Consider the following 115,343-nt stretch of genomic DNA (forward strand, 5'->3'; position numbering starts at 1 on the left):
AGGAACGTCCTCATCCTGGGGCGCAGCTGCGGATCACCGATCACGAGGGGATGCGCATCACCGCGTTCGCGCCCAACACCCCGCGCGGCCAACTTCCCGTGCTCGAGCTGCGACACCGCCGCCGCGCACGATGCGAAGACCGGATCCGCAACGCCAAGGACATGGGCTTGATGAAGTTCCCGCTGCAGGGCTTCGCGCAGAACCAGGTCTGGTGCCAGATCATCCAGCTCGCTAGCGAGCTCGTCGCCTGGATGCAGACCATCGCGCTGACCGGCCATGATGCGCGGAAGTGGGAGCCCAAACGGCTCCGCGCACGGCTGTTCGAGATCCCCGCGACCCTCGTGCGCCGCAGCCGGCACAACCTCCTCCACCTCGCCCAGCACGCTCCCGAAGCCCGCACCGTCCTAACCGGCGTCAACCGGCTCCGCATTGCCGTCGCGCAGACCTGATCCGGCAAGGCCGCCCGTCCCTACGACCAGCAGCATCTCTTCTCGGGAGTGGAACCCGACCGCCCGCAACGGACACTGCGACGATCTGTCATACCCGAATGCCAGAATCAGCAGCTGAACACCGGCAACGACGCCGACCGCGACCGCTCACCAGCCCGATGAAAGATCGAGGCTAGGATTGAGCTATGAGTACGTTCGAATCCCCTGCTGGATGGACACGCCGGTCTGTCCTCGGGGGGTTGCTGACGGTCCCGGTCGCCGGGCTGGTGAACGGGTGCGCACCAACCAGCACGAACGAGCACGGAGGTTCGGACGGGCGAATCGCCCTTGTGTACCGCGGCCCCGCAGGGTGCGCAGGATGCTCGGAGATTCTTGCAGAGCGGCTGTCCCGACCACCGCTTGGCCTGGACGTTGCGTTTATCGGCCCACGCGAACAGGTCCCTCTCGAAGCGAGTGCCCTATCTGGAGCCGCCCTCTACGCTCAGCCGGGCGGTGGGGACGACATCAGTGGCGCTGCCCAGAGTTTTCCTTCGGATTTCATTCGCGGGCTACGTGACTATATTGGTGCCGGTGGAAGCTACCTCGGAATCTGCATGGGCGCATATCTCGCCGGGAGCGAGGGCTTCGGTTTGCTTGATGATTCCGTTGAGGGGGAGGTAGGCGTTCCCGGCTTCCCTGTGGAAGACAGCAGCGATCAAGTGGTGGCAGTCACGTGGGGTGAGACCTTGCGGTGGACGTACTTTCAAGAGGGTGCGCGGTTGCCAGCAGATGGTGCGGAGGAGTATGCGCACTATGAAACAGGCGATCTCGCCGCCGCGTATTACCGGTGCGGCGATGGAAATGTGGGCTTGATTGGCCCTCATCCGGAGGCAGACGTGACCTGGTTCGAGGATGCCGATCTCGTCGATCCCGACGGCGACGACTGGCAATATGCGCTGCCGCTCGTCAAGCGGATTCTCAGTTGATCGCTGGGAAGGCCACGTGCGGCACATCTGCCGAGATCAAGCTACTGGAGGTGGCATGACCAACCGCACGGTGCTACGCCCTGACGGTGTCTCGATCGCGGTCACTGACCTCGGTGGCGATGGCCCCGTCGTCGTACTGCTGCACGGTCTCGCGGGGAGCTCGCGCGAGCTGCTGCCGACGGCGCAAGCGTTACCGGGATATCGGGTGCTGCTCGTGGACCAGCGGGGGCACGGTGCGAGCACACGGCTTCCCAATGACCTGTCGCGCGATGCCTTCGTCGGAGACGTCGTCGCAGTGCTCGAGGAGCTCGTCCCTGGGCAGCGCGCGGTGCTCGTCGGGCAATCGATGGGAGCCCATACCGCGTTCCTCGTCGCGGTGGCGCGGCCAGACCTGATCAAAGGGCTCGTGATGCTGGAAGGACATGTGAAGGGCCGCGATGATCCGGGCGAGGCCGCACAGCTCGGCACGTATTTCGCGTCGTGGCCAGTGCCGTTCGAGGACGAGGTCGCGGCGAGAGAGTTCCTCGGCGGGGACGCGATCGTCGACGCCTGGGTGGCAGACTTCGAACTGACGGATCATGGCCTCGTGCCGCGCTTCGACGCCGCCGTCATGCAGCGCGTGATCGAGGCGGTGCACGAGCCTCGCTGGGACGAGTGGCAGGCTCTGACGGTCCCGACACTCGCGGGGTTCGCGAAGCATGGGATGTTCGGCAACGACGATCGGGAAGCGTTGATCCGGCGCAGGTGCCAGACAGACAGGATTGATCTCGATGGCGGTGGCCATGACGCGCACCTCAACGCCTTCGATATGTGGATCGACGTGCTCAGTCGCTGGCTGGCCCGCGAGCGAATCAACGGGACGCACGCCAGTGGGCGCTGATGGTACGCCGTGCCGGAACGTCATGACCAACTACACCTAGAGCGCCATGTCGACGTGCTGCCAGGCGCAGTACCCCGGAAGCATGTCTGAGACCGTCATGGCACCCGAGAAGCTCGCGCTGCGCGAGCTCCTCGCTGCGCGTTGTGAGGAGTTCCAGGTGCTCTGTACCGGTACGGCGCGACCAACCCGAAGCTGTTCGGTCCCGTTGCGCGGGGCACCGCGTCTGCCGGATCGGACATCGACATCCTCGTCGAGATGGATCCCGCCGAGGGGAATCTCCTGATGCGTGCGTCCGGTCTGCTCGAGGAGACCCGCGCGCTGTTCGAGTGCGATGACATCGGCGTGTCCCCTCTCCAACTGCTCAAGCGCCCGGTCTCGGCCTCAGTGCTCCCGAGGCGGTGCGTGAGTGCGTTGCTACCGACTGACGGCGCGGATCCAAAGGGTGTTCGGCTACGGAACGTGGTGGAGTTCCGCCTCGACGCCTGACCCGCACTATTGACACTTCCCATAAGTGGAAGATATCTTCTCGTTCTGTGAAGGTTCCCGGCTCGCAGCTGACTCCATTCGTACGCTCCGATGCAGTCGGGGCGATCCTTGCGGAGTCCCTGGGGCATCCCGACCGGGAGTTCTCACTGGCTGAGCTCGGTCGACGCACCGGCGTCAGCGGCCCCGTGGTTCATCGAGAGGTGGGGCGCCTCGTGGAGAGCGGCATCCTTCGTGACCGTCATGAGGGGCGCAATCGACTTGTGCGAGCCGATGTCGGGCACCGGCTGTTCAGGCCCATGCGCGAGATCATCGACGCCACCTATGGTCCCGTGCCCCTCCTCCGCGAACAGTTCGACGGCGTGGAGGGGGTTGAGCGCGTGCTGATCTACGGCTCCTGGGCCGCCCGGCGAGCCGGCGAGGCGGGCCTGTTCCCGAACGATATCGATGTCCTGGTCCTGGGTTCTGCCCCGCGCCGGGTGCTGACGGCAGTCGCTTCTGAAGCCGGCAAGCGACTCGACGTACCGGTGAACGTCACCAGACTGTCCGTCGACGAATGGGAGGCTGACGACCCGACGCCGTTCGTGTCGACGTTGCGCTCACGACCCACCCTCGACGTGATGACTGGGGACCTTCATGTCTGACGTCATCACCCGGATGCTCGCGAACCGCCAGCTGGAGAGGGTCGCGGTGAACCGGGATCATGCGCTGGCAGTGATCGAGATGGCGAAGCAACACGTGCGCACCGCTGAGGCGCTGGTCGGCTCTGATGACCAGGCCATGGCGTTCACGGCAGCCTACGACGCTGCGCGCAAGGCACTTGTCGCCGTTCTGGCCGCGCAGGGGCTGCGGGTGCGCCCGGTGGGCGGGGCTCATCGGAACACGGGAGTGGCTGCCGCCGAGTTCATCGAGGATGCCGCTCTCGAGGAGTTCGACTGGATGCGCCAGGTGCGCAACGCGACGGAGTATCCCAGTGATGATCATCCGACGGCGAGCCTCCAGGACGTCAGGGAGGCGATCAGCGCCGCATCAGCGATCGTCGTCGCATGCGAGGTGCATCTTGGCTGAATCGGTTCTCCGAGCCTGCAGCTCCGGCGCTGAGGACGCCCCGGCTCCCTTCATGGAGGGCGGGGCGTCCTCGTCTGCGATCACAGGTATGGCTGCGTGATCAGCTCCAGGTAGTGCCCTGAGGGATCGAGCAGGTACACGCCGCGCCCGCCGTGCTCATGGTTGATCTCGCCGGCGCGCGTGCGCTGAGGATCCGCCCAGTGCTCGCGTCCGCTCGCCGTGATCTGCGTGTATGCCCAATCGAAATGGGCATGGTCGAGCAGGTAGGCGTAGTGCCGCGGCGGGAAGTCGATCGGTGGGGCCGCGAACTGGAGCAGTACTCCGTCGGCGATCTGCACGTTGACGTACGAGCCCCAGGAGGGGGCTTCCTCTACCTTGAGAAGCTCGCGATAGAACCGGGCCATCTCAGCCGGATTCGACGAGGCGATGGTCGGGTGGTTGAAGTGCGCTGTCATGGTTCTCCTTGTCGCGTGGTGAGCGAAGCTGGATTCACTCACGCAAGGAGGGGCGCGGATCAGGGAACGACCAGATAGCCGATCCGGGAGCAGCCACGAGGGACCTGGCTGGCCATCATCGTGACCAGCGTAGCGGGTCACCGGGTGCGGTCGCGTGCACACTCCGGACGTCTCGAAGAGGTTGTTCGGTTACGGAACGCGGCGGAGTTCCGCTTCAACATCTAGAGCGCCATGTCGACGTGCTGCCAGGCCCAGTACCCCGGAAGCATGTCTGAGACCGTCATGGCACCCGAGAAGCTCGCACTGCGGGAGCTCCTCGCTGCGCGTCGTGAGGAGTTCCAGGTGCTCCTCGACGGGTACGATGCGACCAACCCGAAGCTGTTCGGGTCCGTTGCGCGGGGCGCCGCGTCTGCCTGATCGGACATCGACATCCTCGTCGAGATGGATCCCGCCGAGGGGAATCTCCTGATGCGTGCGTCCGGTCTGCTCGAGGAGACCCGCGCGCTGTTCGGGCGCGATGACATCGACGTGCTTCCTGCCCAACTGCTCCAGCGCCCGGTCTTCGCCTCTGAAGGAGTGCTCAGAGCGAATCACGCCCCGGCCTGCGCCGCTGCTGCTTGGTGAGCGCTCGCTGACGCTTCCCCTCCAGCCTTCTTTGCTGCGATCCTCGCGTCGGCCGGGTGGCGCGGCGCGTGACCGGCGGGATCAGCGCCTCACGCAGGAGCCCCGCCAAGCGCTCCCGAGCGGCACGACGATTGCGGTGCTGGGAGCGGTGCTCCGCAGCGCTGATCGTCAGTACCGTGCCGTTCAGCCTGGTCGCCAACCGGCTCAGCACCCGCTCCCGCTGCGGTTCGGTCAGCGCGGTCGTAGTGGCGAGGTCCAGGCTCAGCTGAACCCGGGAATCCGCGGTGTTCACACCCTGGCCGCCGGGACCGGAGGCGTGGGAGAACTGCTCGACGAGCTCCCCGGCCGGGATGCGCAGCCCACGGGGCGCACCGGGGCCCGCGGGCACGCACAGATCCTCCACGGCTCCAGTGTGCCCCACGGCGGCCCGGGCCCAGGCGGGCAGTTCCTGCCGTTGACCAAAGCCCTGTGAGGACAACGTGGCCCCTGCCTGCGCTTCGAAAACGACACGGCCGCGCCGTCAGGGGGGAGGGAGGCACCGTTACCGCACCGTGGTACGGATGCTGTTCGGCTCCGTGTTCTGCTCCGGCGGCATCATGCACCTGGTCGCAGGCAGAGCCGCTCCCAAGGGCTACGCGGCATGCGGGGGCGCTGCGATGTGGACATGGTTCGCAGATCTGTGGGATAGCGTCGTCATGCCTCGTACCGGGGGTTGACCCTGCTGCTGGCGGCGCGTGACACGGCGATGGGCATTGGGCTGCTGCTCGGTGGGAGCTGTGCGCCGGTGGCCAGCCCGGCCATGCATCGGCGTGCTCGTGCCCCACTGACCTGATGGAGGGATACCCATGGACACTCAGCGGACCATCCCGTTCGAGAGGGTCAGTGACGCCATCGAGCGGGACCTGGCCGGGACCGATGTGGCCGTCGTCGCCGAGGCGCTCGAGCCGTTGAGCACCTCCCAGGTGGTGCAGCTGCTGGAGCGCCTGGATCCCCGGCGCATGGCCCTGGCCTACCGTCTGCTGCCCAAGCGGCGTGCCGTTGCCGTGTTCGAGCGGCTGGATGCGGCCGTGCAGGGGGACCTGGTCGGGGCGCTCCAGGACGAGGACGTCGCCGCCGTGTTCGGCCAGATGGAGCCCGCCGACCGGGCCGTCCTGCTGGACGAGCTGCCCGCCTCCGTCGCCAGCCGGCTGATGCAGGGACTGCCGCGCGGAGAACGCGAGCTCACGGCCGTCGTCCTTGGCTACCCGGAGCGCTCCATCGGCAGGCGGATGAGCCCAGAGGTGGTGTCCCTGCAGGCTGATTCCACCGCCTCGCAGGCGATGGAGCGGATCCGTACGCGCCTCGTGGATGCCGAGACCGTGTACACCCTGCCCGTGGTGGACCAGGGGAGGTGCCTGGTGGGCATCGCGGATCTGCGGGACCTGATGGCCGCCGACGATCAGGCGCCGATCAGCGAGCTGATGGCCGAGCCGATCTGGGTGACGGTGACCGAGAGCGCGGAGGGCGCGGCGCGCCTGTGCGCCGACATGCGTCTGCTGGCCCTGCCCGTGGTCGATGCCGAGTCCCGCCTGGTGGGCATCCTCACCGTTGACGACGCCCTTGCCATCCTGGAGGAGGCGGACTCCGAGGACCAGGCCCGCATCTCCGGATCCGAGCCCCTGCGCCGCCCGTACCTGGCCACCCCGGTGCGCTCCATCGTCCGCTCCCGGGTGGTGTGGCTGCTGGTGCTGGCCATCGGAGCCACGCTCACCGTCCAGGTGCTGGAGGTCTTCGAGGACACCCTTGCGCAGATGGTGGTGCTGTCCGTGTTCGTCCCGCTGCTGATCGGCACCGGCGGCAACACTGGCAACCAGGCTGCGACGACCGTCACCCGTGCCCTCGCACTCGGCGACGTCCGACCCCGGGACGTCCTCAGGGTCGCGCTGCGGGAGGTCCGCGTCGGCATCACCCTCGGCGTGCTGCTGGGCGTGCTCGGATTCCTGGTGGCCTCCGCGTTCTACGGGATGCAGATCGGAGCGGTCATCGGCCTGACCCTGCTGAACATCTGCACCCTGGCCGCGACCCTGGGCGGGGTGATGCCCCTGATCGGGAGACTGCTGAAGGTGGATCCGGCCGTGTTCGCCAACCCCTTCATCACCACCATCGTCGATGCGACCGGCCTGATCATCTACTTCCTCATCGCCCGCGCGGTGCTGGGGCTGTGACCCTTCGGCCCGGACGCCGCTCCGCCGCGGGCTCAGGCCGGTGACGCAGTGCCGTAGCTGCCGGTCTCGTCCCGCAGGCGCGGCTCGACCCGCAGCTCCGGGCGCACCCCGGCCTTGTCGGCGTAGAACGCGCGGATCCGGTCCATGTCCGCAGCGACGTCCCCGTTCAGCTCGAGGGTGGGGCCCAGGCCGGTGGTCTTCGTGGGCAGGTCCACGTACCCCAGGGTCACCGGCATCCCGGTCTCCATCGCGATCCGGTAGAACCCCGACTTCCAGTGGCCCGTCTTGTTCGAGCGGGTCCCATCCGGGGTGATGACCAGACCGAACACCTCGCCCGCGCGGACGCGCCGCACCACCTCGTCGATGATCCCGCGGGGGTTCGAGCGGTCCACCGGGATCCCACCCACGGCCCGGAAGAATGGCGCCGCCCAGCCCGTGAACAGGGTGTGCTTGCCCAGCCAGCGCACATCGATGCCGAGCTGCCAGGCGATCCCCAGCATGTACACGAAGTCCCAGTTCGAGGTGTGCGGGGCGCCGATCAGGATCGTGGGTCGCTGCGGGGCGGGCTCGATGACCAGCGTCCAGCGGCTGAATGCCCAGAACGTGCGGGCGATGAGGCGTCTGAGCATGGGCACACCGTAGCCCCTCCCTGTCCTACCGGAGCAAACGGAGGGGCGACCGAGCTGTCAGGACCCGTCGCTGGTGGGCCACGCGTTCGCCCGGCAGCCCCGCAGGCCTTTGCTCTGCTGCATCATCACCGGCGCGGCCAGGCCCTCACCGCCGCAGGACTCGTGGCCGTGGCCCAGGAAGTGCCCCACCTCATGGTTGACCATGAACGCCCGGTACTCGGCGACATCGTCATAGGTGGGGGTCATGTGCACCCAGCGGTCGGAGTTCAGCGCCACCTCCGCGCCGATCCGGCAGCTCCAGATGCCGTGGGTCTGCGCCGGCAGGCACAGCTCGTCCACGGTGGGCGGTGAGGCCAAGGAAATCGTGAACTCCGCCTGCTCGGGATCGGCCACCTGCTCGAAGCTCACATCGTGCACGGACGCCCAGCCGCGTTCGTCGGCGAGGATCGCGGCCACGTCCTGGGCCGCCTCCTCCGGGGCGAGGCCGATGCCTCCCTCGACGCGCAGGGCGTAGCGGTGCACGGTCCCGGCCGGTTCCCCCGCCGGCGGTACCGGCTGGGGCACGGTCCAGGTGCCGTCGCCCTCGGTGTCCGAACGGACGATGCCGCTGCGGGTGGTGCGCAGGCCGGGCCCAGGTTCCGCGGCCTCCTCGTCCCCGGTCAGCTCCGGATCTGTCTCCGGTGTGGGTGTTTCCTCCGCGTCACCGGCGTCGGAGGGACCGCCGCCGTCGGAAGGCGCGGTGCTCGTCGTCGGGGCACCGCCGGTGGTGGACGAGCCGGCGGGATCACTTCCGTCACTGATGGCGCGGATGCCGAGAACCAGAGCGATCGCCACGGCGATCACCGCGGCCAGCACCAGGATGCCGCGCGCGAGACGACCGCGCCGGGTCAGGATCAGCCTGGCCGGACGCGTCGGAGCAGATGGCATGGCTGCATCGTAGTGCTGATCAGGGCTGTCAGAGGGTGCGCAACGGGACATCGCCGGATGGCGGCAGCGGCTCAGCTGAGCTTGAGGGCTGATCAGCCTCGGGCCTCTGAGCTCTCAGCTGCTGACACCCAAGGCGGAGCCGATCGTCGCGTCGTCCTCCAGCACCTCCAGCATGCAGGCGGCCAGATCGGCGCGCGGGATCGTACCGCGCAGCGTGCCAGGCTCGGAGGTCTCCAGCGTCTGCCAGGAGCCGGTGGCCGGCTTGTCGGTGAGCCCGGAGGGCCGCACGATGGTCCAGTCCAGGCCGGAGGCCATCACCGCCGCCTCCTGCTCCTCGTGATCGGCCAGGGGCTTGGCCAGCACCAGCTTCATCGGCAGGCGCAGCGCCAGCGGCATCTGCTGGGCCGACTCACCGGCACCGAGCGAGGACTGCACCAGCAGGCGCCTCACGCCCACCTGCTTCATCTGCTCGATGACGGTGCGGGTGACCGCCGCTCGATTGTGCGCGACGCCCTTGGCCCCGCCGACGGTCACCACCACGGCGTCGGCCCCGGTGACTGCCAGGCGTGCGACGGCCGGGTCGGAAGCGCTTCCGAGCACGCGGTCAGCGCCCTCGGGGACGGTGCCGCTGCGGGTGACGACGGTGACCACGTGACCGGCCTCGATGGCGAGCGCGGCCAGCTGGGCGCCGGTGCCCTTGGCTCCTCCGACGATGGTGATCTGCATGGTGACCTCTTCCTCTGATGGGCCCTGTGGCCCGGTCCGGGTGCGATGTCGGCCCGGGAGCTCCACGCTAACCTGTGCAGATGAGCGCCATCGCCTGGTCCCGAGGCCACTGGACCACCGAGCCCGCCGCCGTCACCGAGGACGGGGAGGACCTGCTGATCACCGCCGTGGAGGGCTCCGATGCCTGGCGAATCACCTCCTACGGCTTCGTGCACGACTCCGAGCACGCCCTGCTGGTGCCGGGGTCGTGGGCGAGGACGGTGCGGCGGATCTGCAGCTGGTGCGGGTGATCCCGCTGGCTCCCGAGTGCGAGGTGGAGGCGGGGCCGCTGGTGTGTGCGCCCAGCAGGCCCGGTCTCACCGTCACCTTCCACGCCTGGCGACTGCTGGAGGCCGACGCCTCCCTGCACTGACGGTGCCGCCTCGCCGACGCAGACCCCTCCTCACGCGCGACGCAGCTTCCCCATCACCTCGTCCAGCATCGTCTCGGTGAGACGACCGGTGAACGTGTTCTGCTGGCTCACGTGGTAGCAGCCGATCAGACGCACCGCCCGGCCGTCCGGCATGCCCAGCGAGGCCTGGGCGCCGTGACCGAACCTCGGGGCGGGCCGGGGCACCGTCCAGCCCAGGCGGCGGGCAGTGCGCAGGGTCTCGGTCCAGGCGATCCCGCCGAGTGCCAGGATCGATTCCAGGTGAGGGGAGAGCAGCTGGATCTCACGGTCAAGCCATGGTGCGCACGTGGCCTTCTCGGTGGCGGTGGGGAGGTTCTGCGGGGGAGCGCAGTGCACCGGCGCGGTGATCCGCACCCCGGTCAGCTCGAGCCCGTCGGCCGCGTGGCTCGAGGTGGGCTGGTTCGCGAGACCGGCGCGGTGCAGCGCCGCGTACAGCCAGTCGCCACTGCGGTCCCCTGTGAAGATCCGGCCGGTGCGGTTGGCACCGTGTGCAGCCGGGGCCAGTCCCACGATCAGGGCGTGCGCCTGCGGATCGCCCCAGCCCGGCGCGGGCCGACCCCAGTAGGGCTGATCCGCATAGGCCGCGCGCTTCTGACCTGCGACCTGTTCCCGCCACTGGACCAGACGCGGGCAGGCCTGGCACACGGACACCAGCGCGTCCAGCTCGTCGAGAGCGCGGGCCCGCGCTGCAAGGCGAGCCACCTGCGCGGGCGTCGTCGCGCGGATGGTGTCGGAGGGCGCTGGGTCACCCGGCCATCCGCTGCCCGGTGGTACCGGGGAGGGGTGCGGAACGCCGGTCCCGGGGTGCGGCAGCAACTGGTCCATACCAGCAGGGTGTCACGTCGGACCAGCAGAGTGTCACGTCGGACCTGCAGGGTGTCACGCTGACGGCGGTGCCGCGCGCCGCAGCGGGGTTTGACAGACGACCGGCCTCAGCGCCCTTGCGCACCTCAGCAGCGGGGGTTGCGCGAGCCGCGGGCGTTGCGCGGGTGGTTGCGGGCTCGGCGCCCCGACCCCGGGTGGTGAGCCGGGGCGCCGACCGTGGGGTCAGGAACGGGTGGGGTACTTCCCCTCCGCCTCGATGCGCTGGTTCAGCTCGGTCAGGTACTCATCGGCAGGGAAGTCCACCAGGTCGATCTCGCGACCGGTCCATGCCGACAGCTGCATGCCGGAGGCCAGGCGCACGCCGTTGATGCCCTCGGCACCATCGGCGATCAGGGCAGTGCCGTCGTTGATGTGCGCGGCGAAGTTGGTGAGCACGTCCACGTGCTGGGCGCCCCACACCGACTCGTACTCCTTCACCTCGGTGCTGAACAGGTCTGCGGTGTTCATCTCGCCCTTGAAAAGGCGGCCCACATCGGCCACGGACATGCTGTCGCTGATGCTGCGCTCGTCCTTCGTCAGGCGGGTGATGGTCACCTTCGTCGAGGCGTCCACCACGATCTTGCCCGCGTCGAACAGCATCTCCAGTCGGTCGGTGCCGGCGATGTCGCTGGTGGAGGTCAGGAAATGACCGGTCGCCCCGTCGCCGAAGTCCACCAGGGCGTTGACCTCGTCCTCGGTGGCGATGTCCCGCTGGAAGCCGAAGGCGAGCTTCGCGAACACCTTCTGCGGGGTGCCGGCCAGCCACTGCCACAGGTCCAACTGGTGGGGGGCCTGGTTCACCAGCACGCCACCGCCCTCGCCACCCCAAGTGGCGCGCCACTCCGACTGGTCGTAGTAGGCCTGGGGGCGCCACCACGTGGTGATGATCCAGGAGGTGTGGCGCAGCCGGCCCAGCTCACCGGAATCGATGAGGGCCTTCAGGTCCGTGTACACCGGGTTGGTGCGCTGATTGAACATGATCGCGAAGGTGGTCTCCGGGTGCGCCGCGGCGAACTCGTTCATCTGCTCGACCTGCTTCGTGTACACGCCGGCCGGCTTCTCCGTCAGGGTGTGGATGCCCTTGCCGATGGCCGCGATGGTCATCTCGGGGTGCAGGTAGTGCGGGACCGTGGTCACCACGGCATCCACATCCCCGGAATCCAGCATCGCGATGTAGTCGTCGTAGAAGGCCACCCCGGGGTGCTGCTCCTCGGCCAGCTGCTTCTTGGCGGGATCGATGTCGCAGATCGCGCCGAGGGACATGCCCTCGACCCTCCCCTCGGCGATGAATCCGGCGTACACGCCGCCCTGGGCACCGAACCCGATGATCCCGAGTCGCACGTTCTTGTCGGTCATGGTGTCTCCTTCGTCGGTTGTGACCCTGGGATCGGTGGTCAGTCGACCTTCAGCTCGCCCATCGGGCCCCAGCCGTCGCCCTCCACCTGGTGGGAGACGATCTGCGGGGTGGCCGAGAGGTACTGCGGGAACTCCTCCTGCATGGCCTTGAAGTGATCGGACTGGACGTGCGGGGCGGCACCCTCGTCGGTGAACGCCTCGATCAGCACGTAGGTGTTGGGGTCTTTCACGCTGCGGGACCACTCGAACCACTTGTTGCCCGGCTCGGCGAGGGTCTTCTCGGTGAACTCTCGGGAGATCTCCGGCCACTTCTCCGCGTACTCGGGCTTCACCGGGAACTTCACGTTGATCAGGATCATCGCCTGGTCCTCTCTCATCGGCAGGGGTGGGTCGGTGCCACCATCCTGCCTGCTGCCCACCGGCCGGGGGAAGTCCGGTTCTCGGCACGCAAGAACAGCTGCCCAGCGGAACGGGAGCGGGCGACGACGGGCGGGGTGTCATCCCTGCTTCATGCCGAAGGCCCCCGCATCTCCACCGAAGTGGGCGGGATGCGGGGGCCGCGGCTGCTGCCGGTGATCGTGCGGTCACCGGTCCTGCGGGGATCGCAGAACCCGCGGACCGGTGGCGATCAGTGGATCAGTACAGGTTCAGGAACGTCTGGAGCACCTCGACGGTGTCCTCGTCGATGTCCTCGGAACCGTTCTGGGCGGCGCCGATCTCGTGCTGGAGGCCGGCCACGGTCTTCGGGCCGATCACGCCGTCCTGGTCGGTCTTGGCCCAGGCCTGGAGCGCCAGGGTGGTCTCCTCGTTCATCTCACCGGTCTGCTCCACGCCCAGCCAGTCCTGCAGGGCGGTGATGGTCTTGGGGCCCATCTTGCCGTCCACCTTGAGGGTGCCGGCGACCTTCAGATCAGGAGCACCGGCCGGTGCCGTCTGCTCCGGCGTCGTGGGAGCCTGCTGAGGCGCCTGCTGCTTCTTCTCGGGCTTCTGGGGTGCCTGCTCGGTCTCCTTGGTGAAGCCGTTCTCGGTGCAGTTGTCCGGGATGCCGTCACCATCGCAGCTCCAGTCGCCCTGCCGCTCGCGGGCAGGCTCGCTCTTTCGGGAGGAACCGGAGTCCCTGCGCTCGCTGCGGCTGCTCGAGGCGCCGGAGTCCCCACGGCTCTCCTGCTGGTCGGAGTCCTCGCGGGAGTCCTGGTCGCCGGAGTCCTGCTCCGGAGCCGGGGCACCGCTGGTGTCGGAGCCGCCGCTGAGGTGCACGCCGCAGGTGGGCCACGCACCCGGGCCCTGCATCGACAGCAGCACCTCGGCCGTGGCGATCTGCTGGGACTTGGAGGCAAGATCCGCGCGAGGCGCGTACTGGGTGCCGCCGGCGGCCTCCCAGGAGGACTGGGAGAACTGCAGCCCGCCGTAGTAGCCGTTGCCGGTGTTGATGCTCCAGTCGCCGCCGGACTCGCAGGCTGCGACGTCGTCCCAGCCGGAGGCCGCGTTCGCGGCGGTGCCAGTGGCGAGCATGCCGGTCGCGACGAGTGCGCCGCCCGCCAGGGTGGTGGCGGTGCGGGCCATGCCGCGCCGCAGCAGGGTGGTCTTGGTGGTCTTCGCGTGTGTGGACATGTGAAGCCGTCCTCTCGCGTTGCTCGGGTGTGTGGACGTCGGCCACCGTAGTGCTCCCCCGCCCCCGGTGATCAAGGCCTTCCGGGGTACCTGACGGAGATTTGACCTGGACGTGCCGCTGCTGGGAAGAAATCCGTATCCGCGTCGGTGGGAACGAGCCCGCCGTGACCAGTGCTCTTGACCGGTCCTCGCGCTGCGGTGCCCGCCGGTGTGACATGGTGCGCATCCGGGTCGCGCATCTCACGGGCGGCCGCCCCCCGCCGCCGCAGGCGAATCTCCTGCCCGCCTGCCGGGGCGGCCGGCCCACCTGGCGTAGCCTCAGATCATGGGCATCGACGATGATCTCGACCCCGGGGAGGGCACCGCTCTGAACCCCCAGGAGCTGCTGGGGCTGGACGAGCTGCTGGAGCAGTCGCAGCGCGGCAGCGAGGCCGACGACCTGCGCGAACTGCGCGCCTTCCTCACCCGACTGCCGATGCTCGGTCCCTACAACGCCGCTCTCGTGCAGCTGCAGCGTCCCGGCGCCCACTACGTGGCCTCCCGCAGCGTGTGGGCCCGCGAGTTCCACCGCCGCGTGCTGCCCGGGGCCAGGCCCCTCATCATCCTGCGGCCCTTCGGGCCGGTGGACCTGGTGTACGACATCGCCGACACCGACGGACAGCCCGTCCCGGAGGGCGCCCTCGCCCCCTTCCGCATCGACGGTCCGATCACCGAGGAGGGCCTGACCGCGTTCACCTCCCTGCTGCCCAAGGCCGGTGTCCTCTACCGAGAGGAGGCCGTCGGCTCGCAGCTCGCCGGGACCGTCGAGCCGATCGATCCGCCGCTCACGCGCGAGGGCGCCCGCCGCTCCGTCCCCCTGCGGCACGCCGTGGTGGTCAGCTCCCAGCTGGACCCCACGGCCCGCCTGGTGACGGCGTTCCACGAACTCGGGCACGTGTTCGCCAGGCATCTCGAGCACCGCACGGAGTCCACGGTGCGGCCCGGCAGGCCATTGGACCTGCACAGCCGCGAGTTCGAGGCGGAGATCGTGGCCTGGCTGCTCGCCGCGCGGCTCGGCATCGACTCACCCGCCGGGGAGTACCTGGCGGGCTATGTGGAGGCCGACGGCACCGTGCCGCCCTTCTCCCTGCAGGCAGTGGTCTCGGCCGCCGGCAGGATCGAGTCGATGGCCGGAGGGCTCGCCCAGCTGGCTCGGCTGCTGCGCACCGGACAGACCATCACGGACTCCCCGGCCCACGGCCCGCACCAGGAGGAGCTGGACCTCGGCGCGTGGGCATGACCCCGCCGGTAATCGAGGAGACACCCACCATCACCAGCGCGGCCGGCACCGCCGAACAGGACGGCGAGCATCAGCCCTTCGATCAGTGCAGCCGCCGGTCCCCGGGCAGGAGGATGCGCAACCAGTGGTGGCCGTACGCCCCCACCTCCAGGGCGAGCTTGCCTCCCTTGGTGACCTCGTACCGGTCACTGCTGAACAGGTCCAGCACCCCGGTGCCCTCCTCGACGTCCTCGAGCGTCACCGTGATGGAGGTGGCCTCGGGAGAGAGGTTGTGCACCAGCACGGAGCTCGCGTTGCCGCCGCCGAAGGGACTCCAGGTGCAGCGGTGGGCCAGAACGGAGGGTGCCTCGTGGTCGAGGACCTCGGCATCGCCCATGCCCACCTCGGGGCACTCACGGTAGCGGCGGGCCAGCAGGCTCACGAACGACAGCAGCGAGTCGGGGTCGGAGCGCTGGTCCTCGGCATTGACGTGCTCGGGACCGTACCCGCCCCCGGTCAGGGGCGCGACCAGCCGCGAAGGGGCCACGGTGGAGAAGCCGCCGTTCTTGCCACTGGTCCACTGCATGGGGGAGCGCACCGCGAGCCGACCGGGGATCTCGAGGTTCTCGCCCATCCCGATCTCCTCGCCGTAGAACAGAACGGGCGTGCCCGGAAGGGCGAACAGCAGTGAGTAGACCATGCGCATCGCCCGCGGGTCCCCGTCCACCATCGGGGGCAGTCGACGCCGCAGCCCGCGGTCGTACAGCTGCATGTCCTCCTCGGGCCCGAAGGCGTCGAACACTTCCTGCCGCTCCTGGTCGCTGAGCTTGTCCAGGGTGAGCTCGTCGTGGTTGCGCACGAAGTTCGCGAACTGGTTGTTGCTGGCAAGCTGCGGGCGGCGCTTCAGGGTGCGCGCCATCTCCGTGGCGTCCTGTCGGGCCAGGGACAGATACATCCGCTGCATCAGCTCGAAGTCGAACATCATGCTGAGTTCATCGCCGTTCTCGCCGCCGAAGAACTCCATCTGGTCGGGGTACTCCAGGTTGACCTCGCCCAGCAGCATGGCATCGCCCCGTCGGCGCTTCATGAAGGAGGTCAGCTCGCGCAGGTAGTCGTGGGGGTCGGAGTAGACGTCGGTCCACTCCTGCGGGATGCCGCGCTCCTGGATGAAGAACGGCACCGCGTCCACCCGGAATCCGTCCATGCCCAGCTGCATCCAGAAGCCGACGATCTTGGCGATCTCCTCCTGCACGGCCGGGTTGGCGATGTTGAGGTCGGGCTGCTCGGAGTAGAAGTTGTGCAGGTAGTACTGGCCGGTCCTCTCATCGAGGGTCCACAGCGAGTTCTCCGCATCGGGGAACACCACATCCTCGGAGGTGTCCTCGGGCGGATGGTCGCGCCACACGTAGTAGTCGCGGTAGGGGCTGCTCTTCGAGGATCGCGCCTTCACGAACCAGGGATGCTTGTGGGAGGTGTGATTGACCACCAGGTCCATGATGACCCGCATCCCGCGATCCTTCGCCGTGCGGATCAGCTCCACGATGTCGCCGTGATCCCCCAGACGGGGATCCACGCCGTAGTAGTCCGTGATGTCGTAGCCGTCGTCGCGGCCCTCGGTGGGCATGAACGGCATCAGCCACAGGCAGGTGACGCCGAGCTCGGCCAGGTAGTCGATGCGCTGGCACAGGCCGTCGATGTCACCGGTGCCGTCGTCGTTCGCATCGAAGTACTTCTCGATGTCCAGGCAGTAGACGACGGCGGTCTTCCACCAGTTGTCAGCGGTCTCGGTCTTCAGCATGATCGCTCCTCAGGTCGTGACGGGGGCTGGTGGATCGGAGGGGACTCCACCTGAACGGGTGGGGACTCAGCGCAGCTGCGGCAGCACCTTCTCGCCGAAGGCCTCGATGAATCCGCGCTGCTTCTGGCCGATGTGGTGGAGGTACACCGCATCGAAGCCCAGCGAGGCGAGGCCATGGATCTGCTCGGTGAGCCTGCCCAGGTCCGAGGAGATCAGCGCCGCACCGGCCACGCGCTCGGCGGGGACGCCCTCCTCGCTGACGGCGTCGTAGTCCGCCACCCGCAGATCGGTGTTGGCGGGCGAGGTGAACACGTTGGAGCGCCACTGCTCGTAGGCGATGGCCTGTGCCTCGTCCTCCGTGGGCGCCCAGCTCAGGTGGACCTGCAGGATGCGGTGGGGCGCACCCCCGGCGTTCTCCCAGGCATCGAGCATCTCGGTGAGCTTCTCGGGGGGCTGGTTGACGGTGGCCAGGCCGTCGGCCCAGCGTGCCCCGCGCACGGCGGTGTCCACGCTGATGGCCGGGGCGATCAGCTTGGGCTTCGGATCGGGCACCTCCCACACCGTGGCCTGGTCCACCGTCACCAGGCCGTCGTGCGAGACGGTCTCGCCGTCCAGCAGCCGGGAGATGATCTCCACGCATTCCTCGAGGCGCTGCTGACGCACCTCCTTGCGGGGCCATCCCTCGCCGGTGACGTGCTCGTTGGCGTACTGGCCGGTGCCCAGGGCGGTCCAGAACCGGCCCGGGAACATCTGCCCCAGGGTGGCGATGCCCTGGGCCACGATCGCCGGGTGGTACCGCTGTCCGGGGGCGCTGACGGTGCCGAAGCTGAGCTCGGTGGTGGCCAGGGCCGCGCCCAGCCAGGACCAGGCGAGCCCCGAATGGCCCTGCCGCTTCGACCAGGGCTCGAGGTGATCGGAGCACATGGCGGCCTGGAAGCCTGCCTGCTCGGCCAGCTGGACGTCGGCCAGCAGCTGCCGGGGCGAGATCTGCTCGTGGGAGGCGTGGAAGCCGTAGACGGTCATGGTCCGTGTCTAGCAGAAACCGGTGAACGGCATCACGGATCCGGGTGTGACCGGCATTCTCATCGGCATGCGCATCGCCCGGGGATCCTCGCCGCGGTCTCCGCCGTCCATCTGGGTGCCCAGCTGCTCGGAGATGGGCCGACGGCCCCCGCACCGGAGTGCAGGGGCCGTCCTGAGCGAGCGGCACGAGGGCCGACTCGTGCCCGCCGTCATGCCGGATCAGGGGTGGTTGCGCTGCCCGTCGACGTCGGCGGGGGCGTCGGGCTCGTGGCTCCCGCGGGAGCCGGGGTTGGTGTCCGCCCCGAGTGCGGCGTCCTGGGCCGTGCTGTCAGCGTCACCGGCAGCGCGGATGGCGGCCAGCTCGAGGCCCTCCGGGCTGGTGTCGGTGCGCACGCCCTTCTCGCGGTCCGCGGAGCGCTTGTCGGCCACCAGGTGCGCCTCGCGCAGCAGCTCGGTCAGCGGCTTCTGGTCGCGCTCCTCGAGCAGGTCCTGGTACTTCGGCGGGAGGTTGGCGATGGTCTGCTCGTTCTCCAGCATGCGCCGGAAGATGCGCTCGCGCTCCTCCTCGAAGGAGGTGTAGGTCATCTGCAGGTACGAGTCGGCGTCGCGACGGGCACTGGAGACCGCCGCCTTGGCGCGGCCCCTGCGGCTGGTCAGCGAGGCCACGATGGTGAAGGCCAGGATGCCGATGATCACCGACAGCGACAGCGTCGTGGTCACCTCCACAACCGGCACGGGCTGGCCGTCGTTGATGAAGGGCAGCTCGTTCTCGTGCAGGGCGTGCAGGATCAGCTTCACGCCGATGAAGGCGAGGATCGCCGCCAGGCCGTAGGACAGGTACACGAGGCGATCCAGCAGGCCGTCGATCAGGAAGTAGAGCTGACGCAGGCCCAGCAGCGAGAACACGGTCGCGGTGAACACGATGTAGGTGTTCTGGGTGAGGCCGAAGATGGCGGGGATCGAGTCCAGGGCGAACAGGATGTCGGTGCCGCCGATGGCCACCATCACGAGCAGCATCGGGGTCATCATCCGCTGTCCGTCCACGTGGGTGAACAGCTTGTCCCCGTCGTAGTGGTCCGTGGTGGGCAGCAGCTTCTTCGCGATCCGGATGACGAAGTTGTTGGCCTCGTCCTTGTCGTCGTCCTCCGGCTTGAGCATGTTCCCGGCGGTTAGCAGCAGGATCAGGCCGAAGAAGTAGAACGCCCAGGAGAAGTTGTCGATGATCGCGGCGCCGCCGGCGATCATGCCCGTGCGGGCGATGATCGCGAAGGTGATGCCGAACAGCAGCACCTTCTGCTGGTCCTCGCGGGGCACCCGGAAGGCGGACATGATCACCAGGAACACGAACAGGTTGTCCACCGAGAGCGCCTTCTCGGTGATGTACCCGGCGAAGTACTCGGTGCCCATCTCGTGGCCGGGGGTGAAGAACCACAGGATCACGCCGAACACCAGGGCGATCCCCAGGTAGATGGCGGACCACACCGCGGCCTCGCGCAGCGTGGGGATGTGCGCCTTGCGCACGTGGAAGATGTAGTCGAAGGCCAGCAGGCCGATGATCACCAGGACGGTGATGATCCAGATCAGGGGGGAGACGCTCACGAGTTCTGCTTTCCGGGTTCGACGGAGGGACCCGGGTCTCTCCACCCGCGGGCGAGGAGGGGATCCTCACCGGCGGGCCGCTGCACCCGGAAGGCCGACGACGGTCTTCGTGCTGACGGGCACAGCGTTAGGGATACTCCCCCGATGCCCGACGCAGTCTACAGCGAGGGCCCCGACCGCGAAATGAGCTCAGGTCGACTGAAACGGGTATCACGTGGCACCCCGGCCCGACCGGGCCGGGGCGCCGCGGGCGCGTCCGGGTCAGTCACGGTCCTCGAGCGCCTCCTCGAGCTCTGCCTTGCTCATCGAGGAACGGCCCTCGACGCCCTGGCGCTTGGCGTCCTGGTAGAGCTGGTCCTTGGTGCGTCCCTGGGTGCCGGAGCCGGAGCGTTCGCCCCCGCGCTGGGCAGGGGACTTGTCCTTCGTGGAGGTGGGACTGGACTGCTCCGCCTCGCCCTGCTGGGCACGGGTCTTGTTGACGGTGCGGGCGGCGATCTCCTGCGCGGTGTCCTCGCTCTCGCCGCGATCCTCGAGCCCGTCCTTGATGTGCTCGTACTGGCGCTCTCGCTTCTTGCTCCAGCCCTCCGGCATGGCGGCCCCTCCCTGCTCGGCGGGCCCACGGGGAGCGGGCCCGGTGTGTCCTCCCAGGGTAGACCGCGTACATCCGAGGGGCTCCGAAGCGCACCGGACCCAGGGCGATCACCTCCGAGGCAGCGCCCGGATCCGATCGTCGGTCCGAGGCTCCGATCGGTCAGAAGGTGAAGCTGCGGAACAGCAGCAGTGCCAGCCCCAGGCCCACCACCAGGTTCACCAGGGTCGCGACGAAGAACACCAGCACTGGCTTCCAGCCCGCGTCCTTGGCGGAGGACACGTTGAACTCCAGCCCGATCGACACGAACGCGAGGGTCAATGCCCACGTCTGCAGCTCCTTGGCCGCGTCCAGGCGAGGCTCGAGCACATCGGCCGCGACGGACTCGGCCAGCACGGTCGCGATGATCGAGGCGACGATGAATCCCAGCACGAACTTCGGGAAGCGCTGCCACAGCATCGCCAGTGACGCGCGGTCCCCGAAGCGCGGCGGTGCGGCCGGCTGGCCAGCGGCGGGTTCGGTCCCGGCTGAGGCGCCGGCGGGTGCAGCCTTCACCGCGAAGTAGAGGGTCAGCAGCACGGCCACCACGCCCAGCAGGGCGTTCTGGGTGACCTTCACGATCGAGGCGATCTGCAGCGGCTGCTCACCGGCAACGGCTCCGGCAGCCGTCACGGCTGCGGTGGTGTCGATGTTGCCGCCGATCCAGGCGCCGGTGACAGCATCGGGCAGCCCCATCAGGTTCGCCAACCAGGGGAGCAGGAAGATCGACGGCACCGCGAACACGATCACCAGGGTCGCGGTGAACGCGAGCTGCTCCTTCTTCGCCTGCACCGCGCCCGCGGCGGCCACCGCCGCGGAGACCCCGCAGATCGACAGCGAGCTGGCCAGCAGCGCTCGCAGGCGGTCGTCGATGCCCAGCAGCCCGGCGAACCACCAGGTGAACAGGAACACCACGGTGATCAGGGCGATGGCCTGGAGCACGGCCGGTCCTGCGGCACGCACTACGACCGCGAAGTTGATGGTGGCGCCCAGCAGCACCAGCCCGATCTTGATGAAGAACTCGGTGCGGAACGCGGCGGTCATCCGGTCCCGCACCCCGGTCAGGGAGAGCACGGCGTTGCCCAGGAAACCCAGTGCGATCGCGTAGACGGGGTACTCGATCGACTTCGCGACCTTCCCGAAGCCGGTGCCCTCGGTGGCGCCGGGAAGCCACTCGGTCAGCAGCCGCACGATCCCGGCCAGCGCCACCACGATCACCAGCCCGGCGATGGTCCACGGCAGGGAACTGCGCGGCGTCGCCTCAGCGACGGTGGCTGCTGGGGAGCCGACACCGGTGGCGGATGCTGGGGGAGGCGCTGCGGTCTCGTCGCGGTGGGCGAGCGGGGAGGCCTCGGTGGCGGTGATGCCCTGATCCTGATGCCGGGAGTCGCTCACGGGATCAACTCCGGGGAGATCAGCCCGCCCATGCAGGCGGCGAACAGCAGCAGACCCACCAGGGTGGCTGCCCAGTCCTCGTTCAGGGAGAACCGCTTGTGGTCATCAGGTGACTCTGGACGCCTATTGCTGTTCACCAGTGCTCCTCGGTCAGAGGCGGGGCGTCCGGCCGGACCCGTGAGGACGGGCGGCCGCCACCGCGGAACGATCCCTCGCACTGTAGGTCATGGAGCGCCCCCGTTCCGCGCCGCACTCCGCCATGCGGTCCGGTGTCCATCCGGGTCTCACCGGATGTTCGCCCGCCGTCATGTGCTGTTCGCGTGCGCGACACCGGCAGCCCGGGCCACCGCACGCCAGTCACGGGCAAGGGACTCGACGGTGGCGTGGGCGTTGAGTCCGCTCGGCTGCGGCACCACCCACAGGTCCGTGCCGGTAGGCCAGGCGGCTGGAAGAGGAGACCCCTGCCTGCCCAGCTGCGCCCGGGGCAGGCCGAACGCACTGCGGTAGGCCGTGATGCCCACCACGGCGACCACCGTCGGCCGCAGGTGCTCCACCCGCTCCACCAGGTGCCGGCCGCCCTCCTGCAGCTCGTGCACGTCCAACTGGTCGGCGCGGGCGGTGGCCCGCCCCACGAGGTTGGTGATGCCGATTCCCCGTGATGTCAGCTCCCGCCCATCGGCTTCGTCGAGCCCGCAGGAGGCGTCGATGAGGTGCCCCGTCAGGCCCGCGCGGTGCAGGGAGGCCCAGAAGCGATTGCCGGGCCGGGCGAAGGGAGCATTGACGGCAGCCGTCCACAGGCCGGGGTTGATCCCCACCATCAGCAGCCGCAGCGGATCCCCGAGCGGGGGCAGCACGTCGTCCATCGCCTGCGGGTCATCGGTGGCGAACCGCTGCAGGTCCTCGCGCGTGGGTCGTCGGCCCTGGAGCGGGGAGGGGCGTCGGGTGCGCATGCTCTGACCCTAGACCGGGCCTGCCCAGTCCCGGGCAGCTGCTCCGGGCTGAGCAGGGCCGGCCCCCGGAGCCTCGGCCGTGCTCCCGGACCTGGCTACCCTGAGAGAATGGACGTGCGCATCGAGCCCGGGGACATCACCGCCGTCGCAGTGGACGCGATCGTGAACGCCGCCAACTCCTCACTGCTGGGCGGTGGGGGCGTGGACGGCGCCATCCATCGGCGGGGAGGCCCCCGCATCCTCGCCGCCTGCCGGCAGCTGCGGGGGAGCGCCCTGCCTGATGGCCTGCCGGCAGGTCAGGCCGTCGCCACCACGGCCGGCGACCTGCCGGCGCAGTGGGTGATCCACACAGTGGGGCCGGTCCATTCGAGCAGCGAGGACCGCTCCGCGGTGCTGGCGTCGTGCTACCGCGAGTCGCTGCGCACCGCCGCTGACCTCGGAGCCCGCTCCGTGGCCTTCCCCGCGATCTCCGCCGGCGTGTACGGCTGGCCGATCGACGATGCCGCTCGCATCGCGGTGAAGACGATCCGCGAGACCGCCCCCGAGGTCGATCACGTCGTGGACGCGGTGGTGCTGGTGCCGTTCGGCACCGCAGCGGAGCGGGCCTTCCGGGCCCGGCTCGAGGCTTCCTGACCCCGGGCCGGCGGCCCGGGCCGACTCAGCCGGTGGTGGGCGCGTCGACCACCTCGACGCCGTCCACGAACCAGCCGCCCTCGAAGCGACGCACGTAGAACCGCAGCTGCGCCTCCACGTCCTGGCCGTCGCGCTGGTACGTCTCGGTGACCTCGAAGATCGCGTAGCCCTGGCGGTTGACGCGCTCATCGACCGTGTAGTCCAGCGCACCCATCTGCGAGGTCATCGTCTCGAAGGTCGCGCAGTCGTCCAGCTGGGTGGTCTGGCGGTACTCCTCGGTGGTGGACTCCTCGAACAGCCGGCAATCGCCGTTCTCCATCGAGGTGTAGAAGTTCTCGAGGGTGTCCTGGGGATTGCCGCGGTTCAGGATCTGGTACCCCACCAGGCCGGCCACGCCCAGTGCGATCAGCAGGGCGAGCAGGGAGCAGCCCCCCAGGACGACCCAGTGCCAGGTGGGCCGCTTGGCCTTGCCGGGCCGTGAACCGGCAGGACCCGCGGGGTGGGGCTGCGCGAAACTCATGTCGTCTCCTCATGATGCGGAATGCACTGCACCGAGTATTCCGCACCGGAGTCCGTCGTACACCGGGACCGGATGGGGAGAAATCCCCATCCGTGCGTTGCGGTCTCCGTCAGGCCGAACGCGCTTGACTAGCCTGGAGCGATGATCGCCACTGATGCCGCCGGCCCCGTCGGATCACCCACCAGCAAGGACGGTGCAGGCTTCGTCGCGCAGTCGGCGCTGCGATGTCGCACCCGGCCCGGGGAGCGCTTAGAGCAGGAACTGCCTCCGATGCCGGGCGCGGGGGATCTCCGGGGCCGCACGGTCGGTGCAGACGATGTGCTGCGCTGCTACCTGTTCCCCGAGCTGGACCCCGGTCTCACCTGGGGCGCCACGTACGTGGCCGTGGATCTTCAGTTCGAGGACGGCACCCGTCTATCCGAACTGGGGCCCGTGGACCAGTACGGCACCGAGGCCACGGCACGCGGAATGGGGGAGGGGAGGATCCTCTACGCCGATCAGTGGAACGACGTCCAGGTGGGGCTCGAGGCCGCGGCAGGCCGCACCATCGCCCGGGTGCTGCTGGTGGCCGATCCGCCGCCGGCACCGCTCATCGAGGGCACGGAGGACGCCGCGGACGAGGAGGATGCGCGCAGCAGCAGTGAGCTCGTCACCTGGATCGACGGCCCCTACCTCGCGCCCGTCCCGCAGGACCCACCCCTCGATGATCCCGTTGCCTGGGTGGACACCCGCCGCGGCACCTACGCCTCCGGGGACTTCTCCCGCGGCAACACCCTGCCGCTGACCGCCTGGCCCAACGGCTTCGCCTTCTTCACCCCGATGACCGATGCCCGCACCCGGCGCTGGGTGTACGAGTACCACCGCGCCAACGACGGGCAGAACCGGCCGCGCCTGCAGGGCATCGGCATCTCCCACCAGCCCAGCCCGTGGATGGGGGACCGCAACCAGTTCGTGGTGATGCCCCTGCAGGGCCAGGGCCCCGATGCTTCCCCGCAGGCCCGCGCCCGCGCCTTCGACCACGCGCGTGAGACAGCACGGCCGGACCTGTACGCCGTCGAGCTCGACGGCGGCATCGGTGTGCGGCTGGCGCCCACTGACCACGGCTCGATCCAGGAGTACACCTTCCCCGCCGATGGCCAGCCCGCCCACCTGCTGCTGGAAGGGGTGGACGAGCATGCCCGGATCGATGCGGCCGGGGCCGTGCTCGACGGCTCTGTGCACGCCTGGGTGGACTCCGGGCTCGCGGAGGGCTACGCCCGCGCCGATGGCGCCACCCGCATGTACATCAGTGCGCAGCTGGACCCGGCCCCGGCGACGGTGAAGCCCGCCGATGGCGCGAACCCCGGCGCCAGCCTGCTCACCTTCGCTCCCGGCACCACGCGGGTCACCCTGCGGCTGGTCACCAGCTTCATCGGCCGGGACCAGGCTCGCCGCACCTACGCCCAGGAGGTCGAGGGTCGCAGCCTCGAGCAGGTCAGGGCCGCCGCCCACGCCGCCTGGAAGGAGCGGCTGGACGTGATCAGGGTCGGGCACGCCACCCCGGCCCAGCGCCGCACCCTGGCCGGCAACCTCTACCGGCTGAACCTCTACCCCAACTCGCACTGGGAGAACGCCGGCACCATCGAGCGACCCGTCCCCGTGCACGCCAGCCCCGTGCTGCCGGTGAAGGGGAACGCCACCGACACCCGCACCAACGCGCAGGTGCTGCCCGGCAGGATCCACGTCAACAACGGCTTCTGGGACACCTACCGCACCGCCTGGCCCGCCTACGCGCTGCTGTACCCGGAGCTGTGCGCGGAGCTCGTCGACGGCTTCGTCCAGCAGTTCCGCGAGGGCGGCTGGATCGCCCGCTGGTCCTCACCCGGGTACGCCGACTGCATGACCGGCACCAGCTCCGACATCGCCTTCGCCGACGCCGCCGTCAAGGGTGTGCCCCTGCCGGACCCGCTGGGCACCTATGAGGCCGGGCTGCGCAACGCCACCGTCACCCCGCCCTTCGCCGAGGTGGGCCGCAAGGGCAATGAACGTGCGGTGTTCACCGGGTACGTGGACACCGACACCCCCGAATCGGTCTCCTGGGCCCTGGAGGCGCACATCAACGACGCGGGGCTCGCCGCCCAGGCCGAGCTGCTGGCGGCCGACGAGGACCTGCCCGAGCAGCGCCGCCGGACGCTCCGCGAGGAGGCCGCCTACCTGCGCGCTCGCAGCGCGAACTACGTGCTGCTGTTCGATCCGCGCATCGGGTTCTTCCAGGGGCGCGGGCCCGACGGCTCCTTCTCCCAGGGGCCCGACGACTTCGATCCGTGCGTGTGGGGAGGGGACTTCACCGAGACCGACGGCTGGAACTTCGCCTTCCACGCCCCGCACGACGGCGAGGGGCTGGCCGACCTCCACGGTGGTCGCGAGGGCCTGTGGGAGAAGCTCGAGGAGTTCTTCGCGACCCCGGAGCGAGCCGACCTCAAGGGCATCTACGGCCACGTCATCCACGAGATGGACGAGGCGCGGGCCGTGCGGATGGGCCAGTTCGGGATGTCCAACCAGCCCTCCCACCACATCCCGTTCCTGTTCCACCACGCCGGAGCCCCGCACCGCGCGATGCAGATCGTGAGGGAGGTGCAGCGCCGGCTGTTCGTGGGCGAGCAGATCGGTCAGGGCTACCCCGGGGACGAGGACAACGGCGAGATGAGCGCCTGGTGGCTGCTGACCGCGCTCGGCCTGTACCCCCTGCAGCTCGCCAGCGGTCGGTACCACGTGGTGGCACCACTGTTCGACCGGGCCGAGGTGCGCCCCCTCGGTGGCGCCGCGTTCACGGTGGTGGCCGAGGGCCAGGCACCCGCGCATCCGTACGTCACCTCCCTGACCGTGCGCGGCCGTGAGCACAGCGTCGCCGCGATCGAGCACGCGCAGCTGCACGGAGAGCTGAGGTTCACGCTCGCCGCCGACCCCGGCGACTGGGGCGAGGTGCCCCCCTCGCCCACCCCCGAGGGCGGGCACCCCGAGGCCCTGGTGGACCTGCTGGAGACCGATCCCGAGGACCCGCTTCTGGACGACGACTCGCGCACGGAGCGGCACTGGGACACCGCCAGCTGCGTGATCGACCTTCCGCGGCTGCCGGGCCCCGGCCGGGCGCGCTTCCTCACGCTCACCTCGGGTGCCGAGGAGGGCGGGGACCCGATCGCGTGGCGGCTCGAGGGATCCGACGACGGCTCCAGCTGGACGCTGCTGGACGAGCGCTCCGATCAGCACTTCCGCTGGCGGCGGCAGACCCGTCCCTTCGAGATCGCCTCGCCGCAGGAGTGCACCCACCACCGCATCGTGGTGATCGCCGCCGAGGGCCCGCTGCGGCTGGCTCAGGTCGAACTGCTGCTCTGACCCGCCGGGGCCTTCGCGTCGACCGCCCCGCCGGGCCCCGTCCTGTCAAGTGCCTGCTGCGAGGCCGGCGTGGGCAAGCCCCCTGCCGAAGCCCGAGCTGCGCGACTCATCAGACCGCCGGTGCCCGTGGCGGGGGTGCCCTGCCTGCGGCCCAGCAGCACGAACGGCAGGGTCAGCAGTGCCCAGCCGATCGCGATCACCGCTGCCTCGACCAGCAGGTACTGCGGCCAGGGGCCCATCAGATCCAGGATGCTGGGACCGGCCGGTGCCCGGTTCAGGTACGCGTAGTTCGTCCCCATCGTCATGTTCGCCGTGAAGGCGAGGGTGGCCCATCCCAGCGTGGCAGCGTAGGAGAAGCCGTACCCCCGCCAGGTGGGCCGGTACCCCAGGCCCCAGATCAGCACCACGGGGACCACGACGCCGCTGCCGTGGGAGATCCAGTACTGGAAGAACTCCAGCGGCACCCAGACGAAGTAGTTCACATCCGGGGTGAGCACGGACTGCATGTTCAGGGTGAGGCCCCAGTAGCAGGCCACCACGATCATCCAGGGGCGGCGCAGGATCATCGCGGCCGGCAGCAGGTACCTCAGGGCATCGGAGAAGTGCAGCGGCAGGGATTCGTCGATGTTCCACGCCCACGGCATGAACCCCCACAGCGTCCACAGCGCGGCGTTGAGCAGCAGCACCCAACCGGCCACCCGCAGCGCGCGGTCGACCTGTGCGGGGTCCGTGCGCCGGGCCCACAGCACCAGGGCGACCGAGCACAGGACGATGAGGATCAGCACGGTGATGTGCTCGACGCCGTACGGCGCCATACGACCCAGGGGAGGAGGAGTCATGGGGCGAGTATGCCTCTGCCGGGCCACGTGGCAAGGGCATCACTCCTGGGGCCGCTCCCGGAGAAGATGCGGACCCCCGATTCCCGGACCGAATGGTCATGGTGAACATGCTGGCCCGGGCGATGCTCGTTCCGGCCCGGACCGCCCCGCAGCGGACCGCGAGCACTGACGACCCCGGGGCCACGCGACGCGGACGGCCCCGCCGAGCCGGTGCTCGACGGGGCCGTCGTCCGTCCGGGGGAGGGCGATGCTCAGATGCGGGGGTCGGCTGCGGTCTCGGTGTCGCGCTGATCGCCCACGGCGGGGTGCTTCTGCTTCCCGGCGTCCACCCGGCGGGAACCGCCGTCCTGAGCCCCTGTGCCGTGGCTCGCGTCGGCAGCGATCTTCTCGTCGGCCTCGTCATCCCCGCGGCGGCCGAAGGGCAGCACGTGCATCAGCGCCACGATGATCGCGCCGATGCCCAGGCCGATCAGGAACGAGAAGAAGGTGTTGATCAGCCATCCCAGCACGCCGCCGCCCACGGCCACCTCGAGGCCGTGGATCCACCCGTAGGGCTGGGCCAGCCCCAGATCATGGGTGCTGACGAGGATGATGTGGCCACCCACCCACAGCATCGCGATCATGCCCACGTAGCTGATCACCTTCATCACGGTGGGCATTGCGGTGACCAGGCGCTGGCCCAGCTTCTGCTTGGCGGGGGAGTCGTGGTCCTTGGTCATGGCCAGGCCCACGTCGTCCATCTTCACCAGGATCGCCACCGCGCCGTACACCAGCGCCGTGATGCCGAGGGCCACCACCACCAGCACCGCGGCGCGGATCCACAGCGAGTCCTGCTCGATGGAGTTCATGGCGATCACCATGATCTCCGCAGAGAGGATCAGGTCCGTGCGCACCGCGCCCTTGACCACAGAGTCCTCGGCGTCCCCGCCCTTGGCGGACGCGGGCTTGCTCTTTTCGTGGCCGCGTACCAGCTCCCATACTTTCTCGGCGCCCTCGAAGCTCAGATAGAGGCCGCCGAATATCAGCAGCACCGGCAGCAGCCACGGGGCGAACACGCTCAGCAGCAGCAGGATCGGCAGGATGATGACGATCTTGTTGAACAGGGAGCCCTTGGTGATCCGCCATATGATCGGCAGCTCCCGCTTGGGCTTGATGCCCTGCACGTACTGCGGGGTGACGGCGGTGTCGTCGATCACCACACCGGCGGCCTTCGCACCCGCGCGGGCGGAGGCGGCGGCCACGTCATCGGCGCTCGCGGCAGCGAGGCGGGCCAGAGCGGCGACGTCATCGAGCAGGGCGGCAAGTCCACCGGCCATGGTGCGGTTCCTTCCGGGGGCGGAGGCCGGCGGATGGCACGGCCCGGCTCAGAATACGCTGACGAGCTGGAGGCGCGACGGCAGCCCGACCACCCGGTACCGCCCCTCGACGGTCACAGGCAGGAATGGCAGGGTGGGAACATGAAGATCACACTCATCGGAGGACACGGCAAGGTCGCCCTTCTCGCCCAGCCGCTGCTGGTGCAGGCGGGCCACGAGGTGCGGTCCGCGGTGCGCAATCCGGACCACATCGCCGACATCGAGCTCACCGGCGCCCGACCCGTGGTGACGGACATCGAGCGGCTCGATGCGGAGGGCTGGGGGGAGCTGCTGAGCGGCACGGAGGCCGTGGTGTGGACGGCCGGAGCCGGGGGAGGTGACCCGAAGCGGACCTGGGCCGTGGACCGCGATGCCGCGATCGCCGCCATGGACGCCGCCCAGCGTGTCGGAGCGCGTCGCTTCGTGATCGTCAGCTACTTCGGCGCCGGCCCTGGCCACGGGGTGCCGGAGGGCGACGACTTCTACCCCTACGCCCAGGCCAAGACGGAGGCCGATGAGCACCTGCAGAACAGCGGGCTGTCCTGGACCATCCTGCGCCCTTCCGCCCTCACCCTGGAGGAGCCCAGCGGGCGCATCGACGTCACGGCCACCGAGGGCGCAGAGGTGTCCCGCGCCAACGTGGCCCGGGTGATCACCGCGACCCTCGAGCACGAGAGCACCATCGGCCGGGTGATCGAGTTCAACGACGGCGACCAGCCGATCGACGAGGCTCTCGAGAGCCTGGACTGATACCGCGCCCGCAGGAGCCACCACCAGGTACTCCGCTCCCAGACGGAGGGGCCCGATCCGCGGTGCGGATCGGGCCCCTCCTATGAGCGGGTCACTCGTTGTCGCCGCCGGTCTCAGCGGCCACCCCCGGGGCTGCGGTCGTAGCGTCGCCGCCGTCGCCCCACTGCCAGTCGGCCACCTCGGGGACGTCGGCACCGTGGGTGTAGGCGTAGGCGCGGGCACGCACGCGGGCGTCCTCCATCTCCTGGCGCAGCAGGGCCTGGGCGGTGCCCAGCCCCTCCACCCTGTCGATCACGTCCATCACCAGGTGATAGCGGTCGGTGTCGTTGCGCATCAGCATGTCGAAGGGCGTGGTGGTGGTGCCCTCCTCCTTGTAGCCGCGCACGTGGATGCGGCCATGGCGGTCGTGGCGGTAGGCCAGGCGATGGATCAGCCACGGGTAGCCGTGGTAGGCGAACACCACCGGGATGTCCTCCCCGAAGATCCCGTCGAAGGCCCGCTGGGACAGCCCGTGCGGATGCTCCGTGTCGTCCTGAAGGCGCATCAGGTCCACCACGTTGACCACACGCACCTTCAGGTCCGGCAGCTTCTCCCGCAGGATCTTGGCGGCAGCCATGGTCTCGATGGTGGGGATGTCCCCGGCGCAGGCGAGCACCACATCGGGCTCCTGGCCGGCCACCTCGGTGCCCGCCCATTCCCAGATGCCCAGACCGCGGGTGCAGTGGGTGATCGCTTCCTCCCGGCTCAGCCACACAGGGTTGGGCTGCTTGCCGGCCACCACCACGTTGACGTACTGCTTAGAGCGCAGGCAGTGGTCCATCGTCGACAGCAGCGTGTTGGCGTCCGGCGGCAGGTACACCCGGACCACCTCGGCCTTCTTGTTGACCATGTGATCGATGAAACCCGGGTCCTGGTGGGAGAAGCCGTTGTGGTCCTGCCGCCACACGTGCGAGCTCAGCAGGTAGGTGAGCGAGGAGATCGGAGCGCGCCACTCGATCTCGTTGGTGATCTTCAGCCACTTGGCGTGCTGGTTCACCATCGAGTCGACGATGTGGATGAACGCCTCGTAGGAGGAGAACAGTCCGTGCCGGCCGGTCAGCAGGTACCCCTCCAGCCAGCCCTGGCACTGGTGCTCCGAGAGCATCTCCATCACCCGGCCCGTGGCGGCCAGGTGCTCGGCGTGATCGTGGTCCTCGAAGTGCGCGTTCCACTGCTTGTCGGTCACCTCGTAGACGGCCTGCAGCCGGTTCGAGGCGGTCTCGTCCGGGCCGAAGATCCGGAAGGTCTCCATGTTCTGGGCGGTCACGTCCCGCAGCCAGGTGCCCAGCACCCGGGTGGGCTCGGCGATCGTCGCGCCCGGGGCCTGCACATCCACCGTGTAGTCGCGGAAATCGGGCAGCCGGAGGTCCTTGCGCAGCACCCCGCCGTTGGTGGCAGGGTTCGCCGACATCCGCAGCCCGCCCTCCGGGGCGGCCGCGGCGATCTCGGCACGCAGGGCGCCGTCCTCGTCGAACAGCTCCTCGGGCTCATAGGAGCGCAGCCAGCGGTCCAGATCCGCCAGGTGCTCATCGGTGTCCCGCGCGCTGGCCAGGGGAACCTGGTGGGAGCGCCAGGAGCCCTCGGTCTTGTGCCCGTCGATCTCCTTGGGCCCGGTCCACCCCTTCGGACTGCGGAAGACGATCATCGGCCAGGCAGGTCGCTCAGTGGTCCTGCCGGTCTTCGCGTCCTTGGCCGCCTGCTTCTTGATCGCGGCGATCTGGTCAAGGGCCTCGTCCAGCACCTCGGCGAAACGGCGGTGCGTCGGGATCGGGTCCTCGTCATCGAAACCGCCGGTGAAGAACAGCGGCGTATGACCGTAGCCTCGCATCAGGTCGGCGAGCTCGTCGTCCCCGATGCGGGCCAGCACCGTGGGGTTGGCGATCTTGTAGCCGTTCAGGTGCAGGATCGGCAGCACCACCCCGTCGGTGTGGGGGTTGATGAACTTGTTGGAGTGCCACGAGGTCGCCAGCGGGCCGGTCTCGGCCTCGCCGTCACCGACCACGGTGAAGGCGATCTCGTCGGGCCGGTCCATCATGGCCCCGTAGGCGTGGGAGAGGGCGTACCCCAGTTCGCCGCCTTCATGGATCGAGCCCGGCGTCTCCGGGGCCACGTGGGAGGGGATACCGCCGGGGAAGGAGAACTGGGTGAACAGGCGACGCAGCCCGTCCACGTCCTGGCCGACTGCCGGGTACACCTCGGAGTAGGTGCCCTCCAGATAGCTTGCCGCCACCAGCCCGGGGCCGCCATGGCCGGGGCCGGTGATGTACATGGCCTTCAGGCCGCGCTGACGGATCGCGCGATTGGCATGGGCGTACAGGAACGTGAGCCCGGGCGTGGTGCCCCAGTGCCCCAGGAGCCGCGGCTTCACGTGCTCGCGCTGCAGAGGCTCGCGCAGCAGCGGGTTGGCCATCAGGTAGATCTGGCCGACCGAAAGGTAGTTGGCTGCGCGCCACCAGGCGTGGATCGACTCGAGCTCATTGTCACTGGGAGCCTTCGGCGCCGCATCGGGCCAGGACGGAACGGTGGACATGGTGCCTCCTCGGTGCTCGACGGTGCGAGCTGGACGATGCCGTGCCTCCACACTAGGACGATCCGCGGGCCGCAGTAAGGGACCAGCACTGGGAAGCGGTGATCCGGGCCGTTCCGGTCGCGGCATGCGGAAGGGCGCACCACCTCGGAGGTGGTGCGCCCTTCCTGGATCAGGACTCAGGGGTCAGGGCGCTTGACGCGCTGCCTGTTCCTGGTTCCCTCAGATGCTGCTCAGACGCGGTCGTCGCGACCCGACTGCACATCGACCTCCTCGTGACCCACCTGCTCGGTGACGGTCTCGGTGTCGGTGACGGTGCGCTTGCCGAGGTTGACGTTCTCCGTGGCGACGGTCTCCTTGCTGACGACGGGGCGCTCCTCGTGGAGGGTCACCTCTGTCTCGTCCTCGCCGAGGCGGCCGCCGCGGTCCTCGCCGGTGGCGGGGGTGCGCTCGACGACCAGCTCCTCGCGCTGGACGGGAACCTCCACCTGCTCGGTGTCGGTGACCACGTACTTGCGCAGGCGCGCCTTGCCGGCCTCACGGCGCTCGGTGCCGACGTTCAGCTTCTCCTCGTGGAGGGTCACGCCGTCGTCGTCACGGCGGTCCAGATCGCGGTCACGGTCCACGCCGGCCCCGGCGGCTCCGACGCCAGCGCCAGCAGCGCCCACGCCCGTCCCGGTGCTGTCATCGACGGTGCCACCGGTGCGGTCACCTGCATCGAGGTAGCCGTCGCGGGAGGGATCCTGGACGCCGTAGTAGCGGTAGAGCTCGGCCTCCTGCTCCTGGGAGATCTCGCCGTCCTCCGCGATGTTCGGAGCGTCCTTGATGAACTTCTTCTCGTACGGGACGCGGATCTCACCGTCGGTGAACTGAGCGTCCGCCAGGGGGATGAAGGTCTCGTTGGTCCCGAACAGGCCGGTGTTGACCGTCACCCACGACGGGTCCTGCCCCTCGTTGGTCACGTACACCTGGCCGACGGAGCCGACCTTGTCGCCGGTGGAGTCGACAACGATTGCGCGCTGCAGGTCTCGGATGTTGCCCTGAAAAGTCATGTGGATTCCTCTCATGTACAGCTGTCAGATCCGAGGGCGGTCGAGATGGAACACGACCGCGGATCCGTGGATCTGCTGACCCAGTGACCGTAACCCAGGTCACGCTCCACCTGCCAAGAACCGGTGCTAACGGTCGGTCGGCCCATTCATCCGTGCAGTTGGGAGACATATCAGGCGTCCGTTCGTGAACTGCGGATGAGAGTGCTCTCAGAATCCGCGCCCGCCCAACCGGCCATGCCTACGCTGGATTGATCAGCGAACCGGGTGGCCAGTGCGATCAGCACGGTGGCGCCCGGGCCACCTCCAGGAACGGAGAACCCCCATGACCATCACCAGCCGCCGCTTCGTCCGCTCCGCCGCCGGGGCCGCCTTCGTCCTGGCCCTGGCGGTCGGATGCGGCTCCGACACCGAGGATCCCGCCCAGCCCGATCAGCCGAGCCAGGAGCAGGACGCAGGGGAGGGCAGCGGCGCCTCCGACGGTGGTGGATCCTCTGATGGAGGTGCCGCCGATGGCGGCGCGGCCACCTCCGACGACGGCGCGGCCGCATCCGACGGCGGCGGTTCCGCAGCGGGCTCCGAGCTCCCGGCCGATGCCGACCTGGCCTCGACCGAGCTGCCCATCCCCGCGGAGGACGCCGTGCAGCGCGCCCTGGACGCCGCCGGGGGAGGGGACGTCCACTCGATCACCATCGACCACGACCGCCGCAACGGCTGGGAGTGGGAGATCGAGATCCGCAACGATGCCCAGGAGCACGCCATCGAGCTCAGCGCCATCAGCGGAGAGATCATCGAGCACGAGCGCGACCAGGACGACGACGGCGAGCCCGCCGTCGACATCGCCGATCCGATGCCGTACGCCGAGGCCATCGAACTAGCCCTGGGAGCACAGGACGGCCGAGTCTCCGGCTGGTCGCTGGAGTCCGATGACGACCGGATCCACTACACCGTCGACATCATCCCGGACGGCTCGAACGACGACGTGGAGGTCGAGGTCGACGTGGAGACCCAGGACGTGCGGATCGACGACTGAGCGCTCAGCGCTCCGCGATCACGGGCTGCCCGTCCTCACCGCGGTGCATGACCTCGCGGCCGGCCTGCCACACGCGCAGCGTCCGGTGGCGCAGGTCCAGCGGGTCACCGTCCCACAGCACCAGGTCCGCATCCTTGCCCACCTCCAACGAGCCCAGCCGGTCACCCAGACCGAGCACCTCGGCAGGGTTCACGGTGATCGCGCGCAGGGCATCGGAGGGGTCCATGCCGTCCTTCACTGCCAGGGCAGCCTGGTGCACGAGGAAGTCGATCGGCACCACGGGATGGTCGGTGATCAGGGATACCTTCACCCCGGCCCGCGCCAGGATGCCCGGGGCGCGGGTGGTGCGGTGGCGCACCTCCACCTTGGAGCGGGAGACGATCAGGGGTCCGTACAGCACGGGCACCCCGGCCCTCGCGATGCGATCGGCGATCAGGTACGACTCCGTGCCGTGGTCGAGCACCAGCTCGTAGCCGAACTCCTCGGCGATGCGCAGGGCGGTCGCGATGTCGTCGGCCCGGTGCGCGTGCTGCCGCCATGGGATCTCGCGGGCCAGCACCCGTGCCAGAGCCTCCGACACCAGGTCGCTGTCGCGCTCGGCCGGGTCCTTCGCACTCCAGGCGCGGGCCTTCGCGAAGGCCTTGCGGATGGTCAGCGCGACCCCGAGGCGCGTGGACGGCGTGGCGCTGCGCTCGCCGTACACGCGCTTGGGGTTCTCACCCAGGGCGGCCTTCAGCCCGGAGGGCTCGCGCAGCACCATGTCGTCCACCACGCGGCCGTGGGTGCGGATCGCCACGGCCAGGCCCCCGATCGGGTTGCCCGAACCGGGGTTGACGTTCACAGCGGTCACCCCGCCGGCGATGGCGTCGTCGAAGCCCACCTCCATCGGGTTGATCGCATCGATGGCGCGCACCGCGGCCATCACCGGGTCGGTCATCTCGTTGGTGTCGTTGCCGGCCCAGCCCTCACCCTCCTCGTGCACGCCCAGGTGCACGTGGGCGTCGATGAACCCGGGCAGCAGCCATGCGCCGTCGGCGTCCACCACCTCGGCGTCGCCGGGGACGTCCACGTCGGGGCCGAGCGCGGTGATCACCCCGTCCCGCACCAGGACGGCGCCGTCGAAGGGATCGTCGGTGACGGGCTGGACATGGGCGTGGGTGATCGCAAGGGTCGTCATGGGGCGACCCTCGCCCCCCGCGGGCGGCGCGTCAAACCGGGTCCCACTACTCTGAAGCGCATGAATGAGATCCATGGCACAGATGATTCAGGTGGCGCGGGCACCGGCGCGGACGTGCTCGTCAGCACCGATGCCCCGCGGGGTGTGAGGATCCCTCCCGGCTGGACCGGCTCGGTGACGGAGCTCGATGCCCGCTCCACCCCCGGCTTCCAGGGCGACAAGCAGGACGGCGAAGATCGCCTGGCCGCGCTCGACGAGCGCCTCGACGACCTCCAGGAGCGGCTCTACGCGGCCAGTCGTCCCACCGGGGAGGGCCGCAGTGTGCTGCTGGTGGTGCAGGGAATGGACACCTCCGGCAAGGGCGGCATCATGCGCCACGTGGTCGGCTCGGTGGACCCCCAGGGTGTGGACATCAGCGCCTTCAAGGCCCCCACGGACGAGGAGAAGAAGCACGACTTCCTGTGGCGGATCAGGCCGCACGCCCCGGCCCCCGGGATGATCGGCGTGTTCGACCGCTCCCACTATGAGGACGTGCTGATCCACCGGGTGCACGGCTGGGCTGATGAGCAGGAGATCCAGCGCCGCTACCGTGCGATCAACGAGTTCGAGCAGGAGCTGACCGAGGCCGGCACCACCGTGATCAAGGTGATGCTGCACATCTCTGCCCAGGAGCAGGGCGAACGGCTGATGGAGCGGCTGGAGCGCCCGGACAAGCACTGGAAGTTCAACCCCGGCGACCTCGATGAGCGAGTCCACTGGCCCGCCTACATGGAGGCCTACGACCGGGCGCTCGCCGCCACCTCCACCGAGCACGCCCCGTGGACCGTGGTGCCGGCGGACCGCAAGTGGTACGCGCGGATCGCTGTCCAGCAGCTGCTGCTGGACGCGCTGGAGGCGATCGACCCGCAGTGGCCCGCCGCGGACTTCGACGTGGACGAGCAGGTGGAGCGACTGCGCGCCACGATGGAGTGAGCGAGCCGGCGGGAGGCTCCGCGGTCCGATGCCGTCGACCGGTTGCCCGTCCGTGCGTTTCAGGTCCGTTCTTGTGGTTCCCAGGCAGGCGCGTGAGGATGGGGACATGGCTGCTATCACTTTCCAGAACAATCCCGTCTCCACGGTCGGCGAGCTGCCGCAGAAGGGATCATCGGCACCCCAGTTCGATCTGGTCGGCACGGACATGGGTCCTGTTACCAGCGGCGACTTCGCCGGCAAGCGCGTGGTGCTGAACATCTTCCCTTCCGTGGACACCGGCACCTGCGCCATGAGCGTGCGCCGCTTCAACGAGCTCGCCGCGGGGCTGGAGAACACCACCGTGCTGTGCGTCTCCCGTGACCTGCCCTTCGCCCAGGAGCGCTTCTGCGGTGCCGAGGGCATCGAGAACGTGGTCAGTGCCTCCGCCTTCCGCTCCACCTTCGGTGAGGACTACGGGGTGACCATGTCCGACGGTCCCCTGGCGGGCCTGCTCTCGCGTGCTGTCGTGGTGGTCGACGCCGACGGCACGGTCCTGTACACCGAGCAGGTGCCCGAGATTGCCGACGAGCCCGACTACGACGCGGCCCTCGCGGCGCTGCGCTGATGCGCTTCGAATGACCGCCTCGCGCACCCGCCCCCGGATCCTCCTGGGGCGGGTGCGCGATCTCGTCGATGACGACGGCCCCGGCGAGCACGACTTCCGCGTGCTCACCGACAGGCTCTGGCCCCACGGGGTGAGGAAGGATCGACTCGCCCTGGACCTCTGGGCTGCGCGGCATCATCGCGGCGGTTGCCCTGGTGGCGCTGGTGCGTCAGGTGCTCTGATCCTCGGCGAGGAAGGGCAGCACGTGCTCCAGCACGGGTCCGGCCGGGGCCAGCGTTCCTCCGTGGTCGCGCCCCTCCAGCGGCACGAACCCCGCGCGCGGCATCACGGCCGCCGCCTGCCGGGACTCCTCGAACCGCGGGTGGTCCTCGGTGCCGGCCATCCACAGGGCCGGCACCTCGCACTGCGCGAGCTGCTCGGCGGGGATCCCCGCGGTGGCGTCAGTCGCGGCCAGCAGGGCGGCGATCGCCTGGTGATCAGCGGTCAGGAACGCGGCGCGGGTGGCGCGGGCGCGCCTGTCCCCCACCTCCGGTCCGAGCCCCTGACGGGTGCAGAACTCCTCCATGCCGCCGGAGGCCACCGACTCGATCACCCCGGGGAAGAACACCTCGTCGACCGCTCCGTGCTGAGCGGAGGCGGACCCGCCCAGGCTCACCAGGCGCGACACCCGCTGCGGGTGGCGCACTGCGGTGCTCACGCCGATGCGGGCGCCCAGGGAGTAGCCCAGCAGGGACGCCGCCTCCAGGCCCTCCGCATCCAGCACCGCCAGCAGGTCCGAGACGAAGCGCTCCTGCGTGTAGGCATCGGCACTGTGCGGGGCGTCGGAGCTGCCGTGGCCCCGCAGATCCACCCGGATCACCGTGTGGTGCTCGGCCAGCGGCTCCAGATAGCCCAGTCCTCGCCAGATGGCGCGGCTGAGCACGGAGCCGTGCAGGAGCACCACGGCAGGACTGGTGCCGGAGACGTCGTAGCGCAGGTCGATGCCGTCCGACGGTGCGGTGATCACGGGCATGGGTGCTCCTTGCTCCCGGCGGGGGCGGTGTGCAGGTGCGAACGGCCGCGGCCGATCATCGCGAGGATGACCGGCCGCTGCCGTGCGTGCACGTCTCGATCGTGCTGGGCTCGTCTCAGAGCGCCTGGGCGATCTCGTCCAGGATGGCGTTGAAGGTGGCCGAGGGTCGCATCACGCGTGCGGTCTTCTCCGGATCCGGACGGTAGTAGCCGCCGATGTCGGCCGGGGAGCCCTGCACGGCCAGCAGCTCCTCGGCGATCGTCTGCTCGGCCTCGCTGAACTTCGCGGCCAGCGGGCCGAACGCCTCGGCCAGCTCGGCGTCCTCGGTCTGCTTGGCCAGTTCCTGCGCCCAGTACAGGGCCAGGTAGAAGTGGCTGCCGCGGTTGTCGATGCTGCCCAGCTTGCGCTGCGGGGACTTGCCCTCCTCCAGCAGGGTGGCGGTGGCGCGGTCCAGGGCGTCGGCCAGCACCTCGGCGCGAGCGTTGTCGGCGGTGCGGGAGAGGTGGCGCAGGGACTCGGCCAGGGCCAGGAACTCGCCCAGGGAGTCCCAGCGCAGGTAGTTCTCCTCCATCAGCTGCTGGACGTGCTTGGGGGCGGAGCCACCGGCACCCGTCTCGAACAGGCCGCCGCCGTTCATCAGCGGCACCACAGAGAGCATCTTGGCGCTGGTGCCCAGCTCCATGATCGGGAACAGGTCGGTCAGGTAGTCACGCAGCACGTTTCCCGTCACCGAGATGGTGTCCTCGCCGCGGCGCACCCGCTCCAGGGTGTGCTTGGTGGCCTCGACGGGGGAGAGGATGCGAATGTCCAGGCCCTCGGTGTCCTCCTCGGCCAGGCAGGCCTCGACCTTGGCGATCAGGTTGCGGTCGTGGGCGCGCTCCGGGTCCAGCCAGAACACGGCCGGCATGCCGGAGAGGCGGGAGCGGCGCACGGCCAGCTGCACCCAGTCGCGGATCGGGGCGTCCTTGGCCTGGCAGGCGCGGAACACGTCCCCGGCCTGGACCTCGTGGCTCATCAGCACGGAGCCGCTCGCATCACGCACCTCGACGCGACCGGGGGAGGGGATCTCGAAGGTCTTGTCGTGGGAGCCGTACTCCTCGGCCTTCTGCGCCATCAGGCCCACGTTCGGCACGGTGCCCATGGTGGTGGGGTCGAAGGCGCCGTTGGCCTTGCAGTCCTCGACCACCACGTCGTACACGCCGGCGTAGGAGGAGTCGGGGATGACCGCCAGGGTGTCGGCCTCCTCGCCGTCCGGGCCCCACATGTGGCCGGAGGTGCGGATCATCGCGGGCATGGAGGCGTCGATGATGACGTCGCTGGGCACGTGCAGGTTGGAGATGCCCTTGTCCGAGTTGACCATCGCCAGGGCGGGGCCGTCGGCGAGATCCTGCTCGATGGCCTTCTTCACGCCCTCCTGGGTCCGGGCGTCCAGCTCCTGGACACCGGCGAGGATGCCGCCCAGGCCGTTGTCGGGGGACAGACCCGCGGCCTTCAGCTGCTCGCCGTGCTGGGCGAAGAGAGTGGGGAAGAAGGCCCGCACGGCGTGCCCGAAGATGATCGGATCCGACACCTTCATCATGGTGGCCTTCATGTGCAGGGAGAACAGCACGCCTTGCTCCTTCGCCGCCGCGACCTGCTCGCGCAGGAAGGCGTCCAGCGCCTCGGCGCGCATCACGGTGGAGTCCACGACCTCGCCGTCCAGCACCGGGAACGGTGCCTTCAGGACGGTCTCTGCGCCGTCGGCGCCGATGTGCACGATGGACAGCTCTCCGGGACCCTCGATCACCACGGACTGCTCGTTGTGGCGGAAGTCGTCGGCGCCCATGGTGGCCACGGAGGTCTTCGAGTCCGCGCTCCACTCGCCCATGCGGTGGGGGTACTTGCGGGCGAAGCTCTTGACGGCCTCGGGGGCGCGACGATCGGAGTTGCCCTCGCGCAGCACCGGGTTCACGGCCGAGCCCTTGACGGAGTCGTAGCGTGCGCGGGTGTCCTTCTCCTCATCGGTGGAGGGCGACTCGGGGTAGTCCGGCAGGGCCACGCCCTGGGACTGCAGCTCGGCGATCGCGGCCTTCAGCTGCGGCACCGAGGCGGAGATGTTGGGCAGCTTGATGATGTTGGCCTCGGGGGTCTTGGCAAGCTGGCCCAGCTCGGCGAGGGCATCGTCGACCTGCTGGTCCTGGGGCAGGACGTCGCCGAAGGCGGCCAGGATGCGACCGGCCAGGGAGATGTCGCGGGTGGTGACGTCGATCCCGGCGGTGGTGGAGAAGGCCTCGAGGATCGGAAGGAACGATGCGGTGGCCAGCATCGGTGCTTCGTCGGTGTGGGTGTAGATGATGCGCGCCATGGTTCGCGGGGCTCCCTCGGTTCGGTGCGGCAACTGTCTTGACGTCAAGACTATCGGCTGGGGGTGTCGGCCGCCCGGGGGCCGACGCCGCCCACCGTACGGGATGCGAGGGGGATCCCGCCCTCCGGTGCATGGAGGCCGGAGGCGGGGACCGGGTCACCACATGCCGGCCAGCCCTCCGAGCTGGTAGATCGCCAGGCCGATGACCACCAGGGTGATCACCGCGCCCAGCACGTTGGCGACCACGCCGTTGGCATGCTTGCCCAGCAGCCGGCGGTTGTTCATGGTGATCAGCAGGAACACCGCGATGATCGGCAGCAGCAGGCCATTGGCGGCCTGCGCGATGATGATGATGGAGACCGGTTCGAAGCCGGTCAGCGCGATGAGCGCACCGATCGCCAGCACCGCGATCCACACGATCCGGAAGCTCCAGGACTTCATGTCGGTGCTCAGTCCCAGCACACCGCAGATGGCGTAGGCGGCCCCCAGTGGACCTGCCAGCGCCGAGGTGAAGCCGGCGCAGAACAGACCCAGGGCGAACACCCAGCCGGCGGCATCGCCCAGCAGGGGCTCCAGGGCTCGGGCCAGGTCCGTGCCGGTCTCGGCGGTGATGCCCTTGAGGAACATGCCGCCGAAGGCAGTGGCCATCACCGCGAGAGTGATGATGCCGCCCAGCGCGATCGAGGAGACGGTGTCCACGCGGGCCTCACGGATCGCCTTGTTCTCCTCCATCTCGCCCCAGTTCTCCTGGACCAGGGAGGCGTGCAGGAACACGTTGTAGGGCACCACCGTGGTGCCGATCAGCGCGATCGTGGTGAGGGCCGCGCCCGCGGGGATCGAGGGGACGAACATCCCCTTCAGCACCTCGCCGAACGGGGGCTGGACCACGAAGGTGGTGGCCACGAACAGCAAGGCGAGGATCGCCGCCATCGCCATCAGCACCTTCTCGACCACCTTGTAGCTGCCGGTCACCAGCAGCCCGAAGATGGCCAGGATGATCAGGGCGATGATGATGCGGATGTCGATCGGCAGCACCGAGGACACGGCCAGGGCGGTGCCCGTGGTGTCACCGCCGGCGTAGGCGGCGCCGCCGATGCCGATCGCCGCGACCACCAGGATCACCATCAGCACCTTGGCGATCGGGTTCTCGAAGGTGCGGCGCATCGCCTCGCCCAGCCCGATCCGCCCGCCGATCCCCAGGCGCGATGCCATCTCCTGCAGCACGATGGTGGCGACGATCGAGAACACCACCGCCCAGGCCAGGGCGAAGCCGTAGCTCGCACCGGTGACGATCGCCGTGGTCAGGGTGCCCGGCCCGATGAACGAGGCCGCGATGATCAGGCCCGGACCGAACAATGATCCCTTGCGCTTGCCGGTGCGGGGCCGGTCGTCCACGTCGGTGTCTGCGGCCTCGCCGGGCGCCCCGTCAGCATTCGGGCTGTCGTGGCCGGCAGGGGTCGGCTGGACTGCGCTCATAGCGGCTCCTCAGGTCGATGTGCACCCCACGGCGGGGTGCGTGATCCACAACACTACCGGGGGCTGTGCTCGGAACGGGAGAGCGCGGGGATCGTTACTGATCGGTGATCGGTGATCGGTGATCGGTGATCGGTGATCGGTGATCGGTCGACGGGATGGCCGTACCGTACGGCGGGCGCCGCGTATCGCACGGCGGACCCGTTGTGAGGGGCAGAACGACGTCGATAGGCTCGCGGTGGACCGAGCGCGCCCTCGGCAGCGCAGGTCTCCCACGCATCACCCCGACCCCAGGAGGGGCTTCATGTTCACGCGATCCATCGATGACGTCGAGAAGGTCGAGTGGGGCAGCGGCACCAGCCAGCGCATCCTCACCGCCAAGGACAACATGGGCTTCGCCGTGGCCCACACCGTGGTGCGCAAGGGCACCAGCTCGCCGCTGGAGTACCGCAACCACCTCGAGGCCTGCTACTGCATCGGCGGCTCCGGCACCGTGTGGAACGCCGATCGCACCGAGCGCTACGACATCACCCCCGGCGTGATCTACGTGCTCGACGAGCACGACCCGCACCACCTGGAGGCCTCCGAGCACGAGGACCTGATCCTGGTCTCGATCTTCAACCCGCCGATCACGGGCGATGAGCAGCACACCCTGACCGAGGGCGGCTTCTCCAGCTACTGATCGAGCTGGCCTGGCGCAGGGCGGTCACCCCGAGCAGGGGTGGCCGCCCTCTCGCACGGGGCCCCTGGAGGCACCTGTTCAGGGCTCCCTGCATGCACACCGCTCGGCACGATCACACCTCACGGCACGATCACACCTCACAGCACGATCAAGGTGACTGCCATCAGCGCCATTCCCGCGATCAGCGAGTAGATCACCGTGTGGTGCTCCCCGGTCTCCTCGGCGGCCGGCAGCAGCTCGTCAAGGGACACGAACACCATCACCCCCGCCACGCCCGCGAGCACCGCCCCCATCGCCGGTCCCTCCAGCAGCGGTGCCAGCAGAAGGTAGCCGACCACCGCGCCGGCGGGCTCGGCCAGCCCCGTCATGGTGGCCAGCCAGAACGCCTTGGCCCTCGAGCCCGTGGCGCGATGCACGGGCACCGCGACCGCCAGACCCTCGGGGATGTTGTGCAGGGCGATCGCAGCGACCACCGGGATCGCGATCTCCGGGGCCTGCAGGGCCGCCACGAAGGTAGCGAAGCCCTCGGGCACGTTGTGCAGCGCCAGCACCATCGCCATCACCGTGCCGGTGCGCAGCAGTCGTGCCCGCAGGGCCCTGTCGGCCGCCTGCTCCGCCGGTTCTCGTGAAGGACCGTGCACGTCCGCATGATCGACCCGGCCCGAGAACTCGTGCGGGTTGACCGGCTCCGGCACCAGCCGGTCCAGCAGGGCGATCAGTGCGATGCCGCCGAAGAACGCGGCGACGGCGAGCGCCGAGCCCCGGCCGGTGGGCGAGCCGTCGGCGCTGTCCGAGAGCGCCGCCGCCCCTTCGGGCAGCAGCTCCATGAAGGACACGTACAGCATCACCCCGGCGGAGAGCCCGAGCCCTCCGGCGAGCGTCCGGGCGGGGGTGCCGCGTCCCAGCACCCCCAGCGCCGCACCGATGCTGGTGGCGCCACCGGCGACGAGGGTGAGCAGGAAGGCGACGAGCACAGGCACGACCATAGACTGTTCGCATGCCGATCCTCACCACCGTCGACCTGCGTACCCGCACCCTCACCGCAGCCGAGCTGACCGCGGCCCTGCCACGTGCCGAGCTCGACGTGGAGGCCGCTGCCGCGGCCGTGCGCCCCGTGGTCGAGGACGTCAAGGAGCGGGGCGCCGCCGCCGTGCGTGACGCCTCCGAGCGCTTCGATGGGATCCGGCCGGAGCACCTGCGCGTGCCGCAGGCCGAGCTGGAGCGGGCGCTGGCCGGGCTCGACCCCGCCATCCGGGCTGCGCTCGAGGAGTCCGCCGCACGCGTGAGGCGGGTCGACGAGGCGCATCGCCGCACGGACGCCAGCGTGCAGGTGGTGCCGGGCGGCACCGTCACCCAGCGCTGGGTCCCGGTGCGGCGCGTGGGCCTGTACGTGCCCGGCGGCCGGGCCGTGCTGCCCAGCTCCGTGGTGATGAACGTGGTGCCCGCCCAGGTGGCCGGGGTGGAGCAGATCGTGCTGGCCTCACCGCCCCAGAAGGAGCACGGCGGCCTGCCGCACCCCACCATCCTCGCGGCCTGCGCCCTGCTGGGCGTCACCGAGGTGATCGCCGCCGGCGGAGCACAGGCCATCGCGCTGCTGGCGCACGGGGCCGAGGATCTCGGCGACGGCAGCGGGCTGGAGGGCGTGGACCTGGTCACGGGCCCCGGCAACGTGTACGTCGCTGCCGCCAAGCGCCTGGTGCGCGGCACCGTCGGCATCGACGCCGAGGCCGGCCCCACCGAGATCGCGATCCTGGCCGACGACACCGCCGACCCGGCCTACGTCGCCGCCGACCTCATCTCCCAGGCCGAGCACGACCCGCTCGCCGCCAGCGTGCTGGTCACCGACTCCGAGGCCCTGCTGACCGCCGTCGAGGAGCAGCTCGCGGTGCAGGTACCGCAGGCGATGCACGAGCAGAGGATCCGGACGGCACTCGCCGGCCCCCAGAGCGGCGTCGTCCTGGTCGACGGACTCGAGCAGGGGCTCGCCGTGGTCAACGCCTACGGTGCCGAGCACCTGGAGATCCACACCGCCGACGCCGCCTCCGCAGCCGCCCGCGTCACCAACGCCGGGGCGGTGTTCGTCGGCCCCTACGCACCGGTGAGCCTGGGTGACTACGCGGCCGGCTCCAACCACGTCCTGCCCACCGGTGGCAGCTCCCGGTACGACAGCGGTCTGAGCGTGCAGACCTTCCTGCGCGGCATCCACGTGGTCCAGTACGACCGCGAGGCGCTCGCCTCGGCACGCACGGCAGCCACCGCGCTGGCCGATGCCGAGGGACTGCCCTCGCACGGGCGGGCCATCGACATCCGCTTCGAGAAGGATTGCTGAGAACCCGGCAGCGCGTGCTGAGCCTCAGGCTCGGGCGCGGGCCTCGTGCCGCTGATGGGGCGCGCGCTCCCCGCGCGTGAGGTGGAGGGCCAGGGCCCGCCAGCCCAGCATCAGCACGCCGGTGACCGCGGCGGAGACCAGCACGAAGGACAGCTCGGCACCGGCACCCAGCAGGCTGCGGATCACCATCGCCCCAGCGATCGTGATGGCCCACACGAACACGCCCTGCGGCCACAATGCGAACGGCGCCCGCCAGGAACGGATGGCCAGATGGCCCAGCAGCGCGCCCACGGCGAACGGCCACCCCACGGTGAACAGGTTCTGCGTGGTCAGCGAATCGCCGTGCTGGATCAGGCCGATCGCGACGAAGAGCAGGACGATCAGCAGGTCACCCACCAGGGCACCGAGGGAGCGGAACATGCCGTCAGGATATCTCCGGGCCCGGCCCCGACGATGGCAGGTGCCTGTGCCTCCTGCCACCTTCGGTCTCCCCGGTCGGACCAGCCCGAGGCGCCCTCACCGCGGAGCCCTACGATGGAGGACATGTCCGTGAACCCCGCAGCCACGACCGCGGCCACCTCGCTGCCGGCGCCCCGCGCCGATCTCGTCGGAGCCGAGCCCTACGGCGCTCCCCAACTGCCGGTCACGCATGCGCTCAACGTCAACGAGAACCCGTTCGGTCCGTCGGCCGCGCTGGCCGATGACATCGCCGCCGCCGTGCGCGAGGCCGCGCTGGGGTTGAACCGGTACCCGGACCGCGAGGCGATCGCCCTGCGGGAGGACCTGGCCTCCTACCTCGCCCACGAGGCGGGGATCGACAGGCCGCCGGTGGAATCGGTGTGGGCGGCCAATGGCTCGAACGAGATCATGCACCAGCTGCTGCTGGCCTACGGCGGCCCCGGCCGCACGGCCCTCGGCTTCACGCCGCACTACTCGATGTACCCCGAGTACGCGCGCGACACCTACACCGACTGGGTCACCGCTTCCCGCGGCCCCGCCCCGGACTTCGCCCTCACCGCGCAGGACGTCCTCGCCGCGATCGAGCAGCACCGCCCGGACGTGGTGGTGCTGACCAGCCCCAACAACCCCACCGGCACGGCCCTGGAGCTCGAGGTGGTCGAGGCCGCCGCCCGCGCCCTGGCGCCCACACGCGGCCTGCTGGTGGTGGACGAGGCCTACTCCGAGTTCCGCCGCGACGGCGTGGCCAGCGCGCTGACCGTTCAGGGGGACCATCCCGGGCTGGTGGTGACCCGCACCATGTCCAAGGCCTTCGCGCTGGCCGGAGCACGCCTGGGCTACCTGGTGGCCCATCCCGCGATCGTGGACGCGGTGCGCGTGGTGCGCCTTCCGTACCACCTCTCGGCCGTCACCCAGGCCGTCGCGCGGGCTGCCCTGGCTCACCGTGAGGAGCTGCTCGGGCAGGTGGCCCTGCTGCGCTCCGAGCGGGACGCACTGGCCACCCACCTGGGCGAGCGCGGCCACGAGGTGGCCGCATCCGACGCCAACTTCATCCTGTTCCGCACCTTCGCGGACCGCTCCGCCGTGTTCGAGGCCCTGCTGGCCCGGGACGTGCTGGTGCGCGCCGTCGGCCCGGAAGGCTGGCTGCGCGTGTCCATCGGCACTCCCGAGGACAACGCCGCGTTCCGCACCGCCCTTGAGGAGGCAGACCCCCGATGACCGAGAACACCGAGCGTGCCGGCGAGAGCAGTCCCGGCAGCGGGGCGGGCACCGACCTGGACCGGCCGCGCCGCACCGCGACCGTCTCCCGCACCACCCGTGAGTCCAGCGTCGAGCTGACCCTGGACATCGACGGCACCGGCCAGGTGGACGTGTCCACCTCCGTGCCGTTCTTCGACCACATGCTGACCGCCCTGGGCACCCATGCCCGCTTCGACCTGACGGTGCGGGCCACGGGCGACACCCACATCGATGCCCACCACACCGTGGAGGACACCGCGATCGTGCTGGGCCAGGCGCTGCGCGAGGCGCTCGGGGACAAGCGCGGCATCGCACGCTTCGGCGATGCGATGGTGCCGCTGGACGAGGCCCTCGCCCAGGCCGTGGTGGACCTCTCCGGTCGGCCCTACTGCGTGCACACGGGGGAGAGCGAGGCGCAGGCCCTGCACCTGATCGGCGGTCACCTCACCGGGTCCCTGACCCGCCACGTCTTCGAGTCCATCGCCCACCACGCCGCGATCTGCCTGCACATCCGACTGCTGGCCGGCCGCGACCCCCACCACGTGGTGGAGGCCCAGTTCAAGGCCCTCGCCCGCGCCCTGCGCGCCGCCTGCGCCCTCGACGACCGCGTGCTGGACGTCCCCTCCACGAAGGGAGCACTGTGACCACCGCCGACCGCCCCGACCCCGATCTGCCCCGCGATCCCGACCAGCCGAGCCCGGACGGCCCCGGCCCCGACGGTGCCGATCGCCCCGGCTCCGACATCGACGCCGAGTTCGCCCGCCTCACGCAGGGACTCGGCCTCGACGACGCCCCGCTGACGGTGGACGACGTGCTCGCCGAGCCCGCCGCCCAAGACGAGGACACCGAACCGGCCATCGCCGTGGTCGCCACCTCCGTTGCCGCCGCCACCGCCCTGGCTGGAGCGATCCGCCTGGGCCGGGAGGCCCGCACCGACGGCACCGACATCCCGGCCGACAGCCGTGTGCTGGACACCGACACCGGGGCGATCGCCGCGGGCGAGCTTCAGGAGGCGGACGCCCACGCCCTCGCCGCGATCACCTCCACCGCGCTGCAGCGCAACGGCCTGGTGCTGTTCTGGCGTCGTGGCGATCGCATGACCGCCACCCGCTACCGCAACGGCGAGCGGGGCGACGACGTCTCCCCGGCGCTCGTGCTCGGGGCGGTCTCCGACGTCGTCGAGCAGCTCCTGCTGGGCGCTGTGACGCTGGCGGAGCTGGGAAAGGGGATCGACCCCGCCGCCATCAGCCGCACCCAGGCCCTGCAGTGGATCGCGTCGGGGAGGAAGCGCCGGTGAGTCAGGGCACCGCACCGTCCGTCGTCGTCCTGGACCACGGATCGGGCAACGTCCGCTCCGTGGTGCGCGCCCTCGAAGCCGCCGGCGCCCAGGTGGAGCTGACGGCTGACCGCACCCGGGCGCTCGCGGCCGACGGCCTGGTCGTGCCGGGCGTCGGCGCCTTCGCCGCCACCATCGCGCAGGTGCGCGCCGTCGGGGGCGACCGCATCATCGAGCAGCGCCTCGCAGGCGGGCGCCCGGTGCTCGGCATCTGCGTGGGCCTGCAGATCATGTTCGAGGCCGGCACCGAGCACGGCGAGCGCGCCGCCGGGCTGGGCCAGTGGCCCGGCGAGGTCACTCGGCTGGAGGCGGAGATCGTCCCCCACATGGGCTGGAACAGCATCGAGCCCGGCGAGGGCACGCGCCTGTTCGACGGCGTGGAGCAGGAGCGCTTCTACTTCGTCCACTCCTACGCCGCCCGCAGCTGGGAGATGGAGAAGATCGGGCCGCTGGCAGCGCCCACGGTCACCTGGGCCACGCACGGCGGGGACAGGTTCATCGCTGCCGTCGAGAACGGAGCGCTCACCGCCACCCAGTTCCACCCCGAGAAGTCCGGGGATGCCGGAGCGCGCCTGCTGCGCAACTGGCTCGGCACGCTCAGGAGGACCACGTCGTGATCCTCGCCTTCGTCATGCTGTTCGCCGGTGGGATGCTGGTGGGCGGCGCCTGGTCCTTCCACCGTTCCCACAAGCCGTGGTGGACGACCGCGGCCTTGGCCGCTCTGGGCCTGCTCTGCATCGCCGTGTCGATCTGGCGCCTGCAGAGCGGCTGAGCCTCCCGCCCACGCCCCCGGACCCGCCCCGACACCCGGCTCCCCCGCCCCGTCACCCGGCTCCCCCACCCCGCCTCAGGAGGCACCCCATGACTGCTCCCGTGCTCGAGCTGCTGCCCGCCGTCGATGTCCAGGACGGCAAGGCCGTGCGCCTGGTGCAGGGCGAGGCCGGAACCGAGACCGCCTACGGCGCCCCCCTGGACGCAGCGCTCTCCTTCCAGCAGGGCGGCGCCCGCTGGCTGCACCTGGTGGACCTCGATGCCGCCTTCGGTCGCGGCTCCAACGCCTCCATGCTGGCCGAGGTCGTCGCCGCGGTCGACATGAGCGTGGAGCTGTCCGGGGGGATCCGCGATGACGAGTCCCTGGCAGCCGCGCTCGCCACCGGCTGCCGCCGAGTGAACCTGGGCACCGCCGCCCTCGAGCACCCCGAATGGACCGCGGAGGTGATCGCCGAGCATGGCGACCGCATCGCCGTGGGCCTGGACGTGCGAGGCACCACCCTGGCCGCCCGGGGCTGGACCCGTGAGGGCGGAGACCTGTGGGAGACCCTCGAGCGGCTCGACGAGGCAGGCTGTGTTCGCTACGTGGTCACCGACGTCACCAAGGACGGCACCCTGCGCGGCCCCAACCTGGAGCTGCTGCGGGGGGTCTGCTCCCGCACCGACGCAGCCGTGGTCGCCTCCGGAGGCGTCTCCTCCCTCGGGGATCTCGTGGCCCTGCGCGGGCTGGTGGCCGACGGGGTGGAGGGCGCGATCGTGGGTAAGGCCCTGTACGCCGGTGCCTTCACCCTTCCCGAAGCGCTCGACGTCGCGGGGCGGGTGGATGACTGAGCCCGGCACCGACAGATCGGGACAGGGCCGCGCACTGCCGGCCCACTTCCGGGAGAAGTCCCCGCTCACCGACACCGCCGGGGTGCCCTGGGCCGGCCGCGACTACGCGCCCAGTCCGTTCCCCGAGGACGACGGCTCCACGCCCCCCGCCCTCGCGGCGGCGCTGGACGCCCACCGACGGGGGGAGGACCCGCACCGCCGCGACCTGGTCGCGGCACTGGCCGCTTCCCGCGTGCTGGTGCCGATCATGGCGGTGGCAACCGACCTGGGAACCACGGCGCACGGTCTGACCGGGGACAACGGGGCCGACATGGCGATGGTGTCCATCACCGCGCCCGACGGCACGCGCGTGCTGCCCCTGTTCACCTCGGTCGCGCAGCTCAGCGCCTGGCGCCGCGATGCCCGGCCCGTTCCCGTGGTGGCCCCACAGGCCGCCCAGGCCGCCGTGCAGGAGCAGTGCACCGCCCTGCTGCTGGACGCCGCCACCCCCGCAGAGCACGGCGGGCCGATCCTGCTGCCGCGCTCTGTGCTGTGGGCCCTTGCCCAGGGACGCCCCTGGACCCCGCCCCACGAGGACCCGGAGCTGATCGCCGTGCTGGACCGCGTGGCCGCCACCATCGGGCCCGTGACGGGCCTGGTGGCACGCCCCGGTTCGCGCAGCGAGGTGGACCTGCATCTGCGCCTGGTCCCGGGCCTCGACGCCGAGCAGGTGCGTGCAGTGGTGCAGGAGATCTCCTCCCGTCTGGGTGCCGAGCCCCTGGTCGCCGAGAGGGTCAGCTCGCTTCGCCTGGCGCTGGAGTCCTGAGGATGGACGCCTACCGTCGGGTGCTGAGCATTCCCGGCACCGCCGCCGTGCTGCTGCTGGGCCTGCTGGCCCGCATCCCCTTCTCGACCCTCGGCCTGCTGCTGACCCTGCACACCGTGCTTACGCTGGAGCGCAGCTACTTCGAGGCCGGTCTCATCGTGGCCGCCTCGACCATCGGCACGACCGTCTCCTCTCCATGGCGGGGCAGGCTGCTGGACAGGTACGGGCTGCGCCGCGCAGTGATCCCCTCGATCGTGATCCAGCCGCTGGCCCTGATCGCCGCCTCCCTCGCGACGTACGAGGCGCTCGTGCTGATCGCCTTCGTGGGAGGCATGTTCAGCCTGCCCGTCTGGGCGATCGTGCGCACCTCGCTGTCGGTGCTGGTGCCCGCCTCACTGCGCCGATCGGCCTTCGCCCTCGACTCCATGACCACGGAACTGGTGTTCATGGCGGGGCCGGCAGCGATCACCATCGCGGCCCTCGCCATCACCACCCAGGTCTGCCTGGTGATCGTGGCGGCCCTGATCGCACTGGCCGGCATCGGACTGCTGATCGCCGATCCGCCCACCCGCAGCGACCAGGTGATGCTCCCCACCAAGCTGCCGCCGGCGCTCGCCGCCAGCGAGGGAGCAGCTGCCGCGCAGAAGGAGGGCTACGCCGAGCAGCGCGTGGCCGAGGACCTCACCACCGGGCAGATCCCGGTGGTCGACCCGCAGGCCAGTGCGAGTGCCCGTGCCGCGCTGCTGAGCCTGGGCGGGATGGCCGCGCTGATCGCCACCGCCGTCGGCTCCACCACCATCACCGCCACCGACCTTTCCCTGGTCGCGATCCTCGAGCGCGCAGGCTCCACGGGACTGATCGCCCCGATCATGACGGTGTGGTGCGCGGGCTCCCTTGTGGGCGGCTTCGCCTACGGGGCGGCTCGACGCACCATCGGCCCGCTGTGGGTGCTGCTGGCCCTGGGCCTGCTGTCGATACCGGTGGGGTTCGTCCACAACCCCTGGCTGCTGGGAGTCGCCGTGTTCGGCGCCGGGCTGGCCCTGGCGCCGATCATCACCGCGACCAGTGAGTCCATCTCCCGACGGGTCTCCGAGGAGGTGCGCGGCGAGGCGATGGGATGGCACGGCAGTGCGATGACCATCGGCGCCGCCGTCGGGTCCCCACTGTTCGGGGCGGTCATCGACGGCCTCGGACCGGCCTGGGGCGTGGGGACCGCCGCCTTGCTGGCCACCGGTGTCGCGGCAGCCGGACTGATCGCGACCGGGATCCGACGGTCGCACCGGCGCCGGGTGCTCCAGGGACGCTTCGGAGAGGTCGCCTGAGCGGACAGTGGCCGTGCGAGGGCTGTCGAGCGATCTGGTGCAGGGCGCGGTGAGCGAGGAACCCTGGTATCAGCGGTGAGCGGGAAGCCCTGGTATCAGGAGACCCGGCCGGTCCACTTCTCGCCGGGCGCCTGCCCGGGCGGATCCGGGAAGGGCAGCGCCTCGGCGAAGGCCAGCTGCAGGGAGCGCAGACCATCGCGCAGCGAACGCGCGTGCACGCTGCCGATCTCAGGCGCGGCGGCGGTGACCAGGCCGGCCAGGGCCGTGATCAGCTTACGGGCCTCGTCGAGGTCCTGGTACTGACCGGTCTCCTCATCCTCGGCCAGGCCCACCTTGACCGCCGCGGCGCTCATCAGGTGCACGCACGAACTGGTGATGATCTCCGCTGCATTGACATCGGCGATGTCCCGCAGCTCCTGCCCCGCGCCGCCCGGGACGGGTTCGGTGACGCCGGCGGCGTCGGGTGCGGGTTCGGGGCGGGGCGACTGGTCCACGGTTCTCCTGCTGAGGTGTCGGCCGGGACCATCATCGGGCCCCGGGAGGTGCCGGCGGGCCGGGCCCGCGCATCGGAACCCACAGTAGAGCGAAATCGGCGCGGGCGTTTTCAGCCCCCGAGCGTGAGCTCTCCCGTGAGCTCACCGGTGCCGCCGCCTTCTGCCCAGAACAGTTCGATGTGCACCGAAGCGGGCTCGGCACCCACCGGCACATCGAACACCGCGTGGACGGCGGTGCTCTCACCGGCATCCGCGGTGCCGCGCGGCTGGGTGGGGGCATCGAGGATCTCCGAGGCGTCCGTGTCCGGGGTGATGGTGTCGCCATCGGCGGTCTCGAGCTGCATGGACGCGTTGGTGACGATGACGGTGCGTTCCGAGGCATTGTCCACGTCGATGGTCACCACCACGTACTCACCCTCGGGCTGCGACCGCCCGTCCTGTCCCCGCAGCTCGGTGAGTCCCGCCCGGGTGGAGACCTCGGTGACCGTGACCTCGCCGATGGTGAGCCCGGGGCCGCCGCCGGCCGCCGGCTGGTCCGTGTCGTCGGAATGGGCGGGATCGAGCTCGGAGGAGGGGGCCGGAGCGCCGGGGTCCTCGGCCGCGGGGTCGTCGCCGCTCAGGGCCCGGATGGTGATCACTCCGCCGCCGATGCCCAGGGCGAGGACCAGGACGAACGCCGAGATGGCCGCCAGCGCCAGGTGGCGCGGCCGTTGCCGGGGCTCAGGCTCCGGCGCGGGCAGGGCGGGCGCACGGTTGGGGCACGCCGGCCTGGGAGGCGGGGTCGGGAAACCCTCAGGAACGGGACGCAGCACCGCCCTGGGCGCGGTGCCTGTGGGAACACCGGTGGAGGGGTGGGAGCGGGAGGCGGTCTCGCTGCCGGGGCCGTCCGCCTGTTCGGGAGCCACTTCTGACGTGGAGCCCGCGGATCCCGGGGAGTCCGGCTCGGTCGGCGAGCCCGGGCCCGCATGCTCCGTGGCACCGGACGGAGAACCATCCGTCGCCCCGTCGGCCGGGATCTCGGAGCCGTCGCGATCGGTGGCCACCCGGTCCCCCTCGGTTCTCGCTGTTCACTGCGCGACGCACATCACCTGGACGGCGAGCGTGCTGCTGGTAGGATAGTGGACCGGAACATGGCGTTTCCCTATCGTTCAGATCCTTGTCCAGGCCTCCTGAATGCCGGTCTCCAGAGGACCGGCTCCCCGGAAGGCGCAGCCCGTCACCGGGCCTGGCGCAGCGGATCAGTTCTCGGAAGTGGAGTCCCCTCCCACCTCGTGGCTCGCGGTCACCAGGTCAGTATCGCAGCCGGGCGCAGCGCTCGGTCGGCGCCTCCCGGCGTCGTGCATCACGGGGCCTCCGCATCTGCGGGGGCCTTCGTCATGTCCGACACGAACCGAGGTGAGGAGCCAACATCAGCGAACAGCGCATCAACGGTCAGATCAGGGTGCCCAAGGTCCTTCTGGTCGGTCCCGCCGGCGAGCAGGTCGGCATCGTCCGGGTGGAGGACGCCCTCCGCCTGGCCAACGAGGCGAATCTCGACCTGGTCGAGGTGGCGCCCGGGGCCAACCCGCCGGTCGCACGCCTCATGGATTACGGCAAGTACAAGTACGAAGCCAATCTGAAGGCCCGTGAGGCGCGCAAGAACCAGGCCAACACCGTCCAGAAGGAAATCCGGATGGGCCTGAAGATCGACAAGCACGATTACGAGACCAAGCGCCGCAACGTCGAGAAGTTCCTCGCCGGTGGTGACAAGGTCAAGGTGATCATCCGGTTCCGCGGCCGCGAGCAGTCCCGCCCCGAGATGGGCGTCAAGCTGCTGGGCCGCATGGCCGAGGACGTCTCCGAGTACGGCTTCGTCGAGTCGCACCCGCGACAGGACGGCCGCAACATGGTGATGGTCTTCGGACCGCACAAGAAGAAGGCCCAGGCGATGGCGGAGGCGCGCAAGCGCCGGTCCGACGCCGAGAAGGCCGCCAAGCGCGGCGATGACACCGCGTCCACCACGCCCGACGGGACCGAGGACGCCGCCGAGTCCGGCGCCGATTCCCAGTCCTGACACCGCACGAAGGAGAACAGGCAGATGCCGAAGAACAAGACCCACTCGGGCACCAAGAAGCGCGTCCGCGTGACCGGCTCGGGCAAGCTGATGCGGGAGAAGGCGAACGCTCGTCACCTCCTGGAGCACAAGTCCTCCAACCGCAAGCGCCGCCTCGGCAGCGACACCCAGGTGTCCAAGGCCGATACCAAGCGCATCAACAAGCTGCTGGGCCGCTGACGCCCTGCGGGGCCGCAGCGCCCCGCCCCACATCCGTAGAACGAAGCAAGGAGTACACGTGGCACGCGTGAAGCGGGCGGTCAACGCCCAGAAGAAGCGTCGGGAGATCCTCGAGCAGGCCAGCGGCTACCGCGGTCAGCGCTCTCGTCTGTACCGCAAGGCCAAGGAGCAGGTGCTCCACTCGGCCACCTACAACTACCGCGACCGCAAGGTCCGCAAGAGCGACTTCCGCCGCCTGTGGATCCAGCGCATCAACGCCGCGGCCCGCGCCAACGGCATGACCTACAACCGCTTCATCCAGGGCCTGGGCCTGGCGGGTGTCGAGGTCGACCGTCGCATGCTGGCCGAGCTGGCCGTCAACGACGCCCCGGCCTTCGCGGCCCTGGTCGAGGTCGCCAAGGGCGCCCTGCCCAAGGACGTCAACGCTCCTGCTGCCTGACCGGCGCCTTTCGTGACCGACGAGCGCCCGGACCAGTCCCCGATCACCTCGCCCCGCTCAGAGCGGGTGCGCAGGATCGCGGCACTGGCCGGGCGCTCGGCACGTCGCAAGCAGGGGCGCTTCCGGGTGGAGGGCCCACAGGCCGTGCGCTCCCTTCTCGCCGAGCGCCCCGATCTGACCCTCGAGCTCTACCTCACCGAGCGCTGCGAGTCCGATCACCCCGAGCTGGCAGCGCTGGCCGCAGCAGCCCGGATCCCGCTGCACCGGGTGGAGGACCCGGCGCTGCGGGCAATGGTGCGTGAAGGGGAGGGCGCGCTGGTCACACCTCAGGGCGCAGTGGCTGTGGGTCGCCTCCCTCAGGAGGACGCCCGCAGCGCGGTCGAGGCGATCGGAGCCCAGCCCGCCGAGGGTCCGCTCACCGTGGTCGTGCTGCACGAGGTGCGCGACCCCGGCAACGTGGGCACCCTGATCCGCACCGCCGATGCCGCCGGTGCCGATCTCGTGGTCCTCACCCGCACCAGTGCGGACCCGTACTCGCCGAAGGCCGTCCGGGCCTGTGCGGGTAGCCTGTTCCACCTGCCCGTGGTCACCGGGGGCGATATCGACCAGGTGCTCGCCGCACTGGCCCACAGCCACGTGGTGGCCGCGGCGACCAGCGGCCACGCATCACTGGACCTGTTCGAGGCGGAGCTGCCGGCACGCATCGCATGGCTGCTGGGCAACGAGGCCCATGGACTCGACGCCGCCACCCTCGAGGCGGCACCGCTGGCGGTGCGGATCCCGCTGGCCGGCCGCGCCGAATCGCTCAACGTGCACACCGCGGCCACCGTGTGCCTGTTCGAGACACTTCGCCGGCGGGGACGCGGATGACAGCCCGCCGTCTCACCCTGCTCACCCTTCCCGCCCTGCTGGCGCTCACGATCGGCGCCGCACTGCTCGGGCTGATCGCCACCGGTGCCGCCGCACCGCAGACCCTCGTACCAGCCTCCCCGCTGGTCACCTGGGGCGTTCCCGTCGTCCGCTCCCTGCACCACCTGGGCCTGCTGCTCGCCGTCGGAGCAGGAGGCACGGCGGTCCTCCTCCTGCCGGGCCCCTCGCGCCGGGAGGTGACCAGCCTCGCCGGTGCCCGGGGGCACACGGTGCGGATCGCCGCCGCCGGTGCCGCACTGTGGGCGGCGGCATCCCTCGCCCTGGTGCCGCTGGGCGGTCTGGAGGCCGCGGGAGCCGGGTCCGGCCTCGCCGTGTGGGACATCGCGCTGTCGACCGAGCTGGGGCGCCTCCAGCTGACCATCGCCGTCATCGCTGCGATCAGCGCAGCCTTCTCCGCCGCGGCCCGTTCCACGGTGATGGCGGCGTGGGGGCTGGCCTTCGCGGGCATCGGCACCGGATTCCTGGGGCTGGCCGGCCATGCGGGCGCCAGCCTCGACCATCTGAACGCTGTCAACGGCATGGCCGTGCACCTGGTCGCGGTGACCGTGTGGGCCGGCGGGCTGCTGGTGATCGGGCTGATCAGCCCCCTGCTCGATCAGACACAGCTGGCCGTGACCATCGGCCGGTTCTCGCCCTGGGCGCTGGCAGCGGTGGTGGGGCTCGCGTTCAGCGGGGTGCTCAGCGCCGGGATCCGCATGTCCTCCCTCGCCGAGCTGGCCACCACCGGCTACGGGCGCATCGTCGCCCTCAAGGCACTGGCCCTGGTGGGTCTGGCTGTGCTGGGTGCGCTGCAGCGACGGCGTCTGGGGGACCGGGTGCGGTTCCGCCACCTGGCAGTGACGGGGGGCGCGGTGATGGCCCTGGTGATCGGCGCCTCGATCGCTCTGGGTCGCAGCGCCCCCCCGGTGCCGCAGGAGATCCCCGCCGTGGGCGACCTGCGGGTGCTGTCCCTGGCGGGGTTCTTGCCTCCCGAGGAGCCGTTCAACCCGACCACCATGTTCACCGAGGTGCAGCCGGACTGGGTGGCCCTGCTGCTGGCGGTGGTGATGGCCGGCTTCTACATCGCGGGGGTCGTGCGTCTGCGCCGCCGCGGCGACCAGTGGCCGATGCTGCGCACCGTCCTGTTCGTGCTGGGCTGCGTGGCGTTCGCCTGGGTGATGAGCGGTGGCGCTGCCGCGTACGGCCGGTTCCGGTTCGACGCCCACATGGTCCAGCACATGGCCATGATGATGATCGTGCCTCCCCTGTGGGTGATGGGCGGTGTCGTCACCCTGCTCTCTCGCGCGCAGAGCCCGCGCACCGACGGCTCCCGCGGGATCCGCGAATGGGTGTTGGCGGCACTGCACTCCGGCTACGCCCGGACCGTCTCGTCACCGCCGCTGGCCGGGATGTTCTTCGCCGGTTCGCTGGTGGTCTTCTACTTCACGCCGCTGTTCGAGCTGGCGATGTACCACCACCTCGGGCACGTGCTGATGACCGTGCACTTCCTGCTGTCGGGATACCTGTTCGCGTGGGTGCTGATCGGCGTGGACCCCTCCACCCGGCCTATCAACCCGGTGATGAAGCTGGTGACACTGCTGGTGACGCTGGCCTTCCATGCGTTCTTCGGGGTGGCGGTGGTCTCGGCCACCTGGCTGATCGCCGAGAACTGGTACACGGACCTGGGGATGTACACCGGCGAGCAGCTGGCACTGATCCAGACTCGCGGAGGCTCGATCATGTGGGCCGTCTCCGAGATCCCCACCGTGCTGTACGCCCTGGTGGTCGCCGTGCAGTGGATGCGCTCGGAAGATCGGCGCGCCACCCAGTGGGATCGCAAGGCCGATCGAGACGGGGAGGCCGAGCTCGCCGCGTACAACGCCTACCTGGCATCGATACGGGGCGAGGCGCACCCCGGCGAGGAGCCTTCCTGCGAGGAGTCTTCCGGTGCGACGCCCCCCGGTGCGGAGCCCGAAACCCCGGACGCTGGAGAGCGCCGCGCCCGCTGAGGCAGCGCGGACTGCTCAGAGCCAGTCGCCGGTGGCGCTCTCCTTCTCCGCCCCGATGGTGGTGTCGTCGCCGTGGCCCGTGTGGACCACGGTCTCCTCGGGTAGCACGAACAGGCGCTCGCGGATCGACTCCTCGATCGTCTCGCGATTGGAGAAGGAGCGCCCGGTCGCACCGGGGCCGCCCTGGAACAGGGTGTCGCCGCTGAACAGCGCACCCAGCATCTCCACGTAGTAGCAGGTGGAGCCGGGGGAGTGGCCGGGGGTGTGCAGGGCCTCGATGTCGGTCCCACCCACGCTGAACACGTCCCCGTCGGCCACGTCGTCGTCCCACGGCAGGTCCCCGTGGGTCAGCTGCCACACCTCACGGTCCGCGGGGTTCAGCAGCAGCGGGGCCTCCAGCTCAGCGGCCAGCTCCGGGGCGAAACGCACGTGGTCGTCGTGGGCGTGGGTGAGGAGGATGCCCACGCATTCCCGCTCGCCCACCAGGTCCTTCACGGCCTGGACGTCGTGCGGGGCGTCGAACACCACGCACTGCTGGTCATCGCCCAGCACCCAGACGTTGTTGTCCACCTCGTGGGTCTCCCCGTCCAGAGTGAAGGTGCCGGAGGTGACGGCGTGATCGAGCCGGATGCTCATCGCTCGATCACCGCCACGGTGCGCAGGGTCTCACCGTCGTGCAGGGAATCCATCGCCGCATCCACTCCTTCGAGAGTTGTCCTGCCGGTGACGAACCGGTCCAGGGGGAGCCGACCCTGCAGGTACAGGTCGGTCAGATAGGGCAAGTCCCGTTCGGGCAGGCAGTCGCCGTACCAGGAGGACTTCAGGGCGCCGCCGCGACCGAACACGTCCAGCAGCGGGAGGGTGAGTTCGACGCCGGGACGAGGGACGCCCACCAGCACCACGCGGCCGGCCAGGTCCCGCGCGTAGAACGCGGTCTCGTAGGTGGCGGGGATGCCCACGGCGTCGATCACCACGTCGGCTCCGACGCCGTCGGTGAGCTCCTGGACCTTCCCGGCGATCTGCTGGGGCTCCAGGCCCTTGGTATCGATGGTGTGGGTGGCTCCCAGCTCCTCGGCCGCGGCGAACTTCTTGCCGTCCACGTCGAGCCCGATGATGGTGGTGGCCCCGGCGAGCTTCGCACCGGCGATCGCCGCGCAGCCCACGCCGCCCAGGCCGATCACCGCCACGGACTCGCCGCGCTGGACGGCGCCGGTGTTGACCGCGGCGCCGATGCCGGCCATCACTCCGCAGCCCAGGAGCCCTGCGACCTCGGCGGGGGCGTCCTCGTTCACCTTGGTGCACTGGCCCTCGTGGACGAGGGTCTTCTCGGCGAAGGCCCCGATCCCCAGGGCGGCGGTGAGCTCGGTGCCGTCCTCCAGGGTCATGGGCGTCGAGGCGTTGTGGGTGTCGAAGCAGTACTGGGTGACGCCCTTGCGGCAGGCACGGCACTGCCCGCACACCGCGCGCCAGTTCAGAACCACGTAGTCACCCACCTCGACATGGGTGACGGCCTCGCCGATCTGGGCGACCCGGCCGGCCGCTTCGTGCCCCAGCAGGAAGGGGAACTCATCGTTGATGCCGCCGTCGCGGTAGGCCAGGTCGGTGTGGCACACCCCGCAGGCCTCGATGTCGACCACCACATCGTTCGGGCCGGGATCGGGGATCACGATGTCCACCAGCTCCGCGGGCTGCTTCTCTGATCGGGCGACGACGCCCTTGACGGTCGTGGGCACGGGTCCTCCTGGGTGCTCGGGCTCTGCTCATCGGCCAGCCTAGCCGCCGGGCCTCCGCTGTGTCCCGGCCAGGGGGCTGGCCGGGGCCAGCGGAGGAGCCGCAGCTCTGCAGTGCTCCAGAGCCACTGGAAGGCATCATTGCCCGGTCAGTCCCACGAGTGACCGCGGAGACCTTGGCGAGGTCAGTTCAAGCGCCCCCCGGCCGTCCCGTCCGAGTGATCGCGCACGATCAGCTCGTCCGCGAAAGTGCGGTGCGGTCCTTCCCGGTGGCGGAGATGTTCAGCTCATCGGTGCCCGCCGTGAGCCGGGAGTTCGAACCGCGTTCCGAGGCAGTACCGGCTGCTCCGTGTCCGCTCCGTGCGTGAGCATGTCGACACCTCACCTGGAACCTTCCCGGAAGTGTAAGGGGGGCGCGGCGAACACGACATGGGGAGCAGTCCCCATCCCTCCTAGAATGGACAGCGGTGCCCGCGCCCGACGCGGGCGTTCCCGTGCCCGCCGGACGAAAGCGATACCCGTGTCCGAAACATCCCCCGCCTCCGAGGCGCCCGTGATCGACGAAGCCACCATCGGTGCTGCCGTCGACGCAGCGCTCGCCGCCGTCGCCGCGGCGCGCAGCACCGCCGAGCTGAAGCAGGTGCGCATCGACCACACCGGGGACTCCTCCGTGCTGGCCACTGCGAACCGTTCCATCAAGGACCTGCCCAAGGACCAGAAGGCCGCGGCCGGCAAGCTGGTGGGGCAGGGCAAGGGGCGCGTGCAGAAGGCCATCGGGCAGCGGCAGGGCGAGTTGGCCGCTGCCGAGGAGGAGGCCGCGCTGGCTGCGGAGACGGTCGACGTCACCCTCCCGGTGGACCGCCGGCCCCGCGGGGCGACGCATCCTCTGACCACCCTGACCGACCGCATCAGCGACGTCTTCGTGGGGATGGGCTGGGAGGTCGCGGAGGGCCCGGAGATCGAAGCGGAGTGGTTCAACTTCGACGCCCTGAACTTCGATGTGGACCACCCGGCCCGCCAGATGCAGGACACCTTCTACGTGGCCGGACCGGACGGCGGCGAGGGCAGCGGGCAGATCCTGCGCACCCACACCTCCCCGGTGCAGGCCCGCTCCCTGCTGGAGCGCGGCGTGCCGCTGTACATCGTGTGCCCGGGCGAGGTGTTCCGCACCGATGAGCTCGATGCCACCCACACCCCGGTGTTCCACCAGGTGGAGGGCCTCGCGATCGACAAGGACCTCACCATGGCCCATCTGGTGGGCACCCTGGACGCCCTGGCCAGGGAGCTGTTCGGCGGTGAGCCGATCACGCGCCTGCGCCCCAGCTTCTTCCCCTTCACCGAGCCCAGCGCGGAGATGGACTTCCGCTGCTTCTCCTGCGAGGCCCGCCACGGCCTGGACCACGACGCGGATCCCGCCTGCCGGGTGTGCGGCGGCACCGGATGGATCGAGATGGGCGGCTGCGGGATGGTCAACCCCGCCGTGCTGCGCGCTTGCGGCGTGGATCCCGAGGAGTACCAGGGCTTCGCCTTCGGCCTGGGCATCGAGCGCATCTTGATGCTGCGCAACGGGGTGGAGGACATGCGCGACATGGTGGAGGGCGACGTCCGCTTCTCCCAGCACTACGGAACGGAGATCTGAGATGCCCCGCATCCCGCTGACCTGGCTCGCCGAGCACGTCACCCTGCGCGAGGGGGCCGGCGCCGAATCGGTCGCCGCCGATCTCGTCTCCGTCGGCCTCGAGGAGGAGGCCATCCACGGCGCCCAGGTGACCGGACCGCTCGTGGTGGGCCGCGTGCTCGCCCTCGAGAAGGAGCCGCAGAAGAACGGCAAGACCATCAACTGGTGCCGGGTGGACGTGGGCCCCGAGCACAACGAGGACGCCGACGATCCCAAGGACCCTCAGCCCGGCCCGGAGCAGCCCTCCCGCGGCATCGTCTGCGGTGCCCACAACTTCGAGGTGGGCGACCTGGTGGTGGTGTCCCTGCCCGGCACCGTGCTGCCGGGCGACTTCGCCATCGCGGCCAGGAAGACCTACGGCCACACCTCCGACGGCATGATCTGCTCCGGCGAGGAGCTGGGCCTGGGCGCGGACCCGGAGGGCGAGGACGGCATCATCGTGCTGGGTCGCGGTCTCGGTGCGGGCCTGACCGGTGAGCCCGGTGACGACGCCATCGCTCTGCTGGGACTCGGCGACGAGACCGTCGAGATCAACGTGACCCCGGATCGCGGCTACTGCTTCTCCATGCGCGGCGTGGCCCGCGAGTACTCCCACGCCACGGGCGGTGCGTTCGTGGACCCCGTGACCACCGTCGACGCGCCGGAGGGCACCCGCGGCGGGGTGCCGGTGCAGCTGCGGGACGATGCCCCGCTGCGGGGCGGCGAGGGCTGCACCCGGTTCGTGACCCTCGAGGTTCGCGGCACCGACGCCACCGCCCCCACGCCGCGCTGGATGAGCCGTCGCCTCACCCAGGCCGGGATGCGGCCCATCTCCCTGATCGTCGACGTCACCAACTACGTGATGCTGGATCTGGGCCAGCCCCTGCACGCCTACGACGCGGAGAAGGTGGTCGCCCCGATCATCGTTCGCCGTGCCCGGGCGGGCGAGAAGCTGACCACGCTGGACGATGTCGAGCGCACCCTGGATGCCGAGGACCTGCTGATCACCGACTGCGGCGGACCAGAGGGGGATCGTGTGCTGGGCCTGGCCGGGGTGATGGGCGGGGCGGAGACGGAAGTCACCGATGCCACCCGCAACGTGATCCTCGAGGCCGCCACGTTCCAGCAGATCACCGTGGCGCGCACCGCCCGCCGCCACCGCCTGCCCTCGGAGGCCTCCAAGCGCTTCGAGCGCGGTGTGGACCCGCACCTGCCGCTGGTGGCCGCCCAGCGTGCCGCCGAGCTGATCGTCCAGTACGGTGGCGGCGAGATCGACCACCGCGTCACCGACGAGGGCACCATCACCGAACCCTCCGCGATCGACTTCCCGATCGCGGACGCCGAGCGCGTGGTGGGCGTGGCCTACACCCCCGAGCAGGTGCGCAGCAGCCTCGAGATGATCGGCTGCACCGTCGAGGAGGCCGGCGCCCCGGCGGGCGGCAGCGGCGACATGCTGCGTGTCACCCCGCCCAGCTGGCGCCCCGATCTGGTGGTCCGTGAGGACCTCGTCGAGGAGATCGCGCGGCTGGTCGGATACGAACAGATCCCCTCCGTGCTGCCCACCGCCCCCGGTGGTCGCGGGCTCACCCGTTCCCAGCGGGGCCGCCGTAACGCCGGGCGGGCGCTGGCCGAGGCGGGCCTCACGGAGGTCGCCTCCTACCCGTTCATCGGCGAGGGCGTGTTCGACCAGCTGCGCTACGACGCGGAGGACGAGCGCCGCCGCGCCGTGCGCCTGTTGAACCCCCTGGCCGACGACGAGCCGCTGATGCGCACCGCGCTGCTGCAGACCCTGCTGCCGGTGGCGCGCCGCAACCTGGGCCGCGGCGAGGAGAGCGTGGCGATCTTCCAGGTGGGGTCGGTGTCGCTCTCCCGCGGCGAGGCCGGTGTCTCGCCCGTGCCCTCGGCCGCGCAGCGACCCTCGGACGAGGAGCTCGCCGCCGTGCAGGACGCCCTGCCCGCACAGACCCGGCGCCTGGCGGTCGTGATCGGTGGAGCCAGCGGCCCCGGATCCTGGATGGGGGACGCACCCGCCTGGGGGTGGGCCGACGCCATCGACCTCGCGCACCGTGTCGCGGCCTCCGTGGGGGCGCACCTCGAGGTGCGTCAGGCCGAGCACGCGCCCTTCCACCCCGGCCGCACCGCCGAGCTGACCGTCCAGGGCGCCGACGGCGAGCAGGCCGTCGTGGGACATGCCGGGGAGCTGCACCCCGCAGTGATCAAGGCGTACTCCCTTCCCGCCCGCAGCAGCGCCCTCGAACTGGACCTGGAGGCCGTGATCGCGGCGGCCCCCGCGGTGGTCGAGGCCGTACCGGTGCCCACGTTCCCCCCGGCCAAGGAGGACTTCGCCTTCGTGGTCGATCAGGACGTGCCCGCCTCGGCCGTCGAGGCCGCGATCGTGGTGGGCATCGGAGATCTCGCCGAGAGCGTTCGCCTGTTCGACGTGTACACCGGCGATCAGATCGGCGAGGGCAAGAAGTCGCTTGCCTTCGCGGTGCGGCTGCGGTCCGAGGACGGCACCCTCACCGGCGAGCAGATCGGTGCGGCCCGCGAGCGCTGCATCCGCGCGGTGGAGGACGCCGTAGGAGGCGTGCTGCGAGCGTGAGTGTCTACGGCACCTACTTAACCGCTGAACCAGGAGCTTAACCGCTCCAGGTGGGCACTGTGCAACCCGAGGGGCCCCTTCGAGGGGCGTCCGTGTCGAAACCGTTACCGACGAGGCCCCCCGCCCGTACGAGGTGTGCACCACAGCCGAGTTGGCTGATCATGCACGGGCATGTATAGACTTTCGCCATGTCTGTCACGCAGTCCCTGCCCCGCATCGCGGTCGTCGGCGCCTCCGGATACGCCGGGGGCGAGACGCTGCGCCTGCTGGCCGGGCACCCCGGGGTCCAGGTTGCCACGGTGGCCGCGCACTCCAGTGCAGGCAAGCAGCTGAGCGAGGTCGCCCCGCACGTGGACCTCGGGCACGACCCGGTGCTCCAGGAGACCACGGTCGAGAACCTGTGCGGACATGACGCCGTGGTCCTCGCCCTGCCCCACGGGCAGTCCGGACACATCGCCGCCCAGCTGCGGCAGGTGGATCCGCAGGTGCTCGTGCTCGACCTCGGGGCGGACCACCGCCTGGACAGCGCCCAGGACTGGGAGGACTACTACGGCAGCGAGCACTCCGGCACCTGGACCTACGGCATGCCGGAGCTGCCCCTCGCCGATGGCACGCGTCAGCGCGAGCTGCTGCGCGGGACTCGCGAGATCGCCGTGCCCGGCTGCAACGCCACCGCCGTCACCCTCGGGGTCGCGCCCCTGGTGCGCAGAGGACTCATCGACGGCGGCGCGCTCGGCGCCGTGCTCCCCGTCGGCTACTCCGGTGCGGGCCGCACCGCCAAGCAGCACCTGCTGTTCAGCGAGGCGCAAGGATCCGCGTCGCCCTATGCCGTGGGAGGCTCCCACCGGCACGTGCCCGAGATCCTGCAGAACCTGCGCCGCGCCGGTGCCGAGGGCGAACTGCGCCTGACCTTCACCCCCGTGCTGGTGCCCATGAGCCGCGGCATCCTCGCGGTGATCAATGCCCCCGTCGATCCCGGCACCACCACCGCGGACCTGCTGGAGGCGCTCGGGGCCGACTACGGCCAGGAGCACTTCCTCACCGTCCTGCCGGAGGGCCGGATGCCCACCACCGGCCAGGTCACCGGCGCCAACACGGTGCGCATCGGCGCGGCGGTGGATCGTCGCAGCGGCCAGGCCACGGTGATCGCCGCCCTCGACAACCTGGTCAAGGGCACCGCCGGTGCCGCCCTGCAGTCCCTCAACCTCGCCCTGGGCCTGCCGGAGCGAACCGGGCTGAGCCGAACCGCGCTCGCCCCCTGAGCCCGGCAGCCCCCGCACCAGCCTCCGCTCGCTCCCCGCCTCCCCACAGACCCCCGGAGACAGCCATGACCGTCACCCGCCCCCGCGGATTCCGCGCCGCCGCAACGGCCGCCGGGATCAAGGCCACCGGTGCCCTGGATCTCGCCCTTGTCGTCAACGACGGCCCGCGGGACACCGCCGCGGCCGTGTTCACCGCGAACCGCGTCCAGGCCGCCCCCGTGCTCTGGTCCCGCCAGGCCATCGCCGATGGTCGGTCCCGCGCCGTGGTGCTCAACTCCGGCGGTGCCAATGCCTGCACCGGCCCGGAGGGCTTCGCCGACACCCACCGCACCGCCGAGCACACCGCCCAGCAGCTCGGCATCTCAGCCCAGGACGTGCTGGTGTGCTCCACCGGCCTGATCGGTGAGCGCCTGCCGATGGACGCGGTGCTGGGCGGGATCGACACCGCGGCGGCCGCGCTCGCCGTGGGAGCCGAGACCGATGAGGCCGCCTCGCGCGCCATCATGACCACCGACAGCGTGCCCAAGACCGCCTCCGCGACCACGTCCTCCGGCGTGGTGGTGGGCGGCATGGCCAAGGGCGCCGGGATGCTCGCGCCCCAGCTGGCCACCATGCTGGTGGTGCTGACCACCGACGCCGACGTCGACCCCGCCACCGCCGGGTCCGTGCTGCGCGCGGCCACCGCCACCACCTTCGACCGCGTCGACTCCGATGCCTGCATGTCCACCAACGACACCGTGATCCTGCTGGCCTCCGGTGCCAGTGGCATCACCCCGCGGGCCGAGGAGCTCGCCGAGGCCGTCCGGCAGGTCTCGGCCGACCTCGCCCGGCAGCTGGTGGCCGACGCCGAAGGAGCCGCCCACGACGTGCACGTGATCGTGCGCTCGTCCAGCACCGAGCAGGCCGCCCTGGCCGTGGCCCGGGAGATCGCCCGCTCCAACCTGGTCAAGACCGCCGTGTACGGCAATGACCCCAATTGGGGCAGGATCGTCGCCGCCGCCGGCTGCGTCCCCGAGGACGTCGCCCCCTTCGCCGTCGAGGACCTCTCCGTGAGCGTCAACGGGGTGGAGGTGTGCCGCTCCGGCGGAGCCCACCGCGACCGCTCCGAGGTCGACATGACCCCCCGCGAGACCCTCATCGAAGTGGACCTCGGCGCCGGCACCGCCACCGGCGACATCTGGACCAACGACCTCACCCACGAGTACGTCGAAGAGAACAGCGCCTACTCCTCATGAGCGTGACCGCCCCCGACCCGAGCCGGCCCGCCCAGACCCTGGTGGGCAAGAACCCCCTCGCCCAGCTCGACGCCGCCCGCCTCGAGGCCCGCAGCAAGTCGGCCGTGCTGATCGAGGCCCTGCCCTGGATGCAGCGCTTCCGCGGCAGGATCGTGGTGATCAAGTACGGCGGCAACGCCATGGTCGACGACGAGCTGCGCCGCGCCTTCGCCGCCGACATGGTCTTCATGCACCTGGCCGGCATCCACGTGGTCGTGGTCCACGGCGGTGGGCCCCAGATCAGCGCCATGCTGGAACGGGTCGGGATCGACTCCACCTTCCGCGGCGGCATGCGCGTGACCGACGCCGACACCATGGACATCGTGCGCATGGTGCTGGTGGGCCAGGTGGGCCGCGAGCTCGTCGGCCTCATCAACCAGCACGGCCCCTACGCCGTGGGCATGTCCGGGGAGGACGCGCACCTGTTCACCGCCAAGCGCCGCGGCACCGTCGTGGACGGCGAGGACATCGACCTGGGCCACGTGGGAGCCGTGGACGGCGTGCGCATCGAGTCGATCAGCGACCTGCTGGAGGCCGGCCGCATCCCCGTGATCTCCTCGATCGCACCCGAGGTGGACGAGGACGGGAACCTCACCGGCGAGGTCCTCAACATCAACGCCGATCTCGCCGCGGCAGCCATCGCCCAGGGCCTGGACGCAGAGAAGCTGGTGATGCTCACCGATGTGGAGGGCCTGTACCGCGACTGGCCGGACCGCGATTCGCTGATCCCCGAGATCGCGGCCAGTGAGCTGCGCGCGATGCTCCCCGAGCTCACCGAGGGCATGATCCCCAAGGCCGAGGCACTGCTGGGGGCCGTGGACGCCGGGGTGCGCACCGCCGCCATGATCGATGGCCGCATCGAGCACGCGGTGCTGCTGGAGGTCTTCACGACCAAGGGGATCGGAACCATGGTCAGGAGGGACGACTATGTCTGAGCACGGGACGCAGACCGGCTACGGCACGCGCTACGCACAGTCCATGATCCCGGTGTTCGGTACCCCCCAGAGGGTGCTGGTGCGCGGGAAGGGTGTGCACGTCTGGGACGAGCGGGGAACCCGCTACCTCGACCTGCTGGGCGGGATCGCGGTCAACACCCTGGGCCACGGCCACCCCTCGATCACCTCCGCCCTGTCCAAGCAGGCCGAGAACCTGGCCCACGTCTCCAACTTCTTCGCCACGCCCCCGCAGATCGAGCTCGCCGAGACCCTGCTGCGCCTCGCCCAGGCCCCCGAGGGATCCGGCGTGTTCTTCGCCAACTCCGGCACCGAGGCGAACGAGGCCGCCTTCAAGATCGCCCGCCGCCACGGCGGCCCGCGGCGCCCCCGCATCCTCGCCCTCGCCGACTCCTTCCACGGCCGCACCATGGGAGCGCTCGCGCTCACCTCCAAGGTGGCCTACCGCGCCCCCTTCGAACCCCTCCCCGGAGGCGTCGAGTTCCTCCCCGCGAACGACGAGGACGCCCTCGCCGCCGCCCTCGCCCCGGGGGACGTGGCCGCAGTGTTCGCCGAACCGATCCAGGGCGAGGCAGGCGTGCGCCCCCTGCAGCCCGCCTACCTGCAGGCGCTGCGCAGGCTCACGCGCGAGCACGGCACCCTGCTGATCCTGGACGAGGTGCAGTCGGGCATCGCCCGCACCGGCCACTGGTTCGCCCACCAGGCCACCCAGGGTGTGACCCCCGACGTGATGACGCTCGCCAAGGGCCTGGGAGGCGGGTTCCCCATCGGGGCGCTGATCGCCTTCGGGCCCGAGACGCGCGGTCTGCTCACCGCTGGGCAGCACGGCACGACCTTCGGCGGCAACCCGCTGGCCGCCGCCGTGGCCCTCGCCGTCCTGGGCACCATCGCCGAGGACGCGCTGCTCGAGCACGTGCGCACCGTCGGCGACGCCTTCGCCCAGGCCGTGACCGCGCTCGGCGACGACCGCATCACCGAGGTGCGCGGTGCCGGGCTGCTGCGCGGCATCGGGCTGAGCGAGCCCATCGCCGCGCAGCTGGCCGCAGTCGCACTGGAGGCCGGGTTCATCGTCAACGCCCCCAACCCCACCACGCTGCGGATCGCCCCACCGCTGATCATCACGGCGGAGGAGCTCGCGAGCTTCACCGCCGCCCTGCCCGGACTGCTCGACACCACGACCGCAAGCGTCACCGAAGGAGCCTGAGATGCCCCGTCACTTCCTGCGCGACGACGACCTGAGCCCTGCCGAGCAGAAGGAGGTCCTCGAGCTCGCTGCTGCCCTGAAGCGCGATCGCTTCGCCGAGAAGCCCCTGGCGGGCCCGCGGTCCGTCGCGATCCTGTTCGACAAGTCCTCCACCCGGACCCGCCTCTCCTTCGCCACCGGTGTGTCGGAGCTGGGTGGGAGCCCCCTGGTGCTCGAGGCGGCCGTCAGCCAGCTGGCTCGAGGAGAGTCCATCGCTGATACGACCGGTGTGCTCACGCGCATGGTCTCGACGATCGTGTGGCGCACCTTCGGTCAGGAGCGCATCGAGGAGATGGCCGCCCACGCGACGGTCCCGGTGATCAACGCCCTCACCGACGAGTTCCACCCCTGCCAGATCCTCGCCGACCTGCAGACCATCGCCGAGCACTGCGGGGGGCTGGCCGACGGGGACGCGGCGCTGGCCGGTCGGTCCCTGGCCTACCTGGGGGACGGCGCCAACAACATGGCCCACTCCTACCTGCTGGGCGGGGTCACCGCCGGGATGGACGTGCGGATCGCCGCCCCTGCCAGTCATCGACCCGAGAAGGGCATCCTCGAGCGGGCCCGCGAGATCGCGGCCACCACCGGCGGCTCGGTGACGGTCACCGAGGATCCGCGGGAGGCCGCGGCGGGCGTGAACGCGGTCATCACCGACACCTGGGTGTCCATGGGCCAGGAAGGGCAGGACGGCCGCGGCGAGGCCACCTTCTCGCGCTACCAGGTGACCGAGGAGCTGATGGACCTCAGCGGCGCCGACGGCGACGGCAGCGGAATCTTCCTGCACTGCCTGCCCGCCTACCGGGACAAGGAGGTGGCCGCCTCGGTGATCGACGGCCCGCGCTCACGGGTGTGGGACGAGGCCGAGAACCGGCTGCATGCGCAGAAGGCGCTGATCACGTGGCTGCTGCACCATCCCGACGAGAGCACCGCGTCGCACGCCCTGGTGCTGGGGACCGGGCGATGAGCGAACAGCATCGACGAGCCCTGGCCCAGACCAAGACCGCCCGCCAGCAGCAGATCGTCTCCATCGTCCGCGGCCAGGAGGTCGTCTCCCAGGCGCAGCTGGCACGACTGCTCGCCCAGGAGGGAATGGAGGTCACCCAGGCGACCCTGTCGCGCGATCTGGTGGAGCTCCAGGCCGAGAAGGTGCGCGGTGCGCACGGGACCCTCGTGTACCGGGTGCCGCCGGACGGCAGTGCTCCGCGGACCGACAACGGCCACGGTGAGAGCGAGCTGCTCCAGGCCCGCCTGCCCCGCCTGGCCGAAGGACTGCTCGTATCCGCGGAGGCCAGTGGCAACCTGGTCGTCGTGCGCACCCCGCCCGGGGCAGCGCAGTACCTGGCCTCGGCGCTGGACCGGTCCGTCGTGCCGGACATGATCGGGACGGTCGCCGGTGACGACACCGTCCTGCTGGTCTCCCGGGACCCCGCGGGCGGGGACCGCCTCGCAGCCCGCCTGCTGGATCTGGCCGGCGGCCGGCGTGAGGCCGCCAGCGAGACCGAGGCGGCCGAGCTGGACCCGCAGGCGCCGCCCGATGACGAGCACGTCACCCCCGCCTGATCGCAGTTCTGCGGTGGGCCCCGCCATGCCGCATCCTGAACCCTGAACAAACCACGTCAAGGAGCACCCGTGACCGAACGCATCGTCCTCGCCTACTCCGGCGGACTCGACACTTCCGTGGCCATCGGCTGGATCCACGACGCCACCGGCGCCGAGGTCATCGCCTGCGCGGTGGACGTCGGCCAGGGCGGAGAGGACCTCGAGGTCATCCGCCAGCGCGCCCTGGACTGCGGCGCCGTGGAGGCCGTGGTGGCCGACGCCCGCGACGAGTTCGCCTCCGAGTACTGCATGCCGGCGCTCAAGGCCAACGCGCTGTACATGGACGCCTACCCGGTGGTCTCGGCCATCTCGCGCCCCGTGATCACCAAGCACCTGGTGGCAGCCGCCAAGAAGCACGGCGCCAGCACGGTCGCCCATGGCTGCACCGGCAAGGGCAACGACCAGGTGCGATTCGAGGTCTCCATCACCTCCCTCGCCCCCGAGCTCAAGTGCATCGCCCCCGTGCGCGACCTGGCACTGACCCGCGACAAGGCCATCGAATACGCCGAGCGCAAGGGCCTGCCCATCGCCACCACCAAGCACAACCCCTTCTCGATCGACCAGAACGTGTGGGGGCGCGCCATCGAGACCGGCTACCTCGAGGACATCTGGAACGAGCCCACCAAGGACGTCTACGCCTACACCGACGATCCCTCCTTCCCGCCGGTGGCCGACGAGGTCACCATCTCCTTCGCGGACGGCATCCCGGTGGCGATCGACGCTCGCCCCGTCACCCCGCTGGAGGCGATCCAGGAGATGAACCGCCGCGCCGGCGCTCAGGGCGTGGGCCGGATCGACATCGTCGAGGACCGCCTGGTGGGCATCAAGTCGCGGGAGGTGTACGAGGCCCCGGGAGCCATGGCGCTGATCGCCGCCCACCAGGAGCTCGAACGGGTCACCCTGGAGCGCGAGCAGGCGCGCTTCAAGCGTTCCGTGAGCGACCGCTGGACCGAGCTGGTCTACGACGGCCAGTGGTTCAGCCCGCTGAAGAAGTCCCTGGACGTCTTCATCGACGACACTCAGCGCTACGTCAACGGGGACATCCGGATGATCCTGCACGGCGGTCGCGCCCAGGTCACCGGGCGTCGGTCCGATACCGGCCTGTACGACTTCAACCTGGCCACGTACGACGAGGGCGATGCGTTCGACCAGTCCCACGCCAAGGGCTTCATCGAGATCTACGGCCTGGCCGCCAAGCAGGCCGCCGCCCGCGACGTCGCCCACGGCAACGGGGAGGACCTCGGTCAGGCAGCGCAGCAGGAGGACGCATGATCTCCCCGGGGGCCCCGCAGCAGCCCGGCGGTCAGGGCGCGAGCAAGGGCCCGGCCTCCGAGCGGCTGGCCCTGTGGGGAGGCCGCTTCGGCTCCGGCCCGTCGGCAGCCCTCGCGGCGCTGTCCGTCTCCACTCACTTCGACTGGCGCCTGGCGCCGTACGACGTGGCCGGCTCCCGGGCCCACGCCCGGGTGCTGCACGCCGCCGGGCTGCTGGACGACGACGAGCTGGCCGGCATGGACGAGGCGCTGGTGCGGCTGCGTGAGGACGTCGCCTCCGGGGCCTTCACGGCCGCGGCGGACGACGAGGACGTGCACACGGCGCTCGAGCGCGGCCTGATCGAGCGGGCCGGGACCGAGCTGGGCGGGAAGCTGCGGGCCGGGCGGTCCCGCAACGACCAGATCGCCACCATGATCCGCATGTACCTGCGGGACCAGGTGCGGTCGCTGTCCCAGCAGGTGCTGGCACTGGCACAGGTGATCACCGACCGCGCCGAGCAGGCGGGGGAGGCGATCCTTCCCGGTCGCACGCACCTCCAGCACGCCCAGCCCGTGCTGCTGGCCCACCACCTGATGGCGCACGTGTGGCCCCTGCTGCGGGACGTGGAGCGGTTCTGCGACCTCGACGGCCGGCTGGACGCCTCCGCCTACGGCTCCGGTGCCCTCGCCGGCTCCTCGCTGGGGCTGGACCCTCAGGCCGTCGCGGCGGACCTGGGGTTCTCGGACTCAGTGGAGAACTCGATCGACGGCACCGCCTCGAGGGACCTGGTGGCCGAGTTCGCCTTCGTCTGCGCGATGGTCGCGATCGACCTCTCGCGGATGGCCGAGGAGATCATCGTGTGGAACACGAAGGAGTTCTCCTACGTGACGCTCGACGACTCCTTCTCCACCGGGTCCTCGATCATGCCGCAGAAGAAGAACCCCGACATCCCCGAGCTCACGCGCGGCAAGGCGGGCCGGGTGATCGGCGATCTCACCGGACTGCTGGCCACCCTGAAGGCCCTTCCGCTGGCCTACAACAGGGACCTGCAGGAGGACAAGGAGCCTGTGTTCGACCAGGTGGACACCCTGGACCTGCTGCTGCCGGCGATCACCGGCATGGTCGCCACCCTCACCTTCCACACCGACCGCATGGAGCTGATGGCACCGCAGGGCTTCTCCCTGGCCACGGACATCGCCGAGTGGCTGGTGCGTCAGGGCGTCCCGTTCCGCAGCGCCCATGAGATCGCGGGCTCCTGCGTGCGCGTGTGCGAGCAGCGCGGGATCGAACTGGCCGATCTGAGCGCCGAGGACCTGGCAGGGATCTCTGAGCACCTGCGACCGGAAGTGCACGAGGTGCTCACCGCCGCCGGTTCCGTCGCCTCCCGCGACGGCAAGGGAGGCACTGCACCCGCGCGCGTGCGCGAGCAGATCGCGTCGGCGCAGTCCCGGATCCAGGTGCTCGCTGACAGGACCGGGCCGCTGGAGCGGTCCGTCTGACGGAAATCGCTGGGGGAGGTCTCCACCTCCTGCCACAATGGGGCCGGTCCCGATCGTGGGGCCGGCCCCGTCGTACTTCGGAAGGAACACCCCTGATGCAGACCGTCCTGGACGACCTCGACTGGCGAGGACTCGTCGTGCAGACCACCGGGCGCGAGGCGCTCGGAAGCGCTCTGGCCGATGGACCGGTCTCCCTCTATTGCGGGTTCGACCCGACTGCTTCGTCCTTGCACGTGGGGCATCTGACCCAGGTGCTCACCATGCGCCGCTTCCAGCTCGCCGGTCACCGACCCATCGCCTTGGTGGGCGGGGCGACCGGTCTGATCGGGGATCCTCGGATGTCCGGTGAGCGGGTGCTGAACGACGCCACGGTGGTGGCGGGATGGGTCGAGAACCTGCGCGACCAGATCTCCCGCTTCCTCGATCTGGAGGGCGAGTTCGGGGTGACGATGGTGAACAACCTCGACTGGATCGGAGGCCTGGGCGCACTGGAGTTCCTGCGGGACATGGGCAAGCACTTCCGCATGGGCACCATGCTGGCCAAGGACACGGTGGCCAGGCGATTGGCCAGCGATGAGGGGATCAGCTACACCGAGTTCAGCTACCAGGTGCTGCAGGGCATCGACTACCTGGAGCTGCATCGGCGCCACGGCGTCACCCTCCAGTACGGGGGGAACGACCAGTGGGGCAACCTGCTCTCGGGAGTCGACCTGATCCACAAGGTGGAGGGGCGTGACGTGCACGCGATGACCACGCCACTGGTCACCAAGGCCGACGGCACGAAGTTCGGCAAGAGCGAGGGCGGGTCCGTGTGGCTGGATGCGGAGCTCACCAGCCCGTACGCCTTCCACCAGTTCTGGCTGAACGCCGCCGACTCCGACGTCATGAACTACCTGCGGTACTTCACCTTCCGCGGCAAGGATGAGCTCGCGGAGCTCGAGACCGCGACCCTGGAGGCCTCCCACCAGCGACGCGCGCAGCACGCCCTCGCCGACGATCTCACCACCCTGGTGCACGGTGAGCAGGCCACAGCCCAGGCGAAGGCCGCTGCTGGCGTGCTGTTCGGCAAGGGAGACGTCCGGGAGCTGGACGAACCCACGATCCGCGCCATCGCCGGCGAGCTCCCCGGCGCCGAGCTCACCTCGAGCACGCCGCTGGTGGACGCCTTCGTGGCCGCGGGGATCGTGGCCTCGAAGGGCGCGGCCCGGCGAGCGGCAGAGGAAGGTGGGCTGTCCGTGAACGGCGAGAAGCTCGCCGCCGATGACCTCGCGGGGGAGCTGGGTTCCTTGACGTCCCTTCCCGGAGGGCACCTCCTGCTGCGCCGTGGCAGGAAGACGGCGGCCATGGTGCGCCTGGTTGCCTGAGGCTCGCACCTGGCTGCCGAAGCCTTCGGGTGACACCCCTAACAAGTACAGGTCACATTCGGCCCCAGGCGGCCCGTAAGGGCTTGGAAAGACAGCCTGACCTGGGATGATGGTGTTGCCGGAGGGTGAACAGAGGGTGTCGAAGCGGGTTTGACGGCCACCCCGCGGCCCCGTAATGTCTTCCCTTGTCGCCGCGAGGACGACGCCGGGAAGCCAAGAGGATCCACCACGGATCAGCGAAGCGGAACGGGGTCACCGCAGCGGGGATCTGATCCTCAGGGATCAGCCGCGGGTCAGCGGATCGAGCAGGTCGCACAGCGAACTGGGAGAGACGCAGACCACACGGAGCGGAGTTGAAACGGCCGCGACGAACTGCTAGAGTAGTGACTCGCGCCGGGACGACGAAGCGAAAAGAAGTCGGACCGACCGGGATCACGATCCCGCAAGGCTGCCGGCGCCACCGAGCCTCTGAGATGAGCCGCTGAGCGGCCCATTGACAATGTGCGCGTGTTGCTTGATATCTCAATAGCGTGTCTGTTTGTTGATGCCAATATTTTGATTGGCATTCTTCGGATGATTAGCAGAATTATTTTTGCTGGTTGTTTGTTTGAATGCTGGGATTTTTCTATGTTTTCATGGAGAGTTTGATCCTGGCTCAGGACGAACGCTGGCGGCGTGCTTAACACATGCAAGTCGAACGATGACGACAGGGCTTGCCTTGTCTGATTAGTGGCGAACGGGTGAGTAACACGTGAGTAACCTGCCCCCCTCTTCGGGATAACCTCGGGAAATCGGGGCTAATACCGGATATGACTTCGCACCGCATGGTGTGTTGTGGAAAGTTTTTCGGTGGGGGATGGACTCGCGGCCTATCAGTTTGTTGGTGAGGTAATGGCTCACCAAGGCGATGACGGGTAGCCGGCCTGAGAGGGCGACCGGCCACACTGGGACTGAGACACGGCCCAGACTCCTACGGGAGGCAGCAGTGGGGAATATTGCACAATGGGCGGAAGCCTGATGCAGCGACGCCGCGTGGGGGATGACGGCCTTCGGGTTGTAAACCTCTTTCAGCAGGGAAGAAGCGAGAGTGACGGTACCTGCAGAAGAAGCGCCGGCTAACTACGTGCCAGCAGCCGCGGTAATACGTAGGGCGCAAGCGTTGTCCGGAATTATTGGGCGTAAAGAGCTTGTAGGTGGCTTGTCGCGTCTGCCGTGAAAACCCGAGGCTCAACCTCGGGCGTGCGGTGGGTACGGGCAGGCTAGAGTGTGGTAGGGGAGACTGGAACTCCTGGTGTAGCGGTGATATGCGCAGATATCAGGAAGAACACCGATGGCGAAGGCAGGTCTCTGGGCCATTACTGACACTGAGAAGCGAAAGCATGGGGAGCGAACAGGATTAGATACCCTGGTAGTCCATGACGTACACGTTGGGCACTAGGTGTGGGGAACCTTCCCCGTTTTCCGCGCCGTAGCTAACGCATGAAGTGCCCCGCCTGGGGAGTACGGCCGCACTGCTAAAACTCAAAGGAATTGACGGGGGCCCGCACAAGCGGCGGAGCATGCGGATTAATTCGATGCAACGCGAAGAACCTTTCCAAGGCTTGACATGCCCCGGACGTCTCCAGAGATGGGGTTTTCTTCGGACTGGTGCACAGGTGGTGCATGGTTGTCGTCAGCTCGTGTCGTGAGATGTTGGGTTAAGTCCCGCAACGAGCGCAACCCTCGTTCCATGTTGCCAGCGCGTTATGGCGGGGACTCATGGGAGACTGCCGGGGTCAACTCGGAGGAAGGTGGGGACGACGTCAAATCATCATGCCCCTTATGTCTTGGGCTTCACGCATGCTACAATGGTCGGTACAATGGGTTGCGAAACTGTGAGGTGGAGCGAATCCCAAAAAGCCGGTCTCAGTTCGGATTGGGGTCTGCAACTCGACCCCATGAAGTCGGAGTCGCTAGTAATCGCAGATCAGCAACGCTGCGGTGAATACGTTCCCGGGCCTTGTACACACCGCCCGTCAAGTCACGAAAGTCGGTAACACCCGAAGCCAGTGGCCCATCCTCGTGAGGGAGCTGTCGAAGGTGGGATTGGCGATTGGGACTAAGTCGTAACAAGGTAGCCGTACCGGAAGGTGCGGCTGGATCACCTCCTTTCTAAGGAGCATCACCATTAATGGTGGCCATCTGCCTGCCCGCGTGTGGTGGGGGTGGTTGCTCATGGGTGGAACATCAACGGATGGGCGCTTCATCATCGGGTGCTGCTCGCTAGTACGGTCCTTCGGGGCGTGGAACGTGGGTTGCCTGGTGGTTCGAGGTGGAGACACGCTATTGGGTTGTGAGGCTGCACGCGGCCCCTGGGTTCGCTCGGGGGTGTGTGGCTGGTCCTCCCTGGTTCTTCTGCTGCGGTTGTGGTGGAGGTGCTGGTGTGGGGTTGTTTCTTGAGAACTGCATAGTGGACGCGAGCATCTTGTAAGCAATTTATTTTAGTGTCTTTGTAGTGTTTGCCAAGTCTTTAAGGGCGTACGGTGGATGCCTGGGCACGAGGAGCCGATGAAGGACGTAGGAGTCTGCGATAAGCCTCGGGGAGGTGACAACCGACCTGTGATCCGAGGATGTCCGAATGGGGAAACCCACCGCGAGTCATGTCGCGGTACCTGCCACTGAATGTATAGGTGGTGTGGAGGGAACGCGGGGAAGTGAAACATCTCAGTACCCGCAGGAAGAGAAAACTAATAGTGATTCCGTGAGTAGTGGCGAGCGAAAGCGGAGGTGGCTAAACCTGTTCTGTGTGATACCCGGCAGGGGTTGCAGGGCGGGGGTTGTGGGACGTATCTGGGTTGTCTGCCGGCAGCCCGACGTGGACGTGCATTGGTAGTCGAAGTCGTGGTGAGTGCGACGGCGTAGAGGGTGTGACCCCCGTAGACGAAACTGTTGTGCGGCGTGATGCTGTTCCCGAGTAGCACCGGGCCCGTGAAATCCGGTGTGAATCTGCCAGGACCACCTGGTAAGCCTGAATACTACCTCGTGACCGATAGCGGACAAGTACCGTGAGGGAAAGGTGAAAAGCACCCCGGGAGGGGAGTGAAATAGTACCTGAAACCGTGCGCTTACAATCCGTCGGAGCCTTACGGGGTGACGGCGTGCCTTTTGAAGAATGAGCCTGCGAGTTAGTGGTCGGTGGCGAGGTTAACCCGTGTGGGGTAGCCGTAGCGAAAGCGAGTCTGAACGGGGCGTTCAGTCGCCGGCTCTAGACCCGAAGCGAAGTGATCTATCCATGGGCAGTGTGAAGCGCGGGTAAGACCGCGTGGAGGCGCGAACCCACTTCAGTTGAAAATGGAGGGGATGACCTGTGGATAGGGGTGAAAGGCCAATCAAACTTCGTGATAGCTGGTTCTCCCCGAAATGCATTTAGGTGCAGCGTTGCGTGTTTCGTGCCGGAGGTAGAGCACTGGATAGGCGATGGGCCCCACCGGGTTACTGACCTTAGCCAAACTCCGAATGCCGGTACGTGAGAGCGCAGCAGTGAGACTGTGGGGGATAAGCTTCATAGTCGAGAGGGAAACAGCCCAGAACATCAGCTAAGGCCCCTAAGCGTGTGCTAAGTGGAAAAGGATGTGGAGTTGCTGAGACAACCAGGAGGTTGGCTTAGAAGCAGCCACCCTTGAAAGAGTGCGTAATAGCTCACTGGTCAAGTGATTCTGCGCCGACAATGTAGCGGGGCTCAAGTACACCGCCGAAGCTGTGTCACTCCACGTTGTGTGGGGTGGGTAGGGGAGCGTCGTGCAGACTGCGAAGCCGCGGGGTGACCCAGTGGTGGAGGCTGCACGAGTGAGAATGCAGGCATGAGTAGCGAAAGACGGGTGAGAAACCCGTCCGCCGATTGATCAAGGGTTCCAGGGCCAGGTTAATCCGCCCTGGGTTAGTCGGGACCTAAGGCGAGGCCGACAGGCGTAGTCGATGGACATCGGGTTGATATTCCCGAACCGATCGTAGGAGGACCCATACCGAGGCATCTGATGCTAACCACCCGAGCTTGCCTCGTGCCCTTCGGGGTGCGTGCGTGAGTGAGGCTGGGAACCAAGGGTGTAGTAGGTCAGCGCGAGGGATGACGCAGAGAGGTAGCTTCCGCGGACTTAATGGAATAGTCCGTCTAAGCGAGCAGCCCGGTCACGGTAATGCGTGGCCATGTGGGTGAGACGTGATGGGGATCCCGTATGGGCGTAGGTGAGTGATCCTGTACTGCCGAGAAAAGTTCCAGCGTGACGAATACGGTCGCCCGTACCCTAAACCGACTCAGGTGATCAGGTAGAGAATACCGAGGCGTTCGAGAGAATCGTGGTTAAGGAACTCGGCAAAATGCCCCCGTAACTTCGGGAGAAGGGGGGCCTGAGAGGTGAGAGCCTCGAGGGCCGCAGAGACCAGGGAGAAGCGACTGTTTACTAAAAACACAGGTCCGTGCGAAGTCGTAAGACGCTGTATACGGACTGACGCCTGCCCGGTGCTGGAAGGTTAAGAGGACGGGTCAGCTCTTCGGAGCGAAGCTCAGAATTTAAGCCCCAGTAAACGGCGGTGGTAACTATAACCATCCTAAGGTAGCGAAATTCCTTGTCGGGTAAGTTCCGACCTGCACGAATGGCGTAACGACTTCTCCACTGTCTCAACCGCGAACTCGGCGAAATTGCATTACGAGTAAAGATGCTCGTTACGCGCAGCAGGACGGAAAGACCCCGGGACCTTTACTATAGTTTGGTATTGGTGTTCGGGACGGCTTGTGTAGGATAGGTGGGAGACTGGGAAGCATTCACGCCAGTGAGTGTGGAGTCGCTGTTGAAATACCACTCTGGTCGTTCTGGATTCCTAACCTCGGTCCGTGATCCGGATCAGGGACAGTGCCTGATGGGTAGTTTAACTGGGGCGGTTGCCTCCTAAAGAGTAACGGAGGCGCTCAAAGGTTCCCTCAGCCTGGTTGGCAATCAGGTGTTGAGTGTAAGTGCACAAGGGAGCTTGACTGCGAGACAGACATGTCGGGCAGGTGCGAAAGCAGGAACTAGTGATCCGGCACCTCATTGTGGAATGGGTGTCGCTCAACGGATAAAAGGTACCCCGGGGATAACAGGCTGATCTTGCCCAAGAGCTCATATCGACGGCATGGTTTGGCACCTCGATGTCGGCTCGTCGCATCCTGGGGCTGGAGTTGGTCCCAAGGGTTAGGCTGTTCGCCTATTAAAGCGGTACGCGAGCTGGGTTTAGAACGTCGTGAGACAGTTCGGTCCCTATCCGCTGCGCGCGTTGGATATTTGAGAAGGCCTGTCCCTAGTACGAGAGGACCGGGATGGACTGACCTCTGGTGTGCCAGTTGTTCTGCCAAGGGCATGGCTGGTTGGCTACGTCGGGAAGGGATAACCGCTGAAAGCATCTAAGCGGGAAGCCTGCTTCAAGATTAGATATCCGTGCACCCTTGTGGTGTGGGAGGCCCCCAGTAGACGACTGGGTTGATAGGCCAGATGTGGAAGCGCGGTAACGTGTGGAGCTGACTGGTACTAATGGCTGATGACTTACTCAAACACTGTCACTGATTGTGTTGTTTGCGTGTGTGTTCGCGTCCACTGTGTGGTTCTTGAGGAACAACCGCTGCGTCCCTGTGTTTGGGGGTGTGGGGGCTGGTTGGGTCTCGTTGTGTTACGGCGGTCATAGCGTCGAGGAAACGCCCGGTTCCATTCCGAACCCGGAAGCTAAGCTCGATTGCGCCGATGGTACTGCACTCGGGAGGGTGTGGGAGAGTAGGTCGCCGCCGGACATCTTCATTCGGGAAGGGATGAAGGGGTTGTAGCATCGCTCGTGATGGGTGTGTGCTCCTCCTTCATCCCTTCCCCTTTTTTTATGCCGGCGCGCGCTGGCGAAGCAGGTGCCCTTCCCGCGGTGCGGGGAGGTGCGGGTGCGAGACGGACGGCGCGGGCTGTCTCGGGGGCCGGGTGCGTCGGGTTCCACAGGTGCAGGGGGCAGCCAGTGCACAGCGGAGCGGTAGACTCAATTCTTGCGGTGAACGTCCGTTCGGGCTCCGGGCCCGTTACTCGGATCCACTGCGTGACAGTCGTCCCCCGTCGGCAGCGGTGCTCAGCACAAGCCGACTGCGCCCCCCAGGAGAGCAATGCCGTCCAGCCTGTCGGCCGTGCCCGACATCGATGAGCAGCTGGCCCAGACCATGCTGGAGCGGCTCGCCGTCATCGAGGATCGCCTGCGGGAGTCGGTGAGCACCAACGATCACCTGGCACGGTGGACCGCGCGCCACCTGCTGGACGCCGGCGGCAAGCGCGTGCGCCCGATGCTCGTGCTTCTCGCGGCGTCCCTGGGGGACGCCCAGCGGGATGAGGTCATCGATGCAGCAGTCCTGGTCGAGCTCACGCACCTGGCGAGCCTGTACCACGACGATGTGATGGACTCGGCCAGCACGCGGCGGGGCACCCGCAGCGCCCATGCGATCTGGGGCAACAACGTGGCGATCCTGACCGGGGACTTCCTCTTCGCCAGAGCGAGCGGTTTGAGCTCGCGGCTCGGCACCGAAGCAGTGCAGCTGCACTCGCTGACCTTCGAACGTCTGTGCCTGGGCCAGCTTCATGAGACGGTCGGCCCTCAGGACGACGAGGATCCTTTCGAGCACTACATCTCCGTGCTGTCGGACAAGACCGCTTCGCTGCTCGCGATGGCCGGCCAGCTCGGCGCGCTGCAGGCCGGGGCGCCCGAGGGCAGCGCTGAGGTGATGCGTCGCTACGGCGAGAAGATCGGGGTGGCGTTCCAGCTCGCCGACGATGTGCTGGACCTCGAGAGCGATCCTGGCACCAGCGGGAAGACACCGGGTACGGACCTGCGCGAAGGCGTCCCCACCATGCCCACCTTGCTCGTTCGTCGGCGCGCTGCCGCCGGCGAGCGCCGGGCCGCTGCGATCGTGGAGCGGCTCGAGGGGGACCTGAGCAATGACGCCGCACTGGAGGAGGTCGTCGCGATGCTCCGGGAAGATCCGGCGCTCGAGGAGACGCGCGCTCTTGCCCAGCGCACTGCAGACGAAGCGATCGGCGTGCTGTCAGAGCTGCCGGCCGGTGCGGTGCGGGACTCGCTGGCGGGCTTCGCCCGTTCGCTGGTCCAGCGGAGCCGGTGAACGTCTCCGCTTCAGAGGCGGCGCGGTGAACTCCTGGTGAACCGCCTACGAGAGTGGAACCGTGACCAGGACGTTCACCAGATGGTGATCTGCACCGCGTAGCTCCGGAGTGCTCCGCACAGTACCCTGGGGGCGCGTGCGCACCGCCCGGTCAGGCTCGGGGGTCCGGTCGCCGACGACGGAGGCCTCTGGCGTGCGCACCGCTGGTCATTGGTGCTTCGTAGGGGGTTCGGATGTCGGTCACTCACGGGGTGAAGCGGCGGCGCCGCCGCTCCGGTGCGATCTCCGGGGCGGTGCTGGCGATCCTGGCCCTGGTGGTCACCGGCTTCGCGATCAAGTACCCCGGGCTCACCTCCTCCGAGGTCGACGTCACCAACGGCGGCGTCTGGGTGATGAACGAGCAGAAGCGGCTGATGGGCCGACTGAACGTCGACGCCCAGGAGCTCGACGCCCGCCTCGCCATGAACGGCGAGGACCTCGATCTGCTGCAGTCCGGGTACACGGTCATCGAGACCGGCCCGCGCGGCATGACCCCGATCAACACCGCAGCCGTGAGCCGCAACGCCCTGGTCGAGCTCCCGCCCGGGTCGGAGGTGCGACTGGGGGGCGACCGCGTCGCCGTTGCAGCCCCCGATGGCCGGATGTGGATCCTGTCCCCGGAGGAGGCTGCCGCCTTCAACCCGAGCGCTGTCGACCCCACCTACGAGGGAAGCAGCAAGGCGCCGCAGATCGCCGTGTCCAGCCAGGGCACCGTCCACCTGCTGGAGGGCGACAAGCTGCTGGTGTTCCCCTACACCGAGGACACCCGCAAGGCCAAGCCGAACGATCCGATCGTGGTCGGGGGGCTCTCCACCGGTGAGGGGATGGTGGAACTCACCGTCGTCGGCGAACAGCCCGTGATCCTGGACCGCGAGAATCGCATGCTGCGCCTGGGCACCGAGGTGAAGGAGTACCAGCTCACCGAGTACGGGGTCTCCGATCTGGCCACGGCGCGTCTGCAGCAGCCCAGCCCCGCATCGAAGGACGTCGTCCTGGCCACCCAGGACACGCTGTTCCTGATCCCCCTGAACGGCGGTGAAGCCGAGGCCCATGCTGCCCGTGGCACGGGACGTCCGGTCGCTCCCGCGCAGGCGCGAGGATGTGCCTACGGGGCATGGAACGACTCCTCCGCGTACGTGCGTGCCTGCGGGGACGACGTCATCAGCGAGACGGTTCCGGATGCGAACAGCGACGGTGACCTGGTCCTGCGTGTCAACCACGACCTGGTGGTGCTCAACGACCAGAAGTTCGGGCTGTCCTGGATGATCACCGACGACATGCAGCTGGTCGACGAGTGGAAGATCCGGCAGGACATCCAGACCAGTGACGCCGAGGAGCGCGAGGAGGAGACCCTCACCACCACGATCACCAACGTGGCGGCGGAGCGCGACGAGAAGAACCGGCCGCCGGTGGCCAATGACGACGAGTTCGGTGTGCGGGCAGGCAAGAGCGTCGTCCTACCCGTGACGCGCAACGACACCGACCCCGACGGCGACATACTCACGGTGTCCGTTCAGGGCGAGCAGCCCTCCATCGGAACGGTCACCCCGATCAGGGGCGGCACCCAGCTGCAGATCGAGGTGGACGAGGATGCCACCGGGACGGCGAGCTTCACGTACGTCGCGGATGATGGTCGGGGCGAGAGCGATACCGCGACCGTCACGCTCGATGTCACCGGCCCCGCGGACAACCGGGCCCCCGCCCCCACGGCCGAGAACATCACCAAGGTGCAGGTGCGCTCGGGACAGGAGGTCTCCTTCAACATCCTCCCCTACTGGGAGGACCCCGACGGCGACGCCTTCTACCTCGCCAATGCCACCGTGCAACCTGAGGACGTCGTCACCTTCCGCCCCGATGGCCTGATCACCTTCACCGACGCCGGTCTGACCACGGGTGAGAAGAAGGTCCAGCTCACCTTCCGCGACGAGCGCGGCATGCAGGGAGAGGGCACCCTCGAGATCGAGGCGGTCTCCGAGAACGATCTGGCACCGATCACCACCGCGGACCACGTCCGGATCGTGGCTGGACGCACCGCGACGATCAAACCACTGGTCAATGACCTCAACCCCAACGGCGGCCAGCTCGAACTGACCAACGTCTCCGAGAACGATGCCCTCGAGGTGGACCCCGCCCTGGAGGCCGGTACCGTCAACGTCTCCGGCGCCGAGCCCGGAACCTACTACCTCGACTACACGGTGGCCGCCAGCAGCTCCAGCTCGGCCTCGCTGGGACTGATCCGCGTTGACGTGGTCGAGGCGAGCTCCGAGCAGCTGATCCCCGTGGCCGTGGACGACATGGGAACGGTCACCGCCGGTACCGAGACCCTGATCGACCCGCTGGAGAACGACGTGGACCCCACCGGCGGGGTCCTGGTGGTCAACTCCGTCTCCGTCCCTGAGGGCAGCGGGTTGAAGGCCACAGTGATCGCCCACGGGCTGGTCCGGGTGGAAGCCGAACCGGGAGCCGTGGCCGGCGCGGAACCAGTGCCCCTGACCTACCAGGTCGGCAATGCTGCAGGGACCGCCGAAGGAACGATCCGGGTGATGGTCGCGCAGACCGACACCCAGTTCGCCAACCCGATCGCAGTGCCCGACCGGGCCACGGTGCGCGCCGGAGACATGGTGCTCGTCGACGTGGTCGGCAATGACATCTCACCCACAGGATCGAAGCTCACCCTGGGCCAGATCCTCGACGGATCTCGCGCCGAGGACAAGGGACGCGTGGAGACCCTCCAGAACCAGATCCGCTTCATCGCGAACGATGACGCCAGCGGGGAGGCCGTCATCAAGTACGAGGTGCTCGACGAGACCGGGCGCGACGGGTCGGCGAACCTCACGGTGCGGATCGTGCCCGCCGATGCCTCCAACGCTCCACCCAGGCCTGAGAACCTCACTGCGCGGACCGTGGCCGGCACGTCCGTCCGGATCCCCGTGCCCACCACCGGCATCGACCCCGACGGCGACTCCGTGATGCTGATGGGCATCACCAGCCCGGCCCCCCAGCTGGGTGAGGTGGTTTCGGCCACCGGTGAATGGATCGAGTACGTACCCCACGAGGGATCCGTGGGCACCGAGCGGTTCCGGTACCAGGTGATGGACCGGCAGGGCGCGCTGGGCACCGCCGAGGTGCTGGTGGGCATCGCGGAGCCCAACGACACCAACCAGCCGCCCTACGCCGTCGACGACGTCGTCGAGGTGCGCCCCGACCGCGAGGTCCAGGTGCAGGTACTGGACAACGACACCGACCCCGAGGGCACTCCGCTGAGCGTGGTCGCCGCCGACACCGAGGCACTCACCGACATCCACGTGCACAGCGGGGAGGATGCGGCCGAGAACCTGGTCACGGTGACCACGCCGCCAGAGAACGGCACGCACCAGGTGCTGTACAGCGCCTCGGACGGTCAGCTGAAGAGCTCGGCCACGGCCACCATCAAGGTGGACGAGAACGCCCCGTACCGCTCCCCGATCGCACGGGACGACTTCGTCGAGGCGCAGGACGTGCTGGATCCGCAGGCCGAGCACGTCGACGTCGATGTGCTGGCCAACGACTCCGACCCCGACGGCAGCGTCACCGATCTGACAGTCACCCTCGACGGCGCGCCGGAGGGAGTGGAGCTGCGGGAGAACGGCGTCGTCCGCATCGCGCCCCAGGACGAGCAGCAACGGTACCGGTACCAGATCGAGGACGTCGACGGCCGCACCGCCGCCGGCTACATCTGGGTGCCGGGCCGGGCGAAGCAGGCACCGGTCTGGGTGGGCGGGACCGTGCAGGTGCAGGCAGGTGCGGAGACCACGATCGACCTGTCCGATCCGAACAACATCCGCGTCCGCCCCGGTGCCGAGGCGGCCACCGTGACCGATCCTTCCTTGGTCACGGCGGCGCACACCGACGGCACCCAGCTGGTGCAGGACGAGTCCACGCTGCTGTACCGCGCCGCTGAGGGCTTCTCCGGCAACGACACCATCTCCGTCGAGGTCACCGATGGCGAGGTGGGGGACCCGATGGCTGCCACTGCCATCCTCGCCATCCCCGTGGAGATCACCGCCGAGGACGAGAACCTGCCGCCCACGCTGCAGGGCGCTCTGCTGGAGGTGGAGCAGGGTGGCACCCAGGCCTCCGTCGATCTCGCCGCGAGTGCCGCGGACCCGGAGGGGGACGACCTCACCTTCGCGCTGGGGGAGTTCTCCGAGCCCGAGGGGGTGACGATCGGGCTGGACGGGTCCTCCGTCACGGCCCAGGCGACGCCACGGGCCGCCAAGGGCTCGATCGTCAGTGTTCCCGTCACCGTCACGGACGGCACGAACGATCCCGTCGAGGCCACGGTGCAGGTGACGGTCACCGGCTCCAACCGCCCTCGCCTGGCTGCGGTGCTGGACACCGCGGTGATCGATGCAGGCACCACGCAGTCCATCGACGTGCTGGCCAACGACTCGAACCCCTTCCCCGGGGGCAACCGCACCGTCATGACCCCCGTGGTCACCAGCGGCAGGGGGAGCCTCGACGTGGAGGGAGACCAGGTCGCCATCACCCCGGACGAGGACTTCCACGGGATCCTCACCGCGACCTACACGGTGCGCGATGACACCGAGGATCCGGCTCGTGATGCCACCGGGGAGATCCGGGTGACCGTGCGCGGCAAGCCGGAGGCGCCGTCGGCCCCGCGCGTCGCGGAGGTCGGGGACGGCATCGTCGATCTGAACTTCACGGCGGGTGTGGACAACGGCGCTCGGATCACCGGCTACCGCGTCACCTCCGCCTCCGGCCCCCCGGTCAGCCAGGAGTGCGCCTCCACCTCGTGCACGATCACGGGCCTCACGAACGATGTGGAGTACACCTTCCAGGTCATCGCCATCAACGAGGTGGGGGAGTCGGAGCCGTCGGCCCCCTCGGCCACCGCGCGCCCGGACGTGCGCCCGGAAACCCCGGGGGCGCCGTCCGCGCAGCGCGGGGACAGCCGTCTCACCGTCGCCTGGAATGCTCCGGTCAACCGTGGCTCCGCCATCCAGAGCTACGACCTGCAGATGCAGGACACCGCCACCGGCGAGCTGGTGGAGAAGGAGATGGGAGGCGGCACCACCCAGCACGTGTGGGAGGGACTGACCAACGGCACCGACTACCGGTTCCGGGTGCGGGCCCGCAACCTCGCCCCCGAGCCCTCGGAATGGTCCGCGTGGTCGGTGGCCGAGCACCCCGCAGGGCCCCCGGCCAAGCCCAGCGGCGCCATGACCGCAGAACGGGTCAACGACCCCAAGGGCGGTGGAGTGAAGGTCACCTGGCCGGCGATGACCAGGGCCGAGGCCAACGGCGAGCCCATCTCCAGCTACATCGTCCGCTCGTCGTCCGGGCAGTCCGCCACGGTGGGAGGCGATGCCCGTACGCACACGTTCTACGACCTCGACCAGGACTCCGCCCACACGTTCACCTACACGGGCGTGAACTCGGTGGGGGAGGGTGTGGCTCCGTCCGCCCCCTCCAACGAGGTGACGCCCTGGGCGATGCCTGCGCCGCCCACCTCCGTCTCGGCGTCGATGCCGAGTGAGGGCACAGGTGATGGTCCCAACAAACGGGCCACCGTCACATGGTCGGGCGCCTCGGGCAACGGCACCACGATCAAGGACTATGTGGTCCGTTGGGAGGGAGGCTCCACGGTGGTGAACGCTCCCGCGGAGTCCGCGGCCATCACCGGGCTGGACAACGGGAAGTCGTACACCTTCACCGTTCAGGCCAGGAACCGTTTCAAGGGCGGCGAGAGCGCGCTGTCGAAGGCCTCCAACTCGGTGACCCCGTACACCAGACCGGCTGGCCCCGCGATCAGTGCCAGCAATGGGAAGTGCTCGGACGGGACCACATGCCCCGTGTCCTTCTCCATCACCGCGAACGGCAGTGATGGGGGTGCCGGGGGCAAGACCCTCCAGTACCGCGTGGACGGCGGCAGCTGGAAGAACGCCTCCGGGACCTCGTACACCCACAAGGCGAATCTGAAGTCCGGCGGATCGATGACGGTCGAGGCGCGGGTGACCAACGCCAAGGGCCTGGTCAGTGATGTTCGCTCCGCCACCCAGAAGGCGCGGACCTACACCCCACCGGTGCCGACCGTCGCTGGTGGCGGCCCTGACTGGGGAGGGAAGGTGCCGCCGGGCGCTGACGGTTGCAGTTCGAACAACTGCTACTACTTCACGATCACGTTCGAGAACCTGGAACCCGGTGAGACGTACCAGGTCGTCTACAAGAGTGTGGATACAGACGGTGTATTCAAGGAATGGGCCAGCTTCTCGTTGACCGCAGATTCGCGGGGGCGGGTGACCACGCCGCAACGCTTCTACGGCCACTGGCAGAGCACCGGGAATCCCAATGTGGTGTACATCGGCAGTAAGTCGATCGAGCAGAGGGAAGTCGGACGTTACTACAGCCCGGACTGATCATCGCGCTGCGATACCTACTATTGCCACGCCGTTGAACGTATACGGCGTGCCCCGCTACCACTTCCAGGAGAGACCCCGCCCATGAGCATGACCCCCGAACAGGCACGCTGGTTCGCCGACACCTTCGACAAGCTGGTCCAGAGCGTCGGTCAGGCCGTGCTCGGCAAGAACAACGTGGTGCGCCTGGTGCTCACCGCGATGATGTCGCCGGGCCACGTGCTTCTGGAGGACGCCCCCGGCACGGGGAAGACCTCGCTGGCACGTTCGATCGCGGCGACCGTGCAGGGCACCAGCACCCGCATCCAGTTCACCCCGGACCTGCTGCCCTCGGACGTCACCGGTGTGACGATCTACGACCAGAACACCAAGGCCTTCGAGTTCCACAAGGGACCCGTGTTCGCCAACGTGGTGCTGGCCGATGAGATCAACCGCGCCTCGCCGAAGACCCAGTCCGCCATGCTCGAGGTGATGGAGGAGGGTCGCGTCACCGTCGACGGCGTCACCCACGAGGTGGGCAATCCGTTCATGGTGATCGCCACCCAGAACCCCATCGAGCAGGCCGGCACGTACCGCCTGCCCGAGGCGCAGCTGGACCGCTTCTTGATGAAGACCTCCCTGGGCTACCCCGATCACGCCTCCAGCGTGCAGATCCTGCAGGGCTCCGCCGTGCGCGACCGCAGCCGCCAGCTCGCCCCGCGCATCTCCCTGCAGGCCGTCAACGACATGACCCAGCTCGCCTCCACCGTGCACGTGGATCCGGCCGTGCTGGAGTACGTCTCGCGCCTGATGGAGGAGACCCGCCTCGCGCCCGAGGTGCGCGTCGGCGTCTCGATCCGCGGAGCGCTCGCCCTGATGCGCGCTGTGAAGGCGTGGGCAGCGGTCCACGGCCGCCACTACGTCATCCCCGATGACGTCAAGGAGCTGGTGGACGTGGTGTGGCTGCACCGCTTCGTGCTGGACCCGGAGGCAGAGTTCTCCGGGACCACGGCGAAGTCCGTGATGCACAAGATCCTCAGCGAGGTGGCGCCGCCCCAGGCTCGACAGCGGACGGCATGAACGTCGATACCCCCCTTCCCAGCAACACGGCCGACGCCAAGGCCGCTCGCCGGGCCGCCAAGGCCGCACGCAAGCGCGAGCGCACCGCGGCCCGCGCCGCTGCTCGGCGTGCCAAGCGGCGCGGTGGCGTCTCGGAGTCACAGGCCCCTGCGGGCAGCTCCGACGCGACCTCCGGTCCGGGCACTGCCGCAGGCGAGGAGCCCCTCGGGCTGCGAGAGCGCCTCGGGGGGTTCTGGATGCGCCGGATCCACCCGGTCCTGGACGTGATCTCACCGATCGGCTGGGCGGTGCTCGGGGTCGCGGTGGCGTGCTGGATCCTGGGGCTCCTGCTCCGCATCACCGAGCTGAACGTGATCGCGCTGACGCTCACCGTGCCCCTGGTGCTGGCAGCACTGTTCGTGCTGGGACGCACGTCCTACAAAGTGAACCTGGACCTGCAGTCCCACCGCGTGGTCGTGGGTACGCGGGCCGTGGGCCGGGTCGAGGTCGCCAATCCCACGCAGCGCGTCATCCTGCCGTCCCGGATCGAGCTGGCCGTCGGTCAGGCCACGGCGCAGTTCATGGTGCCGCGCCTGGCGGCGGAGCAGTCGCACGAGGAGCTGTTCGCGGTGCCCACCAAGCGTCGGGCCGTGCTGGTGGTGGGTCCCGTGCGCTCGGTGCGGGACGACCCCCTGTCGCTGATGCGCCGACAAGTCACCTGGGCCCGATCGCAGGAGCTGTACGTGCACCCCCGCACCGTGCGCCTGGACGGGGCCGCCAGCGGATTCCTGCGCGACCTGGAAGGCACGCCGTCCTCGGACCTGTCCAGCTCCGACATCGCCTTCCACGCGCTGCGGGACTACACACCGGGGGACGACCGCCGCCACGTGCACTGGCGCACCACCGCGCGCACCGGCAAGCTGATGGTCCGCCAGTTCGAGGAGACCCGCCGTTCCCACGTGGTGGTGGCGCTGGACAACCTCGCCGACCACTACGCGAGCGAGGACGAGTTCGAGCTGGCCGTCTCCGCCGCCGCCTCGATCTCCGCCCAGACGATGCGCGAGGAGAAGGAGCTGACCCCGTTCAGCTTCGACGCCCTCCAGCGCACCGCCACCTTCCGCGTACTGATGGACGACTACACCGTGCTCGAGCAGCTCCGCGACCGCCACTCCCTGCACGAGCTCGGGCAGCAGGCGGCCGACCTGGCTCCCAACGCGTCTGCGGTGATGATGGTGGTGGGCTCCCACACCACGGCGCGAGAGCTCAACTCCGCGGCCAACCAGCTGCCCATCGGGGTGCTCGCCGTGGCGATCCGCTGCGTGGACGACGCGGAGGTGCGGCGCAGCTCCATCGGAGGCCTGGACGTGGTGACCCTCGGCGACCTCGATGCGCTGCCCAAGGCACTGCGGGCGGTGGGCCGATGAACGCGCGCGCCACGTACTTCGCCTCGGTCAGCAATGGTCGGCGAGCCGTCGACGTGCTGGTGCTGGGCTCGCTGTTCGTGATCGCACTGCTGGGCTTCCAGACGGTCTACGGCGGCATCCAGTACCTGCTCACCGGGTTGATGGCCCTGGTCCTGGCCACGCTGGTGGCGCTGATCGCGGCCCGCTTCCGGTGGGGCCCGCTGCGCACCGCACCGGTCATGCTGCTGGTGTACTTCCTGTTCGGCAGCATGTTCGCGGCTCCCACCCATGCGCTGTGGGGCATCGTCCCCACCCTGGGCTCGCTGAAGGAGCTGCTGTTCGCACCGGTCACGAGCTGGAAGGCAGCCCTGACCATCGCACCACCGGTGGGCACCGCTCAAGGGGTGCTGGTCGTGGTGTGGATCAGCATGCTGCTGCTGGCGCTGTTCTCGATGACCATCGTGATGCGCACCCGGCTCTACGCGGTCGCGTGGCTGTTCCCCCTGGCCCTGCTGCTGGTGAGCGTGGTCTTCGGCACCACCGAGGCCACCTGGCCGGTGGTGCGCGGCGTGCTGTTCGCCGTGATCTCGGTGGCCTGGCTGACCTGGCGGTTCGAGAGCGGACGGCTCGACAGTGCCCGGTCCACGATCATCTCCGACACGGTGCGGCCGGGATCCTGGAAGAACCCCGTGCTGCGTCGCCGGGTGATCGGTGGGGCCGTGATCATGGCGATCGCCGCCGGCGCTGCCGTGGGTGCCCAGTCCCTGCTGGACCCGCCCTCGGGGACCATCCGGCATGCCGTCCGTGACTACGTCACCCCGCCCTTCGATCCCCGGCAGTACGTGTCGCCCCTGACCGAGTTCCGCGGATACCTCAAGAACCAGCGCGATGCCGAGCTGTTCACCATCACCGGTGTCACCGAGGGCGAGAAGGTGCGCCTTGCCACCATGGACCAGTACGACCTGCACGTGTACAACGTGGCGGGGGGCCGTGACAAGGACGCGCCCGAGGGTGCATTCCTGCGGACGGCAGGGGGAGTGGACCTGCACGAGGCCAGCGGCTCCCAGCGCACCTCCACCGTGACCATCGGGGCGTACAGCGGCGTGTGGATGCCCACGCTGGGGGAGCGCACCAATCGCATCGATCTGGGGGATCTGCCGCCCGAGCGCAGCGGTGCCCTCGCCGAGAACCTGTACCTCAACGAGAAGTCCCAGACCGCGGTGAACTCCAGCGGGCTCCGAGCGGGCGACAGCTACGAGGTCGGCTACGAGCCCTACTCCGACCTCACTGTCGAGCAGCGACGCACCGCCAAGTTCGCTGACATCGACCTGCCGCCCAACGCCCGTCTCGACCCCGAGTTCGCGCAGCTGGCCGACGAATGGGTGGGAGGCGCCGACACGGACTACGACCGCTCCCAGACCCTCCCCCGCCACATCAAGCAGGACGCCTTCTACTCCAACGGCATCGATGAGGACGACACGGCGTCCCTGTCCGGACACGGGTACAGCCGCCTATGGTCGATGCTGCAGGACGTCGGATTCGACAAGGAGAAGTCCGACGCCGCCCCGACCGGGCGCATCGGCGATGAGGAGCAGTTCGCTGTGCTCACCGCGGTGATGGCCCGGGAGATCGGCATCCCCGCCCGGGTGGTGATGGGCTTCGAGGTGCCCGAGGGCGCCGAGGGCACGGTGGCGATCACCGGGGATGACGTCACCGCGTGGGTCGAGGTCGCGTTCGAGGGCCTCGGATGGGTGCGGTTCGATCCGGCACCCGATGACGATCAGGACCCGACCCAGCCGAAGCCCAAGGAGGTGGAGGAGCCCATGCCGCAGGTGGCCCAGCCTCCGCCCCCACCGGCGGAACCGCCCTCCCCACCGCCCGGCGCGACGAGCGAGGACAAGCCCCAGGACGAGGACCAGCCCGAGGAGACCCGCAGCTGGGTGGTGTACGCCGCCTTCGCGGCCGTCCCGGTGCTGCTGCTGTTCCTGGCGCTCACGGGCATCGTCGTGGCGAAGGTGGTGCGGCGCGGACGGCGCCGGGCCCGGGGTGCGCTTCCGGAGCGTATCGATGGCGGTTGGCAGGAGATCCTGGACCTGTTGACCGACATGGGGCGCCGACCCGACCCGTTCCGTACCCGCTCCGAGACCGCGGCGATGCTGGAGGGTGAGGTACCGGGAGCTGGAGCGGCCCTGCTCGCCAGTCGCGCTGATCGAGCGGTGTTCGGGCCCGACGATCTTCCTCCGGTGGTGGTGGAGGAGTACTGGGAGCAGGTGGCCGCCGCGCGGCGTACCATGACCGCCTCCGTACCGTGGCACAAGCGGATGCGCGCACTGTTCTCCTTGCGTTCGTTCCGCCGTCGCAGTGCGGAGCGGCGAGCTCACAGGCGCCGTGAGCGCGCGGCGGCTCGGGAGCGATCGCAGGCCGAGCGCCGTGCACACGCGATGCGTCGTCGTCGTGCACCCGTCTCGGGGGTGAGCGGCACGGGCTCGTCCCGAGGCAGCAGCAAGAGGAAGGGCAGATCGTGATGAGCCAGACGCGGTACTGCAGCACGTGCGGGACTCTGCTGTCGCAGGGGGCTGCCATCTGCGGGGAATGCGGGGCCCGCTATCAGGAGTCCCCGTACGAGCGCCGCGCCACCGATGCGCCGGGGGCATGGGCCCAGGCCCCCCGTTCGCGCTCTCGCGATCTCGGCGAGGAACCGGAGACCGCCTCTGAGGACGACGGCATCCAGCTCATCTCGCGGGAATCGCTCCAGCCGAAGGCCCCGGGCGCGACAACCCTGCGGCCGCCGGAACAGTACGATCAGCTGATGGTCACTCAGCAGCCTTCGAACGCCCCTGCGACGGGGTCAGCCTCCGGAGCGCCTGCCCCGGGCGGTTCCCACGCCGCGGGGGGCGCCTCCGGTGCGCCCGACGGCGCTGTGCCGGCGATGGAATCGCCGCTGGACGGCTGTGTCCCCGCCAGCCCGCTCAAGCGCTTCCTCGCCGCGCTGCTGGACGGCGTGATCGCGACGCTGGTGATGATCCCGTTGACGATCGGCCTGATCCTGGTGCTCACCCAGGAGACCGTAAGCCTGCTCGCAACGATCCTGGTGGGAGTGGGCGCTGCCCTGCCTGCGGCGTACACCGTGCTGATGATCTGGCTGCACGGAGCCAAGGGCTTCACCCTCGGCAAGCTGATCATGGGGCTGCGCACCACCCGCCTCTCGCAGGCCGGCCCCATCGGCCTGCTGCGCTCCCTGGGCCGCTGGTTCCTGTACGGCATCGCCTCGCTGATCATGGCGCTGTCGATCTTCCTGGATCCGAAGAAGTTGCTGCGCGGCTTCCACGACCGCGCTGTCGATTCGGTCGTGGTGGACATCAAGACCGGTCGCAACCCGATGAAGCCGCGCCCCGACGATTTCGAGCGACAGGACGCCGAGCACTACCTCGGTGCGCCGTCGGTGGCGGTCACCACGCACGAGAACCTCCTGGCGACCCCCGGCTCGGCCTGGGCCGGGCAGGGTGATGCCAGTGCCGCTTCCGCGTCGTCCCAGGACCCCCGACAGACCAGCGGGTGGGGTTCCGGCATCGGAGAGGCCAGCCCTTACGCCCCTCCGCCGCAGGATGCGCAGCAGACTGCAGGGGACTCCTGGGCACCTCCGGAGGTCCCCGCTCTGGCGTCCCCGGCACCGCAGCCACAGCAGCCTCAGGAGCAGCAGTGGGGTGTGCCGTCGCAGCCGCAGCAGGCACCCGCCCAGCAGTGGGCCGCCCCGTCACAGCCGCAGCAGGCGCCCGAGCAGCCGTGGGGCGGCACGGCCTCACAGGAGCCCGCCGTCCAGCAGCGGCAGGCACCGGCGGCGGCACCCCCCGGTGCGCCGCAGGGCCCTCCGTCGCAGCACGTCCCGGCCGAGCACACCACCGACGCCTGGGACGACGGCGACGTCGACGAGGAGACTCGCGCGGTGATCGGGGCGGATCAGGACCTCGGCGACCTCGAGCAGACCCGCGTCTCGGTCGCGGCTCCAAGGCTCCCCGCCGTCACGCTGCGCGCGGATGACGGCACCGAGAGGGTGGTGACGGGTCCGGTCGTGATCGGCCGCAATCCTGCTGCTGGGCAGGGCGAGGTGCAGTTCGTGCTCAAGGACGAGACACGCTCGATGTCCAAGACCCACCTGCGGCTGGACGGAACCGGAAGCGACATCACCGTCACCGACCTGGGTTCGACGAACGGCTCGGCCATCGTCAGGGCCGACGGATCCCGTGAGAGCCTGGTGCCGAACACCCCGACCGTCCTGCCCGAGGGGGCCGCCCTGGCCCTCGGCGATCGCACCCTGACCGTGGAGAGGGACACGTGATCGACCGCTCCCTCTCCGACCCGGACATCCCCGGGACCATTCGCGCGGTCTCTGCGGCGGCCACCCATGTCGGCCATGTGCGGGCGACCAATGAGGACAGCCTGCTGAACGCACCTCCCGTCTACCTCGTCGCCGATGGCATGGGCGGGCACAACGCCGGTGAGGTCGCCAGTGCGATCGCGGTCGAGGAGTTCGAGAAGCTCACGATTCAGGAGAACGTCACCGTCGAGCAGCTCGGCCAGGCCCTGCGGGCGGCTGCGGAGCGGATCGCGGAGCTGGGAGGCGAGGCGCAGCTCGGCGCCGGCACCACGGTCGCGGTCGTGGCGACCATGGTGCTGGACGGGGTGGGCTACTGGGTGGTGCTCAACCTCGGCGACTCGCGGGTGTACCGCTTGTCGGGCGAGATCTTCGAGCAGGTCAGCGTCGATCACTCGGTGGTCCAGGAGCTCATGGACCGCGGGGAGCTCAGTCGCGAGGAGGCGAAGGTCCATCCGTACCGGCACATGGTCACCCGCGCACTGGGTGCCGGGCCGGAGTCCGATCCGGACTACTGGCTGATCCCGGCCGAGACGAACGACCGCATGCTGGTGTGCTCCGACGGACTCACGGGCGAGGTCGACGACGCCACCATCGAGAGGGTGCTGCGGGGACCGCAGGACGTGCGAACGATCTGCGAGAGCTTGGTCCAGCTGGCGCTGGACGCCGGCGGTCGCGACAACGTCTCGGTGGTGGTGGTCGAGGCGGTCGAGGTGGTCGGCCTGGGAATCGCTGCAGAGACCACCGGTGGCCGGGAGCCGCAGGGCGAGGGTTTCGAGGTGGATGAGGACACCCTGCCGCGCGGGCTCGGTTCCGGGGGAGGCGCCGGGGCATGAGCGAGGGGGCGCCGCTGCTCGGGCGGGGAACGTGGATCCAACCGGGACCGGCCACGCTGGTCGTGCGCGAGTCGGGCTGGGCTCTGATGGTCCCCGGGCTGAAGAAGGAGGTCGTCGAGGCCGCCTGGACCGCCCTGGGGGACGAGCCCACCGCAGACGGCTTCCTGGACGACCTGGTCCAGGCCGCTGGGCTCGAGAGCCTCGACAAGCTTCCCGCGATCCTGTACGCACTGGTGGACGGCACGACCGCGCACGTGGGCGTGAAGGGCAAGACCCCTTTGGCGGTCTACACGGCGCAGGGGGCCCGGCAGATCGCAGGCACAGAGGACGAGCCGCTCGCGCAAGAGACGATCGAAGGGGTGCGCCGCATCGCCTTCGGCGACCTGCCGCCGGAGGAGCCCACCGGCGGGCTGCGCCTGGAGGTCGGCATCTCCCGCGTCCGCGGGTTCGTGCAGGCCACCATCGACCCGTCCGAGCTGGACGACGAGGCGCGCGCTGCACTCGCCGAGCAGGTGGAGAAGGACGGGCGCTCGATCGAGGATCCGGAGGCGAAGAAGCGGAAGGCCGAGAAGCCCAAGCCTCCGCCGCCGAAGGCGCCTGCGGCACCGAGCACCCCGGTGCGCAAGCCCATGCTGGCCACCCGGCCTCCCGGAGCCATGCCACCCTCGCGATCGTCCAGTGCTCCAGCCCAGGCGGCAGCGCCAGCTGGTCCCAGCGTGTTCGACGACCTGTTCGGTGACAAGAAGGACGACAAGCACAGCGACGCTGCTCCGGCACCGGCGGCCTCCAACGCCCCCGCTCCAGCACCCGAACCCGCTCCGTCTCCCGAGCCCGTCCCAGATCCGGAGCCCACCCCAGCTCCCGGGCCCGAGGCCAAGCCGTCCGTGGCCCCCGCGCCCGAGGCCGCATCGTCGAACGCCGCACCAGCGGGCCCCACCCCGTCGGAGCCTGCGTCGGAGCCGGATCAGCCTGCCACTGCCGAGCCCGCACCTGCTCCCGACGCGCCTGCCGCAGCTGCCCCGGGGAAGCGGCGACTCGTGAGCACCTCGCTCTTCGATCGGAAGCGACGCGCGCCGACGCCGGACCCGACCCCGGCCGCGCCGACTCCCGCGCCGGCCCCTGAGCCCGCCGCGACACCGCAGCCGACTTCTCCTCCTGAGCAGGTGGCGGCGCCCGAGCCTGCGCCTGAACCTGCCGCGGCCCCTGAGCCTGCGGCGACGCCACAGGCGGAACCGGCCGCTGCTCCGGGGAGCGCGTCCCCGCCGGAACCGGCCACCCCCGCCGACGCAGCTCCGGCATCATCCACCAGCCCGGACGTGCGGCGGCCTGCATCCCCAGCACCGCAGGAGCCACCGACCTCATCGATCCCGACCCCACCGGAACCGGATGACGACGAATCCCCGGTGACGCTCATCGCCCCGATCGAGGACGAGCACGCGACCGGAGACCCCGAGGACACGGGGACGGGCAAGGAGACGGACGAGAGGGGCAGCACCAGCGCGGACGCGCCCGCCGGCACCACCTCCGGTGGCACGGCCTCCTCACTCGGGTTCGGCAACGACCTCGACGCCACCGGCGCCTACGACGACCTCTTCGGCAAGACCGTGTTCCGCCGCATCGAGGACGCCGCAATACGACGCACCGACGAGGACGAGGACTCCGAGGAGGCGGGCTCGAGCTCCGAGACGGCACCGACCGAGCCCGACCAGGACGACGATGCGGCGCCCGCGGACGACGACACCCCCGAGACCCTGGCTCAGCCCGCCCGGCCGACGGCAGACGAGGCATCCTCCGCCATCGGGGGCGACTTCATCGACTGGGTGCCCGGCGTGGGGAGGGCTGCTCCCGAGATCGCACAGACCGCCGCCCGTCGTGCCTCGCAGCCGCCCCGGTCCAGCCCGCATACCCACAGGTCCACATGGCGGAGAGGCCCCCGCCCCCGTCACCGGTCCGCCCCGGGCAGTGGCACCCTCGTACGGCTCCGCACCCGTGCCCCAGGAGGGGATCGGCTTCCCCCAGCAGGGCGCCCCGCAGCCTGCGGGGCCGGCGGCGGCAGGGCCTGGACCGGCTCGACCTCACGCCGGAACCGGGCGGCAGGGCCACCCCTCGGCCCCAGGGCACACTGCCCGGGCGGCCAGTGCTCCGCACCCGGTGGCCCCCTCCGGGCCCCCTCCGATGCCTGCACCCTCTCCCGCACCTGCGGTGGGCGCCGGCCCCCGTCCGGCAGCGCCCGCGCACGCCGGATCCGCGGCCCCGGGTGGACAGCAGGCCGCCCGAGCCGTCGTGATCCCGGGCCTGCTCTGCCCCCACGGGCACCCCAACTGCCCCGAGCGAACCCTGTGCCGCACCTGCGGAGGACCGCTCGAGCAGAAGACCCGTCCGGTCCACCGACCGCCCCTGGGGACGGTCGACATCTCCACCGGTGGCGGATTCGTGCTCGACCGCTCCGCCGTCATCGGCCGTCGCCCCCGGGCCTCACGGGTCAGTGCCGACGACGTCCCCCAGCTGGTGACGGTCCCCAGCCCGCAGCAGGACATCTCCCGATCGCACCTGGAGCTGCGCCTCGAGGGATGGCGAGTCATCGCACTGGACATGGGCACCACCAACGGCACCACTCTCGAGCGACCGGGGATGGAGCCGGTGCGCCTGCGCGCAGGGGAGGGCGTGGTCCTCGGCGAGGGCGACCGACTCGACCTGGGAGATGGGGTCCGACTGACGATGAGGGGGATGGCATGAGCTCCCGTGCACCATCGCAGCCGCCCCAGCTGCCCGGCTACGAGTTCGAGAAGCTGCTGGGGTCCGGCGGATTCGCCGACGTCTTCCTGTACCGGCAGTTCCGCCCCCAACGACGGGTCGCCATCAAGGTGCTCCTGTCCAGCGTGCTCGACGACACCGTGCGTCGCCAGTTCGACGCCGAGGCCAACGTGATGGCCACGATGTCGACCCACCCCTCCATCGTCACCATCCACACCGCCGACGCCTCCAGCGACCACCGGCCCTTCATCGTGATGGAGTACTGCCCCCGCCCCAACTACGGGGTCCGGTTCCGCAAGGAGCGGATCACGGTGGCGGAGGCGCTGCGCGTGGGCGTGCAGATCGCCGGTGCTGTGGAGACAGCTCACAGGGCCGGGATCCTGCATAGGGACATCAAGCCGGCCAACATCCTGGTCACCGAGTACAACCGGCCCGCCCTCACCGATTTCGGCATCTCGATCGTCGCCGGGCAGAGCAGCGACCTGGAGGATTCCCAGGGGATGTCGATCCCATGGTCGCCCCCGGAGTTCTTCGCGGATCCCCCGCGCGCCGATGTTCGCAGCGATGTGTTCTCCCTGGCCGCGACCGTGTACTCACTGCTGGCCGGGCACACCCCGTTCGAGCGGGTCGGTCAGCGCAACACGGCCTCCGACCTGATCCACCGGATCACGAGCGAACCGCTGCGGCCCCTGAACAGGCCGGACGTCCCCGCCGAGCTGAACCGAGTGCTGTCCATCGCCATGGCGAAGGATCCGGCGGGCCGCTATGACACCGCCTTGGCGTTCGGGCGGAGCCTGCAGCAGGTGGAGATGGCGCTCTCGCTGCCGGTCACGCAGATGGACGTGCTGGATGACCGGGGCGCCCCGGCGGTACCCGCCGCCGATGACGACGAGCTGGACAGCCACACCCGGATCCGGAAGGTCGCCACGGTCGACCCCGAGACCGGGGGAGCAGCCTCGGGTGGGCCTCGCCGCCTCGACCCGTACGCCGGGGTGGCCCCGGCACTGGGCTCGCCCGCGCCGGAGGGATACGGATCACCGGCCTCCGCTGCCGCGGGGCCGGAGGAGTCCACGATGCTGCGGCCCGCCGGGACTGCGCTGTCCACGATGTCCGGCGCCTCACCGGCACCTGCTGGGCCCGCTGCCGTGGCGGCCCCGGAGCTCGCAGACGTGCGCAGGACCCCGGCCTGGCCGTTCGTGACACTGGCGGCCGTGCTGGTGATCCTGCTGGGCGTGGGTGCCACGCTCGCGGTGCGCCACTACTTCGTGGACAAGCCCGGCCCCATCGAGACCTCCGAGATCAACGTGCCCGAGCCCCCCGCCGAGCCACCGCCGCCGCCGGTGGACCCGCAGATCGTGGTGGTGGTCGCCGGAGAGCTCGGAGGGGAGACGGGGCGTGCACGGGTGGAGTGGGGGTTGCCCGAGGGCATCGAGGAGGACCAGCACTTCCTGGTGGAGTGGGTGGACCTTCCCGAGAACTACGAGGATTTCCAGGTCCCCCACGAGGTGCACGGCCGCTCCTCCGTCACGCTGGAGATCCCGCCCGGACAGACCGAGCTGTGCGTGCAGGTGCGCACGGTGGATCCTTCCGGGCCCTCCAGTGACCCGCAGCAGGCATGCATCGATGGCGGATGACCGGGACCGTGCGGGGACGATGGCAGGCAGGACCAAGAACGAGGGAGGACGGACGGTGACGTCGACGATATCTGTGGAGTTCTGCGGGGAGTGGTTCCGCGTCGCGGAGGGAGAGGAGCTGACGATCGGCCGGGACGCCGATCTCAACGTCGACGACGACAACCCCTACCTGCATCGCCGTTTCCTGTCCATCGTGCAGGTGGAGACGATGTGGTGGCTGGTCAACATCGGATCGCGCCTGTCCGCTACCATCACCGACGGCACCGGGACCATGCAGGCATGGCTGGCCCCGGGTGCGCGGATCCCGCTCGTGTTCGACGTGACCAAGGTGGTGTTCACCGCGGGGCCCACCACGTACGATCTCGAGATCCACGCCGACTCCCCGCAGTTCGAGCGCAGCCCCAGCCTGGATGACCCGGTGGGGGAGACCACCGTGGGCTCCGTGCAGCTCACCGCCAGCCAGAAGCTGCTGATCCTCGCCCTCGCAGAGCCGATGCTCACCCGGGAGAGCAGCGGGATGAGCGCGGTGCCCACCTCGGCTCAGGCCGCCGAGCGGCTGGGCTGGCCGCTGACGAAGTTCAACCGCAAGCTCGACAACGTGTGCGACAAGCTGGACCGCATGGGGGTGCGGGGCCTGCGCGGCGGCCCCGGCAAGCTCGCGAGCAACCGTCGAGCCCGCCTGGTGGAGCACTCGGTGTTCTCACGACTGGTGAGCTCCGAGGATCTGCCTCTGCTGGACCAGGCCCACGACGTCGACGAGGACTGATAGATGCGCATCAAGCTCACGCTGCGCAGGCCCGAGGACCGCCTGACGGACCTGGAGGTGACCGCGGACGCGACGGCCTCGGTCGCGGACGTCGCCAATGCGCTGTACCTTGCCGATCCGCTTCGCTCGGAGCTGGAGCCCCCGGAGGGGCTCACGCTGCAGGTGCAGGACCCGGGAGCCGGGCCCGGTGCGGGGGGTGTGCGCTCGCTGGACCGCGAGATCGACCTGATCCAGGCCGGGCTCCGCTCCGGCAGCGTGGTCTCCATCGCGCGCTCCTCCACCGAGTACGCCACCCGATCGGAGTCCCGCGGTGCGGCGGTGGCCCTGATGCGGGTGCTCTCGGGCCCGGAGGCAGGACGCGAGTTCCCCCTGCCCTCCGGTTCCAGCGTGGTGGGCCGTGAGGGAGACCTCGACATCCGCATCGCCGATCCGATGCTCTCCAAGCGGCACGCCCGCATCAACGTCGGGGACTCGATCGAGATCGTGGACATGCACTCGTCCAACGGCGTGGTCATCGGCGGTGAGCAGGTCCAGCGTGCCGTGATCGGCCCGGCCGACACCGTGCTGATCGGCCAGACCACCTTCTCCGTGATCGCCCTGCACCGCCTGGGCGGCACTGCCCCCAGCTCCCCGGTGGTGGAGTTCAACCGGTCCCCGCGCGTGGTGCCCCGCTTCCCCTACCGGCCGTTGAAGGCACCCACACCGCCCAAGGAGCCGGCCCCGCAGTTCTTCCCCATCTTCATGCTGTTCGCGCCCATCCTCATGGGCGGGTTCATGTTCTCCCTGACCCGCAGCCCGTTCTCGCTCATGTTCGTGTTCATGATGCCGATGATGGCCACGGCCGGGTACCTCAACCGCAAGTTCCAGCAGAAGAAGGTGCTCGAGCGGCAGATCCAGAACTTCGAGGAGGGGCTGGCCTCCCTCAAGCGCCGGGTCACCGCCGCACAGGACCTCGAACGCGCAGTGCGCCTGGTGGAGACCCCGTCGGCCGCCGACACGGTGGACGCCGCCTTCCGACTGGGCCGCCTGCTGTGGACCCACCGTCCCGAGCACAACGCCTTCGCCACGGTGAGGCTGGGCCTGGGGATCGCCGAGTCCCGGGTGGGCATCGAGATGCCCGGGGAGAACGACGCCATCCCCAAGTACTACGACATGCTCGACGACATGAACGAGGAGTACAAGCTGATCGCCGGCGTGCCGGTGGTCGCCGAGCTCCGCTACGCCGGCAACATCGGCGTCGCCGGTGGAGGTGACGAGGCCGATGGTGTGGCCAGGGGCATCGTCACCCAGCTGTTCTCCCTGCACTCACCGGCCGAGATGGCGATCGCTGCGATCACCTCGCGCTCCAGCCGGGACACGTGGCAGTGGCTGAAGTGGCTGCCGCACACCTCCAGTCCCCACTCGCCCCTGCCGGGTGATCATCTCGCCGACACCCCGGGGCGGGGCACCGCCCTGATGTCCCGGATCGAGGAGCTGATCGAGCAGCGCAGCGGCGGCGAGGCGGCACAGCTGCGCACCCCGATGACGCCGGACATCACCTCCGAGCCCGAGATCCCGCCCGAGCCGGTCACCCCCAACCTGGTGGTGATCATCGAGGACGACGCCCCTGTGGACCGCGCGCGGCTGGTGCGCATCGCGGAGCGCGGGCCCGACGTCGGCGTGCACGTGATCTGGTCGGCCTCCAACGTCGCCGCCCTGCCGGCTGCCTGCCGCACCTACGTGTCGGTCGAGGAGTCCGTGGAAGGTGCCAGCGCCGGGCACGTGCGGCTGGGGGAGCGGTACTACCCGGTCACCGTCGAGACCGTCTCGGTGGAGGTCGCCGCCGGCGTCGCCCGGCATCTGTCCCCCGTGGTGGATGCGGGCGTGCCCGTCGATGACGATTCCGACCTGCCGCGAGCCATCTCCTACCTCAAGCTCGGCGGCATGGCGCTGGCCGAGGACCCGGGGCACATCATCGAGCGGTGGAAGGAGAACAACTCCTTGACCCCGCGCGACGGATCGCCGCCCCAGCGCCGCAAGCACGACGCCAACCTGCGCGGGCTGATCGGCCACAACGGCCAGGACGCCTTCCACCTGGACCTGCGCACCCAGGGCCCCCACGCCCTGGTGGGCGGAACCACGGGTGCAGGCAAGTCGGAGTTCCTGCAGGCATGGGTGATGGGCATGGCCACTGCGCACAGCCCCGACCGCGTCACGTTCCTGTTCGTGGACTACAAGGGCGGTGCCGCGTTCGCCGATGCCATCACGCTGCCACACGCGGTGGGGCTGGTGACGGACCTGTCCCCGCACCTGGTGCGTCGTGCCCTGACCTCCCTGCGCGCCGAGCTGCACCACCGCGAGCACCTGCTGAACCGCAAGAAGGCCAAGGACCTGGTGTCCCTGGAGCGCACGGGGGACCCCGAGGCGCCTCCCAGCCTGATCATCATCGTCGACGAGTTCGCGGCTCTGGCCAAGGAGATCCCCGAGTTCGTGGACGGCGTGGTGGACGTGGCCGCCCGTGGTCGATCGCTGGGCCTGCACCTGATCCTGGCCACGCAGCGACCCGCCGGTGTCATCAAGGACAATCTGCGCGCCAACACCAACCTGCGGATCGCCCTGCGCATGGCCGACGAGGCCGATTCGAAGGACATCCTGGGCGATGCGATGGCTGCGCACTTCGACCCCGGGATCCCGGGCCGTGCTGCCGCCAAGACCGGGCCAGGGCGCATCGCCACCTTCCAGACGGGGTACGCCGGCGGGTGGACCACCCACGAGCCCGAGCGCGCCCGCATCGACATCGTGGAGATGGACTTCGGCACCGGTGAGCAGTGGGACATCCCCGCTCCACCCGCGAAGGAGGTCAAGGACCCCGGTCCCAATGACATCAGCCGCATGGTCCGGACCATCACCGCGGCCGCGGAGCAGGCGGGCGTGCCGACGCCGCGCAAACCGTGGCTGTCCGAGCTCGCCGAGGCGTACGACCTGGCCCGTCTGCCCAGTCGGCGCACCGACGAGGACCTCCTGATGGGCGTGATGGACGTCCCGGAGAACCAGGCACAGCCCACCGTGTCGTACTACCCAGACCGTGACGGCAACATGGCGATCTACGGCACCGGCGGCTCGGGCAAGTCCACGACGCTGCGCACCATCGCGATCTCGGCCGCCTCCACCGTGCGCGGTGGCCCGGTCCACGTGTACGGGCTCGACTTCGGCGCCTCCGGCCTGACGATGCTGGAGGAGCTGCCGCACGTGGGCGCCATCGTCTCCGGGGACGACGAGGAGCGGGTGATCCGACTGCTGCGCACCCTGCGCGAACTCATCGACGAGCGCGCCCGCGCCTTCTCGGCGATCCGCGCCGGGTCCGTGTCCGAGTACCGGGAGCTGGCGAACGCACCGGAGACCCCGCGCATCCTGCTGCTGGTCGACGGCATGGCCGCGTTCCGCGAGGCCTACGACTTCTCCAACCTGACGAAGTGGTTCACCACCTTCGTCCAGATCGCCACCGATGGCCGTCAGGTGGGCGTGCACGTGATCGTCACCGGTGATCGCCCCAACGCGATCCCCACCTCCCTGGGCTCGTCCATCCAGAGGCGGCTCATCCACCGCATGGCATCGGTGGACGACTACATGGCCTTCGGCGCACCCAAGGACGTGCTCGACGGCACCTCCCCGCCCGGGCGCGCGATCCTGGACAGTCACGAGATGCAGGTCGCAGTCCATGGCGGCGACTCCAACGTGGCCATCCAGTCGCGCGAGGTCAGCAAGCTCGCCCAGGCCATGAGGCGTGCCGGGGTCCCGGAGGCACCAGGGGTGAAGAGACTCCCCGAGCGCGTGGAGCTCTCGGAGCTGCGCCCCGTGGTCGACGGCCAGCCGGTGCTGGGCCTGGGGGACGAGACGCTCGCGGAAGTCACCTACGAGCCCCGTGGAGCCTTCATGGTCACCGGACCGATGGGATCGGGACGCACCACCGCGATGCTCACCATCGCGACCGGCCTCAAGGCGCTGCCCGCGCCCATGCGCCTGGTGCGCTTCTCCGCTCGCCGCACCCCGCTCACCGGCCTGCCGATCTGGGATGTGGAGGGGTCGGATCCGGAGACCGTCAAGGACCTGGCTGCCCAGCTGCGCCAGACCGTCGAGTCCGGCTCGGTCGCCGAGGGCAGGCTGGCCCTGTTCATCGACGGGGTCGCCGACTTCACCGGTACGGGGGTGGAGAACGACCTGGACAAGCTGATCCGTGCCTGCACCCGCGAGGGGCAGTTCGTGGTCGGTGAGAACGAGTCCGCCTCCTGGTCACAGGCCTACGTGCTGGCCCAGCCCTTCAAGGCGGGGCGGCGCGGTCTCCTGCTGCAGCCCGGGGAGATGGACGGCGACACGCTGCTGGGCACCGGTCTGGGCCGGGTGCGCCGGGCGGACTTCCCCACCGGCCGCGGGTTCCTGGTGTTCAGCGGCAGGGCGGTCAAGCTGCAGGTCGCCCAGATCACGACCTGAGGCGGCGCGGGGGACCGCACGGGGTTCCTCCCCAAGCCGTCCCCATGGGGACTCCTCCCCATGGCCGCGTGTCGCGGCCCGCTCTACAGTGGGACCGTCGAACAGTCGGCAGCAGGCGGTGCACGGGATTCGGGCGCGGCCGCGAGGCACCAGTAACTGAGGAAGGGGAACCCGACGGTGAACGCCTTGAAGGGTATGAATGTCGAAGAGGTCCGGGGCATGGCGCGCCAGCTGCGCGAGGCCGCGGAGGAGATCACCCGCATCGAGCAGGAGCTCACCAGCGGCCTCGAGGAAGTGGACTGGACGGGTCCTGATGCCGACCGTTTCCGCGGGCAGTGGTCCGGGGAGATGATCCCGGCCCTCCAGCAGATCATGAACTCGGTGAACGAGCTCGGCGAGACCGCTGATCGCAACGCTGCCGAGCAGGAGGCCACCTCCGGCTCCTGACCCGCAGGTGAGCACGAGCGGTACCACGTGAGGGGCCGGGATGGAACACCATCCCGGCCCCTCACCGTACTGATATGTTGACGGCGTCATCGGTGGGAGAAATCGGAGCCAGTTCATGTCCAAGACCATCCTGTTCCCGAGCGCAGATTTCCCGGGTCCGCCGCAGATCCGCCTCGACGTCCCCGATGAGTGGGAGACCCTCACCGTCCCCGGCGTCCAGATGGCGGTCGCACAGCCCCGAGTCGAGGGCAGGTTCCGCGCCAACGTGGTGGTGACGGTCCAACGTTTCGGTCCGGACTTCAGCCTGGAGGCGGCAAAGGCCGGCCTCGAGCAGCGCAAGGCGGTGCTGCCCGAGCTCGAGGAGATCGGGACCGGGGAGATCACCCTGGACGAGATCACCTGGATCGCGAGCGAGTACGGGTACACGCAGCCGGGCCGTCCCACCGTCGTGCAGGCCGCACGGTATGCGGTGGTGGACCGGGCCGGCGTCGCCACGGACGTGGTGGAGATCGTCGGAAGCTGCGGTGCCGAGCACGCGGAGGACGAGATCGAGGTGGTGCGCTCGATCCAGGACTCCGTGCACCTGGTGCTGGACTGACCATCCGCCGACCCGGAGGGCTGCCCCGAGGTCGGGAACCGCGGTGCAGACGACGATTGTGGATAGTCCGCCTCTGACAAGGAGGTGGGCGGTCCACAGTCTGTGAGCCCCAGGGGTGGCTGTGACCTGGACCGATGGCGCTTGGCGCCGCCCTCGGCGCGGGCGGGGCGCCCCGGTAGGGGAGGGGAGAGGTGCCTGGGGAGTTCTCCCCATCGACGGGTGACGTGGCATGTCCGTACAGTGATGGCATCACAACGGGAACGATCGAGGAAGCGGCACGGAGCTGCGGAGGTCACCCCCGAGCTGATGCCACGGAATCACCGAGAAAAGGGGAACACCATGAAGAAGGGCATGAATCCGGAGGCCGTCGACCAGCTCGCCGGCCAGGTCGACTCGCTGATCGAGAACATGGAGACCATCTACTCCGGTCGCCTGGGCTACGTCACCGACCTGGACTGGACCGGTGAGGACCGCGATCGCTACGTGCCGGAGTTCGAGGAGCAGGTTGGCACCGCCAACAAGACCGTCGTCCAGAAGCTCACCGAGCTCGCCGAGAAGCTTCGCGCCAACGCTCAGCACCAGCGCGAGACCTCCAGCTCCTGATCCGCACCTGAACTCACCGCACACATACGTCACAGAGGGGAAACACCATGGCTTTCAAGGGTATGAATCCGGACGAGGGTCGCGAGACCGCATCGCTCGTCACCGAGGCTGCCACCGTCGTCAACGACACCACCGACAACGTCACCTCGCAGGTGATGGGCGTGGAGTGGGTCGGCCCTGACTACGACGCCTTCACCGAGGAGTGGAACTCGTTCCTCGCCGGCCCGCTGCAGGCCCTCTCCGAGGCCTACCGCAACAAGGGCGACGAGCTCACCAAGCACGCCGATCAGCAGGACGAGACCTCGAACGCTGTCTGATCCGGTCCTTGCGCCTCACATCGGGCGCATCGGATCTCTCGAATGCCCCATCTCCTACGGGAGGTGGGGCATTCGGCGTTGCCGGCCGGCCATGGGGCAGCCCTCCCAGGGGTCATGACGCCTGCACCAGTGCTTGTCGGCGCCGTTCCCGATGCCACCCGTGGGAGCCGCCGCGCTGCCGGCTCGAGGCCCGTCGTCGGTGCCGCGCCGCTGCAGTGCACCGGGGGGCGAGACGCCGGCGCAGAGCGCCCGTTATCCACAAGGGCAGGCCGTGCACAATCCGCCCTTGCCTGCGAGAATGCGCCGCTGAACGGGTGGGGAGGAACATGGGGACTAGTCCCCATCGCCTCAACGACCGGTCCCGTCTAATCTGAGGACATCACCCGGGGGACCTCGATCGATGAAGCCGGAGGCGGAGATCGATCTCAGGGGTGCACACCCGACACCATGACTGGGAGGAACACCATGAAGAAGGGCATGACCCCGGAGGCCGTCGAGCAGATGGCCGAGCAGATCCGCGGCGCCGGCGACGACACCAACGCCGCCTACACCACCGTCCAGGGGCGGGTCACCGATTTCGACTGGACCGGTGAGGACCGCGACCGCTACGTCTCCGATTTCGACAGCAGCATCGGGCAGCTCGTGCAGCAGGTCCGTCAGCAGGCCCAGGACTTCGCCGAGCGGGCCCAGCGCAACGCTCAGGAGCAGCGCGACGCCTCCGCCTGATCCCCAGACACCGACCAGCAGGGGCGCTGAGGGGCGCCGCATCAGCACTCACGACATCTTCAGAAGGGGAGCATCATGGCTTTCAAGGGAATGGACCCGGAGGAGGGGCGCGAGGTCGCCTCGGAGATCACTCGGACCGGCGAGCAGATCCTGGAGTACTTCGACTCCGTCACCTCGGTGGTGAGCTCGGTCGACTGGATCGGGCCCGACTACGACGCATACCTCGATGACTGGAACAGCTTCGTGTCCGGTTCGATCGCTGGTCTCGTCGAGGCTCTCAACGCCAAGAGCGAAGAGCTGACGCGTCACGCCGATCAGCAGGACGACACCTCGAACGCGGTCTGATCGCTGGGCGCGGCTGCGTCGGCTCCGCCCACGCACCGCCGTCGCCTCGCGCATGGGCAGGAGGCCCCGATCCCCTTCTCAGGGATCGGGGCCTCCTGCTGCACAGATCGGAGGGCGTCAGCGGTAGTTGATGAACTGCAGTGCGACGTCGAGGTCCTTGCCCTTGAGCAGTGCGATCACGGCCTGCAGGTCGTCCCTGCTCTTGGAGGAGACCCGCAGCTCGTCGCCCTGGATCTGCGCCTTGACGCCCTTGGGGCCCTCGTCGCGGATGATCTTGGAGATCTTCTTGGCCTCGTCCGAGGCGATGCCCTCCTTGAGGCCGGCGGCCAGGCGCACCTCCTTGCCGGATTGCTTGGGCTCGCCCACCTCGAGGGCCTTCAGCGAGATCCCGCGGCGCACCAGCTTGGACTGCAGGACGTCGAGCACGGCGAGCACGCGCTCCTCCGCGTTGGCGGTCATCACGATCTCGTCGCCGTTGAGACTGATCGAGGCGCCCGTGTTGCGGAAGTCGTAGCGCTGCCCCACTTCCTTGATCGCCTGGTTCACGGCGTTGTCGATCTCCTGGCGATCGAGCTTGCTGACGATGTCGAACGACGAGTCGGCCATGAGGCTCCTCCCTCTGCTTCCACGGGTTCCACCGGGACCGGCGCCCGGCTCCACAGTGCAACCCACTGTAGACGGCGTCGACTGTGACCACCTTCATGCACCCCGGGGCCGCCTCGGGTTCGCACGGTCGGCCGCGCCCCGGTATGCTGGTCCAGGTCCGCTCCACGGCGGATGCAAGCCCGGCAGGTTACCCGAGGGGCCAAAGGGAGCTGACTGTAAATCAGCTGGCATCGCCTACGGGGGTTCGAATCCCTCACCTGCCACTGCGGAGGGTCCGTGTGATCCGACGCACCGGGGCTCGCACGTGAATTGCCGCTGCGGCAAGGAATGTGTAGAGTCCACCGGGTTGCCCTGATAGCTCAGTCGGCAGAGCATCTCCATGGTAAGGAGAAGGTCAAGGGTTCGATTCCCTTTCAGGGCTCTGATGGATGTGCCGGCCCGATCTCGTACGAGGTCGGGCCGTCGCGTCGATCATGCCGGGGTAGCTCAGACGGTCAGAGCGCACGACTCATAATCGTGAGGTCGCGGGTTCGATCCCCGCCCTCGGTACCACACCGGTCATGCCGGTAGTGCAGATCCATCCCGCATACGGGAACCCACGCGGCGCGCGGGATAACAGCGCGCCACCCGGAACGAAAGAGGCGAACCGTGGCGAGCAAGAGCTCTGACGTGCGTCCCAAGATCACCATGGCCTGCACCGAGTGCAAGGCACGCAACTACATCACCAAGAAGAACCGCCGCAACACCCCGGACCGTCTGGAGCTCTCGAAGTTCTGTCCCACCTGCGGCAAGCAGACCGCCCACCGCGAGACCCGCTGACCGGGCCGAGCGCACCCACCAGAGGCCATTCGGGTTCACCCCGGGTGGCCTCTCGTGCATCCTGATGGGTGACGCAGGCAGCGCCTGCCCTTCCCGTGCTGTACCAGCCCGCCCCCCGCCTGATCCAGGGAGACGCCATGACCGCCACTGCCCCTGACCCCTCCTTCGCCGGCCGCACCTACCCGCCCGGCCCGGTGCACACGGTCTCCGCCCAGAAGATCGCCGAGTTCGCACGCGCCACCGGCGCCGCCTCCGCCCTGCACACCGACCCCGCGGCCGCGCGCGCGGCCGGCCACGCCGACGTCATCGCCCCGCCCACCTTCCTGGTCTCGCTGGCGCAGGCGACTGAGGCGCAGTACATCGAGGACCCGGCGGCAGGCATCGACTTCACCAGGGTGGTGCACGGGGAGGAGTCCTTCGACCTGCACCGCCCCGTGGTGGCCGGTGACCGCCTGGTGCCCACGCTCACCGTCGAGTCGATCCGTTCCGCGGGCGGGCACAGCATGGTCGCCACCCGGGTGGACGTGACCGATGAGACCGGGCAGGGCGTGGCCAGCGTGCGCAGCATGCTCGTGGTCCGCGGCGAGTGACACCAGGAGGAACCATGAACACCGATGCACACACCCCCGCGCAGCCCGTCGCGAAGGAGCCGATGGGCGCCGTGCACCCCTCGATCGACCTCACCTCCCTCACCAAGGGGCAGCAGATCGCCCGGACCACGCACCCCCTCTCCCGGGACACCCTGGTGCGGTACGCCGGGGCCTCCGGCGACTTCAACCCCATCCACTACAACGACACCGCCGCCACCGAGGCCGGGCTGCCGGGCGTCATCGCCCACGGCATGCTCACGATGGGTGTGGCGATCAACGGTGTCATCGAGGCCATCGGCGACCCCACCGCCGTGCGCTCCTACTCGGTGCGCTTCACCAGTCCCGTCGAGGTCCCCGCCACCGGTGAGGTGCTGCTCGAGGTGGTCGCCGTGGTCGGCGCCGTCGACGAGGAGGCCGGTACCGCCCGGATCGACCTCACCGCCCAGGTGGGGGAGACGAAGGTGCTGGGACGCGCCCGTGCCACCGTCGCGCTGCCTACTGGCAGGGCAGACGCGCCCGTGGGCGGTGCCGCATGAGGCTGGCGGACCTGACCACCCTGCGCATCGGCGGGCAGATCCGCACGCTGGTCGAGGCCCGCACCGAGTCCGAGGTGATCGAGGCAGTCCGCGCCGCTGACGAGGCCGGCGAGCCGCTGCTCGTCCTCGGCGGGGGCTCCAACCTGGTCGCCTCCGATGCGCCCTTCGAGGGGACCGTGGTGCTGTTGCGGGACCCGGAAGACGCCCCGCTGCTCGATGCGACCTGCGAGATCAGCCCCTCCGGGGAGCCGGACGGGATCGCCGTGGATCCCTCCGAGCTCAGTCCGCTGGACCCCACCTGCGGTGGCGCTATCGTCGAGTACTTCGCCGGGGTGAACTGGGATCGCGCCGTGCGGTACGCGATCGCTCGTGAGATGGTCGGCATCGAGGCCCTCTCCGGGATCCCCGGCACTGTGGGGGCCACCCCGATCCAGAACGTCGGCGCCTACGGTCAGGAGGTCGCCACCACCATCACCCGGGTGCGCACCTGGGACCGCCACGAGCAGAAGGTGCGCACGTTCTTCGCTGCCGACTGCGGATTCGCGTACCGAGACAGCGTCTTCAAGCGCACGCCCTACGAGGGAGCGGCGGGCTCCGCCACCGGTCGGTACGTGGTGCTGGCGGTGACGTTCCAGCACACCATCGGCAGCCTCTCCGCCCCGATCCGCTACGCGCAGCTGGCCGGCGAGCTCGGTGTGGACGTCGGCGCCAGGGTGCCGATGGCGCAGGTGCGGGAGGCGGTGCTGCGGATCCGCGGCGCGAAGGGGATGATGCTGGACGCCGCCGACCACGACACCTGGAGCGCGGGCTCCTTCTTCACCAATCCGATCCTCGAGCGCTCCACCGCGGAGCGCCTGCCCGACGGCGCTCCCCGCTATGCGGCAGGGGCGGAGCAGGTCAAGACCAGCGCCGCCTGGCTCATCAGCAGCGCGGGGATCGAACTGGGTCACCGGATCGCGCCCGAGGCCCCGGCCTCCGTGTCCACCAAGCACTCCTTGGCACTGACCAACCGGGGCGGGGCCGGCAGCGACGACCTGGTCGCCCTCGCTCGTGACGTGCAGGAGCGCGTGCGGGACGCCTTCGGGATCGATCTCGTCCCGGAACCCGTACGCCTCGGCCTGGATCTGTGAGCGGGCTCTAGGATGGGGGCGGCGACGATGCCCCCGCTCCTCACCTCGATGCCCGCAGGAGGCCCTGTGAACGTCCTCGACCAGTCCATCGCCGAGCTCGACCCGGACATCGCCCGGGTGCTCGATGCCGAGCTCGCCCGTCAGCAGCGCACGCTGGAGATGATCGCCAGCGAGAACTTCGTGCCGCGCGCTGTGCTGCAGGCCCAGGGCTCCGTGCTCACCAACAAGTACGCCGAGGGCTACCCGGGCAGGCGCTACTACGGGGGCTGCGAAGAGGTCGACGTCGCCGAGCAGATCGCGATCGACCGCGCGAAGGCACTGTTCGGGGCCGAGCACGCCAACGTCCAGCCCCATTCCGGCGCCACCGCCAACGCCGCGGTCATGCACGCACTGGCGCGCGCCGGCGACAAGCTGATGGGCCTCTCCCTCGCCCACGGCGGTCACCTCACCCACGGCATGAAGATCAACTTCTCCGGCCGCCTGTACGACATCGTCGCGTACGAGACCGAGCCGGGCACCGGCCTGATCGACATGGCCAAGGTGCGCGAGCTCGCCGTGGCCGAGCAGCCCAAGGTGATCGTCGCCGGCTGGTCCGCCTACACGCGTCACCTCGACTTCGCTGCCTTCCGCGAGATCGCCGACGAGGTGGGCGCGGCCCTGTGGGTGGACATGGCCCACTTCGCGGGCCTGGTCGCCGCCGGCCTGCACCCCAGCCCCGTCCCGTACGCGGACGTCGTCTCCACCACGATCCACAAGACGATCGGCGGTCCGCGCTCCGGCATGATCCTGTGCAAGCAGGAGTGGGCCAAGAAGATCGACTCCGCCGTGTTTCCCGGCCAGCAGGGCGGGCCGCTCATGCACGTCATCGCGGCCAAGGCAGTGGCGCTCAAGATCGCGGCCTCTGAGGACTTCAAGGACCGCCAGGCGCGCACCCTCGAGGGCGCCCGGATCCTCGCCGACCGGCTGCAGGCCGAGGATGTGAAGTCCGCCGGCGTCAAGGTGATCTCCGGGGGCACCGATGTGCACCTGGTCCTGGTGGACCTGGTGGACAGCGAGCTGGATGGCCAGCAGGCCGAGGACCGCCTGCACGAGGTGGGCATCACCGTGAACCGCAACGCGGTCCCCAACGATCCGCGCCCGCCGCGGGTCACCTCCGGTCTGCGCATCGGCACCCCGGCCCTGGCCACCCGCGGCTTCGGTGCAGAGGAGTTCACCGAGGTGGCTGACGTGATCGCCCAGGCACTGCTGCCGGAGGCCGACCTGGAATCCCTGCGCCGCCGCACCGCCGTGCTCGCCGACTCCACGCCGCTGTACGCGGACCTCCAGCAGTACTGAGGCGCCGTGCCCGGGCTCGCCCCGAGCCCGGGCACGAGCACCCACCTCGCACCATCGACCGGTGAGCAGGCCCCACCGACCCGAGGGCCAGGCTCATCGACGCGGGGGCACGCCCCACCGACCCCGTGGGATGCCCCATCACCAAGGAGACGAACCAGTTCCATGACTGCACAGATCCTCGACGGCAAGGCCACCGCCAAGGCCATCAAGTCCGAGCTCGCCGAGCGGGTCGCCGCTCTGATCGACGCCGGCCACCCCCAGCCCGGGCTGGCCACCGTGCTGGTGGGGGACGACCCCGGCAGCGCCGCCTACGTGCGCGGAAAGCACCGCGACAGCCAGCAGGTGGGCATGAACTCCATCCAGAAGCACCTGCCCGCCGATGCCGACCAGGAGCAGATCGAAGCCGTCGTGGACGAGCTGAACGCCGATCCGGCCTGCACCGGTTACATCGTCCAGCTGCCCCTGCCCGGGCACATCGACACCGACGCGGTGCTCGAGCGGATGGACCCTGCCAAGGACGCCGATGGGCTGCACCCGATGAACCTGGGGCGCCTGGTGCTCAACGCCAAGGGGGACATCCACACCCCGCTGCCCTGCACCCCGCGCGCGGTCATCGAGCTGCTGGAACGCCATGGGATCGACCTGGACGGAAAGGACGTGGTGGTGGTGGGGCGCGGCGTCACCGTGGGCCGCTCCATCGGGGCACTCATGACCCGCCGGGCGATCAACGCGACCGTCACCCTCACCCACACAGGGACCCGCGACCTGCCCTCCCATCTGCGTCGGGCAGACGTCATCGTGGCCGCGGCCGGCACCGCGCACCTGGTGCGGCCAGAGGACGTCAAGCCGGGCGCGGTCGTGCTGGATGTGGGCGTGTCCCGTCAGGAGGACGAGGACACCGGCAAGGCCCGCCTGGTGGGCGATGTCGATCCCGGCGTGGCCGAGGTGGCCTCCTGGATCTCACCGAACCCCGGCGGCGTGGGCCCGATGACACGAGCCCTGCTGGTCAAGAACGTGGTGGAGATGGCCGAGCACGCAGCCGGGATCGAGCACAGCGCACAGGACTGAGCGGCCCGCTGCCGCCCGGTGAGCTCCCCTGCCACCGAGCGGGCCGAGCACGGTCCGACCCGGCCCCAGGGGCGTCGCCGGGTCGGCTCCGGTGCCTCTCGGTTCGACCGGGGGCGCGCCGCACAGTGATACTGGGGCCATGACCTTCACCCTCGCCACCGTCAACGTCAACGGCCTGCGAGCGGCCGCCCGCAAGGGCATGGCCGACTGGCTCGCCGACACCACCGCCGATGTGATCACCCTGCAGGAGGTGCGTGCACCCGACGAACTGATCGCCGATCTCGTCGGTGAGGGCTGGAGCATCGTGGGGGAGGCCTCCCAGCTCAAGGGACGCGCCGGCGTCGCGATCGCTGCGCGCACGGAGCTGGAGCGGATCGACCTCGACGACGTTCGCCGCGGGCTCCCGGGTCTTGAGGGCGACTCCCACACGGGGCGCTGGCTCGAGGCGGACCTCGAGGATCCGCTCGACGACGGCAGGGAGCTCACCGTGATCTCCTGCTACATGCACTCGGGCAACACCGAGAAGCCGCAGACCATGACGGACAAGTACGCGTTCCTGGACGGCATGCTCGAGCGACTCGACCAGCTGCGGGCCGACGGGCGTCACGTCGTGCTCACCGGGGACATCAACATCGCCCACCGCGAGGTGGACATCAAGAACTGGAAGGGCAACGTGAAGTCCGCGGGCTTCCTGCCCGAGGAGCGCGCCTATCTGGACCGGCTGCTGGTCGAAGGCGACTGGGTGGACGTGCATCGCGCCCTCGCCGGTGAGGGGCCCGGCCCCTACACCTGGTGGTCCCAGCGCGGGAAGGCCTACGACAACGACTCCGGCTGGCGCATCGACTACCAGATCGCCACTGCGGACCTCGCAGCACGCGCCACCTCCGCCCAGGTGGATCGAGCACCCAGCTACGACACTCGCTGGTCCGATCATGCCCCGCTGGTGGTCACCTACTCCTGAGGCCCTCGGCC

The 115,343-nt window shown here is 69.5% G+C and carries 97 protein-coding genes, 3 tRNA genes, 3 rRNA genes and 1 pseudogene (1 of these 104 running past the window's edge); 72 read left to right on the forward strand and 32 right to left on the reverse strand.

The window, feature by feature from the left end; all coding sequences use genetic code 11:
• From IOE58_RS00795 to IOE58_RS00820, 6 genes are all read left to right on the forward strand, one after another.
• A protein-coding gene (locus tag IOE58_RS00795; protein WP_193864523.1) for an IS1380 family transposase crosses the window boundary here: on the forward strand, window positions 1-449 show its 3' portion. Its footprint begins 964 nt before the window's first position; the window shows 449 of its 1,413 coding nt (coding positions 965-1,413); its start codon lies off the left edge, out of view; its stop codon occupies window positions 447-449.
• A 185-nt stretch (window positions 450-634) separates the two neighbouring features.
• Complete coding sequence (locus IOE58_RS14570) at window positions 635-1,414, forward strand: BPL-N domain-containing protein (protein ID WP_193864524.1); 780 nt, start codon at window positions 635-637, stop codon at window positions 1,412-1,414.
• Between the two features lie 55 nt (window positions 1,415-1,469).
• Window positions 1,470-2,294: an alpha/beta fold hydrolase gene (locus IOE58_RS00805; protein ID WP_193864525.1), complete on the forward strand. Its 825-nt coding sequence runs from the start codon at window positions 1,470-1,472 to the stop codon at window positions 2,292-2,294.
• A 255-nt stretch (window positions 2,295-2,549) separates the two neighbouring features.
• Window positions 2,550-2,780, forward strand: a complete 231-nt coding sequence (locus IOE58_RS00810) for a hypothetical protein (protein WP_250646933.1) — start codon at window positions 2,550-2,552, stop codon at window positions 2,778-2,780.
• Between the two features lie 296 nt (window positions 2,781-3,076).
• Window positions 3,077-3,421, forward strand: coding sequence for a nucleotidyltransferase family protein (locus tag IOE58_RS00815; protein WP_193864526.1), 345 nt, complete (start codon window positions 3,077-3,079; stop codon window positions 3,419-3,421).
• Window positions 3,414-3,845 carry a HEPN domain-containing protein gene (locus IOE58_RS00820; protein WP_193864528.1) on the forward strand — a complete coding sequence of 144 codons (432 nt, stop codon included), beginning with the start codon at window positions 3,414-3,416 and terminating at the stop codon, window positions 3,843-3,845. Before IOE58_RS00815 ends, IOE58_RS00820 begins: the two co-directional genes overlap by 8 nt.
• A gap of 80 nt (window positions 3,846-3,925) precedes the next feature.
• Here IOE58_RS00820 and IOE58_RS00825 read toward each other — a convergent pair whose 3' ends face one another.
• Entirely contained in the window at window positions 3,926-4,300 is a 375-nt protein-coding gene (locus tag IOE58_RS00825; RefSeq protein ID WP_193864529.1) for a VOC family protein, read from the reverse strand.
• Window positions 4,301-4,567: 267 nt separating this feature from the next.
• Here IOE58_RS00825 and IOE58_RS14070 point away from each other — a divergent pair, with 267 nt between their 5' ends.
• Window positions 4,568-4,717 carry a hypothetical protein gene (locus tag IOE58_RS14070; RefSeq protein ID WP_228018437.1) on the forward strand — a complete coding sequence of 50 codons (150 nt, stop codon included), beginning with the start codon at window positions 4,568-4,570 and terminating at the stop codon, window positions 4,715-4,717.
• A gap of 163 nt (window positions 4,718-4,880) precedes the next feature.
• Here the strand turns inward: IOE58_RS14070 and arfB are convergent, their stop codons facing one another.
• Window positions 4,881-5,327, reverse strand: coding sequence for an alternative ribosome rescue aminoacyl-tRNA hydrolase ArfB (arfB, locus tag IOE58_RS00835; protein ID WP_193864530.1), 447 nt, complete (start codon window positions 5,325-5,327; stop codon window positions 4,881-4,883).
• Between the two features lie 442 nt (window positions 5,328-5,769).
• Between arfB and mgtE the strand changes: the two genes are divergently transcribed.
• Entirely contained in the window at window positions 5,770-7,128 is a 1,359-nt protein-coding gene (gene mgtE, locus IOE58_RS00840) for a magnesium transporter (protein ID WP_193864531.1), read from the forward strand.
• Window positions 7,129-7,160: 32 nt separating this feature from the next.
• Here the strand turns inward: mgtE and IOE58_RS00845 are convergent, their stop codons facing one another.
• The 3 genes from IOE58_RS00845 to IOE58_RS00855 all read right to left on the reverse strand — a co-directional run bounded on the left by IOE58_RS00845 (window position 7,161) and on the right by IOE58_RS00855 (window position 9,410).
• Window positions 7,161-7,757, reverse strand: coding sequence for a 1-acyl-sn-glycerol-3-phosphate acyltransferase (locus IOE58_RS00845; protein ID WP_193864533.1), 597 nt, complete (start codon window positions 7,755-7,757; stop codon window positions 7,161-7,163).
• Window positions 7,758-7,814: 57 nt separating this feature from the next.
• The gene (locus IOE58_RS00850) at window positions 7,815-8,684 is read right to left on the reverse strand and encodes a DUF3152 domain-containing protein (RefSeq protein WP_193864535.1); all 870 of its coding nucleotides are present in this window, start codon (window positions 8,682-8,684) and stop codon (window positions 7,815-7,817) included.
• Window positions 8,685-8,798: 114 nt separating this feature from the next.
• Window positions 8,799-9,410, reverse strand: a complete 612-nt coding sequence (locus IOE58_RS00855; protein WP_193864536.1) for an NAD(P)-dependent oxidoreductase — start codon at window positions 9,408-9,410, stop codon at window positions 8,799-8,801.
• 80 nt (window positions 9,411-9,490) lie between these two features.
• Here IOE58_RS00855 and IOE58_RS00860 point away from each other — a divergent pair.
• Window positions 9,491-9,822 (forward strand): annotated as a pseudogene (locus tag IOE58_RS00860) (DUF1349 domain-containing protein).
• Between the two features lie 30 nt (window positions 9,823-9,852).
• Here the strand turns inward: IOE58_RS00860 and IOE58_RS00865 are convergent.
• The 4 genes from IOE58_RS00865 to IOE58_RS00880 form a co-directional block, all read right to left on the reverse strand.
• Window positions 9,853-10,686 (reverse strand): uracil-DNA glycosylase, encoded by an 834-nt coding sequence (locus IOE58_RS00865; RefSeq protein WP_193864537.1) that lies wholly within the window; start codon window positions 10,684-10,686, stop codon window positions 9,853-9,855.
• 222 nt (window positions 10,687-10,908) lie between these two features.
• A complete protein-coding gene (locus tag IOE58_RS00870) occupies window positions 10,909-12,081 on the reverse strand; it encodes a Gfo/Idh/MocA family protein (RefSeq protein ID WP_193864538.1) in 1,173 nt (390 codons plus the stop codon).
• Between the two features lie 38 nt (window positions 12,082-12,119).
• Entirely contained in the window at window positions 12,120-12,440 is a 321-nt protein-coding gene (locus IOE58_RS00875) for a putative quinol monooxygenase (RefSeq protein ID WP_193864540.1), read from the reverse strand.
• 277 nt (window positions 12,441-12,717) lie between these two features.
• A complete protein-coding gene (locus tag IOE58_RS00880; RefSeq protein ID WP_193864541.1) occupies window positions 12,718-13,692 on the reverse strand; it encodes a transglycosylase family protein in 975 nt (324 codons plus the stop codon).
• A 325-nt stretch (window positions 13,693-14,017) separates the two neighbouring features.
• Between IOE58_RS00880 and IOE58_RS00885 the strand changes: the two genes are divergently transcribed.
• The gene (locus IOE58_RS00885; RefSeq protein ID WP_193864542.1) at window positions 14,018-14,971 is read left to right on the forward strand and encodes an ImmA/IrrE family metallo-endopeptidase; all 954 of its coding nucleotides are present in this window, start codon (window positions 14,018-14,020) and stop codon (window positions 14,969-14,971) included.
• 82 nt (window positions 14,972-15,053) lie between these two features.
• On the opposite strand, the gene IOE58_RS00890 is transcribed toward IOE58_RS00885, so the two are convergent.
• The 7 genes from IOE58_RS00890 to IOE58_RS00920 form a co-directional block, all read right to left on the reverse strand.
• Complete coding sequence (locus tag IOE58_RS00890) at window positions 15,054-16,748, reverse strand: alpha-amylase family protein (protein ID WP_193864544.1); 1,695 nt, start codon at window positions 16,746-16,748, stop codon at window positions 15,054-15,056.
• A 66-nt stretch (window positions 16,749-16,814) separates the two neighbouring features.
• The gene (locus IOE58_RS00895) at window positions 16,815-17,771 is read right to left on the reverse strand and encodes a TIGR03885 family FMN-dependent LLM class oxidoreductase (protein WP_193864545.1); all 957 of its coding nucleotides are present in this window, start codon (window positions 17,769-17,771) and stop codon (window positions 16,815-16,817) included.
• A 219-nt stretch (window positions 17,772-17,990) separates the two neighbouring features.
• A complete protein-coding gene (locus IOE58_RS00900; protein WP_193864547.1) occupies window positions 17,991-19,370 on the reverse strand; it encodes a TerC/Alx family metal homeostasis membrane protein in 1,380 nt (459 codons plus the stop codon).
• A 261-nt stretch (window positions 19,371-19,631) separates the two neighbouring features.
• Entirely contained in the window at window positions 19,632-19,961 is a 330-nt protein-coding gene (locus IOE58_RS00905; RefSeq protein ID WP_193864548.1) for a plasmid stabilization protein, read from the reverse strand.
• A 160-nt stretch (window positions 19,962-20,121) separates the two neighbouring features.
• A complete protein-coding gene (locus IOE58_RS00910; RefSeq protein ID WP_259891178.1) occupies window positions 20,122-21,393 on the reverse strand; it encodes a YeiH family protein in 1,272 nt (423 codons plus the stop codon).
• Complete coding sequence (locus tag IOE58_RS00915; RefSeq protein WP_193864549.1) at window positions 21,390-21,530, reverse strand: hypothetical protein; 141 nt, start codon at window positions 21,528-21,530, stop codon at window positions 21,390-21,392. Before IOE58_RS00915 ends, IOE58_RS00910 begins: the two co-directional genes overlap by 4 nt.
• 168 nt (window positions 21,531-21,698) lie before the next feature.
• On the reverse strand, window positions 21,699-22,343 hold the full coding sequence (locus IOE58_RS00920) for a mismatch-specific DNA-glycosylase (RefSeq protein ID WP_193864550.1): 645 nt from the start codon (window positions 22,341-22,343) through the stop codon (window positions 21,699-21,701).
• A gap of 108 nt (window positions 22,344-22,451) precedes the next feature.
• On the opposite strand from IOE58_RS00920, the gene IOE58_RS00925 reads away from it, so the two are divergent.
• Complete coding sequence (locus IOE58_RS00925; RefSeq protein WP_193864552.1) at window positions 22,452-22,976, forward strand: O-acetyl-ADP-ribose deacetylase; 525 nt, start codon at window positions 22,452-22,454, stop codon at window positions 22,974-22,976.
• A gap of 25 nt (window positions 22,977-23,001) precedes the next feature.
• On the opposite strand, the gene IOE58_RS00930 is transcribed toward IOE58_RS00925, so the two are convergent.
• Entirely contained in the window at window positions 23,002-23,496 is a 495-nt protein-coding gene (locus IOE58_RS00930; RefSeq protein WP_193864554.1) for a nuclear transport factor 2 family protein, read from the reverse strand.
• A 141-nt stretch (window positions 23,497-23,637) separates the two neighbouring features.
• On the opposite strand from IOE58_RS00930, the gene IOE58_RS00935 reads away from it, so the two are divergent.
• Window positions 23,638-26,868: a GH92 family glycosyl hydrolase gene (locus tag IOE58_RS00935; protein WP_193864555.1), complete on the forward strand. Its 3,231-nt coding sequence runs from the start codon at window positions 23,638-23,640 to the stop codon at window positions 26,866-26,868.
• Here the strand turns inward: IOE58_RS00935 and IOE58_RS00940 are convergent.
• Both IOE58_RS00940 and IOE58_RS00945 read right to left on the reverse strand, forming a co-directional pair.
• Complete coding sequence (locus IOE58_RS00940) at window positions 26,847-27,707, reverse strand: YwaF family protein (protein ID WP_228018439.1); 861 nt, start codon at window positions 27,705-27,707, stop codon at window positions 26,847-26,849. The two genes, IOE58_RS00935 and IOE58_RS00940, sit on opposite strands and share 22 nt — an antisense overlap.
• 251 nt (window positions 27,708-27,958) lie before the next feature.
• Window positions 27,959-29,023 carry a DUF808 domain-containing protein gene (locus tag IOE58_RS00945; protein ID WP_193864556.1) on the reverse strand — a complete coding sequence of 355 codons (1,065 nt, stop codon included), beginning with the start codon at window positions 29,021-29,023 and terminating at the stop codon, window positions 27,959-27,961.
• 141 nt (window positions 29,024-29,164) lie between these two features.
• Here IOE58_RS00945 and IOE58_RS00950 point away from each other — a divergent pair, with 141 nt between their 5' ends.
• A complete protein-coding gene (locus IOE58_RS00950) occupies window positions 29,165-29,812 on the forward strand; it encodes an SDR family oxidoreductase (protein ID WP_193864558.1) in 648 nt (215 codons plus the stop codon).
• Window positions 29,813-29,903: 91 nt separating this feature from the next.
• Here the strand turns inward: IOE58_RS00950 and IOE58_RS00955 are convergent, their stop codons facing one another.
• Window positions 29,904-32,381, reverse strand: coding sequence for a phosphoketolase family protein (locus IOE58_RS00955; protein WP_193864559.1), 2,478 nt, complete (start codon window positions 32,379-32,381; stop codon window positions 29,904-29,906).
• 230 nt (window positions 32,382-32,611) lie between these two features.
• On the reverse strand, window positions 32,612-33,430 hold the full coding sequence (locus IOE58_RS00960) for a DUF2382 domain-containing protein (RefSeq protein ID WP_193864560.1): 819 nt from the start codon (window positions 33,428-33,430) through the stop codon (window positions 32,612-32,614).
• A 322-nt stretch (window positions 33,431-33,752) separates the two neighbouring features.
• Between IOE58_RS00960 and IOE58_RS00965 the strand changes: the two genes are divergently transcribed.
• Window positions 33,753-34,460, forward strand: coding sequence for a PepSY domain-containing protein (locus IOE58_RS00965; RefSeq protein ID WP_193864562.1), 708 nt, complete (start codon window positions 33,753-33,755; stop codon window positions 34,458-34,460).
• Window positions 34,461-34,464: 4 nt separating this feature from the next.
• On the opposite strand, the gene IOE58_RS00970 is transcribed toward IOE58_RS00965, so the two are convergent.
• A complete protein-coding gene (locus IOE58_RS00970; RefSeq protein WP_193864563.1) occupies window positions 34,465-35,637 on the reverse strand; it encodes an amidohydrolase in 1,173 nt (390 codons plus the stop codon).
• A gap of 60 nt (window positions 35,638-35,697) precedes the next feature.
• Here IOE58_RS00970 and IOE58_RS00975 point away from each other — a divergent pair, with 60 nt between their 5' ends.
• Both IOE58_RS00975 and tpx read left to right on the forward strand, forming a co-directional pair.
• Window positions 35,698-36,609, forward strand: a complete 912-nt coding sequence (locus IOE58_RS00975) for a polyphosphate kinase 2 family protein (protein ID WP_193864564.1) — start codon at window positions 35,698-35,700, stop codon at window positions 36,607-36,609.
• A 106-nt stretch (window positions 36,610-36,715) separates the two neighbouring features.
• The gene (tpx, locus tag IOE58_RS00980; RefSeq protein WP_193864565.1) at window positions 36,716-37,213 is read left to right on the forward strand and encodes a thiol peroxidase; all 498 of its coding nucleotides are present in this window, start codon (window positions 36,716-36,718) and stop codon (window positions 37,211-37,213) included.
• Between the two features lie 208 nt (window positions 37,214-37,421).
• Here the strand turns inward: tpx and IOE58_RS00985 are convergent, their stop codons facing one another.
• The 3 genes from IOE58_RS00985 to IOE58_RS00995 form a co-directional block, all read right to left on the reverse strand.
• The gene (locus tag IOE58_RS00985; RefSeq protein WP_193864567.1) at window positions 37,422-38,225 is read right to left on the reverse strand and encodes an alpha/beta fold hydrolase; all 804 of its coding nucleotides are present in this window, start codon (window positions 38,223-38,225) and stop codon (window positions 37,422-37,424) included.
• A 115-nt stretch (window positions 38,226-38,340) separates the two neighbouring features.
• On the reverse strand, window positions 38,341-40,569 hold the full coding sequence (locus IOE58_RS00990) for an NADP-dependent isocitrate dehydrogenase (RefSeq protein WP_193864568.1): 2,229 nt from the start codon (window positions 40,567-40,569) through the stop codon (window positions 38,341-38,343).
• Window positions 40,570-40,725: 156 nt separating this feature from the next.
• A complete protein-coding gene (locus tag IOE58_RS00995) occupies window positions 40,726-42,045 on the reverse strand; it encodes an Nramp family divalent metal transporter (RefSeq protein WP_193864569.1) in 1,320 nt (439 codons plus the stop codon).
• Between the two features lie 301 nt (window positions 42,046-42,346).
• Here IOE58_RS00995 and IOE58_RS01000 point away from each other — a divergent pair, with 301 nt between their 5' ends.
• The gene (locus tag IOE58_RS01000; RefSeq protein ID WP_193864570.1) at window positions 42,347-42,724 is read left to right on the forward strand and encodes an ectoine synthase; all 378 of its coding nucleotides are present in this window, start codon (window positions 42,347-42,349) and stop codon (window positions 42,722-42,724) included.
• Between the two features lie 137 nt (window positions 42,725-42,861).
• On the opposite strand, the gene zupT is transcribed toward IOE58_RS01000, so the two are convergent.
• A complete protein-coding gene (gene zupT / locus IOE58_RS01005; RefSeq protein WP_193864571.1) occupies window positions 42,862-43,710 on the reverse strand; it encodes a zinc transporter ZupT in 849 nt (282 codons plus the stop codon).
• Window positions 43,711-43,721: 11 nt separating this feature from the next.
• Here zupT and hisD point away from each other — a divergent pair, with 11 nt between their 5' ends.
• Window positions 43,722-45,053: a histidinol dehydrogenase gene (gene hisD, locus IOE58_RS01010; RefSeq protein ID WP_193864572.1), complete on the forward strand. Its 1,332-nt coding sequence runs from the start codon at window positions 43,722-43,724 to the stop codon at window positions 45,051-45,053.
• 24 nt (window positions 45,054-45,077) lie between these two features.
• Here hisD and IOE58_RS01015 read toward each other — a convergent pair whose 3' ends face one another.
• Window positions 45,078-45,473 (reverse strand): DUF3054 domain-containing protein, encoded by a 396-nt coding sequence (locus IOE58_RS01015; protein WP_193864573.1) that lies wholly within the window; start codon window positions 45,471-45,473, stop codon window positions 45,078-45,080.
• Between the two features lie 123 nt (window positions 45,474-45,596).
• Here IOE58_RS01015 and IOE58_RS01020 point away from each other — a divergent pair, with 123 nt between their 5' ends.
• The 8 genes from IOE58_RS01020 to IOE58_RS01055 all read left to right on the forward strand — a co-directional run bounded on the left by IOE58_RS01020 (window position 45,597) and on the right by IOE58_RS01055 (window position 51,816).
• On the forward strand, window positions 45,597-46,730 hold the full coding sequence (locus IOE58_RS01020; RefSeq protein ID WP_431831682.1) for a histidinol-phosphate transaminase: 1,134 nt from the start codon (window positions 45,597-45,599) through the stop codon (window positions 46,728-46,730).
• Window positions 46,727-47,395: an imidazoleglycerol-phosphate dehydratase HisB gene (gene hisB / locus IOE58_RS01025; protein WP_228018440.1), complete on the forward strand. Its 669-nt coding sequence runs from the start codon at window positions 46,727-46,729 to the stop codon at window positions 47,393-47,395. Before IOE58_RS01020 ends, hisB begins: the two co-directional genes overlap by 4 nt.
• Window positions 47,392-48,048, forward strand: coding sequence for a hypothetical protein (locus IOE58_RS01030; RefSeq protein WP_193864575.1), 657 nt, complete (start codon window positions 47,392-47,394; stop codon window positions 48,046-48,048). The genes hisB and IOE58_RS01030 overlap by 4 nt, the downstream gene beginning before the upstream one ends.
• The gene (gene hisH / locus IOE58_RS01035) at window positions 48,045-48,704 is read left to right on the forward strand and encodes an imidazole glycerol phosphate synthase subunit HisH (protein WP_193864576.1); all 660 of its coding nucleotides are present in this window, start codon (window positions 48,045-48,047) and stop codon (window positions 48,702-48,704) included. The genes IOE58_RS01030 and hisH overlap by 4 nt, the downstream gene beginning before the upstream one ends.
• On the forward strand, window positions 48,701-48,859 hold the full coding sequence (locus IOE58_RS01040; protein WP_193864578.1) for a hypothetical protein: 159 nt from the start codon (window positions 48,701-48,703) through the stop codon (window positions 48,857-48,859). Before hisH ends, IOE58_RS01040 begins: the two co-directional genes overlap by 4 nt.
• Before the next feature lie 89 nt (window positions 48,860-48,948).
• Window positions 48,949-49,689: a bifunctional 1-(5-phosphoribosyl)-5-((5-phosphoribosylamino)methylideneamino)imidazole-4-carboxamide isomerase/phosphoribosylanthranilate isomerase PriA gene (priA, locus tag IOE58_RS01045; RefSeq protein WP_193864579.1), complete on the forward strand. Its 741-nt coding sequence runs from the start codon at window positions 48,949-48,951 to the stop codon at window positions 49,687-49,689.
• The gene (locus IOE58_RS01050) at window positions 49,682-50,494 is read left to right on the forward strand and encodes an SseB family protein (RefSeq protein WP_193864580.1); all 813 of its coding nucleotides are present in this window, start codon (window positions 49,682-49,684) and stop codon (window positions 50,492-50,494) included. Before priA ends, IOE58_RS01050 begins: the two co-directional genes overlap by 8 nt.
• 2 nt (window positions 50,495-50,496) lie before the next feature.
• Window positions 50,497-51,816, forward strand: a complete 1,320-nt coding sequence (locus tag IOE58_RS01055; protein WP_193864581.1) for an MFS transporter — start codon at window positions 50,497-50,499, stop codon at window positions 51,814-51,816.
• A gap of 95 nt (window positions 51,817-51,911) precedes the next feature.
• Here IOE58_RS01055 and IOE58_RS01060 read toward each other — a convergent pair whose 3' ends face one another.
• Together IOE58_RS01060 and IOE58_RS14715 are read right to left on the reverse strand one after the other, a co-directional pair.
• Window positions 51,912-52,310 (reverse strand): DUF1844 domain-containing protein, encoded by a 399-nt coding sequence (locus tag IOE58_RS01060; protein ID WP_396121490.1) that lies wholly within the window; start codon window positions 52,308-52,310, stop codon window positions 51,912-51,914.
• A gap of 110 nt (window positions 52,311-52,420) precedes the next feature.
• Window positions 52,421-53,353: a DUF4352 domain-containing protein gene (locus IOE58_RS14715; protein WP_193864582.1), complete on the reverse strand. Its 933-nt coding sequence runs from the start codon at window positions 53,351-53,353 to the stop codon at window positions 52,421-52,423.
• 365 nt (window positions 53,354-53,718) lie between these two features.
• Between IOE58_RS14715 and infC the strand changes: the two genes are divergently transcribed.
• The 5 genes from infC to IOE58_RS01090 are packed head-to-tail and all read left to right on the forward strand — an operon-like array spanning window position 53,719 to window position 57,939.
• Entirely contained in the window at window positions 53,719-54,363 is a 645-nt protein-coding gene (infC, locus tag IOE58_RS01070) for a translation initiation factor IF-3 (protein ID WP_193864885.1), read from the forward strand.
• A 24-nt stretch (window positions 54,364-54,387) separates the two neighbouring features.
• Window positions 54,388-54,582: a 50S ribosomal protein L35 gene (gene rpmI / locus IOE58_RS01075; RefSeq protein ID WP_193864583.1), complete on the forward strand. Its 195-nt coding sequence runs from the start codon at window positions 54,388-54,390 to the stop codon at window positions 54,580-54,582.
• Window positions 54,583-54,640: 58 nt separating this feature from the next.
• Window positions 54,641-55,021, forward strand: coding sequence for a 50S ribosomal protein L20 (gene rplT, locus IOE58_RS01080; RefSeq protein WP_017824692.1), 381 nt, complete (start codon window positions 54,641-54,643; stop codon window positions 55,019-55,021).
• 12 nt (window positions 55,022-55,033) lie between these two features.
• Window positions 55,034-55,891, forward strand: coding sequence for a TrmH family RNA methyltransferase (locus IOE58_RS01085; protein WP_193864584.1), 858 nt, complete (start codon window positions 55,034-55,036; stop codon window positions 55,889-55,891).
• On the forward strand, window positions 55,888-57,939 hold the full coding sequence (locus tag IOE58_RS01090) for a bifunctional copper resistance protein CopD/cytochrome c oxidase assembly protein (RefSeq protein WP_193864585.1): 2,052 nt from the start codon (window positions 55,888-55,890) through the stop codon (window positions 57,937-57,939). The genes IOE58_RS01085 and IOE58_RS01090 overlap by 4 nt, the downstream gene beginning before the upstream one ends.
• 15 nt (window positions 57,940-57,954) lie before the next feature.
• On the opposite strand, the gene IOE58_RS01095 is transcribed toward IOE58_RS01090, so the two are convergent.
• Both IOE58_RS01095 and IOE58_RS01100 read right to left on the reverse strand, forming a co-directional pair.
• The gene (locus IOE58_RS01095) at window positions 57,955-58,575 is read right to left on the reverse strand and encodes an MBL fold metallo-hydrolase (RefSeq protein WP_193864586.1); all 621 of its coding nucleotides are present in this window, start codon (window positions 58,573-58,575) and stop codon (window positions 57,955-57,957) included.
• Window positions 58,572-59,672: an S-(hydroxymethyl)mycothiol dehydrogenase gene (locus tag IOE58_RS01100; RefSeq protein ID WP_193864587.1), complete on the reverse strand. Its 1,101-nt coding sequence runs from the start codon at window positions 59,670-59,672 to the stop codon at window positions 58,572-58,574. Before IOE58_RS01100 ends, IOE58_RS01095 begins: the two co-directional genes overlap by 4 nt.
• Window positions 59,673-60,222: 550 nt before the next feature.
• On the opposite strand from IOE58_RS01100, the gene pheS reads away from it, so the two are divergent.
• The 31 genes from pheS (at window position 60,223) to IOE58_RS01255 (ending at window position 108,287) form a co-directional block, all read left to right on the forward strand.
• Window positions 60,223-61,308: a phenylalanine--tRNA ligase subunit alpha gene (gene pheS / locus IOE58_RS01105; RefSeq protein ID WP_193864886.1), complete on the forward strand. Its 1,086-nt coding sequence runs from the start codon at window positions 60,223-60,225 to the stop codon at window positions 61,306-61,308.
• 1 nt (window position 61,309) lies between these two features.
• Window positions 61,310-63,928 (forward strand): phenylalanine--tRNA ligase subunit beta, encoded by a 2,619-nt coding sequence (gene pheT / locus IOE58_RS01110; RefSeq protein ID WP_193864588.1) that lies wholly within the window; start codon window positions 61,310-61,312, stop codon window positions 63,926-63,928.
• Between the two features lie 188 nt (window positions 63,929-64,116).
• Window positions 64,117-65,190 (forward strand): N-acetyl-gamma-glutamyl-phosphate reductase, encoded by a 1,074-nt coding sequence (gene argC / locus IOE58_RS01115; protein WP_193864589.1) that lies wholly within the window; start codon window positions 64,117-64,119, stop codon window positions 65,188-65,190.
• Between the two features lie 65 nt (window positions 65,191-65,255).
• A complete protein-coding gene (argJ, locus tag IOE58_RS01120; RefSeq protein WP_193864591.1) occupies window positions 65,256-66,425 on the forward strand; it encodes a bifunctional glutamate N-acetyltransferase/amino-acid acetyltransferase ArgJ in 1,170 nt (389 codons plus the stop codon).
• A complete protein-coding gene (argB, locus tag IOE58_RS01125; RefSeq protein WP_228018443.1) occupies window positions 66,422-67,399 on the forward strand; it encodes an acetylglutamate kinase in 978 nt (325 codons plus the stop codon). The genes argJ and argB overlap by 4 nt, the downstream gene beginning before the upstream one ends.
• Entirely contained in the window at window positions 67,392-68,621 is a 1,230-nt protein-coding gene (locus IOE58_RS01130) for an acetylornithine transaminase (protein WP_193864592.1), read from the forward strand. Before argB ends, IOE58_RS01130 begins: the two co-directional genes overlap by 8 nt.
• A 1-nt stretch (window position 68,622) precedes the next feature.
• Window positions 68,623-69,624, forward strand: coding sequence for an ornithine carbamoyltransferase (gene argF / locus IOE58_RS01135; protein WP_193864593.1), 1,002 nt, complete (start codon window positions 68,623-68,625; stop codon window positions 69,622-69,624).
• Complete coding sequence (locus IOE58_RS01140) at window positions 69,621-70,220, forward strand: arginine repressor (protein ID WP_193864596.1); 600 nt, start codon at window positions 69,621-69,623, stop codon at window positions 70,218-70,220. The genes argF and IOE58_RS01140 overlap by 4 nt, the downstream gene beginning before the upstream one ends.
• 69 nt (window positions 70,221-70,289) lie before the next feature.
• Window positions 70,290-71,531: an argininosuccinate synthase gene (locus IOE58_RS01145; protein ID WP_193864597.1), complete on the forward strand. Its 1,242-nt coding sequence runs from the start codon at window positions 70,290-70,292 to the stop codon at window positions 71,529-71,531.
• The gene (argH, locus tag IOE58_RS01150; RefSeq protein ID WP_193864598.1) at window positions 71,528-73,009 is read left to right on the forward strand and encodes an argininosuccinate lyase; all 1,482 of its coding nucleotides are present in this window, start codon (window positions 71,528-71,530) and stop codon (window positions 73,007-73,009) included. The genes IOE58_RS01145 and argH overlap by 4 nt, the downstream gene beginning before the upstream one ends.
• 95 nt (window positions 73,010-73,104) lie before the next feature.
• Window positions 73,105-74,373: a tyrosine--tRNA ligase gene (gene tyrS / locus IOE58_RS01155; RefSeq protein ID WP_193864599.1), complete on the forward strand. Its 1,269-nt coding sequence runs from the start codon at window positions 73,105-73,107 to the stop codon at window positions 74,371-74,373.
• Between the two features lie 632 nt (window positions 74,374-75,005).
• A 16S ribosomal RNA gene (locus tag IOE58_RS01160) occupies window positions 75,006-76,524 on the forward strand.
• 348 nt (window positions 76,525-76,872) lie between these two features.
• Window positions 76,873-79,933 (forward strand): 23S ribosomal RNA (locus IOE58_RS01165).
• Between the two features lie 117 nt (window positions 79,934-80,050).
• Window positions 80,051-80,167 (forward strand): 5S ribosomal RNA (rrf, locus tag IOE58_RS01170).
• Together the 16S, 23S and 5S rRNA genes form the textbook arrangement of a ribosomal RNA operon.
• A gap of 351 nt (window positions 80,168-80,518) precedes the next feature.
• On the forward strand, window positions 80,519-81,523 hold the full coding sequence (locus IOE58_RS01175) for a polyprenyl synthetase family protein (RefSeq protein WP_193864601.1): 1,005 nt from the start codon (window positions 80,519-80,521) through the stop codon (window positions 81,521-81,523).
• A 233-nt stretch (window positions 81,524-81,756) separates the two neighbouring features.
• Window positions 81,757-87,981: an Ig-like domain-containing protein gene (locus IOE58_RS01180; RefSeq protein WP_228018449.1), complete on the forward strand. Its 6,225-nt coding sequence runs from the start codon at window positions 81,757-81,759 to the stop codon at window positions 87,979-87,981.
• An 84-nt stretch (window positions 87,982-88,065) separates the two neighbouring features.
• Window positions 88,066-89,040, forward strand: coding sequence for an AAA family ATPase (locus IOE58_RS01185; RefSeq protein WP_193864602.1), 975 nt, complete (start codon window positions 88,066-88,068; stop codon window positions 89,038-89,040).
• On the forward strand, window positions 89,037-90,443 hold the full coding sequence (locus tag IOE58_RS01190; protein ID WP_193864604.1) for a DUF58 domain-containing protein: 1,407 nt from the start codon (window positions 89,037-89,039) through the stop codon (window positions 90,441-90,443). The genes IOE58_RS01185 and IOE58_RS01190 overlap by 4 nt, the downstream gene beginning before the upstream one ends.
• Complete coding sequence (locus IOE58_RS01195) at window positions 90,440-92,947, forward strand: transglutaminase-like domain-containing protein (RefSeq protein ID WP_193864605.1); 2,508 nt, start codon at window positions 90,440-90,442, stop codon at window positions 92,945-92,947. Before IOE58_RS01190 ends, IOE58_RS01195 begins: the two co-directional genes overlap by 4 nt.
• 284 nt (window positions 92,948-93,231) lie before the next feature.
• Window positions 93,232-94,758 carry an RDD family protein gene (locus IOE58_RS01200; RefSeq protein WP_228018451.1) on the forward strand — a complete coding sequence of 509 codons (1,527 nt, stop codon included), beginning with the start codon at window positions 93,232-93,234 and terminating at the stop codon, window positions 94,756-94,758.
• On the forward strand, window positions 94,755-95,630 hold the full coding sequence (locus IOE58_RS01205; protein ID WP_193864609.1) for a PP2C family protein-serine/threonine phosphatase: 876 nt from the start codon (window positions 94,755-94,757) through the stop codon (window positions 95,628-95,630). The genes IOE58_RS01200 and IOE58_RS01205 overlap by 4 nt, the downstream gene beginning before the upstream one ends.
• A gap of 2,175 nt (window positions 95,631-97,805) precedes the next feature.
• Window positions 97,806-98,366 (forward strand): FHA domain-containing protein, encoded by a 561-nt coding sequence (locus IOE58_RS01210; protein ID WP_193864610.1) that lies wholly within the window; start codon window positions 97,806-97,808, stop codon window positions 98,364-98,366.
• Window positions 98,363-100,018, forward strand: a complete 1,656-nt coding sequence (locus IOE58_RS01215; RefSeq protein WP_193864612.1) for a serine/threonine-protein kinase — start codon at window positions 98,363-98,365, stop codon at window positions 100,016-100,018. The genes IOE58_RS01210 and IOE58_RS01215 overlap by 4 nt, the downstream gene beginning before the upstream one ends.
• Before the next feature lie 55 nt (window positions 100,019-100,073).
• Entirely contained in the window at window positions 100,074-100,784 is a 711-nt protein-coding gene (locus tag IOE58_RS01220; RefSeq protein ID WP_348981828.1) for an FHA domain-containing protein, read from the forward strand.
• Window positions 100,785-100,787: 3 nt separating this feature from the next.
• Window positions 100,788-105,251 (forward strand): type VII secretion EssC family protein, encoded by a 4,464-nt coding sequence (locus IOE58_RS01225; RefSeq protein WP_193864615.1) that lies wholly within the window; start codon window positions 100,788-100,790, stop codon window positions 105,249-105,251.
• A gap of 195 nt (window positions 105,252-105,446) precedes the next feature.
• Window positions 105,447-105,698 carry a WXG100 family type VII secretion target gene (locus tag IOE58_RS01230; protein WP_193864889.1) on the forward strand — a complete coding sequence of 84 codons (252 nt, stop codon included), beginning with the start codon at window positions 105,447-105,449 and terminating at the stop codon, window positions 105,696-105,698.
• A 115-nt stretch (window positions 105,699-105,813) separates the two neighbouring features.
• A complete protein-coding gene (locus IOE58_RS01235; protein WP_193864617.1) occupies window positions 105,814-106,296 on the forward strand; it encodes a hypothetical protein in 483 nt (160 codons plus the stop codon).
• A 339-nt stretch (window positions 106,297-106,635) separates the two neighbouring features.
• A complete protein-coding gene (locus IOE58_RS01240; protein ID WP_193864618.1) occupies window positions 106,636-106,899 on the forward strand; it encodes a WXG100 family type VII secretion target in 264 nt (87 codons plus the stop codon).
• Between the two features lie 47 nt (window positions 106,900-106,946).
• Complete coding sequence (locus IOE58_RS01245; protein ID WP_228018453.1) at window positions 106,947-107,216, forward strand: WXG100 family type VII secretion target; 270 nt, start codon at window positions 106,947-106,949, stop codon at window positions 107,214-107,216.
• Between the two features lie 447 nt (window positions 107,217-107,663).
• Complete coding sequence (locus tag IOE58_RS01250; RefSeq protein ID WP_228018455.1) at window positions 107,664-107,942, forward strand: hypothetical protein; 279 nt, start codon at window positions 107,664-107,666, stop codon at window positions 107,940-107,942.
• Window positions 107,943-108,017: 75 nt separating this feature from the next.
• Window positions 108,018-108,287, forward strand: a complete 270-nt coding sequence (locus IOE58_RS01255; RefSeq protein ID WP_228018457.1) for a hypothetical protein — start codon at window positions 108,018-108,020, stop codon at window positions 108,285-108,287.
• A gap of 117 nt (window positions 108,288-108,404) precedes the next feature.
• Here IOE58_RS01255 and IOE58_RS01260 read toward each other — a convergent pair whose 3' ends face one another.
• On the reverse strand, window positions 108,405-108,893 hold the full coding sequence (locus IOE58_RS01260) for a YajQ family cyclic di-GMP-binding protein (protein WP_193864620.1): 489 nt from the start codon (window positions 108,891-108,893) through the stop codon (window positions 108,405-108,407).
• A gap of 181 nt (window positions 108,894-109,074) precedes the next feature.
• Between IOE58_RS01260 and IOE58_RS01265 the strand changes: the two genes are divergently transcribed.
• The 10 genes from IOE58_RS01265 (at window position 109,075) to IOE58_RS01310 (ending at window position 115,332) form a co-directional block, all read left to right on the forward strand.
• Window positions 109,075-109,156, forward strand: a tRNA-Tyr gene (locus IOE58_RS01265).
• Window positions 109,157-109,241: 85 nt separating this feature from the next.
• Window positions 109,242-109,314: transfer RNA gene (locus IOE58_RS01270), tRNA-Thr, on the forward strand.
• A gap of 54 nt (window positions 109,315-109,368) precedes the next feature.
• Window positions 109,369-109,445, forward strand: a tRNA-Met gene (locus tag IOE58_RS01275).
• 96 nt (window positions 109,446-109,541) lie between these two features.
• The gene (gene rpmG / locus IOE58_RS01280; RefSeq protein WP_017823818.1) at window positions 109,542-109,712 is read left to right on the forward strand and encodes a 50S ribosomal protein L33; all 171 of its coding nucleotides are present in this window, start codon (window positions 109,542-109,544) and stop codon (window positions 109,710-109,712) included.
• 137 nt (window positions 109,713-109,849) lie between these two features.
• On the forward strand, window positions 109,850-110,302 hold the full coding sequence (locus IOE58_RS01285; RefSeq protein WP_193864621.1) for an FAS1-like dehydratase domain-containing protein: 453 nt from the start codon (window positions 109,850-109,852) through the stop codon (window positions 110,300-110,302).
• A 62-nt stretch (window positions 110,303-110,364) separates the two neighbouring features.
• Window positions 110,365-110,838, forward strand: a complete 474-nt coding sequence (locus IOE58_RS01290) for a MaoC/PaaZ C-terminal domain-containing protein (RefSeq protein WP_228018592.1) — start codon at window positions 110,365-110,367, stop codon at window positions 110,836-110,838.
• The gene (locus IOE58_RS01295; RefSeq protein WP_193864624.1) at window positions 110,835-111,968 is read left to right on the forward strand and encodes a UDP-N-acetylmuramate dehydrogenase; all 1,134 of its coding nucleotides are present in this window, start codon (window positions 110,835-110,837) and stop codon (window positions 111,966-111,968) included. Before IOE58_RS01290 ends, IOE58_RS01295 begins: the two co-directional genes overlap by 4 nt.
• 66 nt (window positions 111,969-112,034) lie before the next feature.
• Entirely contained in the window at window positions 112,035-113,303 is a 1,269-nt protein-coding gene (gene glyA / locus IOE58_RS01300; RefSeq protein ID WP_431831683.1) for a serine hydroxymethyltransferase, read from the forward strand.
• Window positions 113,304-113,465: 162 nt separating this feature from the next.
• Window positions 113,466-114,371, forward strand: coding sequence for a bifunctional methylenetetrahydrofolate dehydrogenase/methenyltetrahydrofolate cyclohydrolase (locus tag IOE58_RS01305; protein WP_193864626.1), 906 nt, complete (start codon window positions 113,466-113,468; stop codon window positions 114,369-114,371).
• A gap of 139 nt (window positions 114,372-114,510) precedes the next feature.
• A complete protein-coding gene (locus IOE58_RS01310) occupies window positions 114,511-115,332 on the forward strand; it encodes an exodeoxyribonuclease III (protein WP_193864627.1) in 822 nt (273 codons plus the stop codon).
• Window positions 115,333-115,343 lie beyond the last annotated feature (11 nt).

It is taken from the genome of Brachybacterium epidermidis (assembly GCF_015209585.1).
GTDB classification, from domain to species: Bacteria; Actinomycetota; Actinomycetes; order Actinomycetales; family Dermabacteraceae; genus Brachybacterium; species Brachybacterium epidermidis.

Coding starts and splice junctions, on each gene's coding strand:
- IOE58_RS01200 (WP_228018451.1), top strand. CDS start 93,232: ATGGTCACTCAGCAGCCTTCGAACGCCCCTGCGACGGGGTCAGCCTCC.
- IOE58_RS01245 (WP_228018453.1), top strand. CDS start 106,947: ATGGCTTTCAAGGGTATGAATCCGGACGAGGGTCGCGAGACCGCATCG.
- rpmI (WP_193864583.1), top strand. CDS start 54,388: ATGCCGAAGAACAAGACCCACTCGGGCACCAAGAAGCGCGTCCGCGTG.
- mgtE (WP_193864531.1), top strand. CDS start 5,770: ATGGACACTCAGCGGACCATCCCGTTCGAGAGGGTCAGTGACGCCATC.
- argF (WP_193864593.1), top strand. CDS start 68,623: ATGCCCCGTCACTTCCTGCGCGACGACGACCTGAGCCCTGCCGAGCAG.
- IOE58_RS00970 (WP_193864563.1), bottom strand. CDS start 35,637: ATGACGACCCTTGCGATCACCCACGCCCATGTCCAGCCCGTCACCGAC.
- IOE58_RS00820 (WP_193864528.1), top strand. CDS start 3,414: ATGTCTGACGTCATCACCCGGATGCTCGCGAACCGCCAGCTGGAGAGG.
- IOE58_RS01240 (WP_193864618.1), top strand. CDS start 106,636: ATGAAGAAGGGCATGAATCCGGAGGCCGTCGACCAGCTCGCCGGCCAG.
- IOE58_RS00810 (WP_250646933.1), top strand. CDS start 2,550: ATGGATCCCGCCGAGGGGAATCTCCTGATGCGTGCGTCCGGTCTGCTC.
- IOE58_RS00805 (WP_193864525.1), top strand. CDS start 1,470: ATGACCAACCGCACGGTGCTACGCCCTGACGGTGTCTCGATCGCGGTC.
- IOE58_RS01255 (WP_228018457.1), top strand. CDS start 108,018: ATGGCTTTCAAGGGAATGGACCCGGAGGAGGGGCGCGAGGTCGCCTCG.
- IOE58_RS00815 (WP_193864526.1), top strand. CDS start 3,077: ATGCGCGAGATCATCGACGCCACCTATGGTCCCGTGCCCCTCCTCCGC.
- IOE58_RS01130 (WP_193864592.1), top strand. CDS start 67,392: ATGTCTGAGCACGGGACGCAGACCGGCTACGGCACGCGCTACGCACAG.
- IOE58_RS01055 (WP_193864581.1), top strand. CDS start 50,497: ATGGACGCCTACCGTCGGGTGCTGAGCATTCCCGGCACCGCCGCCGTG.
- IOE58_RS00825 (WP_193864529.1), bottom strand. CDS start 4,300: ATGACAGCGCACTTCAACCACCCGACCATCGCCTCGTCGAATCCGGCT.
- IOE58_RS01175 (WP_193864601.1), top strand. CDS start 80,519: ATGCCGTCCAGCCTGTCGGCCGTGCCCGACATCGATGAGCAGCTGGCC.
- IOE58_RS00870 (WP_193864538.1), bottom strand. CDS start 12,081: ATGACCGACAAGAACGTGCGACTCGGGATCATCGGGTTCGGTGCCCAG.
- IOE58_RS01290 (WP_228018592.1), top strand. CDS start 110,365: ATGGGCGCCGTGCACCCCTCGATCGACCTCACCTCCCTCACCAAGGGG.
- IOE58_RS00990 (WP_193864568.1), bottom strand. CDS start 40,569: ATGGCGCGCATCATCTACACCCACACCGACGAAGCACCGATGCTGGCC.
- IOE58_RS01090 (WP_193864585.1), top strand. CDS start 55,888: ATGACAGCCCGCCGTCTCACCCTGCTCACCCTTCCCGCCCTGCTGGCG.
- IOE58_RS01225 (WP_193864615.1), top strand. CDS start 100,788: ATGCGCATCAAGCTCACGCTGCGCAGGCCCGAGGACCGCCTGACGGAC.
- IOE58_RS00885 (WP_193864542.1), top strand. CDS start 14,018: ATGGGCATCGACGATGATCTCGACCCCGGGGAGGGCACCGCTCTGAAC.
- IOE58_RS01140 (WP_193864596.1), top strand. CDS start 69,621: ATGAGCGAACAGCATCGACGAGCCCTGGCCCAGACCAAGACCGCCCGC.
- argB (WP_228018443.1), top strand. CDS start 66,422: ATGAGCGTGACCGCCCCCGACCCGAGCCGGCCCGCCCAGACCCTGGTG.
- IOE58_RS01095 (WP_193864586.1), bottom strand. CDS start 58,575: ATGAGCATCCGGCTCGATCACGCCGTCACCTCCGGCACCTTCACTCTG.
- hisD (WP_193864572.1), top strand. CDS start 43,722: ATGCCGATCCTCACCACCGTCGACCTGCGTACCCGCACCCTCACCGCA.
- IOE58_RS01210 (WP_193864610.1), top strand. CDS start 97,806: ATGCCTGCACCCTCTCCCGCACCTGCGGTGGGCGCCGGCCCCCGTCCG.
- IOE58_RS00925 (WP_193864552.1), top strand. CDS start 22,452: ATGGACGTGCGCATCGAGCCCGGGGACATCACCGCCGTCGCAGTGGAC.
- IOE58_RS01295 (WP_193864624.1), top strand. CDS start 110,835: ATGAGGCTGGCGGACCTGACCACCCTGCGCATCGGCGGGCAGATCCGC.
- IOE58_RS01180 (WP_228018449.1), top strand. CDS start 81,757: ATGTCGGTCACTCACGGGGTGAAGCGGCGGCGCCGCCGCTCCGGTGCG.
- IOE58_RS01230 (WP_193864889.1), top strand. CDS start 105,447: ATGAATGTCGAAGAGGTCCGGGGCATGGCGCGCCAGCTGCGCGAGGCC.
- pheT (WP_193864588.1), top strand. CDS start 61,310: ATGCCCCGCATCCCGCTGACCTGGCTCGCCGAGCACGTCACCCTGCGC.
- IOE58_RS00895 (WP_193864545.1), bottom strand. CDS start 17,771: ATGACCGTCTACGGCTTCCACGCCTCCCACGAGCAGATCTCGCCCCGG.
- IOE58_RS01020 (WP_431831682.1), top strand. CDS start 45,597: ATGTCCGTGAACCCCGCAGCCACGACCGCGGCCACCTCGCTGCCGGCG.
- IOE58_RS00995 (WP_193864569.1), bottom strand. CDS start 42,045: ATGAGCGCAGTCCAGCCGACCCCTGCCGGCCACGACAGCCCGAATGCT.
- tpx (WP_193864565.1), top strand. CDS start 36,716: ATGGCTGCTATCACTTTCCAGAACAATCCCGTCTCCACGGTCGGCGAG.
- priA (WP_193864579.1), top strand. CDS start 48,949: ATGACTGCTCCCGTGCTCGAGCTGCTGCCCGCCGTCGATGTCCAGGAC.
- zupT (WP_193864571.1), bottom strand. CDS start 43,710: ATGGTCGTGCCTGTGCTCGTCGCCTTCCTGCTCACCCTCGTCGCCGGT.
- IOE58_RS01015 (WP_193864573.1), bottom strand. CDS start 45,473: ATGTTCCGCTCCCTCGGTGCCCTGGTGGGTGACCTGCTGATCGTCCTG.
- IOE58_RS00935 (WP_193864555.1), top strand. CDS start 23,638: ATGATCGCCACTGATGCCGCCGGCCCCGTCGGATCACCCACCAGCAAG.
- IOE58_RS00875 (WP_193864540.1), bottom strand. CDS start 12,440: ATGATCCTGATCAACGTGAAGTTCCCGGTGAAGCCCGAGTACGCGGAG.
- IOE58_RS00890 (WP_193864544.1), bottom strand. CDS start 16,748: ATGCTGAAGACCGAGACCGCTGACAACTGGTGGAAGACCGCCGTCGTC.
- IOE58_RS00930 (WP_193864554.1), bottom strand. CDS start 23,496: ATGAGTTTCGCGCAGCCCCACCCCGCGGGTCCTGCCGGTTCACGGCCC.
- IOE58_RS14070 (WP_228018437.1), top strand. CDS start 4,568: ATGTCTGAGACCGTCATGGCACCCGAGAAGCTCGCACTGCGGGAGCTC.
- IOE58_RS00965 (WP_193864562.1), top strand. CDS start 33,753: ATGACCATCACCAGCCGCCGCTTCGTCCGCTCCGCCGCCGGGGCCGCC.
- IOE58_RS01250 (WP_228018455.1), top strand. CDS start 107,664: ATGACTGGGAGGAACACCATGAAGAAGGGCATGACCCCGGAGGCCGTC.
- IOE58_RS14570 (WP_193864524.1), top strand. CDS start 635: ATGAGTACGTTCGAATCCCCTGCTGGATGGACACGCCGGTCTGTCCTC.
- IOE58_RS01235 (WP_193864617.1), top strand. CDS start 105,814: ATGTCCAAGACCATCCTGTTCCCGAGCGCAGATTTCCCGGGTCCGCCG.
- IOE58_RS01190 (WP_193864604.1), top strand. CDS start 89,037: ATGAACGTCGATACCCCCCTTCCCAGCAACACGGCCGACGCCAAGGCC.
- IOE58_RS00950 (WP_193864558.1), top strand. CDS start 29,165: ATGAAGATCACACTCATCGGAGGACACGGCAAGGTCGCCCTTCTCGCC.
- IOE58_RS01305 (WP_193864626.1), top strand. CDS start 113,466: ATGACTGCACAGATCCTCGACGGCAAGGCCACCGCCAAGGCCATCAAG.
- IOE58_RS00945 (WP_193864556.1), bottom strand. CDS start 29,023: ATGGCCGGTGGACTTGCCGCCCTGCTCGATGACGTCGCCGCTCTGGCC.
- IOE58_RS00955 (WP_193864559.1), bottom strand. CDS start 32,381: ATGTCCACCGTTCCGTCCTGGCCCGATGCGGCGCCGAAGGCTCCCAGT.
- IOE58_RS00940 (WP_228018439.1), bottom strand. CDS start 27,707: ATGACTCCTCCTCCCCTGGGTCGTATGGCGCCGTACGGCGTCGAGCAC.
- IOE58_RS00855 (WP_193864536.1), bottom strand. CDS start 9,410: ATGCAGATCACCATCGTCGGAGGAGCCAAGGGCACCGGCGCCCAGCTG.
- IOE58_RS00985 (WP_193864567.1), bottom strand. CDS start 38,225: ATGCCCGTGATCACCGCACCGTCGGACGGCATCGACCTGCGCTACGAC.
- IOE58_RS01185 (WP_193864602.1), top strand. CDS start 88,066: ATGAGCATGACCCCCGAACAGGCACGCTGGTTCGCCGACACCTTCGAC.
- IOE58_RS01310 (WP_193864627.1), top strand. CDS start 114,511: ATGACCTTCACCCTCGCCACCGTCAACGTCAACGGCCTGCGAGCGGCC.
- IOE58_RS00880 (WP_193864541.1), bottom strand. CDS start 13,692: ATGTCCACACACGCGAAGACCACCAAGACCACCCTGCTGCGGCGCGGC.
- argH (WP_193864598.1), top strand. CDS start 71,528: ATGATCTCCCCGGGGGCCCCGCAGCAGCCCGGCGGTCAGGGCGCGAGC.
- IOE58_RS01285 (WP_193864621.1), top strand. CDS start 109,850: ATGACCGCCACTGCCCCTGACCCCTCCTTCGCCGGCCGCACCTACCCG.
- IOE58_RS01195 (WP_193864605.1), top strand. CDS start 90,440: ATGAACGCGCGCGCCACGTACTTCGCCTCGGTCAGCAATGGTCGGCGA.
- IOE58_RS01050 (WP_193864580.1), top strand. CDS start 49,682: ATGACTGAGCCCGGCACCGACAGATCGGGACAGGGCCGCGCACTGCCG.
- argC (WP_193864589.1), top strand. CDS start 64,117: ATGTCTGTCACGCAGTCCCTGCCCCGCATCGCGGTCGTCGGCGCCTCC.
- hisB (WP_228018440.1), top strand. CDS start 46,727: ATGACCGAGAACACCGAGCGTGCCGGCGAGAGCAGTCCCGGCAGCGGG.
- IOE58_RS00865 (WP_193864537.1), bottom strand. CDS start 10,686: ATGGACCAGTTGCTGCCGCACCCCGGGACCGGCGTTCCGCACCCCTCC.
- IOE58_RS00920 (WP_193864550.1), bottom strand. CDS start 22,343: ATGCGCACCCGACGCCCCTCCCCGCTCCAGGGCCGACGACCCACGCGC.
- tyrS (WP_193864599.1), top strand. CDS start 73,105: ATGCAGACCGTCCTGGACGACCTCGACTGGCGAGGACTCGTCGTGCAG.
- IOE58_RS00905 (WP_193864548.1), bottom strand. CDS start 19,961: ATGCCGGAGGGCTGGAGCAAGAAGCGAGAGCGCCAGTACGAGCACATC.
- IOE58_RS01260 (WP_193864620.1), bottom strand. CDS start 108,893: ATGGCCGACTCGTCGTTCGACATCGTCAGCAAGCTCGATCGCCAGGAG.
- argJ (WP_193864591.1), top strand. CDS start 65,256: ATGACCGTCACCCGCCCCCGCGGATTCCGCGCCGCCGCAACGGCCGCC.
- IOE58_RS01215 (WP_193864612.1), top strand. CDS start 98,363: ATGAGCTCCCGTGCACCATCGCAGCCGCCCCAGCTGCCCGGCTACGAG.
- IOE58_RS00960 (WP_193864560.1), bottom strand. CDS start 33,430: ATGACTTTTCAGGGCAACATCCGAGACCTGCAGCGCGCAATCGTTGTC.
- IOE58_RS00850 (WP_193864535.1), bottom strand. CDS start 8,684: ATGCCATCTGCTCCGACGCGTCCGGCCAGGCTGATCCTGACCCGGCGC.
- IOE58_RS01000 (WP_193864570.1), top strand. CDS start 42,347: ATGTTCACGCGATCCATCGATGACGTCGAGAAGGTCGAGTGGGGCAGC.
- IOE58_RS00975 (WP_193864564.1), top strand. CDS start 35,698: ATGAATGAGATCCATGGCACAGATGATTCAGGTGGCGCGGGCACCGGC.
- IOE58_RS00845 (WP_193864533.1), bottom strand. CDS start 7,757: ATGCTCAGACGCCTCATCGCCCGCACGTTCTGGGCATTCAGCCGCTGG.